The 115,343-nt window shown below is 35.0% G+C and carries 109 protein-coding genes, 3 pseudogenes and 1 riboswitch (1 of these 113 running past the window's edge); of the genes and pseudogenes, 84 read left to right on the forward strand and 28 right to left on the reverse strand.

Annotated features, from left to right (window positions below; translation table 11 throughout):
* The first annotated feature begins 314 nt into the window (after positions 1-314).
* The 8 genes from V1L66_RS01230 (at position 315) to V1L66_RS01265 (ending at position 9,056) form a co-directional block, all read left to right on the forward strand.
* Positions 315-1,025 (forward strand): cytochrome c biogenesis CcdA family protein, encoded by a 711-nt coding sequence (locus V1L66_RS01230; RefSeq protein WP_009374095.1) that lies wholly within the window; start codon positions 315-317, stop codon positions 1,023-1,025.
* A 39-nt stretch (positions 1,026-1,064) separates the two neighbouring features.
* Positions 1,065-1,598, forward strand: coding sequence for a thiol-disulfide oxidoreductase ResA (resA, locus tag V1L66_RS01235; protein WP_036075026.1), 534 nt, complete (start codon positions 1,065-1,067; stop codon positions 1,596-1,598).
* Positions 1,599-1,638: 40 nt separating this feature from the next.
* Complete coding sequence (locus V1L66_RS01240) at positions 1,639-3,000, forward strand: HAMP domain-containing sensor histidine kinase (protein ID WP_009374093.1); 1,362 nt, start codon at positions 1,639-1,641, stop codon at positions 2,998-3,000.
* Positions 3,001-3,016: 16 nt separating this feature from the next.
* Complete coding sequence (locus V1L66_RS01245; RefSeq protein ID WP_009374092.1) at positions 3,017-3,694, forward strand: response regulator transcription factor; 678 nt, start codon at positions 3,017-3,019, stop codon at positions 3,692-3,694.
* 12 nt (positions 3,695-3,706) lie between these two features.
* Entirely contained in the window at positions 3,707-4,633 is a 927-nt protein-coding gene (locus V1L66_RS01250) for a F510_1955 family glycosylhydrolase (RefSeq protein WP_009374091.1), read from the forward strand.
* A gap of 21 nt (positions 4,634-4,654) precedes the next feature.
* A complete protein-coding gene (locus V1L66_RS01255) occupies positions 4,655-5,389 on the forward strand; it encodes a sulfite exporter TauE/SafE family protein (RefSeq protein ID WP_009374090.1) in 735 nt (244 codons plus the stop codon).
* Between the two features lie 165 nt (positions 5,390-5,554).
* Positions 5,555-6,727: a D-alanyl-D-alanine carboxypeptidase family protein gene (locus tag V1L66_RS01260; protein ID WP_009374089.1), complete on the forward strand. Its 1,173-nt coding sequence runs from the start codon at positions 5,555-5,557 to the stop codon at positions 6,725-6,727.
* Positions 6,728-6,953: 226 nt separating this feature from the next.
* Entirely contained in the window at positions 6,954-9,056 is a 2,103-nt protein-coding gene (locus V1L66_RS01265; protein WP_009374088.1) for a copper-translocating P-type ATPase, read from the forward strand.
* 537 nt (positions 9,057-9,593) lie between these two features.
* Here V1L66_RS01265 and V1L66_RS01270 read toward each other — a convergent pair.
* The 3 genes and pseudogenes from V1L66_RS01270 to merR all read right to left on the reverse strand — a co-directional run bounded on the left by V1L66_RS01270 (position 9,594) and on the right by merR (position 13,137).
* Positions 9,594-10,916 (reverse strand): annotated as a pseudogene (locus tag V1L66_RS01270) (ISL3 family transposase).
* A gap of 159 nt (positions 10,917-11,075) precedes the next feature.
* Positions 11,076-12,716: a mercury(II) reductase gene (merA, locus tag V1L66_RS01275; protein ID WP_002440486.1), complete on the reverse strand. Its 1,641-nt coding sequence runs from the start codon at positions 12,714-12,716 to the stop codon at positions 11,076-11,078.
* Positions 12,717-12,744: 28 nt separating this feature from the next.
* Positions 12,745-13,137, reverse strand: coding sequence for an Hg(II)-responsive transcriptional regulator (gene merR / locus V1L66_RS01280; protein ID WP_001863748.1), 393 nt, complete (start codon positions 13,135-13,137; stop codon positions 12,745-12,747).
* Between the two features lie 317 nt (positions 13,138-13,454).
* Between merR and V1L66_RS01285 the strand changes: the two genes are divergently transcribed.
* The 4 genes from V1L66_RS01285 (at position 13,455) to V1L66_RS01300 (ending at position 17,730) form a co-directional block, all read left to right on the forward strand.
* A complete protein-coding gene (locus V1L66_RS01285) occupies positions 13,455-13,784 on the forward strand; it encodes a four-helix bundle copper-binding protein (protein ID WP_009374082.1) in 330 nt (109 codons plus the stop codon).
* A gap of 452 nt (positions 13,785-14,236) precedes the next feature.
* Positions 14,237-14,443: a copper chaperone CopZ gene (copZ, locus tag V1L66_RS01290; protein ID WP_009374080.1), complete on the forward strand. Its 207-nt coding sequence runs from the start codon at positions 14,237-14,239 to the stop codon at positions 14,441-14,443.
* Between the two features lie 81 nt (positions 14,444-14,524).
* Complete coding sequence (locus tag V1L66_RS01295) at positions 14,525-16,945, forward strand: heavy metal translocating P-type ATPase (protein WP_009374078.1); 2,421 nt, start codon at positions 14,525-14,527, stop codon at positions 16,943-16,945.
* 167 nt (positions 16,946-17,112) lie between these two features.
* A complete protein-coding gene (locus V1L66_RS01300; RefSeq protein WP_009374077.1) occupies positions 17,113-17,730 on the forward strand; it encodes a nitrite and sulphite reductase 4Fe-4S domain-containing protein in 618 nt (205 codons plus the stop codon).
* Between the two features lie 86 nt (positions 17,731-17,816).
* On the opposite strand, the gene V1L66_RS01305 is transcribed toward V1L66_RS01300, so the two are convergent.
* Complete coding sequence (locus V1L66_RS01305; protein WP_009374075.1) at positions 17,817-18,737, reverse strand: C40 family peptidase; 921 nt, start codon at positions 18,735-18,737, stop codon at positions 17,817-17,819.
* 290 nt (positions 18,738-19,027) lie between these two features.
* Here V1L66_RS01305 and V1L66_RS01310 point away from each other — a divergent pair, with 290 nt between their 5' ends.
* The 10 genes from V1L66_RS01310 (at position 19,028) to V1L66_RS01355 (ending at position 31,588) form a co-directional block, all read left to right on the forward strand.
* Positions 19,028-19,954, forward strand: coding sequence for a cupredoxin domain-containing protein (locus V1L66_RS01310; RefSeq protein ID WP_051145745.1), 927 nt, complete (start codon positions 19,028-19,030; stop codon positions 19,952-19,954).
* Positions 19,955-20,688: 734 nt separating this feature from the next.
* Entirely contained in the window at positions 20,689-21,270 is a 582-nt protein-coding gene (locus V1L66_RS01315) for a YdhK family protein (protein ID WP_009374071.1), read from the forward strand.
* Between the two features lie 192 nt (positions 21,271-21,462).
* Positions 21,463-22,392 carry a C39 family peptidase gene (locus V1L66_RS01320; protein WP_009374070.1) on the forward strand — a complete coding sequence of 310 codons (930 nt, stop codon included), beginning with the start codon at positions 21,463-21,465 and terminating at the stop codon, positions 22,390-22,392.
* 50 nt (positions 22,393-22,442) lie between these two features.
* Entirely contained in the window at positions 22,443-22,982 is a 540-nt protein-coding gene (locus tag V1L66_RS01325) for a VTT domain-containing protein (RefSeq protein ID WP_333006086.1), read from the forward strand.
* A 124-nt stretch (positions 22,983-23,106) separates the two neighbouring features.
* On the forward strand, positions 23,107-24,642 hold the full coding sequence (locus V1L66_RS01330; protein ID WP_009374058.1) for a multicopper oxidase family protein: 1,536 nt from the start codon (positions 23,107-23,109) through the stop codon (positions 24,640-24,642).
* A gap of 680 nt (positions 24,643-25,322) precedes the next feature.
* Positions 25,323-26,156 (forward strand): heteromeric transposase endonuclease subunit TnsA, encoded by an 834-nt coding sequence (locus tag V1L66_RS01335; protein WP_009374053.1) that lies wholly within the window; start codon positions 25,323-25,325, stop codon positions 26,154-26,156.
* Positions 26,137-28,287 (forward strand): Mu transposase C-terminal domain-containing protein, encoded by a 2,151-nt coding sequence (locus V1L66_RS01340; RefSeq protein WP_009374050.1) that lies wholly within the window; start codon positions 26,137-26,139, stop codon positions 28,285-28,287. The genes V1L66_RS01335 and V1L66_RS01340 overlap by 20 nt, the downstream gene beginning before the upstream one ends.
* On the forward strand, positions 28,284-29,912 hold the full coding sequence (locus V1L66_RS01345; protein WP_036079781.1) for an ATP-binding protein: 1,629 nt from the start codon (positions 28,284-28,286) through the stop codon (positions 29,910-29,912). The genes V1L66_RS01340 and V1L66_RS01345 overlap by 4 nt, the downstream gene beginning before the upstream one ends.
* Positions 29,913-29,931: 19 nt before the next feature.
* On the forward strand, positions 29,932-30,504 hold the full coding sequence (locus V1L66_RS01350) for a TniQ family protein (protein ID WP_333006083.1): 573 nt from the start codon (positions 29,932-29,934) through the stop codon (positions 30,502-30,504).
* Positions 30,434-31,588: a TnsD family Tn7-like transposition protein gene (locus tag V1L66_RS01355; RefSeq protein WP_333006082.1), complete on the forward strand. Its 1,155-nt coding sequence runs from the start codon at positions 30,434-30,436 to the stop codon at positions 31,586-31,588. Before V1L66_RS01350 ends, V1L66_RS01355 begins: the two co-directional genes overlap by 71 nt.
* A 96-nt stretch (positions 31,589-31,684) precedes the next feature.
* Here V1L66_RS01355 and V1L66_RS01360 read toward each other — a convergent pair.
* Positions 31,685-31,798 (reverse strand): annotated as a pseudogene (locus tag V1L66_RS01360) (cytochrome c biogenesis protein CcdA); the annotation flags it as partial.
* A gap of 337 nt (positions 31,799-32,135) precedes the next feature.
* On the opposite strand from V1L66_RS01360, the gene V1L66_RS01365 reads away from it, so the two are divergent.
* From V1L66_RS01365 to V1L66_RS01375, 3 genes are read left to right on the forward strand one after another with little or no spacing between them, the layout of a single operon-like run.
* Positions 32,136-32,708 (forward strand): DeoR family transcriptional regulator, encoded by a 573-nt coding sequence (locus tag V1L66_RS01365; RefSeq protein WP_009374044.1) that lies wholly within the window; start codon positions 32,136-32,138, stop codon positions 32,706-32,708.
* Between the two features lie 14 nt (positions 32,709-32,722).
* A complete protein-coding gene (locus V1L66_RS01370; RefSeq protein WP_009374042.1) occupies positions 32,723-33,475 on the forward strand; it encodes a sulfite exporter TauE/SafE family protein in 753 nt (250 codons plus the stop codon).
* Positions 33,476-33,489: 14 nt separating this feature from the next.
* Positions 33,490-34,374 (forward strand): cupredoxin domain-containing protein, encoded by an 885-nt coding sequence (locus tag V1L66_RS01375; RefSeq protein ID WP_009374041.1) that lies wholly within the window; start codon positions 33,490-33,492, stop codon positions 34,372-34,374.
* A gap of 75 nt (positions 34,375-34,449) precedes the next feature.
* On the opposite strand, the gene V1L66_RS01380 is transcribed toward V1L66_RS01375, so the two are convergent.
* The 3 genes from V1L66_RS01380 to V1L66_RS01390 all read right to left on the reverse strand — a co-directional run bounded on the left by V1L66_RS01380 (position 34,450) and on the right by V1L66_RS01390 (position 37,912).
* Positions 34,450-35,064 carry an isoprenylcysteine carboxylmethyltransferase family protein gene (locus tag V1L66_RS01380; protein ID WP_009374040.1) on the reverse strand — a complete coding sequence of 205 codons (615 nt, stop codon included), beginning with the start codon at positions 35,062-35,064 and terminating at the stop codon, positions 34,450-34,452.
* Between the two features lie 114 nt (positions 35,065-35,178).
* A complete protein-coding gene (locus tag V1L66_RS01385; protein ID WP_009374038.1) occupies positions 35,179-37,557 on the reverse strand; it encodes a heavy metal translocating P-type ATPase in 2,379 nt (792 codons plus the stop codon).
* Positions 37,550-37,912: a metalloregulator ArsR/SmtB family transcription factor gene (locus tag V1L66_RS01390; protein ID WP_009374036.1), complete on the reverse strand. Its 363-nt coding sequence runs from the start codon at positions 37,910-37,912 to the stop codon at positions 37,550-37,552. The genes V1L66_RS01385 and V1L66_RS01390 overlap by 8 nt, the downstream gene beginning before the upstream one ends.
* A 399-nt stretch (positions 37,913-38,311) precedes the next feature.
* On the opposite strand from V1L66_RS01390, the gene V1L66_RS01395 reads away from it, so the two are divergent.
* The 12 genes from V1L66_RS01395 (at position 38,312) to V1L66_RS01450 (ending at position 50,013) form a co-directional block, all read left to right on the forward strand.
* Positions 38,312-39,376, forward strand: coding sequence for an NAD(P)/FAD-dependent oxidoreductase (locus V1L66_RS01395; RefSeq protein ID WP_009374035.1), 1,065 nt, complete (start codon positions 38,312-38,314; stop codon positions 39,374-39,376).
* 90 nt (positions 39,377-39,466) lie between these two features.
* Positions 39,467-39,913: a MarR family winged helix-turn-helix transcriptional regulator gene (locus V1L66_RS01400; RefSeq protein WP_009374034.1), complete on the forward strand. Its 447-nt coding sequence runs from the start codon at positions 39,467-39,469 to the stop codon at positions 39,911-39,913.
* A gap of 254 nt (positions 39,914-40,167) precedes the next feature.
* Positions 40,168-40,494, forward strand: coding sequence for a helix-turn-helix transcriptional regulator (locus V1L66_RS01405; protein ID WP_036079775.1), 327 nt, complete (start codon positions 40,168-40,170; stop codon positions 40,492-40,494).
* Positions 40,487-41,545 carry an ACR3 family arsenite efflux transporter gene (gene arsB / locus V1L66_RS01410; RefSeq protein WP_016993623.1) on the forward strand — a complete coding sequence of 353 codons (1,059 nt, stop codon included), beginning with the start codon at positions 40,487-40,489 and terminating at the stop codon, positions 41,543-41,545. Before V1L66_RS01405 ends, arsB begins: the two co-directional genes overlap by 8 nt.
* Positions 41,546-41,557: 12 nt before the next feature.
* Positions 41,558-41,977, forward strand: a complete 420-nt coding sequence (arsC, locus tag V1L66_RS01415; RefSeq protein ID WP_016993624.1) for an arsenate reductase (thioredoxin) — start codon at positions 41,558-41,560, stop codon at positions 41,975-41,977.
* Position 41,978: 1 nt separating this feature from the next.
* Positions 41,979-42,338 carry an arsenite efflux transporter metallochaperone ArsD gene (gene arsD / locus V1L66_RS01420; protein ID WP_009370518.1) on the forward strand — a complete coding sequence of 120 codons (360 nt, stop codon included), beginning with the start codon at positions 41,979-41,981 and terminating at the stop codon, positions 42,336-42,338.
* Between the two features lies 1 nt (position 42,339).
* Positions 42,340-44,109 carry an arsenical pump-driving ATPase gene (arsA, locus tag V1L66_RS01425; protein WP_009370516.1) on the forward strand — a complete coding sequence of 590 codons (1,770 nt, stop codon included), beginning with the start codon at positions 42,340-42,342 and terminating at the stop codon, positions 44,107-44,109.
* Entirely contained in the window at positions 44,106-44,387 is a 282-nt protein-coding gene (locus tag V1L66_RS01430; RefSeq protein WP_009370515.1) for a HesB-like domain-containing protein, read from the forward strand. Before arsA ends, V1L66_RS01430 begins: the two co-directional genes overlap by 4 nt.
* A gap of 65 nt (positions 44,388-44,452) precedes the next feature.
* Positions 44,453-44,677 (forward strand): hypothetical protein, encoded by a 225-nt coding sequence (locus tag V1L66_RS01435; protein ID WP_009370514.1) that lies wholly within the window; start codon positions 44,453-44,455, stop codon positions 44,675-44,677.
* Positions 44,678-44,782: 105 nt separating this feature from the next.
* On the forward strand, positions 44,783-46,138 hold the full coding sequence (locus V1L66_RS01440; protein WP_009370513.1) for an FAD-dependent oxidoreductase: 1,356 nt from the start codon (positions 44,783-44,785) through the stop codon (positions 46,136-46,138).
* Positions 46,139-46,580: 442 nt separating this feature from the next.
* Entirely contained in the window at positions 46,581-48,467 is a 1,887-nt protein-coding gene (locus V1L66_RS01445) for a TnsD family Tn7-like transposition protein (protein ID WP_009370511.1), read from the forward strand.
* A 622-nt stretch (positions 48,468-49,089) separates the two neighbouring features.
* Positions 49,090-50,013, forward strand: coding sequence for a serine hydrolase (locus tag V1L66_RS01450; RefSeq protein WP_333006078.1), 924 nt, complete (start codon positions 49,090-49,092; stop codon positions 50,011-50,013).
* Positions 50,014-50,183: 170 nt separating this feature from the next.
* On the opposite strand, the gene V1L66_RS01455 is transcribed toward V1L66_RS01450, so the two are convergent.
* Both V1L66_RS01455 and V1L66_RS01460 read right to left on the reverse strand, forming a co-directional pair.
* Positions 50,184-51,404 carry a translocation protein TolB gene (locus V1L66_RS01455; RefSeq protein WP_333006077.1) on the reverse strand — a complete coding sequence of 407 codons (1,221 nt, stop codon included), beginning with the start codon at positions 51,402-51,404 and terminating at the stop codon, positions 50,184-50,186.
* 557 nt (positions 51,405-51,961) lie between these two features.
* Complete coding sequence (locus V1L66_RS01460) at positions 51,962-52,216, reverse strand: GlsB/YeaQ/YmgE family stress response membrane protein (RefSeq protein ID WP_016991561.1); 255 nt, start codon at positions 52,214-52,216, stop codon at positions 51,962-51,964.
* Between the two features lie 595 nt (positions 52,217-52,811).
* Between V1L66_RS01460 and V1L66_RS01465 the strand changes: the two genes are divergently transcribed.
* The 19 genes from V1L66_RS01465 (at position 52,812) to V1L66_RS01555 (ending at position 74,570) form a co-directional block, all read left to right on the forward strand.
* Positions 52,812-54,416, forward strand: a complete 1,605-nt coding sequence (locus tag V1L66_RS01465) for a sensor histidine kinase (RefSeq protein WP_333006076.1) — start codon at positions 52,812-52,814, stop codon at positions 54,414-54,416.
* 87 nt (positions 54,417-54,503) lie between these two features.
* The gene (locus tag V1L66_RS01470; RefSeq protein ID WP_054549728.1) at positions 54,504-55,181 is read left to right on the forward strand and encodes a response regulator; all 678 of its coding nucleotides are present in this window, start codon (positions 54,504-54,506) and stop codon (positions 55,179-55,181) included.
* Between the two features lie 39 nt (positions 55,182-55,220).
* Positions 55,221-56,180 (forward strand): tripartite tricarboxylate transporter substrate binding protein, encoded by a 960-nt coding sequence (locus V1L66_RS01475; RefSeq protein ID WP_048393944.1) that lies wholly within the window; start codon positions 55,221-55,223, stop codon positions 56,178-56,180.
* 328 nt (positions 56,181-56,508) lie between these two features.
* Positions 56,509-57,801 (forward strand): CitMHS family transporter, encoded by a 1,293-nt coding sequence (locus V1L66_RS01480; protein ID WP_054549726.1) that lies wholly within the window; start codon positions 56,509-56,511, stop codon positions 57,799-57,801.
* A gap of 285 nt (positions 57,802-58,086) precedes the next feature.
* Entirely contained in the window at positions 58,087-58,569 is a 483-nt protein-coding gene (locus tag V1L66_RS01485; RefSeq protein WP_016991564.1) for a VOC family protein, read from the forward strand.
* Positions 58,570-59,051: 482 nt separating this feature from the next.
* A complete protein-coding gene (locus tag V1L66_RS01490; protein WP_026023318.1) occupies positions 59,052-59,744 on the forward strand; it encodes a stalk domain-containing protein in 693 nt (230 codons plus the stop codon).
* 212 nt (positions 59,745-59,956) lie between these two features.
* Positions 59,957-61,315, forward strand: a complete 1,359-nt coding sequence (locus tag V1L66_RS01495; RefSeq protein ID WP_312123952.1) for a TraB/GumN family protein — start codon at positions 59,957-59,959, stop codon at positions 61,313-61,315.
* Positions 61,316-61,499: 184 nt separating this feature from the next.
* The gene (locus V1L66_RS01500) at positions 61,500-62,453 is read left to right on the forward strand and encodes a sugar kinase (RefSeq protein ID WP_128568284.1); all 954 of its coding nucleotides are present in this window, start codon (positions 61,500-61,502) and stop codon (positions 62,451-62,453) included.
* Between the two features lie 12 nt (positions 62,454-62,465).
* On the forward strand, positions 62,466-63,086 hold the full coding sequence (locus tag V1L66_RS01505) for a bifunctional 2-keto-4-hydroxyglutarate aldolase/2-keto-3-deoxy-6-phosphogluconate aldolase (RefSeq protein ID WP_016992813.1): 621 nt from the start codon (positions 62,466-62,468) through the stop codon (positions 63,084-63,086).
* 13 nt (positions 63,087-63,099) lie between these two features.
* Positions 63,100-64,164: a mannonate dehydratase gene (gene uxuA, locus V1L66_RS01510; RefSeq protein WP_016992812.1), complete on the forward strand. Its 1,065-nt coding sequence runs from the start codon at positions 63,100-63,102 to the stop codon at positions 64,162-64,164.
* A gap of 9 nt (positions 64,165-64,173) precedes the next feature.
* Positions 64,174-65,196 carry a zinc-binding alcohol dehydrogenase family protein gene (locus V1L66_RS01515; RefSeq protein WP_333006074.1) on the forward strand — a complete coding sequence of 341 codons (1,023 nt, stop codon included), beginning with the start codon at positions 64,174-64,176 and terminating at the stop codon, positions 65,194-65,196.
* Positions 65,189-66,022 carry an SDR family oxidoreductase gene (locus tag V1L66_RS01520; RefSeq protein ID WP_128568283.1) on the forward strand — a complete coding sequence of 278 codons (834 nt, stop codon included), beginning with the start codon at positions 65,189-65,191 and terminating at the stop codon, positions 66,020-66,022. Before V1L66_RS01515 ends, V1L66_RS01520 begins: the two co-directional genes overlap by 8 nt.
* 36 nt (positions 66,023-66,058) lie before the next feature.
* Complete coding sequence (locus V1L66_RS01525; protein ID WP_016992809.1) at positions 66,059-67,324, forward strand: MFS transporter; 1,266 nt, start codon at positions 66,059-66,061, stop codon at positions 67,322-67,324.
* Between the two features lie 21 nt (positions 67,325-67,345).
* Complete coding sequence (locus V1L66_RS01530) at positions 67,346-68,845, forward strand: altronate dehydratase family protein (RefSeq protein WP_333006073.1); 1,500 nt, start codon at positions 67,346-67,348, stop codon at positions 68,843-68,845.
* A 12-nt stretch (positions 68,846-68,857) separates the two neighbouring features.
* On the forward strand, positions 68,858-70,126 hold the full coding sequence (locus tag V1L66_RS01535; RefSeq protein WP_333006072.1) for a hypothetical protein: 1,269 nt from the start codon (positions 68,858-68,860) through the stop codon (positions 70,124-70,126).
* Positions 70,114-71,121, forward strand: coding sequence for a zinc-binding alcohol dehydrogenase family protein (locus tag V1L66_RS01540; protein WP_333006071.1), 1,008 nt, complete (start codon positions 70,114-70,116; stop codon positions 71,119-71,121). The genes V1L66_RS01535 and V1L66_RS01540 overlap by 13 nt, the downstream gene beginning before the upstream one ends.
* A 15-nt stretch (positions 71,122-71,136) precedes the next feature.
* Positions 71,137-72,135: an ureidoglycolate dehydrogenase gene (allD, locus tag V1L66_RS01545; RefSeq protein WP_333006070.1), complete on the forward strand. Its 999-nt coding sequence runs from the start codon at positions 71,137-71,139 to the stop codon at positions 72,133-72,135.
* Positions 72,136-72,208: 73 nt separating this feature from the next.
* Positions 72,209-73,207: a LacI family DNA-binding transcriptional regulator gene (locus tag V1L66_RS01550; RefSeq protein WP_333006069.1), complete on the forward strand. Its 999-nt coding sequence runs from the start codon at positions 72,209-72,211 to the stop codon at positions 73,205-73,207.
* Between the two features lie 142 nt (positions 73,208-73,349).
* Positions 73,350-74,570, forward strand: a complete 1,221-nt coding sequence (locus tag V1L66_RS01555) for an MFS transporter (RefSeq protein ID WP_333006068.1) — start codon at positions 73,350-73,352, stop codon at positions 74,568-74,570.
* A gap of 524 nt (positions 74,571-75,094) precedes the next feature.
* Here the strand turns inward: V1L66_RS01555 and V1L66_RS01560 are convergent.
* Positions 75,095-75,853 (reverse strand): geobacillin-26 family protein, encoded by a 759-nt coding sequence (locus tag V1L66_RS01560; protein ID WP_333006067.1) that lies wholly within the window; start codon positions 75,851-75,853, stop codon positions 75,095-75,097.
* A 304-nt stretch (positions 75,854-76,157) separates the two neighbouring features.
* On the opposite strand from V1L66_RS01560, the gene V1L66_RS01565 reads away from it, so the two are divergent.
* The 6 genes from V1L66_RS01565 to V1L66_RS01590 all read left to right on the forward strand — a co-directional run bounded on the left by V1L66_RS01565 (position 76,158) and on the right by V1L66_RS01590 (position 81,891).
* The gene (locus tag V1L66_RS01565; protein WP_333006066.1) at positions 76,158-76,775 is read left to right on the forward strand and encodes a response regulator transcription factor; all 618 of its coding nucleotides are present in this window, start codon (positions 76,158-76,160) and stop codon (positions 76,773-76,775) included.
* A 569-nt stretch (positions 76,776-77,344) separates the two neighbouring features.
* Positions 77,345-77,878, forward strand: coding sequence for an RNA polymerase sigma factor (locus V1L66_RS01570; protein WP_004225288.1), 534 nt, complete (start codon positions 77,345-77,347; stop codon positions 77,876-77,878).
* Complete coding sequence (locus tag V1L66_RS01575) at positions 77,865-79,508, forward strand: DUF4179 domain-containing protein (RefSeq protein WP_333006063.1); 1,644 nt, start codon at positions 77,865-77,867, stop codon at positions 79,506-79,508. Before V1L66_RS01570 ends, V1L66_RS01575 begins: the two co-directional genes overlap by 14 nt.
* Positions 79,509-79,656: 148 nt before the next feature.
* Positions 79,657-79,938: a transporter suffix domain-containing protein gene (locus V1L66_RS01580; RefSeq protein WP_103118974.1), complete on the forward strand. Its 282-nt coding sequence runs from the start codon at positions 79,657-79,659 to the stop codon at positions 79,936-79,938.
* Positions 79,928-80,359 carry a MarR family transcriptional regulator gene (locus tag V1L66_RS01585; protein WP_333006062.1) on the forward strand — a complete coding sequence of 144 codons (432 nt, stop codon included), beginning with the start codon at positions 79,928-79,930 and terminating at the stop codon, positions 80,357-80,359. Before V1L66_RS01580 ends, V1L66_RS01585 begins: the two co-directional genes overlap by 11 nt.
* Before the next feature lie 251 nt (positions 80,360-80,610).
* Positions 80,611-81,891: a histidine--tRNA ligase gene (locus V1L66_RS01590; protein ID WP_333006061.1), complete on the forward strand. Its 1,281-nt coding sequence runs from the start codon at positions 80,611-80,613 to the stop codon at positions 81,889-81,891.
* A gap of 62 nt (positions 81,892-81,953) precedes the next feature.
* On the opposite strand, the gene V1L66_RS01595 is transcribed toward V1L66_RS01590, so the two are convergent.
* Both V1L66_RS01595 and V1L66_RS01600 read right to left on the reverse strand, forming a co-directional pair.
* Positions 81,954-83,573, reverse strand: coding sequence for a hypothetical protein (locus V1L66_RS01595; protein WP_333006060.1), 1,620 nt, complete (start codon positions 83,571-83,573; stop codon positions 81,954-81,956).
* Entirely contained in the window at positions 83,570-84,352 is a 783-nt protein-coding gene (locus V1L66_RS01600; RefSeq protein ID WP_066037934.1) for an ABC transporter ATP-binding protein, read from the reverse strand. Before V1L66_RS01600 ends, V1L66_RS01595 begins: the two co-directional genes overlap by 4 nt.
* A 220-nt stretch (positions 84,353-84,572) precedes the next feature.
* Here V1L66_RS01600 and V1L66_RS01605 point away from each other — a divergent pair, with 220 nt between their 5' ends.
* Positions 84,573-84,722, forward strand: coding sequence for a hypothetical protein (locus V1L66_RS01605; protein WP_156181906.1), 150 nt, complete (start codon positions 84,573-84,575; stop codon positions 84,720-84,722).
* Positions 84,723-84,774: 52 nt separating this feature from the next.
* Here the strand turns inward: V1L66_RS01605 and V1L66_RS01610 are convergent, their stop codons facing one another.
* Positions 84,775-85,986: a Zn-dependent hydrolase gene (locus V1L66_RS01610; RefSeq protein WP_333004613.1), complete on the reverse strand. Its 1,212-nt coding sequence runs from the start codon at positions 85,984-85,986 to the stop codon at positions 84,775-84,777.
* 5 nt (positions 85,987-85,991) lie between these two features.
* Entirely contained in the window at positions 85,992-86,687 is a 696-nt protein-coding gene (locus tag V1L66_RS01615) for an L-2-amino-thiazoline-4-carboxylic acid hydrolase (protein WP_333004614.1), read from the reverse strand.
* Between the two features lie 137 nt (positions 86,688-86,824).
* Between V1L66_RS01615 and V1L66_RS01620 the strand changes: the two genes are divergently transcribed.
* From V1L66_RS01620 to V1L66_RS01635, 4 genes are all read left to right on the forward strand, one after another.
* Positions 86,825-87,706, forward strand: a complete 882-nt coding sequence (locus V1L66_RS01620; protein ID WP_036079681.1) for a LysR family transcriptional regulator — start codon at positions 86,825-86,827, stop codon at positions 87,704-87,706.
* 86 nt (positions 87,707-87,792) lie between these two features.
* A complete protein-coding gene (locus V1L66_RS01625; RefSeq protein WP_258858908.1) occupies positions 87,793-89,229 on the forward strand; it encodes a sodium/proline symporter in 1,437 nt (478 codons plus the stop codon).
* A gap of 193 nt (positions 89,230-89,422) precedes the next feature.
* A complete protein-coding gene (locus tag V1L66_RS01630; protein ID WP_036079675.1) occupies positions 89,423-90,871 on the forward strand; it encodes a PLP-dependent aminotransferase family protein in 1,449 nt (482 codons plus the stop codon).
* Positions 90,872-90,875: 4 nt separating this feature from the next.
* Entirely contained in the window at positions 90,876-91,784 is a 909-nt protein-coding gene (locus tag V1L66_RS01635) for a D-alanine--D-alanine ligase (RefSeq protein ID WP_312123877.1), read from the forward strand.
* Positions 91,785-92,108: 324 nt separating this feature from the next.
* On the opposite strand, the gene V1L66_RS01640 is transcribed toward V1L66_RS01635, so the two are convergent.
* Complete coding sequence (locus tag V1L66_RS01640; protein ID WP_036079667.1) at positions 92,109-92,948, reverse strand: YitT family protein; 840 nt, start codon at positions 92,946-92,948, stop codon at positions 92,109-92,111.
* Between the two features lie 202 nt (positions 92,949-93,150).
* Here V1L66_RS01640 and V1L66_RS01645 point away from each other — a divergent pair, with 202 nt between their 5' ends.
* The 4 genes from V1L66_RS01645 to V1L66_RS01660 all read left to right on the forward strand — a co-directional run bounded on the left by V1L66_RS01645 (position 93,151) and on the right by V1L66_RS01660 (position 95,754).
* The gene (locus tag V1L66_RS01645; RefSeq protein ID WP_112118014.1) at positions 93,151-93,195 is read left to right on the forward strand and encodes an erythromycin resistance leader peptide; all 45 of its coding nucleotides are present in this window, start codon (positions 93,151-93,153) and stop codon (positions 93,193-93,195) included.
* Between the two features lie 491 nt (positions 93,196-93,686).
* Positions 93,687-94,130 carry an SRPBCC family protein gene (locus tag V1L66_RS01650; protein ID WP_016992784.1) on the forward strand — a complete coding sequence of 148 codons (444 nt, stop codon included), beginning with the start codon at positions 93,687-93,689 and terminating at the stop codon, positions 94,128-94,130.
* Positions 94,131-94,244: 114 nt separating this feature from the next.
* Complete coding sequence (locus V1L66_RS01655) at positions 94,245-94,364, forward strand: DUF4303 domain-containing protein (protein WP_409072242.1); 120 nt, start codon at positions 94,245-94,247, stop codon at positions 94,362-94,364.
* Positions 94,365-94,632: 268 nt separating this feature from the next.
* Complete coding sequence (locus tag V1L66_RS01660; RefSeq protein ID WP_333004617.1) at positions 94,633-95,754, forward strand: serine hydrolase; 1,122 nt, start codon at positions 94,633-94,635, stop codon at positions 95,752-95,754.
* Between the two features lie 25 nt (positions 95,755-95,779).
* On the opposite strand, the gene V1L66_RS01665 is transcribed toward V1L66_RS01660, so the two are convergent.
* Positions 95,780-96,031 (reverse strand): SMI1/KNR4 family protein, encoded by a 252-nt coding sequence (locus V1L66_RS01665; RefSeq protein WP_333004737.1) that lies wholly within the window; start codon positions 96,029-96,031, stop codon positions 95,780-95,782.
* 198 nt (positions 96,032-96,229) lie between these two features.
* Between V1L66_RS01665 and V1L66_RS01670 the strand changes: the two genes are divergently transcribed.
* Positions 96,230-96,757 carry a cupin domain-containing protein gene (locus tag V1L66_RS01670; protein ID WP_016993436.1) on the forward strand — a complete coding sequence of 176 codons (528 nt, stop codon included), beginning with the start codon at positions 96,230-96,232 and terminating at the stop codon, positions 96,755-96,757.
* 107 nt (positions 96,758-96,864) lie between these two features.
* Entirely contained in the window at positions 96,865-97,269 is a 405-nt protein-coding gene (locus V1L66_RS01675; protein WP_244905021.1) for an Rrf2 family transcriptional regulator, read from the forward strand.
* A 52-nt stretch (positions 97,270-97,321) separates the two neighbouring features.
* On the opposite strand, the gene V1L66_RS01680 is transcribed toward V1L66_RS01675, so the two are convergent.
* A complete protein-coding gene (locus V1L66_RS01680) occupies positions 97,322-97,726 on the reverse strand; it encodes a carboxymuconolactone decarboxylase family protein (protein WP_036079658.1) in 405 nt (134 codons plus the stop codon).
* Positions 97,727-97,835: 109 nt separating this feature from the next.
* On the opposite strand from V1L66_RS01680, the gene V1L66_RS01685 reads away from it, so the two are divergent.
* From V1L66_RS01685 to V1L66_RS01705, 5 genes are all read left to right on the forward strand, one after another.
* Positions 97,836-98,255 (forward strand): Lrp/AsnC family transcriptional regulator, encoded by a 420-nt coding sequence (locus V1L66_RS01685; RefSeq protein WP_016993434.1) that lies wholly within the window; start codon positions 97,836-97,838, stop codon positions 98,253-98,255.
* 16 nt (positions 98,256-98,271) lie between these two features.
* The gene (locus V1L66_RS01690) at positions 98,272-98,796 is read left to right on the forward strand and encodes a GNAT family protein (RefSeq protein ID WP_312123882.1); all 525 of its coding nucleotides are present in this window, start codon (positions 98,272-98,274) and stop codon (positions 98,794-98,796) included.
* Between the two features lie 22 nt (positions 98,797-98,818).
* A complete protein-coding gene (locus tag V1L66_RS01695; RefSeq protein WP_312123883.1) occupies positions 98,819-99,163 on the forward strand; it encodes a hypothetical protein in 345 nt (114 codons plus the stop codon).
* 136 nt (positions 99,164-99,299) lie between these two features.
* Positions 99,300-99,893, forward strand: coding sequence for an NADPH-dependent FMN reductase (locus V1L66_RS01700; RefSeq protein WP_016993431.1), 594 nt, complete (start codon positions 99,300-99,302; stop codon positions 99,891-99,893).
* A gap of 75 nt (positions 99,894-99,968) precedes the next feature.
* Complete coding sequence (locus tag V1L66_RS01705) at positions 99,969-100,907, forward strand: ring-cleaving dioxygenase (RefSeq protein WP_312123884.1); 939 nt, start codon at positions 99,969-99,971, stop codon at positions 100,905-100,907.
* Positions 100,908-101,049: 142 nt separating this feature from the next.
* Here V1L66_RS01705 and V1L66_RS01710 read toward each other — a convergent pair.
* A pseudogene (locus tag V1L66_RS01710) lies at positions 101,050-101,340 on the reverse strand (alpha/beta hydrolase fold domain-containing protein); the annotation flags it as partial.
* Positions 101,341-101,469: 129 nt separating this feature from the next.
* Positions 101,470-101,859 carry a RidA family protein gene (locus V1L66_RS01715; RefSeq protein WP_333004624.1) on the reverse strand — a complete coding sequence of 130 codons (390 nt, stop codon included), beginning with the start codon at positions 101,857-101,859 and terminating at the stop codon, positions 101,470-101,472.
* Positions 101,860-102,281: 422 nt separating this feature from the next.
* Here V1L66_RS01715 and V1L66_RS01720 point away from each other — a divergent pair, with 422 nt between their 5' ends.
* A complete protein-coding gene (locus V1L66_RS01720) occupies positions 102,282-103,334 on the forward strand; it encodes an AI-2E family transporter (RefSeq protein ID WP_016993427.1) in 1,053 nt (350 codons plus the stop codon).
* 237 nt (positions 103,335-103,571) lie between these two features.
* On the opposite strand, the gene V1L66_RS01725 is transcribed toward V1L66_RS01720, so the two are convergent.
* Together V1L66_RS01725 and V1L66_RS01730 are read right to left on the reverse strand one after the other, a co-directional pair.
* Positions 103,572-104,915, reverse strand: coding sequence for an MATE family efflux transporter (locus tag V1L66_RS01725; RefSeq protein ID WP_333004625.1), 1,344 nt, complete (start codon positions 104,913-104,915; stop codon positions 103,572-103,574).
* Positions 104,902-105,369 carry a GNAT family N-acetyltransferase gene (locus V1L66_RS01730; protein ID WP_016993426.1) on the reverse strand — a complete coding sequence of 156 codons (468 nt, stop codon included), beginning with the start codon at positions 105,367-105,369 and terminating at the stop codon, positions 104,902-104,904. The genes V1L66_RS01725 and V1L66_RS01730 overlap by 14 nt, the downstream gene beginning before the upstream one ends.
* Before the next feature lie 86 nt (positions 105,370-105,455).
* On the opposite strand from V1L66_RS01730, the gene V1L66_RS01735 reads away from it, so the two are divergent.
* The 3 genes from V1L66_RS01735 to V1L66_RS01745 all read left to right on the forward strand — a co-directional run bounded on the left by V1L66_RS01735 (position 105,456) and on the right by V1L66_RS01745 (position 108,941).
* Positions 105,456-106,286 carry a MerR family transcriptional regulator gene (locus V1L66_RS01735; protein ID WP_333004627.1) on the forward strand — a complete coding sequence of 277 codons (831 nt, stop codon included), beginning with the start codon at positions 105,456-105,458 and terminating at the stop codon, positions 106,284-106,286.
* A gap of 176 nt (positions 106,287-106,462) precedes the next feature.
* A complete protein-coding gene (locus tag V1L66_RS01740) occupies positions 106,463-107,764 on the forward strand; it encodes an SMI1/KNR4 family protein (protein WP_333004629.1) in 1,302 nt (433 codons plus the stop codon).
* A 1-nt stretch (position 107,765) separates the two neighbouring features.
* The gene (locus V1L66_RS01745; protein WP_333004630.1) at positions 107,766-108,941 is read left to right on the forward strand and encodes a DUF4272 domain-containing protein; all 1,176 of its coding nucleotides are present in this window, start codon (positions 107,766-107,768) and stop codon (positions 108,939-108,941) included.
* A gap of 49 nt (positions 108,942-108,990) precedes the next feature.
* Here the strand turns inward: V1L66_RS01745 and V1L66_RS01750 are convergent, their stop codons facing one another.
* The 3 genes from V1L66_RS01750 to V1L66_RS01760 all read right to left on the reverse strand — a co-directional run bounded on the left by V1L66_RS01750 (position 108,991) and on the right by V1L66_RS01760 (position 111,600).
* Entirely contained in the window at positions 108,991-110,403 is a 1,413-nt protein-coding gene (locus V1L66_RS01750; protein WP_333004632.1) for an erythromycin esterase family protein, read from the reverse strand.
* Positions 110,404-110,540: 137 nt separating this feature from the next.
* Entirely contained in the window at positions 110,541-110,894 is a 354-nt protein-coding gene (locus V1L66_RS01755; protein WP_333004633.1) for a hypothetical protein, read from the reverse strand.
* 22 nt (positions 110,895-110,916) lie between these two features.
* The gene (locus V1L66_RS01760; protein ID WP_036079623.1) at positions 110,917-111,600 is read right to left on the reverse strand and encodes a DUF2225 domain-containing protein; all 684 of its coding nucleotides are present in this window, start codon (positions 111,598-111,600) and stop codon (positions 110,917-110,919) included.
* Between the two features lie 313 nt (positions 111,601-111,913).
* Between V1L66_RS01760 and V1L66_RS01765 the strand changes: the two genes are divergently transcribed.
* Both V1L66_RS01765 and V1L66_RS01770 read left to right on the forward strand, forming a co-directional pair.
* The gene (locus tag V1L66_RS01765; RefSeq protein ID WP_333004637.1) at positions 111,914-112,687 is read left to right on the forward strand and encodes a Cof-type HAD-IIB family hydrolase; all 774 of its coding nucleotides are present in this window, start codon (positions 111,914-111,916) and stop codon (positions 112,685-112,687) included.
* Positions 112,688-112,748: 61 nt separating this feature from the next.
* The gene (locus V1L66_RS01770) at positions 112,749-113,345 is read left to right on the forward strand and encodes a DedA family protein (RefSeq protein ID WP_036079620.1); all 597 of its coding nucleotides are present in this window, start codon (positions 112,749-112,751) and stop codon (positions 113,343-113,345) included.
* 30 nt (positions 113,346-113,375) lie between these two features.
* Here V1L66_RS01770 and V1L66_RS01775 read toward each other — a convergent pair whose 3' ends face one another.
* From V1L66_RS01775 to V1L66_RS01785, 3 genes are all read right to left on the reverse strand, one after another.
* Entirely contained in the window at positions 113,376-114,113 is a 738-nt protein-coding gene (locus V1L66_RS01775; RefSeq protein WP_036079618.1) for a cyclase family protein, read from the reverse strand.
* Between the two features lie 87 nt (positions 114,114-114,200).
* Positions 114,201-114,307, reverse strand: a riboswitch (SAM riboswitch).
* A gap of 81 nt (positions 114,308-114,388) precedes the next feature.
* Entirely contained in the window at positions 114,389-114,787 is a 399-nt protein-coding gene (locus tag V1L66_RS01780; protein WP_333004640.1) for a hypothetical protein, read from the reverse strand.
* 122 nt (positions 114,788-114,909) lie between these two features.
* Positions 114,910-115,343, reverse strand: partial view of a helix-turn-helix domain-containing protein gene (locus V1L66_RS01785; protein ID WP_333004642.1) — the final stretch only. It continues 1,138 nt past the right edge of the window; the window shows 434 of its 1,572 coding nt (coding positions 1,139-1,572); the start codon falls outside the window, past its right edge; its stop codon occupies positions 114,910-114,912.

Here is a 115,343-nt window from a genome sequence, read left to right on the forward strand (position 1 = left end):
TGTTTTTTCAAAATGGCTTTCAAACCTTTCATTTTTCTAACTATATATATATAAAGTAGGTACATTAAAATAACCTTGGTACATTGTCTACTGTGCCAGGGTTTTGTTTTGTCATTATTACCGTTGAATTATAATCCTTAGAGCAGGAATTAAAACTTTTTTTAAAAAAAAATTGCTATTAATTAATGAGTTGTAGAAAGGTATCAAAAATAAACTTCTTAATTTTGATATGTATCAACATATGCATATATTCTCCACATTTATAGTCTATACTTTATTTTTAAATGTTCTGTAGAAAGGTTGCGTGAGAGTATTTGTTAGAACAATTAAATTTAATACTTGCATTTGGGGCTGGATTATTATCATTTGTATCACCTTGTTCATTACCATTGTATCCTGCTTTTCTATCTTATATAACAGGAATATCCTTTAATGAACTAAAAGAAGAGAAAGGGATCTTAAGACGAAAGTCTTTAATACATACCCTGCTTTTTTTACTTGGTTTTTCTATTATTTTTATGGCATTAGGTTTCTCAACTTCTTTTATCGGAAAGATTTTTATTCAGTATAAAGAGTTACTAAGGCAATTTGGAGCAATTTTCATGGTCTTTTTTGGATTAGTTATTCTAGGTTTCTTTAAATTCGATATTTTACAATCGGAAAAAAAGATTAGTTTTAAAAAAAGGCCCAAAGGATATTTTGGCTCAGTACTTATTGGTATGGGTTTTGCAGCTGGATGGACACCTTGTACTGGACCAATTCTTGCCGGAGTAATAGCTTTAGGAGTGTCTAACCCCGGGCAAGGAATGTTGTACATGTTATTTTATGTGCTAGGTTTCTCTATACCTTTCCTAATAATGTCCTTATTTATTGGAAAAATGAAGTTTCTTCAAAGAAAAAATGGACTGTTTATGAAAATAGGTGGTGCAATAATGATTCTGATGGGGGTTTTATTGTACTTTGATATGATGACTAAAATTATTGCGTTTTTAACACCTATTTTTGGAGGATTTACTGGCTTTTAGTTTTATATCATATAAGAGGGGAAGGAACCAAACTTAATTATGGATAAAAAAAAGAGACGATTTCTTATGCGTTCAATTATATTAATTGTATTATTTGGGGCAATATTATTTACAGTATATACAACTTTAACTAAAGAAAAAAATGAAGTATTACAAATAGGGGATAATGCTCCAAATTTTACTCTAGTTGATATGTATGGTGATAAACATAATTTGGAGGAATACAAAGGACAAGGTGTCTTTTTAAACTTTTGGGGGACTTGGTGCAAACCCTGTGAAAGGGAATTCCCAATTATAGATAGATATTATAAGGAATATAAAGAAAAAGGTATACAGGTATTAGCTATAAATATAGCAGAATCCGACTTCGTGGTTCAAAATTATATTGACCGAAAAGGTTTAACTTTTCCGGTATTAATTGACAAAAACAAAAGTGTAATGGAAGCATATAATATAAATCCATTACCAACGACTATTCTTATTAATTCAGAGGGTAAAATAGAAAAAATAATCACTGGAGAAATGAAAGAACAGGATATAAAGAGTTACATGGAACAAATTTTACCAGACTAAGTAATAATTTTTTAGACTAATAAGAGAGGTGAAAAAATTAGTGAACAAAATCTCTACAAAATTAGCATCGTGTTTTTTTATTGTAGTGCTAATAATGGATTTATTTCTTATGTTTTATCTTCATCGAAATATAATTAATTCGAGAGTTGAAGAAGAATATTATACATTATTGGCGAATGGTGCTAATCATAGAGATGTTTTAATTGAAAATTTTTCTGAAACTACAATAAAACATATCGTTTTGATGGAAAAAAGTAAAGATCGTGCGGTGATCATTACCGATAATAAAGGAAATATCATTGGTAGTTCAGATATTAGTGAATCTTTAAGTGGACAAATAGTTTCTTTAATAAAGAACGTAGACGTAGAAACAGATGAATTATTGACTTCTAACTGGAAAGAATCCCCTTATATTATGAGTGTGCATCCTTATATCTCAAATACAAATCAATCTGGATACGTTTTAATGCTACAAAGTACTGGTTCTCTTAATAAGATGGTTCATGAATTAACTGAACATTTTGGTATGGCAGGTGCTACAAGTTTTATTGTACTTTTTATTGTTTACGCGGTTCTGTCAAAAGTTATAACAAGACCTTTAATACGGATGAAAGAGGCAACAGAGAAATTAAGCAAAGGTGAGTTTAATGTAAAGCTTGCAATTAAAAGTAAAAACGAGCTTGGTGAGTTAGCAAGTTCAATTCAGAAATTAGCCAATGATTTAGAACGTTTAAAAACAGACCGGAATGAATTTCTGGCGTCAGTGGCTCATGAATTAAGTACACCGTTGACATATTTAATTGGATATTCAAAAGTAGCGATGAGAGAGAGTCTAAGTAAGAAACAAAGAGAACAGTATCTTGAAATTATTGTTGAAGAGTCCAATAGAATGAAGGAATTGGTAAAAAATTTATTAGACTTGGCTAGAATGGACGAAAACACATTTACTGTCATGAAAGAATCTTTCTCTGCTCGATATTTTTTCGAAGCAATATGTAAACTTGTTGCTCCTTCATATGATCTCAAGAATATTAAGTTGAACTTTGTTTGCACTGAAGATTTTCAAATATATGCTGACCCATTACGTTTAGAGCAAATTGTCATAAACCTATTGGATAATGCTTTGAAATATTCAAAGGAAAATACAGAGGTAACATTAAAGGCTTGTAAAAATGAAGGGAAAACAAGAATTGAGGTTATTGATACAGGTATTGGCATTCCACAAGAAGAAATTGACTTCATTTTTGAGAAGCTATATCGTGTTGAGAAATCACGTTCTCGTGCATATGGTGGTTCAGGAATTGGACTTGCTGTTGTGAAGGAATTAGTAGAAGCACACAATGGTACCATTGAAGTCAAAAGTAAACTTGGAGAAGGAAGTACATTTACGGTGATCATATAACACATGGAGGTTAAATATGCAGACAATTTTGATTGTGGATGATGAAGAAAGAATGCTCGATTTAGTCGAATTATTTTTAATTCCACATGGATATACCTGTATTAAAGAAAAGAGCGGAATAAAGGCAATAGAGAGAATTAAGAAAGAAAATATCGATCTCGTTTTATTAGATGTTATGATGCCTGAAATGGATGGATGGGATGTTTGTGAATCTATTCGTGAATTTTCAAAAGTACCCATTATAATGCTAACTGCAAGAGCTGATAAATCTGATTTAGCTAAGGGACTTTTATTAGGTGCAGATGACTATATATCCAAGCCATTCGATGAAAGAGAGTTAATAGCAAGAATCAATGCTGTTTTGCGTAGAATTGTCGGATTTGAAAAGGATAATGAAAATATCACTTTTAAAGATTTTGTTTTAGATAAAGAAACATATTCTCTACACTACCAAAATTCAAGTGTGCAACTTACTTTAAAAGAATTTTTAATTATAAAAGCATTAATATCTCGACCTTCTAAGACATTTACAAGAGAGGAATTACTGCATGCTGCATGGGAATATGAAACAGATACAGATACGCGGACTGTTGATTCACATATAAGAAATCTAAGAGAAAAATTAAGTAAATCTGACTTTCCTACCGATGAGTTCCTTAAAACGGTTTGGGGAATAGGGTATAAATGGAGTTAAAAGGAGAAAAGTATGAAAAATTACAAAATTTGGTTAGGTCTATTAGTTATTGTTTTAGTTTTAAGTGCTTGTAATTCAAAAGAAAAAGATAGTTATTCATTTGAAGAAGTGGATAACCCAAAAATTGAACATATACATGGTTTGGGATATATAAATGGTAAAAGTGATTTTGTAATTGCAACACATAGAGGATTGTATAAATATGGTGTAAAGGGTTGGGAAGAAGCGAACAGCCAAAAACATGACTATATGGGCTTTCAGGCGGTCAAAGATGGCTTCTATTCAAGTGGACATCCTGAGGAAGGCTCAAACCTTAAAAACCCTTTAGGAGTTATAAAAAGTACAGATGAAGGAGCAAATCTAGAACAATTAGCCTTTTACGGCGAAATTGATTTTCATTATCTTGCAGCTGGTTATGATTCGAATACAATCTATGTCATTAATGAAACACCTACAGAGAATATGAGTGGTGGATTGCATTATTCAATTGATGAAGGGAAGTCTTGGACTGAATCAGCTATGAATGGCTTTAATTCCGAGTTTGTTTCTAATTTATCAGCTCACCCTTCCAAAAAAGAAATAGTTGCAATTGGTAGTAAAGATGGAATCTTTGTTTCGAATGACTATGGAGTTAACTTTAAATTACTTAAGTCTACTCAAATGGTTACATACGTAACTTTAAATGAGAATGGGGGTTACTATACAAACTATGACTCAAATTCTGTTTCCCTTAGATCATTCTCATTGGATAGTAAAGAAGAAAAAAATATACAACTCCCAAACGAGATAATGCAAGACCCAATTATTTATATCGCTTCTAATCCTACTAATCGAGAAGAAATTACTTTTGTAACAAATAATCTTAACTTCTATCTTTCTAAGAACGAAGGGGAATCGTGGGATAAATTAGCTTCAGAAGGGGAATTAAAAATAAAATAAGGTTATTGAAGGGTGATTGAGATGTATAATTTGATGTCTCAAATTAGTCAAACCATAAGTGAACCAGTTTCTGTATTCTTAAATTCATATGAGCATTCCCCAATCATTATATCTATCCTCCTTGGGTTGATAGGTGCATTTGCTCCATGTCAACTGACTGGAAATATTAGCGCTATTACGTTATATGGTAATCGTACTATCCAATTAGGTAGTAATTGGAGAGAGATCGTTTCGTTTATTATGGGTAAAGTCATAGTATATAGTGCAATTGGTTTGTTGGCGTGGGCATTTGGACAAACATTTGAAAACAAAATAATTAATTTCTTTCCGGTTTTCCGAAAATTGATTGGTCCTCTATTAATACTTACCGGACTTGTGTTAATGGGGACAATAAAGTTAAGAATATTAAATCGAATTTCAAAGAACGTTCCTACTATACTAAAAGAAGGTTATATTGGTTCCTTTTTTCTAGGAGCTAGTTTTGCAATTGCATTCTGTCCAACAATGTTTGTACTCTATTTTGTATGGCTAATGCCAACCGTTATGTCGACTTCATATGGATTAGTGTTACCTGCAATATTTGGATTGGCAACATCAATACCTCTTGTCATCATCTTATTTTTTATATGGTACTTTGATATTAAGGGATTAGTAATGAAGAAAAGTATTAAAGTAGGTAGGTTTATTCAAAAAATAGCCGGAGTTACTCTTTTTATTATTGGAATTTTTGACACAATTACTTATTGGGGAATGTAAATATAAATAATTTAGAAACAAATAAAAGTACATTGCTTTTCAAACATTAATAGAAATCACTATTGTTACAAGTGTTAAGTTTAGATTACGTAACTTGTTCTCCATATTTTCTCCACATATTTTTTCTAAGATACATGTGTAGATTACTATGAGGAGAATAATAATATGGAAACACATTTAATAAAAAAGGTTGCGATTTTAGTAGTAATCTTCTTAATACTAGGTTCAAATTTTGTTTATAGAGTTCATGGCGCAATGAAGGTCGAATCTCCTTTGATTAGCAGTGAAGCTGCTATATTAATAGATGAAAAAACGGGGCGAATTTTATATGAAAAAAATCCAAATCAGAAGATGGCTCCTGCTAGCTTAACAAAGATAGCAACTGCAATATATGCAATTGAAAAAGGGAACCTAGAAGACATTGTCACAATTAGTAAAAATGCTAGAGAAGTTGAAGGAACTAGGGTTTTTTTAGAAGAAGGAGAAAAGGTTAATCTAAGAAAGCTTATTCAAGGCTTACTTGTGAATTCTGGTAATGATGCAGGTATTGCTATTGCTGAGCATTTGGATGGGTCTGTAAAACAGTTTTCGACTAGTATAAATAAATATTTAGAGAATATTGGAATACAAAATACGAACTTTGTAAATCCCCATGGACTATATGATCCAGATCATAAAACTACTGCACAAGATTTAGCAAAAATTACGAAATACGCAATGCAAAATAAGGAGTTTCGTAAAATTTTTGGTCTAAAGGAACTTAATTGGGATGGCAAATCGTGGGATACTACTCTTTATAGTCATCATAAATTAATGAGAGAGCGACCTTATGAAGGAATAACGGGTGGAAAGACTGGATATGTTGATGAATCAGGAATAACTCTTATAACAACAGCAACAAGAAACGATATATCGGTTATTGTCGTAACGCTTAAAGCGCAAACAGAAGACATGGCCTATAACGATACAATAGAACTTCTTGATTATGCATTTGAGAATTTTGAGTCTAGGAATATTCCGATGGGAAAAATATATAAAATTGATGAAATGTCCTTTAAGACCAAAGAAAAACTCGATTATATAGTTTTACAACATGAAACAGTTAGTCAAAGAATCTCTGGAAAGGGTCATTTAGAGCTATTAAATCAAAATCAGGATACTATCGCATCTTTTCAGTTAGAAAATGCCAATAGTAAAATAAATAAAAATGTAACTCATAAAGACACAGAGGACTCGAATTTAAATCAGGATGCATCGGTGTACACAAAATTTAGCGTAATGTTTATTTTCGTCCTATTCATCTATTTAAAGTTTATTCGAAAGAAGAAATTAATATAAATTAAGACAAAGAATGAGGTACATTTTTATCCTCATTCTTTTTTTGTTAAATAATAATTTTATTCAAATTACAATTCATAATTTTTGCATAACTTTGGGGTAAATTAAGATTAAATAAGAAATATTTTTTCTAGGAAACCTAGGAGAAATGAATTCAAGAAAAATGAGGGAACATTCACTAAAAAAATAGTACACATCTGATTTATATTTAGAGGAGTGATATTTGATGGAGAGAAAAGAAAAAAGAGACCACATCCACAATCATAATGTTTCGCATGAACCAATAACAAATCATATGCAAGATGTTCATGAAAATTACAGCCCTAACAATAAGAAAAATAATGAACACAATCATCATCAACATAATCAAAGCGAGGGTAACAACAAACACCATGGTCATTCGATTTCTGATTTTAAGAAAAGGTTTTGGGTATCTTTAGTATTAACGATTCCAATATCATATTTATCCATGATGATTCAGATGCTTCTTGGATATAAAGTAAATTTTGCTGGTGACACATTATTACTATTCTTACTTTCAACAATAGTCTTTTTCTATGGAGGAAAACCATTTTTACTTGGAGCATGGAGTGAATTGAAAAATAGAACTCCTGGGATGATGCTATTAATTACTCTTGCTATCGTAACAGCTTATGTCTATAGTTCACTAACAGCATTTTTCATTGAAGGAAGTGACTTCTTTTTTGAATTAGCAACCTTAATTGTTATTATGCTTCTTGGACATTGGATCGAAATGAGATCAATAATGGGTGCTTCAAAAGCATTAGAAGAGTTAATTAAATTAATGCCTAAAGAAGCTCATAAGTTAGATGCATCAGGCAACCTTATTGAAGTATCTGTTGAAGATTTAAAACCAGGTGATCAAATACTAGTAAAACCAGGCGAGAAAATTCCCATTGATGGAATAGTTTTTGAAGGACACTCTACAGTTGATGAATCGATGTTAACTGGGGAATCAATTCCTATTGAAAAAAAGGTAGGTATGGAGGCCATTGGGGGTTCAATTAATGGAGAGGGTGTACTAAAAATAAATGTTAGTAAAACAGGCAGTGACACTTATCTTGCACAAGTAATCCAATTAGTAAGCGATGCAGAAAAAACTAAATCAAAAGCTCAAGGATTTGCTGATACAGCCGCTAAATGGTTATTCTATGTCGCTATTGTTGCAGGTATTATCACACTGGTTTATTGGTGGTCAACAGATGACTTTGATTTTGCATTAGAAAGAATGGTGACAGTTTTAATAATTGCTTGTCCTCATGCTTTAGGTCTAGCTACTCCTTTAGTAACATCACGTTCTACATCTATTGCTGCTAAGAAGGGTTTATTAATTAGGAATCGTACTTCATTTGAAAACGCATTTAAAATCAATAGAATTGTGTTTGATAAAACTGGTACCTTAACTGAAGGTAATTTTGGTATAACGGATATTCATCCAGTTACAGGGGTTAGCGAAAAAGAATTATTAAAGCTTGCTTACTCTGTAGAAATTCAATCTGAACATCCAATAGCAAAGGGAATTGTAAAAGAGGGTAAGAAGCAAAATATAAAAGTATCTGAAGTAAAAGGTTTTAAAAATTTAACAGGTAAAGGGTTAGTGGCTAATGTTAACGGGTCTGAAATTGCAATTGTTAGTCCAAATGTTTTAAAAGAAAAAAATATTAGCTTCGATGAAAGTACTTACGAAAAACTTGCACAACAAGGTAAAACCGTTATTTTTATATTAAAGGATAATGTATTTTTAGGCATGATTGCTTTAGCAGACATAATAAGGGATTCCTCTTATAAGGTTATAAAAGAATTGAGTGATTTAGGTATTGAAACCGTTATGATGACAGGTGATAACGTGCGTGTAGCAAAATATGTTGGTGAAAAACTAGGCATGACGAAAGTTATTGCTGAAGTATTACCCCATGAAAAAGCTAATAAGGTGAAAGGACTAAAAGAAGAAAATTCGAAAGTTGCAATGGTTGGTGACGGTGTTAATGATGCGCCTGCACTGGCTGAATCAGATTTAGGTATTGCGATCGGTGCAGGCACAGATGTGGCCATTGAAACTGCAGATGTAGTACTGGTAAACAGCAATCCAGAGGACATTCTGAATACATTAAAGCTATCGAAAGCTAGTCATAAAAAAATGGTCCAAAATTTAGGGTGGGCAGCTGGTTATAACATTCTTGCAATTCCACTAGCTGCAGGCGTTTTATATAGTGTAGGTATTGTTATTACACCTGCAATTGGAGCTGCTGTCATGTCCTTAAGTACGATTATATGTGCAATAAATGCACAATTGCTCAAAATCGAATAAGTAAAGATGAAGCAAAAAATTCGTCAAATATAATTTGACGAATTTTTATTATATTGTAAAAAAAAGATTCCAATTTCCTGATTAGTTAAAACTATATATTAAATTTTACATATAGTATATCAGAAGCTTAGTGAACAGAGGGGGGATATAAGTGTGTATAAATAACAACTTTATAGAAGATCAAGCTTTTCATATAACAGAAAAGATTTTGGGGAACTCCATATACAAAGTGGTGAGGATTGAAGGCTCGAGAAGCAATACTCATAATCAAAAATCGAACGGGGAGAACCTTATAACAAAACTAATTTTAGAAGACGAGAATGGTGTATTTTATTCAATTAAACCTGATCAATTTGGTCTTATGTTCGCAAATGGAGAAGTTAGTTATAAAAAATACTGTCGATTGCAAAAAAAAGATGACTTAAAAGTAATTAGTTATTCAATCATAGGAATGGGAATCATAATTAGTATGATGATAGGTCTCATGAAGCTTCTCTTAGTTTAATAGGGTATTCGGATTTTATGGTGGAAAAGGGCTTATAAATCACCCTTCTCCAAATTCTTAATAAGTGTGGAAAAATCGACACCAAAGTTGTCTGTAATGTCGTGATCATTCACTTCATACCAATTGAAAGTATCGTATAACATAGCTTTATTGAAAGCACTTGAATTAAATCGTGGCTTACGCTTTTTATGGAGCTTCTCATTGAAAAGGATTTTGGCTCGTAAGGCATCAAACGAGTAACCTCTACCCATTCGCTCTACCTGCCTAATAATGCTGTTAATTGACTCCGTATAAGCATTAGTGAGCCTTTTATCAAAGTAGTTGAATATTTCGACATGTCAGTTGTCTACGGCTCTCACGAGGTCTTTATATGCGTCTTTAGAGTTGCTGGACATACAACGGTGTCTCCATTGACTATAACGAAGATGACCTTCATCTGGATCAGGAGTATCCCATATCCAGTAAAACTCTTCTTTGAGTTCATAGGCTTCTTTTAAAGCAGGAAGATTACCTAACCAAGTATCTAAGAGGAATGATTCACGTTCATTTAGATCGTGTTTACGCTTTAGAAGGATAAACCTTTCACGCATAAGGGTACGTCTTTCTTTTTGGCTCATATGGGCTTTCAAAGACTTTCTGACGTTATCTAAGGCTTGATTAGCCATTCTAACTACATGAAACTTATCTACGACAACTTTAGCGTGTGGAAGGATAGTGTTCACTGCGTCTTTGTAGGGCTTCCACATATCCATTGTGACGTACTCAATGTAAGTCCTGTCACTGATTTCTGAAAGACGTTGGATGACTGTTTCCTTGTTACGGTTAGGCTTGATGTCATAAATAGTCCTGCGTTCAATATTAGTCAATACAAGCCGAGGTCTACGGATAATATGTATCTCGTCTATCCCAAGCCACTTAGGAGTTTCAAACTGGTATTCACGTTCTTTGAGTGCCACATAGTCCTTAAAAACGTTCCTAATGGTTTTCTCGTCAACACCAACGCTTTCTGCGACTTCTACAAAGGTCTTAGACATGGATTGCTCTTGAATGGACTTTAAAAGCCTTTTGGTCATACTACGCTTTTCATCTACAGATATTAGGCGTTCCCAGAAGGTAGATCCGCATTCACGACACTTGTATCGTCTACGGTTCAATTGTAAGCCCACTCGCTTTAAACGAATGGGCAAATCCATAATTAGTTGATTTCTTGAACTGTGTTTGTACAACTTGTCAAAACCACATTCAGGACAACGTTCAGGTGGTCCGACTGCTTCAACTTTAAACATCATATCGGTTTCATTTTCTTGTGGCGGTTCTATTGTTTTAATGTCTGGTAGGGATAATAAGTCTGACATATTATTCATCCTTTATTACTCTGCGGTGTTAAGGTATCAATTATAGATTTGATGTCGAAATCATCAGTGTTAAATTATTTTTGTGACCACAAATGCACTTAGAAAATCCCTTAAAGCATTAGCTGGTTCACTTGAATAGGGAGTTGTAAAAAAGTTCCCTTAGCCTGCACAACAAGATAATTTCGAAATATCTTTATCGAACGTAAGTGCAGCTAATTTTAGCCCTTCAGCCATTGTTAAATATGGTGCTAGGGTTTCTGTTAAATCTTCTATCGTTAAGCCAAATTTAACAGCTAATGATGCTGCATAGATGACATCTCCTGCATTCTCAGATACAATATGAACCCCTAATACTTTTAGTGTTTCTGCATCTGCTACTAGTTTAAATACACCGGTTGTTTCACGGTTTACAATTGCTCTTGGAACAGCATCTAAAGGTAATACAGATGTCTTCACATCATACCCTTTCTCTTTTGCTTGTTCTTCTGTTAAACCAACCGTTGCAACCGTCGGATTCGTAAACGTAACAGCAGGAACTACCGATAAATCTATTTTTTTGTTTAATCCACCAATAGCATTATCAGTAATAATTCCACCTTCATAGGCTGCTACATATACAAATTGTGGTCCTAAAGTCACATCTCCTGCTGCATAAATCTTTTCATTACTTGTTTGACCAAAATCATTGATCAGGATTTCATTATTTTTTCCAGTTTCAACACCTGCTGCACTTAAATTTAAAGAATCCGTATTTGGTTTTCTTCCAGTGGCAACAAGTAACTGATCTGATTCAATGACTTCTCTACTGCCATTTACTGTTACGTAAACCCTTTTTATCTCTCCACTTTGTTCAACACGCTCAAAAGTTGCCCCTTTGACAAGGTTTATACCCTGTTCAATTAACGCTTTTTCAACTGACTCTGAAATCTCAGGATCATACTCCTTTAAAAGTCGCTCACTTCTTTGCATAAGCGTTATTTCTGAACCTAAATGATGAAATAGTTGTCCAAGCTCCATTCCAATGTATCCTGAACCAATTACAGTTAATCGTTTTGGTATTTTCTTTAACTCAAGAAGTGTTGTACTAGTTAAATAGTCCATTTTTTCAAGTCCTGAAATTTGGGGCAACGAAGGCGATGCACCTGTTGCAATTAAAAAGCGTTTTGCAGATAACTTTGCCCCATTGACCTCAACCGTACTAGCATCAACGAATTTTGCTTCACCTTTAATTAAATCAAAATTATATTCATCAATTAAATCCATATATTTTTGATTCCGAAGTTCGCTCACCAATTTATCCTTTTGCGTGATTAAACTAGCTAAATCCACTTCTCCAGCGGATGTTTGTAAACCTATAAACGGATTGTCTTTTGATAAATGATTGATTTCCCCTGCCCTAAGAAGAGTTTTTGACGGAACACAGCCAATATTCACACAGGTTCCCCCAACCGTTCCACGCTCAATCATTCCAACTTTTGCACCGTATTCTATAGCTTTAATTGCCGAAGAAAAGGCAGCAGCACCAGAACCAATAATAAGAAGGTCATAATTGTCTTCATTAATTAACGCCACGTTTTCTAGTGATGATACTTCTTCAATTTCTCCGGCTTGGTAATTTGCTTCATCAATCGCCTTTATTGCACTTTCAACCTCAATATCATCGGGCAGTTCAAATACTGCTTCACCACGACGATAACTAGACTCAATATTTTTAGCACCTATCTTTTCAAGTGCTGATTCTACGTGTTTTTCACAACCCGTACAAGTCATTCCTGAAATGTTTACCTTAAATTTATTCATAAAAAAGCTCCTTTCGTTAATTAATCTCTCATGTTAATGTTTCTATTATTGGACACGAATGTAATTGCTTTTCATCTGGACATCGTTGTTTTAAGTCGTCTAACATAGTTTCAATTCGTTTTAAATCCTCTATTTGTTTTTGCACTTCCTTTTGTTTTTTAGAAACAAATTCGAACATATCTTGACAACGAACTTCATCTTTATCTACAACACCAAGTAATTTATAAATCTCGCTTAAAGAAAAACCAAGTTCCTGTATTCGTTTAATAAACCCAACACGCTTAACGTCATCATATGAATATATCCGATAACCAGCTTCCGTTCGGTGAGGTTCTTGTAATAAATTTTTTCGCTCGTAATATCTGATCGTTTCTTTATTAACTCCACATTTATCTGCAAACTCACTAATGCGATAAATCATCTTATTTCACCCCATGAATATTATAAACCGTGTACCATAGTACACGGTCAAGTAAATTGGACTATTTTATTTTTTTCCCAAAGTATCACTCGTATGTGATTGATACTTTTATATAATACTATTGATTATCCTAACATCCCACCAGAAAATCCGATTTAAACACCAGTTGTTTTTAAACTATTAAGAAAGTAATTCCACTATATATTCCGAAGACCCGTTTAATATCAATAGGGAAGATTAGTTATGATTGAATGGGGTATATAGTAAATAGGAGTGGTTATAATAAGACAGACTAAATTAACAGGAGGTATTTAAAATTGAAAATGAGCTATGAAGAATGTATTAAAGCTTGTCTAGAGTGTATGAAGGAATGTAATAAATGTTATCATGAATGTCTAGAAGAAGATGATGTTAAAATGTTAGCGGAGTGCATTCGTACCCTTAGAGAATGTGCCGATATTTGTGCATTTTCTGCTAAATCGATGCAGTCTGGTAGTCCATTCGTAAAGCAAATTTGTCAATTATGTGCTGAGATTTGTCAGGCATGTGGTGATGTTTGTAAAAAACATGAACATCATAAACATTGCCAAGAATGTGCAGAAACATGTTACCGATGCGCTGAAGTATGTAAAAAAATGGCTGTGTAGAAGATTTGATTTTATAAATGAAGAATCAATGATAAATAAAAGTAATTCTTCTAACGCGAAAATGTTTTAAACTCTGCTTATTTAGGAGCAGAGTTTTTTGATGGACTGCTAAAAAATTTAATTAAGTCACAGTGTTTGAATGTTAAATAAACGTGATATTTAACATATACTGCATAATTAGTGACGCATATAGTAAATTAAAACACCACTTTACATACCTAACTGGGGTATGGTAACATGAATGTGTGTTTAGAGGAGGTTGATAATTTACGGTGATGATGTAATTACAAATTTATCGTTTAAAGAAAGCTTGTTTGATAATGATAAACTGCATTAAAAGTGATGAAGCCAATATAAGTTAAAATCACAATTCGAAAGTTAAAAGGAAATATAAAAAAATTATTAATACCCTTTTACATTTTATAAAAATATTTCAAAAGAGAGGGATTTTTATGGAAAATAGAATCTTAAAGGTAACTGGAATGTCATGTGGTCATTGTGTAAATACTGTTGAAAAAAGTTTAGGGAAATTAGAAGGTGTTGATCAAGTAAACGTGAATTTAAAAGATGCACAAGTTGAAGTATCGTTTAATGAATCCCAAGTATCGCTTGAGAAAATTAAGGAAACAATAGAAGAACAGGGATATGAGGTAAAATAATATTTTTGAGAGTGCATAAATGCACTCTCTTGTTTTCAAAAATATATACCCCTATTGGGTATGAGGAAGGTGAACAGCATCATGAGTAATACATTAAAAGAAGCGAGCATTCAGATCACAGGAATGACCTGTGCAGCTTGTGCAACTCGTATAGAAAAAGGTTTAAATAAAATGGATGGTGTGGAACAAGCGACTGTTAATTTAGCGCTTGAAAAATCATCTATTAAGTACAATCCAGCAAAATTAAGTGAAGAAGATTTCGAAAAAAAAATAGAAGCACTTGGTTATGGGGTTGTTAAACAAAAGGCGGAACTTGATATTACAGGTATGACATGTGCAGCTTGTGCAACTCGCATTGAAAAAGGGTTAAATAAGTTAAGTGGTATCTCTTCTGCCAATGTTAACTTAGCCCTGGAAAAAGCAATGATTGAGTTTAATCCATCTGAAGTGTCAATCGTAGACATCATTGCGAAGGTGGAGAAATTGGGCTATGGGGCTCATCAAAAGGCTGATGAACAGGAAACAGTGGACCATCGAGAAAAGGCCATTAAACAGCAACAACGAAAATTTATTTTATCGGCTATTCTTTCTTTACCGCTGCTTTGGACGATGGTTGGACATTTTTCCTTTACATCATTTTTATATGTCCCAGAATTTCTAATGAATCCGTGGATCCAAATGGTATTGGCTACTCCTGTGCAATTTATTGTTGGTAAGCAATTCTATGTAGGGGCATATAAAGCTTTACGTAATGGTAGTGCTAATATGGACGTACTTGTGGTCATGGGGACATCAGCAGCTTATTTCTATAGTGTTTATCAAGCGATTGTGACGATAGGGTCGCATCATGGTCCAAATCTTTATTTTGAAACGAGTGCTGTATTAATTACATTAATATTATTAGGTAAATTATTTGAAGCCAAAGCAAAAGGACGCTCATCTGAAGCCATAAAAAAACTAATGGGACTTCAAGCTAAAACCGCTATTGTTGTACGTGACGGTGTAGAAAAAGAGGTTCCTTTAGAAGAAGTTATCATTGGCGATGTTATTCTAGTGAAACCAGGTGAAAAGATACCTGTAGATGGTGAGGTAATAGAGGGAACAACAGCTGTTGATGAATCAATGCTTACAGGTGAAAGTTTACCAGTTGATAAAAAGCAAGGCGATCAATTATTTGGATCGACGATTAATAAAAATGGATTTATTAAAATGACAGCGACAAAGGTTGGTCGTGACACAGCGTTAGCACAAATCATTAAAGTGGTTGAGGATGCTCAAGGATCAAAAGCACCAATTCAACGCTTAGCAGATCAAATTTCGGGGGTTTTTGTACCAATTGTTGTTGGCATTGCAATTGTCACATTTTTAGTTTGGATCATTTGGGTTCGCCCAGGAGAATTTACACCAGCTTTAGAGGTCTTAATTGCAGTACTTGTAATCGCTTGCCCTTGTGCGCTTGGGTTAGCAACGCCAACCTCCATAATGGCAGGTTCAGGTCGTGCAGCTGAATTTGGTATTTTATTTAAAGGTGGAGAACATTTAGAACAAACACAAAGTATTGATACAGTGGTTGTAGATAAAACAGGTACAGTAACACATGGTAAGCCTGTTCTTACAGACGTTCTTTTAGATTCAGAGCAGGAGGAAGCTCGTTTTTTATCATTAATTGGGGCTGCTGAAAAACAGTCAGAGCATCCGTTAGCAGAAGCTATAGTACAGGGCATAGAAAAACGTGGCATAGCATTAGGAGAAGTTCAATTTTTTGAGGCTATTCCAGGTTATGGTGTGCAGGCAACTGTGTCAGGTCAAGGAGTTGTCATTGGTACACGAAAATTAATGCAACAATACGGAATCAATATTGATAATATTTTACCAACAATGGAGCAGTTAGAGCGAAACGGTAAAACAGCAATGCTTGCTGCCATTAATGGTCAGTATGCAGGCTTAGTAGCTGTTGCTGATACAGTTAAAGATACGTCAAAAGAGGCAATCCACCGACTACAGAATATGGGCATTACAGTCATTATGATGACTGGTGATAATGAACGTACAGCTCAAGCGATAGGAACAGAAGTAGGCGTGAATCAAGTTATCGCTGAAGTATTGCCTGAAGGTAAAGCAGACGAGGTGAAAAAGCTACAAGCACAAGGGAAAAATGTAGCGATGGTGGGAGATGGTATTAATGATGCTCCGGCATTGGCCACAGCAAATATCGGTATGGCCATTGGTACAGGAACGGATGTTGCCATGGAAGCTGCTGATATTACGTTAATTCGTGGCGATTTAAATAGTATTGCAGATGCTATTTTAATGAGTCGAAAAACAATGCGGAATATTAAGCAAAACCTATTTTGGGCATTTGCCTACAATACTTTGGGTATTCCTATTGCTGCAATAGGTCTACTTGCTCCATGGGTAGCAGGTGCGGCGATGGCATTTAGTTCTGTATCTGTAGTTTTAAATGCATTACGCTTACAAAGAGTAAAATTAGATAATAAATAACCCTTTAATTCAATTGTAAACTTTACTCTATTGGGTTTACTTATAAAGAAATACGCAATAGTTTAACTGACATAATTTAACTTACTATTTTCATCAGATAAACCATCCTTAGGTAGGTAAAGAGCAAAATAAATTAATTGTTTGGGAAAGTATGGAGGAAAATTGGTATGAGTAATGAAGATAAAAAAATTAAAATTGCCGTTAATGGGGGAATAGAATTTGGGGCAAAACTAAATTCTAAACAACTTTTAACGATCACCAAATATATGGAAGACGACGCACAGCTTGAGTTAACAACCTTCCAACAACTCTATCTAGAAATTCCGGAAAATAAAAAAGAAGAAATAATTGAAGAATTCAACCGTGTTAATTTATCTTGTTATCCAGTTGGCAACTTTGTAAAGAGTTTGAGAACATGTAATTTTTGCAAAGGAGAAGAAGAAGAGGGGATGCCAGTAGCAAAAGAAATAAATAATCGTATAGCAGGAAAAGCTGTACCATTCACTCTTAAAGTTGCATACACAGGTTGCCCTGTTGGTTGCGGTGAACCAATGTTAAGTGATATAGGGATTATGAAAATTAAAGACCATTACAATTTATATGTTGGAGGAAAAGCAAAAGGGAAAGATGCAGAGGTGGGATCTTTGTTGCAAGAGAATCTAACACCAGATGAATTGTACGATAAAATAGAAAAGATTATAAATGTATATTCACAGAATGGAAAAAAACGAGAAACGTTTTTCAAATTTTTAAAACGGATAGGAAAAGAAGAGTTAATAAATTAGTTTTACTCTAAGAAGTTCTGGGAAGGTTATAATGGCGGCTCTGAATAAATGAGCCGCCATTTTTAATTTAAGTCCTCGAACAAAATTTATCGAGTTAATCGTTCTATAAAGATATTTAATTGATTTAATGTTACTTTGTCGTTTACGCCAAATGTGCCATCACCTTTACCTTGCGTAATCTTATTTGATGAAAGAACTGCTATAAAATTTTTGGCCCAATGAGTACTCGTTACATCTGTAAAATTCTTTGGTTCTCCTTGTTGTTCTAAATCAAATGCTTCAACTAAAACCTTTGCTAATTGACCGCGAGTAATCGGTGAATTTGGGTTAAATTTACCATTACTATCTCCATTAAAAATTCCAAGTTTTTTTAGTGCTACTATAGCTCCAGCTTGTTCAGAAGATGATTTAACATCAGGGAAACTTGAGTTTGTATCACTTGTATCTAATGCTAAAGCTTTAGCAAGCTGTATGGCTACTGCTCCACGTGAGGCATAAATGGAAAAGTCTATCTCTTCACCTTTAACTTCTGCTTGAGCTATTTCATTTGTAGTAAAGTTTGCAATACGTTTTGCACCTATATAACGAGAACCCCAATAGTAAGGATCGTTTAATTTATCAATTCTAACACCCGAACTTGGAGTAGCTGATATAAAATTACCATTCTCTATGTATATTCCAACGTGAGATATGCCGTTGCCTGAAGTATTAAAAAATACGAGGTCACCTGCTTTTAAACTATCTTTAGAAACAGAAGTACCTTGCTGATATTGGTCTTTAGATGTGCGCTCTAAAGAAATACCTAACTTAGAAAATATAAACTTTGTATATGCTGAACAATCTACACCTGTATTAATATCATTCCCACCATATTTATAAGGAGCTCCTATATAATCTTTCGCTGTACTCGTCAAATCAGTAACTGATGCTGCTTCAGCATCATTCATACCTATTCCTGAAAAAATTACAAATGACGCAAAAACCGGTAGTAACCATCTCTTTTTCACTAAACTTACTCCTTTCGAAAAGCAATCGCTTTTTTGATTAAAGTAAGAATAGCATGGAATAGAGATACTAAATTTTTCATTTATATTACTGATTTGTGCAGAATATTAAAATTGGTGACTTAATATACTCGGTGTAATCTCACTGCAATAATAACTAGGTGATGTTACTTGAAGATAAATAAAACTTAAATCAAGTAATAATAAAATAAATACTCTCTTTCGAGCATACCTATATAAGGTATACGGTGTGTATTTTAGACAGGCTAATTAAATTGTTAAAGGATGGATATGTGGGATTTTATCAAATGTTTGTCTTAGTATCACTAATGTTTTTATTGTTAATTGTCATAATGGTTTCAAGAATTATGAAAAAGACTATTAAGCCTATGCAAGGTATGACTATTTCAATGTTTTTTAGTATGAATGTAGGGCTAACATTAGGAATACTTTTTGGAGTTACCTTTCAAGGGAACTTGTTTTACTCAACGATTATTTCAATTATTCTCGGTGCAAGCATTGGCTTTTTAAGTGGTTGCAACTTTGGATTATTACCTATGTTAGAAGGTTTAATGGCAGGTTTAATGGCTGGTATGATGGGGGCAATGTTAGGTGAAATGGTGGATGGCGGGCAATCCATTGTATTAATAAGAATTTTTCTGTTGCTATCAATTTTCACTATTTTTTTATTTGCGCTACTTCCAAGTAAAAGTCAAAAAACATTCCAAAGTCAAATGGGCTTTTTAACACCCTTCTTCTTTTCGGTTTTTATACTCTTCTACTTTTTTGGGGGCATTCCTTTTGCCGAAAAACAAATAAACTTTATTAAAGACTCTTCTTTAGTGGATCATAATCTACACTCGAACGCTCAAAATAAATTAGAAAAGAAAGAGATTAAGATTATTTCTATAGAAACAGAAAATATGAAGTATTCGCCCTCTGAAGTAATTTTGGAGAAGAATCAACCGGTTTCATTAGAATTAATTAATAAAGATAATATAGAACATGATATTGAAGTTACAATACCAACATCAAATACTATTAGTAGTAATAATCATGTACATCACAAAAAGGAGGAGAATATGATTCATCTCCATGTTGGGCCTAAAAATACAGAAAAAATGAGTTTTACTCCCATTAATACAGGAGAATATCAATTTGTTTGTACTATTCCAGGACATAAGGAGCTTGGTATGGTTGGCAAGTTTATAATTAAGTAATTAGCTTTGATTTTGTAATTGATATACAAATGGAGTTGTCAAATTAAATACAATGATACTTATTTGAAAATGCCCAGTTATTATTAACAGGGCATAAGGTATATCTATATATTTAGATAAGCTCTATTTTTTGATAAATAAGATGACGGTGAAATAAAAAATGTTTAGTCTCAAATAAAAGTAGGGTATTAATTTTGAAGCATATGGATACAATCACAAATATTATTTTGCTTCGTTTTCATTACTTTGTATAATTTCGTTTACCATTTTTAATTCAGAAATCAAATAATCTATCTGTTGTTGCAAGTAACTTGATGGCGAAGAAAAATCGCTTGTAAATTGGCCATCTTCACTACTTACAGTCTTTAAGACATTCAATGCAATTTCCACAGTTAATGCAAATAATTCATCACCTAGTTTTTCAATAGATTCAATTAATAATTGAGAATCAGAAAATGTTTTAAAAGCTTCGTTATCAATGGTTATCTACTCCTTAAAAAATTGGTTAATCTCATTATATGAATTAATTTAAAAAAAGCTCCTTACCCCTTTTGCTGTTTCAACATTTTTGACAATCCAGGTTTTAAAAATGAATAAGGAAGGTATCTTTAAAATGTATATATTAAATTTTCTTGGTGATTCTAAATAAAGAAAAACTCGTATGAAATATCCCTAAAGTAAATTTATGATGATTGGGAATACAAAAATTCAAGCCTGCGAGTAGGAGGACTATGATGGAGAAAAAAATTATAATGAGTCTTGTTACTATAGTTGCTGCATTAATGCTTTCTGCATGTACAGGAAATACAAATAAGAAAGAAAGTCAACAAGAAATGCAGACAAATGAAATGGCCGAGAAAGATATGGAAGGTATGGACCATTCTGAAATGAATCCTAGTTCAAATGAACTTCCTGAAGGTTTAAAAGAAGCTGAAAATCCTAAGTTTGGAGTTGGGACAAAAGCAATAATTCATGCAGATCACATGAAAGGCATGGATGGAGCTGAAGCAACAATTGTAGGGGCATACGATACAATAGTCTATACTATATCTTACGCTCCTACAAATGGTGGAAATCGAGTAACAAATCATAAGTGGGTCATTCAAGAAGAAATAGAAGGTGCTGGTTCAGAGCCATTTGAACCAGGAACACAGGTTATTATAAATGCTAATCATATGGAGGGTATGGAAGGGGTAACTGCAAAAATTGATTCCGCAGAAGAAACTACTGTGTATGTGGTTGACTACACTTCTACTAATGGTGAAAAAATAAAAAATCATAAATGGCTAACGGAAAGTGAATTATCTTCTCCATAAAAATTAAATACTTAAAGATGTTCGACGAGTCAATTTTGACAAATTGGACATCTTTTTTAGTTTTAGAAATTCTATAATATCCTTTAATTTTAATCCATAATTTCTCCATAATTATTCGTTATATTCATTTTTAATAATATAACAATAACTGAGGAGGCGTGGGAAATTAGAAAGAGAGGAATTATCTTCACTTTGGGAGTATTAGTAGTTTTTTTAAAGGGTTGTACAAACGAAAATATCAATTCAAATAAAATAGCAGTTTTAACAGTTGAATATTTTAGTGGAGATCCACTTAATGATCTATATGTGGAATTACTCGATGAAGAAGGGAAAGAAATAGATTCAACAATTAGTTTGGATAAAGGTGAGGCAGAATTTTATAATTTACAACCAAATGAAACTTATACAGTAAAAGTAGGGAGTCCAGACAATTTTACAACAGGGATGTATTTAACAGAAAAAAAATTTACGTATACGTCATCTACACAATCCATATTGGTTCAAACATATGCAGTAAATCATAATAAAGGATTTGGAGTACCTGTAATTCTACAAAATCCTGAACTACCAAATGGGTGTGAAATAACTACTCTTACAGCAGTACTTAATTACTATGGTGCAGAAACATCTAAATTAGAAATGGATCAAAATTATTTACCTAAACAATCTTTTGAATACAAAATGAAAAAAAAGTATGGGCCAAATCCTAATCAAGCATATGGCGGCGAGCCAAGTAATCTAGAAACGGGTACATATGTTTTTGCCGAACCAATTGTCAAAGCAGCTAATAATTTTATCACAGAGAGAAAGTTAGATTTACAAGCAAAAAATATTAGTGGAAGAACAATAAAAGAAATAACAAATTATATTAGACAGGGAATACCAGTTATTACATGGGTAACATTGGACCTCTCACCACCAAAGGTTAAAGGGGGATGGATTATTGAAGAAACAGGTGAATACCATCAAATGTATCAAAATTTACATACAATGGTACTATTATCTGTGGGAGATACTACTGTGGAAGTAATGGATCCACGTAAGGGAATTATAACATTGGATAAGGGAGCATTTTTTAATAGTTATGAAGCATTAGGCGAACAGGCAGTTGTTGTTTATTAACAATAGTTCATTATATGCAAGTAATAGGTTAAAAAAGATAGCGTTTAATCATGGAAGAAAAATTACTTCATTTACTAGAACAATCTGGATTATTTGCAATTTTGGTTAGTTTAATGATAAATACTTTGGTTAGTATTATAGGTGTACTACCAAGTGTTTTTGTTACAGCCACTAACCTTGTGTTTTTTGGAGTATTCAACGGTTTGCTGATTTCTATTATCGGTGAATCAATTGGTGCAGTTATTAGCTTTATTTTATATAGAAAAGGAATCAATAAATGGAAAAGACCGTTCGTATTGCACCCTAAACTTTTAAAATTAAAGGAGTTGGAAGGTTCTGATGCATTTTGGATAATTGTCAGTTTAAGGATTTTACCTTTTATGTCATCAGGTCTTGTGACTTTTACTAGTGCATTTTCTAAGGTGTCTTTAGGCACATTTACGCTTGCTAGTACGATTGGAAAAATACCAGCTTTAATCTTTGAAGCAGGTGCAGTATATGGTTTTATGCAAGTAAATTTAATATGGAAAATTGTAATAAGTATCTTATTAATGTCAATTATCATTTTGATTTGGAAAGTTAAGAAATAAAAAAAGTTATTCAAAGTTTTCTTAGATAGAGTGGTTAATATTTGTCTCATTTAATTTCAAATCCATAAATTCTCCATATTTATTTGTTATAGTGCCTATGTAAAGAATAAAAGGAGGAAACATAATGAAATCTAAACTTTTGATTACTTCATTATTAGTAGGCGCTATTATAATTGGAGGATGTAGTGCGGGTAATTCGGAATCTAATAATAATTCAAATATGGACCATTCTAATATGTCTGGTATGGACCATTCCAATATGAGTGATGAAGAAATGAAAAACATGGAGGGTATGGATAATAAAGATAGTAGCATGGAAAATGGTCATGCGAGTCATAACAATCCATTAGCATTAAATAATTCAAATGGGGAAAATGAGCTTGCGCTCCCACCTATTATTGAACCTAAAAATGGAATTGTTGATATTACTGCTCAACAAGGAACAACAGAAATCTTTAAGGGAACTAAAACAGAGACATATGGATATAATGGTTCCTTTTTAGGGCCAATCATTCGTATTAATAAAGATCAAACGGTAACGTTTAGAACTAAAAATGATTTATCTGAACCAACAACATTTCACTGGCATGGATTAGAAATCCCTGGAAATGGTGATGGCGGCCCACATCAAGTCCTAGAGCCAGGTGTAACAGAAGATGTAAATTTTACAGTTAATCAGGGAGCATCTACGCTGTGGTTCCATCCACATCCAGAAGGTGCTACAGCAGAGCAAGTATATAAAGGTTTAGCTGGTTTAATTTATATAGATGATGAAAACTCACAAGAAATCAATGTACCAAATGAATATGGTGTGAATGATTTTCCATTAGTATTCCAAGATAGACAATTTACTGAAGAAAAGCAATTAAATTATCAAGCAGTCCTTAATGAAGATGGTACAATTGGAGATACTTTATTAATTAATGGTACGTTGAATCCTAAACTTACAGTTGGTAAAGAAAAAGTAAGACTTCGTTTATTAAACGGTTCTAATGCTCGTAATTATACTTTTAAATTGAATACCGGAGATACATTCCAACAAATTGCTACTGATGGTGGTTTCTTAAATCAACCAACTGATATGAAAGAAATTACCTTAACACCAGGTGAGCGAGCAGAGGTAATAGTGGACTTTTCAAAAATGGATGACAAGACTGATATAGCATTAATAAATGATGAAGGTACTACCCTTTTACCATTTAAAATTGAACAAAAGACTACAAGTACAAGTAAAATTTCAGAAAAATTAAATGATTTTAGTGTTACTGAAGAAGAGAAAAATTTACCAGTTTCTAAGAAGCTTGAACTATTTGGTATGGGGACAATGGTTTCTATAAATGGAAACCAGTTTGATATGAATCGCATTGATTTCACTCAAAAGCAGGGTGAGACTGAAATTTGGGAAATTTATAATAAACCTGATATGATGGGTGGTATGACACATCCTTTCCACATACATGGCACTCAATTTAAAATCGTGTCGATTGATGGTCAAGAACCTCCTTTAAATTTAAAAGGGTGGAAGGATACTGTCTCAATTGAAGCTGGTCAAACAGTTAAATTAGCAGTGAAGTTTAATAATAAGGGCATTTACATGTTCCATTGCCATGTCCTTGAACATGAAGAAAATGGTATGATGGGGCAAGTTGAAGTAAATTAAATATAAATAGATTATTAAAACCTCCAAATACCATGGAGGTTTTTTTATTGGTTTCTATTACATAACTCTTATATCTAGGGTTATTGGTCGTGGTTCATATTAAATAACCTACCCTATAGAAATACTCAATCTTTTTTCTAAAATTTCAATTGAAATTTTTAACAACTTAACAACATTTTTATTTAGTTAATACAAAAGAATACCTTAATGATTTTATGTATTTTTTGTCCCTTTAATGGAAATGAATATAAATAAAATGAAAGGTAATATTTATGGAATTTTATAAAGAGATTGAAATCTACTGTTATAAGTGTCGTAAAAAGACCATTTTTACATGTAAGGATTTGCATAATAAAATCGGTGTTGACAGTCATTGTAGTGAGTGTATTGGGATTTGGTTTGAATGGCAAAATCGAGCGGTAGAAAGAGAATTGGAGAAGTGGATTGTATATAATCAAGGGCTGTTAAAAACATAATGTGAATCGAAGAAAGTATAGTATTTTTCTTACTAAAATTAGCAAACGTCCACTCTTTAAAGGACGTTTTTTATGTGTAAACGATTGTAATATAAATACTTTTATAAAATGGAATAAATTAAACTACAAGTAAGTCAAAAAGTTATAATAATTTTAGAAATTATTTTTTTGAACCATAATTATGTCGACGAGGCGGTGCTTTACATGTCTAAAAGGAAATACGGTTGGTCTGAGAAAAAAAGAAATGACTATATTAAAGAAGGACGAGGTCAAGGGGAACTATCAAATTATATACCTTGGATTAAAATACAAGATATATCGTCACAAGGAAATGCTTCTCGATTAATAGGGTGGACCGCGAAGAGACAGCATGAATTGTTGTCTAACTTGGAAAGAGACTTTTTTCTCTTATTAGATTGGGAAGATACAGTGGTAGACATAAGAGAACAGTTTCCTTTAAATGTTGAAACAACTATTCGTATAGCTGAAGAGAAAGGAATTAAGCACTCTAAAGATAATAGTTCAGGTATACCGATAGATATGACAACAGATTTCTTTATAACAGTAGTAAAAAACTCTGAAAGAAAATATATCGCTAGAACTGTAAAACCAAGTGAACAACTTGAAGATAAACGAGTAATTGAAAAGTTTGAAATTGAACGAGAGTATTGGGAGATACAAGGAATAAGTTGGGGGGTCATAACTGAAAAGGAAATTCCTAAACAACTAGCAAACAATATTCTATGGATACATAAATCTTATTATTTAGCAGAAGAAGATATAAGCTATTCTACTTTATTATTGCATTTATTGATTTTAAAAAAAGATAGCGAAGAGAGTTTATTAGTAGTTTGTAATAAATTTGATGAGGATTATAACTTAGAAACAGGCTCATCTTTAAGTTATATAAAACATTTTATAGCTCGAAAATATATTTCGATTGATATGAGTAAGAAAATTAACCCAAGCAATCTAACTTTAGATCAAATTATTATGAATGTTTCTAAGGAGGATAACATTGATTACAATATCAGTTAATGAATTAATTAAAGACTTGACGTGTAATAAAGTATATCGTCTACTTTGGATTGATGAAAGTAACATCGTTACATATGCAATTGATATAGAAGATTCCAATGCCTTACCATTCCTTTTAAAAGTTAAAGATATACATCAAGGATTTATAGAAAATTCATACTCCAAATTCGAATCTGATCACACAAACATACTAATTAACCACATTAATTTACCTGAGGGAATGAAACAAAAGAGAGACACAGCGTGGGCAATTATCAAAAACTTAGTGAATGATGAACCTTCAATTTATAAGAAAAAAGAACGTGGGCAGCTAATAAATGAACTTGTAAATAATAAAGTATGTACAAAAATGACTGCTTATAAATATTTGAGAAAGTACTGGCAGAGAGGAAAAACTATGAATAGTTTGCTTCCGGATTATAGTAACTCTGGAGGTAAGGGAAGAAATAAAAAAAGTGGTACTTTGAAAAGGGGAAAACCTAGAACCACTAACAGTGTAGGAATAAATGTAACCGATGAAACAAGGGAAATATTTCGTAAATCGATTAAAAGGTACTATTTTACAAGCAAGAGAAACTCATTGTCATTCGCATATAAAATGATGATAAAGGAGTTCTATGCAGATGAAGTTCGTTACGAAAACGGAACAAAATATATAGTAATACAGGATGAAAATAAAATTCCTTCATTAAGACAATTTAGATATTGGCACAACAAAGAATTTGGTATTGAACAAAAAATAGTAAGTCGAGAAGGTGAGAAAAAATTTGAACGAGATCATCGAGCAATATTAGGATCTTCAACTTATGAAGTCATGGGGCCAGGATCACGATATCAAATAGATGCGACTATTGGTAATGTGTATCTGGTATCTAGTTTTAATTCTGATTATATTGTAGGTAAACCAATTATATATTTTGTGGTGGACGTATATACACATATGATTACAGGAATGTATATCGGATTTGAAGGTCCTTCTTGGGCAGGAATGATGATGGCAATAGCAAATGCAGCATCAGATAAAAAGGAATATTGCAGTAGATATGGTATAGAAATTTCAAATGAAATGTGGCCATCTGCGCATCTTCCTGAAATTATTCTAGGGGATAGAGGTGAGTTGGAGGGATATAACGTGAATAGTTTAATTGAAGGGTTGGATTTGGTAGTGGAGAATAATCCTGCTTTTCGACCAGATTGGAAGGGAATTGTGGAAAAATTGTTCGATACTTCACAAAGTAAAATAAAGCCGTTCTTACCAGGTTACATACAGAGTGATTTTAGGGAACGTGGGGCTAGTGATTATCGTTTAGAAGCTAAGTTAACTATAGATCAATATACAAAAATTCTAATCAATTTTGTTTTATTTTATAACAAAAATCACTATATGAAGGATTATCTAAGAGATGAGCAGATGATACGGGAAAATGTAAAACCGACTCCTCTTAAACTCTGGAATTGGGGCATTAAAAATAGAGCAGGTAAGCTAAGGAAGGAACATCCTAATACTATAAAGTTTTACTTATTGCCACGAGATACAGCTACAGTAACCTCAAAGGGAATAAAGTTTAAAAATAGGTTATTTAGCTGTGAAACAGCTATAAAGGAATCTTGGTTTGTACAAGCTAGAACAAAGAAAAGTTGGACAGTTGATATTTCATACGATCCTCGAAACATGGACATTATTTATCTGCACATTAATGATAAATCACTTTTTGAAAGTTGCTTCCTTTTAGATCATCAGGAGAGATACAAAAATAAAGTACTTGAAGAAATTGAACAATTATTAATGATTGAACAAAACACATATAAAATTGAAAGTCATAGTTTGTTACAAGAAGAAATTAATTTTTATTCTAAAATTGAAGGAATAGTGGATGAGGCAATTAAGACACCAAATCAAGATGAAAATAATAAAATCACTAAAACGGAAAAAATAAAAAATATTAGAGAAAATCGGGAAGTTGAAAAAAGTTTACGAAGAGAGTATGAGGCATTTCAAATAGGTGTAACTGAGATTGATAATGATAAAAACATTATTTCTTTTGCACCTTCTGAGCAGAAAGATGAAAAAACTGAAACATCTACGATAATGGAATTATTTAAAAAGCAAAGAAGGAAGAAGAAGGAATGAAAAATGGGAAGACAATTGAATTAGAGAGTGGTATTGAAGTTCTATTGGCAGAGTATCGTGAACAAGAAATAATTGATTATAAAGGGAATCCCCTTATTGAAGCGTTACCTCCGATACTCTCTAAAGAAGAAGCGTTTGATCAACTTAGCTTTATACCTATGTTTCATAATAGTGAAAGAAATTTATCAAGTCATCATCGTTACCATGCTTTACTAAGATTATCAAGATTTTATCAGCCTATAAATCAAACCTTAAATCTAGAACAGCGTTTTTCAGGTTTCATTAGGTATGGATATGTTAATCGAAATCCATTACATAAAAAACATGTTCAAGCATTACTTGATTTACACAACAAGCTTGTTAATAAAGAGGAAATTGGATTACCGCCAGATATACGTTCTTCTGCTTCAAGTTTCACTTTAATGGGATATCCAGGAATAGGTAAAACATCTGCGATAGAAAGGGTACTATCTCTTTATCCGCAAGTAATATTGCATCAAAATCCAATCAATTTGATTCAAATTGTATGGTTAAAATTGGATTGTCCACATGATGGATCATTAAAAACTCTTTGTATGGACTTTTTCAAAAAAGTTGATTCGTTGACAGGTACTAATTATTTTGAAAAGTATGGTAAGCCATCAAATTCAGTTAGTTCAATGGTAACTCGTATGGGGCAAGTCGCTCGTTTACACTCAATAGGCGCTCTAATCATTGATGAGGTTCAGCACTCGTTATCTGCATCAGGTGCTGCATCAGAAATGATGATGAATTTTTTTGTAACGCTAGTGAATGAAATAGGAGTACCAGTAATGTTTATTGGAACCATGAAAGCCAAGGCATTATTACAAAAGGATTTCAGACAAGCACGTAGAAGCAGTGGCCAAGGCGACATGGTATGGCAGCAAATGAAACAAGATGATGATTGGGAAGTATTAATCACAAGTATGTGGGATTATCAGTGGACGAATGAATATACGGAACTGACAGAAGAATTATTAAACACGATTTACGAAGAGAGCCAAGGAATTGTGGATGTTGCTGTTAAGTTGTATTTACTCGCACAAGCGAGGGCAATCAATTCTGGCCTTGAAAAAATAACCCCTAAACTTATACAAAAGGTAGTGAAAGAAGATTTGAAACTTCTTCAACCTATGTTGGAGGCTCTTAAATCCGGAAATCAAAGCGACATTGCAAAATACGAAGATATTGTTCCAATGGATATTGAAGATTATATTCTAAATAGATTGCCAGTATTAGACCTTAAGGCCAGGGTTCAGGCGAAAAAAGAAAAGATGGCACAAGATCGTACAAATAAAGAACTTCCAATACTAGAAAAATTAATCCTATCCTTAATTAATTTAGATGTTTCAGAAAAAATTGCTGAAAACGCTGCTAAATATGCACTGAAAAATTCACCTGAGTCAACAATTCCACAACTAATGACTCTATCACTCCAATACATTGAGGGAAAGAAAGAAAAGAAAAATGAAGCGAAAGGCAATATTTCAGTAAATAAACTTCAATCAATAGTTGATATAGGAAAGAAGAATAAACGCTCTGCTTATGAGGCATTATGTGAAGAAGGATATATTAAAAATCCTTTAGATGACTTAATAATGTAAGGGTGTGTAAATAAAATAGATGTTAGCATTTTTTCCTTCAATTTATAAAGATGAACTATTATATAGTGTGTTGGCTAGATACCATAAACGTTCAGGGAATTTAAGTAATAAACATTCAACTTTAGATTTGTTTGGAAAAAAGAAAGCATATATTATTCCTGATTTACCTACTGATTTAGAGATATTATTAGAAAAAGTAAATCCTTTTTTAAATTCGAGTATTGATGAATGGATAAATTATCATACATTGTATAACTACTATACAAATTTTACTTCAAAAGAAATAAAACAGAGTGTTCGAAATAAAATGTTATATGGCTGTGGCAATACTTCCTTGCATTATTCAACAGGTCAAATGGCTGGGACAGTAAAAGAGCCTATGTATTTTCGCTATTGTCCTAACTGCTTTGAAGAAGATATTCAAGTGAATGGAGAAACATATTGGCGGACATATCACCAATTACCAAGTGTATTTATTTGTTTAAAGCATTCTGTCTTGCTTAGAGATTTATCATTACCTATTGGATCGCGAAGGGTATGTAAAATCAAACGGCACAATCGACCAAAGGCGATTAGAAGAAGACTTTATTAAGAAGTTTAAGGTCGATTTTTTAATATTGATGCAATCATTTCCAAGTGGTGTAGAAGGACAGTGTTGGTTAAGGGCAATAACAAGAAAACATCGAAAGTCTTTTCATCCTGTACGGCATTTACTGTTCATTTATTTTTTAGGTGAATCGGTTGATACAATTGAACAGTATGCAAATAAACGATATAGTCCATTTGGTGAAGAGCCATATCTATGTTTGAATCCTGCGGCAGAACACTTTCTACAGCCTGTAATAACTAATTTAAAGGTTACTCGTTGCTATGATACTAAAAGGCCGGTAGGAACCTTCTCCTGTGCCTGTGGCTTTGTTTATTCTCGTAAGGGGCCAGATAAAACAGAAGAGGATAAAACAAATATAGGGCGTATTAAGATGTTAGGTGATACTTGGTTGAGCAAACTCCATCAATTGGTTGAAATAGAACAGTTGAGTTATAAAGCATGCTCAAAAATATTAAAAGTCGACACCAAAACAATTATTAAGTATTCTAAGCAAAGAAATAGTAAGCCTATGAACAAGGAAAATCATATTAAAAGTGATTTGAAGCAAAAATGGCTTGATTTAATTAACCAATACCCCATATTATCAAGAACAGAACTTAGAAAAAAAGACCCATCACTTTATATGCGAATTTATAGAAATGATAAGGAATGGTTAAAGGAACATTCCCCAGTTGTTAAAGTAAATAGGGTTACTAATAAAAGAGTTGATTGGGTACAGAGAGACCTTCACATCTTGGGCATGGTAAAAAAAGCAGTGGAAGATATAAGTGCTAAAGAAAAACCAGTTAGAATAACCGTAAGCAGTATAGGTAAAATGATTAATAATAAATCGTTGTTAGAAAAAAGAGTAAATAAACTGCCCAATACGATGAAGTATATTGAGAGTGTTAAAGAAAATACGACCAATTTTCAAAAGAGGCGTATTAGTTGGGCTATAGATCAATTAAAAGATGAAGAACTTGAAGTTTGGAAAATAATGCGAAAAGCAGGAATCAGTGAAAGATTTTATTCTGGGTTAGAGATAGAAATAAAAAGGCAGATAATAAGTGCGAAGCAAAAATTCTGATATAAAGAATGATACCAAAAAGCCGTGTTCATAGCTGAAAACACGGCTTTTTTTTTTGTAGTCATAATGGTGTTGTTCATCTTTGAAATCGAAAAATTAAAATCCTGTGAATCCACCAAAGAAGGGAGTAAACCAAGCAATAATTTTTGTCATCATGTCAAAATAGAGTAGCACACCCATTACTATCATTAACCATCCACCAATGCTCATAATGAGATGACTTTTTGTCTGGAAAAAGACGTTGCATGCTGTGCAAATCATATTGACTAGAAGAACTTGAACAGTGAACAAGTTTGTAATCAAAGCAATATTTATTCTTCTATTTAGCAACAGAAGCACAGTAATTGAAACTACTGTGCTTCTGTTTTTTAGTTCAATACATACTATGCAACCTCTCATATTCATGTGGGGGGAGCATCTACAGAAGATTTTATAGATAATTGACATAACTATGTAACAAAATATCCCGAGGTTTATATTGATTATTCTAATTGCTGTAATAAAATGATGTTATATCTTGTTAAGTTATAACATTCAGGAGGAAACTATGCTTTCAGAGAGACAACAACTTATACGTGACATGATTCTATATAGACACAATTTGAAAATCTCAGAATTAAGTCAAACACTTGAGGTATCAGAGATGACAATACATCGAGATATAAAACCTCTGATTGAAGAAGGGCTTATTATGAAGACATATGGTGGGATTACACTTATAAGGGATCAATCTATACATCGTGTTGAGGAAGACGAGTGTGTGTATTGTCATCGTAAGTGTGATGATCGATTGGTTTACAGGATAATTCTTTTAAATGGAGAACGTGAAAATGCTTGTTGCAGCCATTGTGGAATACTGCGGCATCGACAGTTAGGTGATGAGGTAGCACAAGCAATTTGTACCGATTTTTTAACAGGGACAACGATTAGCGCTCATCTAGCTTGGTTTGTTTTAGACACTACTGTCCATATTCGTTGTTGTTACCCACAAGTGTTGGTATTTGAGACTAAAGAATATGCAGAGAACTTTGTAAAAGGATTCGGAGGTAAAGTCCTTACATTTTCCGAAATAATGAAATCATTTCCTCAACACCTTAAATTGTCCTGTAAGAACAGTTGAAGAGGGGAATTTAAATGAATGAGGTACTTCTTCAGATACATGTGTGGTTAAGTCAGTTAGCCAATTTAGTAGCAGAACCAATTTATACATTAGCACTAAAACTAGATGTATGGGGAATGAAGGCTTTCTTATTAGGGTTGGTTGGGGCAACTGCACCATGTCAACTTACATCTAATTCTACTGCTGTTGCTTTGATTACATATGAGACTGAAAAAAATAAAAGGTGGTTGAATGTAGGGAGTTATATTACAGGCAAATCTTTAGTGTACATATTGTTAGGCATAATGTCTGTATTCATCGGTAGTACAGTTGCTGATATTCCTTTCATTGGAACAATGTTTTTCCGTAAATTATTTGGCCTTACTCTTATTCTAATTGGATTAGCTCTCCTTGGAAATATTTCAGTACATTCCTCTGCATCACAACGTATCTTCCAAAAAGTCCAAAAAGGATTGAAATTGAAAAATACATCTCTTTCTTTTGGGTTGGCTATGGGTTTTTTATTCTGTCCTACGTTGTTTTGGTTATTTTTTGTCTTGTTATTGCCGACAGGAAATGGAGAATTTAATTTGATAGGTCCCATTTTTTTTGCAATTGGAACAGCAATGCCACTCATTTTATATGTGATACTACTGACTATTAGTGAACGGTTATTAAATCCAATGAAGAAGACTTTGTATTCATTCCATAATGTATCAAGGAATATTTCTGCAATCTTCTTTATATTGTCAGGATTATTCGAAACTTTAAATGCTTGGATAGGATAGAAGGGAATTTGTTTATGATATATATATTTAGTTTTAGTATTATTTTTTTGTTAACCGGTTACGTCATTTTTTCTACCTATCGTGCCAAATCGTTCTTATCAGAAATGACTGCTATGATGATTGCAATGGCTGTTTCTATGATGGCTAGCATAGTAGTAGGAACCATATTAGGAGTAATATTAGTAGGGAAAATGACTGTCCCAGTAATCTCCTCAGTACTTTTTGGCATGATAATTGGATATGTTATTGGGCGTCCCTTTAGTTTATTGGCTTCATTAGATGGACTATTAGCAGGTATCATGGGCGGCATGATGGGTGCAATGTTGGGGGTAATGGTTTTTTCTCAAGATCCTGTCGTTATGATGATATTTGTGGATGCAATTTTTATCATTGTCATGATTCTTATATTGAAATTAATTAGACAAGAAGTTAAGGGAACAGATACAATAACGGTAATATCAAATAAAAATAAATGGAGTAAAGTTATTTTTTGTGTAATTGCCGTATTATTAGTTGTTTCTGTTGTATTCTTTAAACCCATTTCTCATTACTTCAGAGATCTTTTGGGTGATACAACTCCGGTTTCAGACGATTCTTCTACAAAAATAAATGAAGTAAAAGCAGAGCAAAAAGACGGTTATCAGGAAGCCGTCATAATGGTAGAGCCATTTGGATATACACCTGAGAATGTAAAAGTAAAAGCTGGAATCCCAGTTCAACTTCATTTTCAAAAGAGTTTTTCAGGTGGATGCTTATCATACTTAATAATAGAGGATTTCCAAATAGAAAAAGATCTTGATAAAGGTGATAACTTGGTCGAATTCACACCAGAAAAACCGGGTATATATACGTTTCATTGTGGAATGAATATGTATTTTGGAAAGATAATAGTTGAATAATGGATAACAACGAAACAAAGCACAGCCATTAAGAGTCTGTGCTTTGTTTTAGTTTCACCTTTAAAATTTCTTTACTTATGTAGATTTAAAAAATAAGTATCGTGGGGTTTTATTCTTATACGAGAGATATTCTACTTTAAGCATATTCTCTAAGTGTTTTTCTTCTTGAAGAATAAGGTTATGAATTGAAACTATATTTAGTAAACAAATAATTAATGTAACTAAGTTAGGGAATGTCAAAAATAGACCTATAAACATTAAATTGAATCCAACAAATGCAGGATTTCGACTATATTTGTATAAACCATTGGTGATTAGCGAGGTTTTTGTTTCTTTATCTATACCAACTCTCCAAGAGGTTTTCATTGTTATCATTGATAAAATAAAAAACAGTAAACCAATGGTAATTGTCATTAATCCAAAGTAATGCATAACCTCATTGGTGAATAGTTTAGGTAAAATATTATCAATCGAATTATCAAATATTGACTCTAAAAGCCATGCAATTCCCCATACGAAAGTTGAAATTTTAACAAACATTTCGGAAGAATCGACGGATGTCCCCTTATTTCCTTTTCCTAACACATTTGCTTTTATCCCTGATTTCTTATTTAGAATAACTAGCTTTAATGAATAGGAAAATAAAAACAAAGCAAACAGAATCAATGAAAAAACATTTACCAGTTCCATTTTTATCTCTTCTTTCTATAATGAATTAAGTGCTATTTTAAGAAAGTAAAGTACTAGAAATAAAAAGATGGACTTTCATATAAAAAGCCCATCTATTGAATAAAGTGCGTTAATTCATTCTTTAACACGCATTAAACGTAAGCTGTTTAATGCTACTAACAATGTTGCTCCCATATCTGAGACAATGGCAATCCAAAGTGTTAGCCAACCTGGAATAACTAATAGTAATGCAGCTAGTTTAATTAAAATGGCAAATGCTATATTTGCCTTGATAATATTTAAGGCCTTACGACTTAGCTTTATTGTAAACGGTAATTTCCGTAGATCATCTGCCATTAAAGCAACATCTGCAGTCTCTAATGCAGTGTCTGTACCAGCACCACCCATGGCGATACCGACTGTAGAAGCTGCTAAAGCAGGAGCATCGTTGACACCATCACCGACCATCGCAACATTGCCATAGTCTTTTCGAAGTTGTTTTATATAGGAAAGTTTGTCTTCAGGCATTAATTCAGCTTGAATTTCAGAAACCCCTACATGATGACCAATTGCATTCGCAGTCCCTTTATTATCACCAGTTAACATGATTGTTTTCTTAACACCCATGTTATGCAATTTCTCAATAATTTCTTGGCTAGATTCACGTACCTCATCAGCTACGGCAATGATTGCTTGAATCTCTTTTTCAGTTCCTAATATCATGGCAGTTTTGCCTTCATTTTGTAACTTAAGGATGTTTCCTTCTAAATTCTCTGGAATAGGTACATTTAACTCTTGGAACAATTTTGGGCTACCGATGTAATACAAAGTACCATCTACTTCACCTTTTATTCCTTTGCCAGTAATGGCTGCGAAAGCATCAACGTTGATATTTTTGAATGAAACATTTTCTTCTTCGGCTCTTTTAATAATCGCAGAAGCTAAAGGGTGCTGAGATCGATATTCTAAAGCCGTAATTATGGCTAGAATCTTTTTTGAATCTTTTTGGGTATTCATTACATCAAAGTTTGTAACCACTGGAACACCTTTTGTAAGCGTACCTGTTTTATCAAAAGCAATTGCCTTAAGCGAACCCATTTCCTCTAAATAAATGCCACCTTTAATTAAAACCCCTTTTTTAGCAGCATTACCTATAGCTGAAACAATTGAAATTGGTGTTGAAATAACAAGCGCACATGGACATCCAACTACAAGTACTGATAAACCTTGATAAACCCAAGTTTCCCAACTACCATCGAAGAACAGTGGGGGAACAATTACTACAAGCCCTGCAATGACCATGATAATTGGTGTATAATATTTCGCAAATTTATCAACAAATGCTTGTGAAGGAGCGCGTTCACCTTGAGCTTCTTCAACTAGATGTATAATTTTTGAAATCGTTGTATCTTCAACGTATTTTGTAATTTTAACTTCTAATAAACCCTCTTCATTTAGTGTTCCAGCGAATACCTCATCATCTACTGTTTTTGAAACTGGTACTGATTCCCCTGTAATAGCTGCTTGGTTGACTGCAGAAAGACCGCTAACCACGATGCCATCCATTGCAATTTTTTGCCCAGGTATAACAATCATAATATCGCCAATCTCTATATCATCTACGTGTACCATGATTTCTTGACCATTTCGACGAATTAAAGCTTCTTTTGGTGCAATATCCATTAATGAGCGAATTGATTGACGTGCTTTATCCATTGAATAACGCTCTAAAGCTTCACTAATAGCGAATAGGATAACAACTATGGATGCTTCTGCCCATTCTCCTATAAATGCAGCACCAATGACAGCTACCGTCATTAATGTTTTCATGTCAAAATCAAAGCGAGTTAAATTTTTGAAACCAACTTTGAATAGATTGAAACCACCGATTACAATTGAAGCTATAAATAATAGGGAGGTAATAAGATTTTCTTCACCGTTTACGTATTGAGATAGATAACCGAATACGATAAATAAGCTTGCGTATAAAAGTGTGCTATGTTTTTTGTAAAATGGTACTTTCTTTTCAACTTGCCCCTCACTATTGTCAGAAGATGGAGCTTTAGATCTGTATGAAGGTGTATCCATTGATACTTTTAAATTTTCAAAAGCTCCAGCTTTTTCAAGTTCCGCAATAGTTGTTTCGCCAGTTACGGAAATTTTAGAAGCACCGAAGTTTACTTTTGCATCTTGAACCCCTGGAAGCTCTTTTACATTACGTTCAAATTTACCTGCACAGTTTGCACACGAGAAGCCTTCAATTCTATAGGTAGTATCTGTTTGGGGTGGAGTAACACGTTTTTGTTTTTCTGGCGTTACTTTTAAGTTTTCGAAAGCTCCAGCCTTTTCTAACTCCTCCACGGTCGCATCGCCTGTAACTGATATTTTAGATGCCCCAAAGTTCACCTTTGCATCTTGAACACCAGGTATTTCTTTTACATTACGTTCAAATTTACTTGCACAGTTGGCACAAGAGAAACCGTTCACGCGGAATACCTGTTTTTCCTCAGTCATTAATTTCACCTTCTTTATGTTCTTCAAATGCAACACTGATTAAATTCTTAAAATATGGGTCATGAATAGCGTAATAAACCAATTTCCCTTCTTTACGATATTCAGCTAATCCTAAATTTCGTAGTAAACGCAAATGGTGCGACGCAGTTGCTGTTGTTGACCCAATAATATTAGCGATATCGCAAACACATAATTCATCTTCTAGTGTTAGCGCATAGGCAATTTTTACACGTGTATCATCCGAAAGTGCTTTAAAAACTTTAGCAACATCCATTGATTTTTTTTCTTTTAACTTGTCTTGAACATAGTTTACTTTATCCTCATGAATACAGGTGATTTCACATATTTCTTTCATATATTTTCCTCCAGTTATCATTCAAACGTTCAAACGATTATTTGATTGTTTTTATAATAAACTTAAACATTCAAATAGTCAAACAGTTATTTGAATGTTTTATTTATTTAATGCAATTTATTATTTTTGACCAGAAAAGTATATGCAAAAGCCTAAGCTTGAAAAAAGTTAATTTTTTTGGATATGTATGGAAAAAGAAATGTAGATCATTAAATTAGAGGTTAGCTATTGAATATAATAATTATTAGTTTGAATAATAGTTGCAAATTGCAAATAAAATTGCTATATATATTTATTAAGGATAGAATATTTTTGTGTTTTACTTAGTTTTATTAATTACAGCTATTATTTTTAATGAATTTATATTTGCAAAATGCAAATAATGAAGGGGGATAAAAAATGAAAGGGATTCTTGATACAATCGTTATTGGGGGAGGGCAGGCTGGACTTGCAGCAGGCTATCATTTACTGAAAAAAGGTCTACGATTTTTAATATTAGAAGAAAGTAATCAGATCGGGGGTTCTTGGCCAAATTATTATGACAGTCTTAAATTGTTTTCTCCAGCAGGGTTTTCCTCTATGCCCGGCATGAAGTTTCCTGGAAACCAGAATCTCTATCCGAAAAGGGATGAAGTTATTCGATACTTACAAGATTATAAAAAAAAGTTCCAATTACCTGTTTTAATTAATCAGAGAGTAGATATGATTGAGAAAAATAACATAGGTTTTATTGTTCGAACTGTCACAGGCGATAAATTTCAAGTTAGAACAATCATAAATGCTACAGGCTCATTTAATAATCCTTTTATTCCTAACATTCAAGGAAGAGAAGTCTTTCAAGGGAAAACACTTCACTCTTCAGAATATCGAAATCCACAGCCATATCACAACCAAAGGGTAATCGTAATCGGAGGAGGTAATTCGGCTGTGCAAATTGCTGTTGAATTGTCTAAGGTTAGCCAAACTACTCTTTCAGTACGACAGCCAATAAAATTTGTAAAACAACGTCTACTTGGACGGGACATACACTATTGGTTGAAGGTATTTGGTTTTGATACCTTTCCTTTCTGGCGCTTTGGAAAAACGGCACCCAGATCAAATGCTGTGAATGATATAGGAGGATATAAAGATCGAATTAGTAAGGGGAGTCCGGAACAACGTTTAATGTTTACTTCTTTTTATGAAGATGGAGTTATTTGGCCGGACGGAGAAAGGGAGCCTGTAGATACCATTATCTATGCCACAGGATACAGACCACATTTACCCTATATGAAATTACTTGGTGCATTAGATGGGGAAGGAATGCCTTTACAAAAGGCAGGTATTAGCAGTATCCCTGGATTATATTTTGTGGGACTAGAAGGACAACGATCATTTGCATCTGCAACTTTAAGAGGTGTGGGAGAAGATGCCGAGTATGTTGTGAAAAAGTTACTTCACCACATGAAAAGTAGAAACTTTTGAAGTAGGAAAAACATCTTCAAAAAAAGTTAAATATATTTTAGTTGTATTTTGCAAATAAATAATATATATGTCTTTATAGGAGATGATTAAATGGAAAATAAACGTGAACTTTTTCAAGTTTTAACTCAAAAGTTTGCTCTACTAAATAAAACATGTTGTACTGTAGGATCAATTGACATCACACCAATACAGAGCCATATTCTATATGAGATCGACAAACAAAATAATCCTTCTATGCAACAAATAGCAGAGGCAATAGGTATGGATATTACTACATTTAGTAGACAGATTCAAACTCTTATTAAGATGAATCTTGTCAAAAAAACTCCTCTAACATCAGATAAAAGAGTGTACATTTTGTCATTAACTGTGGAGGGTACATTTCTCGCTACTACAATTGATGAAATGATAAACAATTATTTAAATGAAGTTTTTTCACATTTGAATGACTTCGAAAAAGAAACTGTTTTACGTTCAATTGAACTCTTAAATAAAGCTATGGCTAAATCAAATTTGTGTTGTACACCTTCTCCATAACTCGTTACTAAAGAAAAATTAATGGAGATAAATTAATCTTTATCATTATCTTTTAAAGCGTACGTTTAGGTAACTGAACGTACGCTTTTTACAAAGTATAAAAATTTTTTTAAAATGGGTAAATATCTGTTGCAATTCAAAACATTAAATCATAATATAAGAATATAGTTATATACTGATTATGTCACCTTCTTACGAGGTGATTTTATTTAAAATAATATATAAGAAAACAGTTATATAAGGAGTGCAGATAAATGGAAAACACACTAATTGAAAAACAACTAAAAGCAGCAGCGGATTTGAATCGCATTAAATTACTTGCATGCATGAAAAACGGGGAGGTATGTGTATGTGATTTTGTGGATGTGCTAGGAATATCACAACCAGCCGTTAGTCAACATCTACGAAAATTAAAGGAGGCAGGCATTATTACGGAACGGAAAGTAGGGACTTGGAAACATTACCGTTTAGTAGAGAATCAAACGCCACTGATGAAGGGCATTTTAGAACAAATTCAGCCTTTAAAGGGGTGCAATTGTGAAACCGATTGCTGCCATGTAGGGGGAAATATAAATGAGTAATGAATCTTTAACAAAACAGCTTTCTTTTCTAGATCGTTACCTTACCCTTTGGATATTCGTTGCGATGGGAATAGGTGTTGTATTAAGTATCACCATGCCTAATGTTGGGGAAGCGTTAGAGTCCATGTCTATTGGAACAACGTCCATACCGATTGCTATAGGGTTAATTGTCATGATGTATCCACCATTAGCGAAAGTAAAGTATGAAGAAATGTGGCGAGTGTTTAAGGATTGGAAAGTGCTATTACTATCACTTTTACAAAACTGGTTACTCGGCCCGTTCCTCATGTTCTTTTTAGCGATTATCTTCTTACAAGATTACCCAGAATATATGGCTGGACTCATTATGATTGGCTTAGCTCGATGTATTGCCATGGTGATTGTGTGGAATGATTTAGCGCGTGGAGATCGTGAATATGTAGCTGGTTTAGTTGCCTTTAACTCCATTTTTCAAATTGTGACGTATTCAATTTTTGCTTACTTTTTCTTAAATGTATTACCTGGTTGGTTTGGTTTAGAGAATTTCAATGTATCCATTTCTATGTGGGAGATTACAAAGAGCGTTCTAATTTACTTAGGGATACCATTTGCAGCAGGATTCCTCACACGATGGATAGGAATTAAAGCAAAAGGAAAACAGTGGTATGAAGAAAAGTTCTTACCGAAAATTTCACCACTTACTTTAATTGCACTGCTGTTCACGATTGTGTTGATGTTTGCTTTAAAGGGTGAGCAATTAGTAGAACTGCCACTTGATGTAGTGCGAATTGCTATTCCATTATTTATTTACTTTGTGATCATGTTTGCTGTGTCATTCTTCTCTTCCCGTAAAGTAGGTGCATCTTATCCTGTCACAGCAGCTCTTTCTTTTACAGCTGCAAGCAACAACTTCGAGTTAGCAATTGCTGTTGCAGTGGGTGTGTTTGGCTTGCATAGTGGCGTGGCATTTGCCGCTGTTATTGGACCACTAGTGGAAGTACCAGTCCTCATTGGACTTGTATGGGTTGCCTTACGTTGGCAGAAAAAATACTTTAAAACCATTAAATTATAAGGAGCAATTACTATGACAAATACACTTTATTTCTTATGTACAGGAAACTCATGTCGAAGTCAGATGGCTGAAGGATGGGCAAAGAAATTACTACCTACCAATTGGACAGTTAAAAGTGCTGGTATTGAAGCACATGGCGTAAATCCGAATGCTACTAAAGCGATGGCGGAGGTAGGGGTTGATATTTCAAATCATACATCCGATTTAATTGATTTTGAGACATTAAACAATGCAACATTAGTTGTCACTTTATGTGGGGATGCAGCTGATAAATGCCCAATGACACCTCCTCACGTTCGTCGTGAGCATTGGGGATTTGAAGATCCAGCGAAAGCGACAGGTACTGATGAAGAGAAGTGGGCTGTATTCCAAAATGTTCGTGATGCAATTGGTAAACGCATTGAACAATTTGTAGCTGAGGAGCTGAAATAAATTGAAAAAAATTCATATCTATGAGCCAGCAATGTGCTGTTCTACAGGCTTATGTGGACCTTCTATAGACCCAGAATTATTGCGAATGTCATTTATTATGAATAATTTAAAGAAAACAAACATAGAAGCTGAAAGATTTAATCTTACAAACGAGCCAAATGCTTTTGTAGAAAACGAAGCAATCAATCAACTATTAGTGTCAGAAGGAATGGATGCCTTACCTGCAACGTTTGTGGATGGAGAATTACTTTGCAAAGGAATCTATCCAACAAATGAACAATTTTCACAGTGGTCAGGACTTTCAGAAGACGAATTACTACAAAAGCCAAAAGTACGCTTGTCACTAAAAGGAGATGCGTAAGATGGAACGCTTTACAAGAATTCATTTCCCTGACACCCCATTCCTGTTTTTCACGGGGAAAGGGGGCGTTGGGAAAACATCGGTTGCTTGTAGCCTATCAATAGCCATTGCAAGGGAAGGGAAAAAGGTACTTTTAATTAGTACAGACCCCGCATCCAACTTACAAGATATTTTTGGCCAAACGCTTTCTAATAGTCCAACAAAAATTGAAGGCATAGACAATTTATTTGCGATAAATTTGGACCCTGAACAGGCAGCACAACATTACAAAGAGCAAATGGTTGGTCCGTACCGTGGAAAACTACCTGAAGTGGTATTACAAAATATGGAGGAACAACTTTCTGGTGCTTGCACAGTAGAAATTGCTGCCTTTAATGAATTTGCTTCACTATTGACTGATACTTCAGTGATTGGGAATTTTGACACTGTGGTGTTTGATACAGCCCCTACAGGGCATACGTTACGATTATTACAGTTGCCTTCTGCATGGTCTACGTTTCTAGACGATAACACGACTGGCACTTCATGTTTAGGTCCTTTAAAAGGGCTAGAACCACAACGTGAAGTCTATAAAGAGGCAGTTGAACGTTTAAAGAATGCTAATCAAACAACGTTAATGTTAGTGACACGCCCAGAAGAAAATCCTTTAAAGGAAGCTGCACGTGCTTCTCACGAATTGTTTGAAATAGGCATTCAAAATCAGACTCTACTAATTAATGGATATATGAGCAATGCCAATTCTACTGATGATATCGAAGAGGCTTTCATTGCGCGTCAAGCTGATGCAATAGCAAGAATTCCTGAAGAACTAAATCAATTTGAGCATTTCTACTTACCTTTTGTACCGTACTCATTATCAAGTATTGAGCGTATGCAAGCATGGATGACTGACAAAGAAGTTATACATGCAGATGAATCAAATGAAGAAACTAAGATTCCTGAGATAGAAGAAATGATTGCAGATTATTTAGAACGTAAACCGAAACTCATTTTTACGATGGGGAAAGGTGGGGTTGGAAAAACAACTGTGGCTTCTTATATTGCATTACGATTAGCAGAAGAGGATACTCATGTACATTTAACTACAACAGATCCCGCCGCACACCTCGATTGGACATTCGGAGATGACAACGTTAATAATTTAACGATCAGTCGTATTGATCCAAAAGCAGAAGTGGCAAACTATGAAGCAGAAGTGCTTGCAAAGGCAAGTGAAACGATGAATGAGGAAGGTTTAGCATTTGTGAAAGAGGATTTGGCTTCTCCTTGTACAGAGGAAATAGCTGTATTCAAAGCATTTGCTAACGTTGTAGAAAATCATCAAGATGAAGTCATTATTATTGATACCGCACCAACAGGGCATACGTTGCTTTTACTAGACGCAACAGAAGCTTATCATCGGGAAATAAGCCGTTCACAAGGGGATATTCCTCCAGCTGTTTCTAACCTGTTACCAAGGTTGCGTGATGCCTCTTATACGAGTGTTGCCATTGTAACTCTTCCTGAAGCAACACCTGTTTATGAAGCTTCGCGCTTACAAGAAGATTTACACCGTGCTGGATTATCTGTTGATTGGTGGGTTGTTAATCAAACGTTTTCATCTATCTATACAACAAGTCCAACATTAATTCAAAAACAACAAGCTGAAACGAAATGGCTAAAAGAAGTTAGATCCATCAGCAATAATCAATTTGTGGCCATTCCATGGGTAAAAACGCCACCGGTTGGAACACAAGGCTTACATGAATTAAAAGGAGAGAAAATCAAATGAAAATGAGTCTAGAAGGTAAAAATTATTTAGAACAGGTATTAGCTGATTCAGAGGTTAAAACGCTTCGTTTCTTTGGTATTGCAGGCTGCTGTGGGGTTAATTTAGGTGTAGGCTTAGAAGCACCAGCAGAAGAAGATGCAATTCAAACAATTGAAGGTATCGAAGTCGCAATTCATCCTGATATTGCACCGCAATTAACAGATGTTACGATCCATGCAGAAGAAGAGAATGGTGAGCTAGGTTTAGTATTAGTTGGATACTCACCGACATCTTGCTAACAAGTGATCCTAAATATACTGTCTGTCGTAGCAATTATTCAATCCGTTGAATGGAGGATGCAATAATGACAGTAAACCATGCTAGCGAATTAACTAAAGATTATTTTATCGCTTATTTAAAGTTAATAATGAATAGTAGAGAATACACATTGATACAGGCTAAAGAGTTTGCTTTTGATTTCTTCTTTAAAGGAGATATGGATCGTTACGGCACTTCTACATGGTTGCAATTTGAAAAAGCTATAAAAGAAATTGATAAAATCATGTGTGAAATGGAAGTGTGTTCATAACTATCACAAAAGCTTAAATAAATTACGTCTAGCTTACTGCTAGACGTAAAAAATATATTTTATATAAGGGAATGCTTATATAAAGAAAAAAGAGGAGAAGTTTATATGAAAACACTAAAAGTAATCAATCAAAATCAATCTTGTTGTACTCCTGTTCAGGACATTGAAGTCCAAGAGACTGTTAATAATTCCAATAAGAATTTACCGATTGTCATAATTGGTGCAGGTCCTATCGGGTTAGCTACTGCTGCTCATTTAGTAGAGCAAAACCAGTCATTTATTTTACTTGAAGCTGGCAATGAAATAGCACACAATATTCGTACTTGGGGGCATGTCACATTATTTTCTCCATGGCGTTATAACATCAATAGAGCTGCTAAATCATTATTAGAGGGGTCTGATTGGGTAGAACCTAACTTAGAAACAATACCTACAGGGCATGAGTTAATTGATCTTTATTTAAAACCTTTGGCAGAGTTAACACAAATAAAACCTAGTATCCGATTGAACTCAAAAGTAGTAGGTATTTCAAGACAATTAAATGATAAAATGAAATCAAAAAATCGATTAAATCAGTTCTTTAATATATATGTTGAAAAAGAGGATGACATCGATATTATTGAGGCAAAAGCAGTTATCGATGCAACGGGTACATGGGGGAACCCAAACCCAGCAAATTCTACAGGTGTTTGGCTGAAAAATGAGAAAGTATTAGCAGATCACATTGAGTATGGTATTCCAGATATAAATACGAATCCTAAGAGATATGCAAATAAGAAGGTTGCTGTCATTGGTGGTGGTCATTCAGCGATCAATACCTTATTAGCTTTGGCTGAATTACAAAAAGATAATCCTTCAACAAAGCTTGTGTGGATTATGCGTAAAAGATCTGTAGAAGAAGCCTATGGCGGGGAGGAAAAAGATGCGTTGGCAGCACGTGGCGCACTCGGTATTCGCATCCATGAATTAGTAGATACAGGAAAGATTGAGGTAGTAACACCTTTCTATATTTCACAGGTGAAAAAAGAAGAGAATATCCATATTGTAGGTACTATTAATGGAGAACAAAAAGTACTTACAGGATTCGATGAACTTATTGTTAATGCAGGAAATCGACCTGATTTTACCATGAACAATGAACTGCGTTTATCTATTGATACAGCAACAGAAAGTGTGCAAGCATTAGCGCCACTAATTGATCCTAATGAGCATAGTTGTGGCACAGTCAGAGCGCATGGTGAAGAAATACTACGCCAACCTGAAAAGGACTTCTATATAGTCGGAGCTAAAAGTTATGGACGCGCACCAACATTTTTAATGGCAACCGGCTACGAACAGGTTCGTTCAATAACAGCTTATTTATCAGGAGATGAAGAAGCGTCGAAACGTGTTGAATTAGAATTACCAGAAACAGGCGTATGTAGTATTAATCTTGTCAATCAATCAAATACATGTTGCTAATTGGGGGGATATGTTTTGTTAAATCAGTTATTTATAGTGGGAGTATATATATTAATTATCTTAATGTTATCATATATTACACATGAATATCTGGAAAATAAGTTTAGTAAGCAATGTTATTTAATATGGTTGATTTGTGTTTTTTTAACTGGACCTATAGCATTCACCATATATATTATTTGGGATAAGAAAAACAACATACCTAATACAAATGTAAAATAGGTAAGTCTAATGTGGAGAATTCTATAAAGTTTAATTAATTGACTGTTAGTGAAAGCTAGCAGTCTTTTTAAAATACTAAGGGAAATGGGATGGACAAACTTATGGAACAGATTTGGGATGACAGACATCATTACTAATTGAAATATACTTTAGGTAGCGTTTTTACTTATGAAAAAAGCTTTACTGAAAAAACATTGTAATAAATAAGAGGAGTAAGGATATGATAGGTTATTTTCCAACGCCATATGAAGATGAACTATATTACAGTATAATAGCTCGTTATCACATTCATGTAGGTAACTTGAGTAGAAAACATACAAATAAAGAACTATTTGGAAAGAAGGTAAATATTAATTTAGAATTACCAATGGGACTCGCTCATTTAGTATCCCAAATCAATATATTCTCGAAAGAATTTACTAAAGAGTATTTTATTAACCAGCATACAGTGATACCGTTTGTAAAACCCTTTAAAAGTGAAGAATGGAATGAGAAAATTTATAAAAGTGATTTTAAAAATTTATATATTTTTTTATTTAGTTACAGTAAATACAATGTAAAAAACAAGAAATATTTATATTATTGTGCAGAATGCTTAAAGGAACAGCTTAAGTCAAATGGTGAAGGATTTTGGAACAGGATTCATCAAATTCCAGGGATTTTTGTTTGTACTAGGCATAAGACTCCGTTATTAGAGTATTCGTTAAAAATATCCGAGATGGGCTTTATAAATTATTTAATTCCAACAATTGAAGATATTAGAGAACCACTTAGGAGCTATAGTGAGGAACTAATGAAATATTTGATCGATCTAGCAGAGGACGTTGAATACATTATTAGAATGAATTACAAATCGTTTTCTGAAGAGTATTATATTAGCAAATATGTAGATTTATTAGGTAAGAAAGGGTTTGCATATCCCATTAAAAAGCGAAGAGAATACTTACAAAAGTTAATAATTGAATATTATCCAACAGATTTTCTAGAGTTATTAGATTCATTTTTCAAGATAAGTGACAAGTTTTCTTGGGTTCCTAGTTTAATAAATATTGAAGAAAATAGGTCGTTACATCCGATAAGACACTTATTATTAATGAGATTATTAAGTGGATCAGCCAAAAATTATTTTGAAAAGGAGAACTCATTTAAACCTTTTGGTGAAGGACCTTGGGTTTGTATGAACCCGTTTTGCAAGAATTATTTAAAAGAGAATATAAAAAATGTGAATGTTAGAGTAAATAATTCAGATAGGAAAATTCAAGGTATCATAAAGTGTAATTGCGGTTTTGAGTACATAATTAAGGAAGGGGAAAAATCTCCTTTTGATATAAGGGATTTCCATAGAAGAATAGTAAAGCGAGGCCGAGTATGGGAACTTAATTTTAATGAATTACTTAAACAAGATCTAACACTGAACAAAATAGCGGAATTAGCAAATATATCTAGGGATACAGTAATAAGGATTAAGAATAGGGGGCATCTTTCTTCAGTTCAATTAAAAAACAAAGAAGGATTAATGAACAAACAAAAATTAAAAACGGAGTACTACAAAGAGGAATTTCTAAAAATCCGAAAAGAAAATCCAGAATATTCACGCTCTGACTTAGGTAAAGCATATACTAAAATATACGGATGGCTTTTACAATATGATAAAGAATGGTTAATTCGCAATTCTCCTTACTTGAGGAGTACTGGTAATAGAGAAAAAATAGATTACTTAGAGAGAGATAAAGAATTACTAAGCAAAGCAAAATTAATAATAGATAGTTGGTCAGAACATGAAGGAAATTTAAAGAGATTGGTTAGGAAAAGTAGGACAGGGATAATAAATTTACTTGATGTCAAAGCAAGTTATAGTTTGTTCAGTGGAAAATACCCACTTACTACTAAGTATATCAATTCGAATATAGAGACGGTTGAGGATTTTCGGCATAGAAGAATAAAAATTGTTATGGATACCAAATATAAAGACGAGATTGTAACAAAAAATATGGTTATTGAAGCAGCTAATCTTAAAAACTATATTAGAATTAATATAGAGAAACGAGAAAAATTACTAAAATATATAGAGGATTTAGTAACTATCCATAATAACAAATTCTTATAGAATAAAGCTGTGAAGAAACATATTTAAACTATAATGTAAGTACATAATTTTCGTATTGGTATACAACTTTTTTGTAACAGTTTATTGCAAAATAAGTTAATTTGATGAAAATAAGTATACGACTTTATTGTCATTTTAAAGATAAGAAAGACACAAGAATGCGGGTTTGAACATTTGTTAGTATACAACTTTATTGAAACTCTTCATTTTGAGTTTTAATAAAGATGTATACTAGACAAAAAAGTTGTATACTAATTACTTAAACAGAAATTGATGATTATTATTAAATACAAACCCTTGGTACAGTGTGTTGCTGTATCAGGGTTTTTTATTTTTTTTAGATTGTTTTTTATAAAAAGAGACTAACAAATAATTAATATTGTCATTTTTCAGTTGAATTTCAAACAAAGTTCGATTAAGTATAACAAAGATTGGACGTTTATAATAAACTTTGATTAAAAATCCTGTGCTGTTATGCATGGTCTTTTTTGTTCAACAAGCGGGCCATTTAATTGAATAACTCATTTGATAAAATTAATGAATTTATGTTAAAATTTAGGTTAAATTATAAACTGATGTACATAAACTAATGACGCAATTTAGTGGAGGAGGGATTATATGTATGAGTGAAATATCTTTTAATGAGTTAGAGAAGAAAGTGAAGAAGATTAAAATTGAAGGTTTTGTCATTTATAAAGGAAATACACGGATCTTTGAATATTTAAAGAATAAAAAAGTCGTAAAAAATCCGACAAAGGTTTATTCCATTACAAAAAGTATTGTGTCTATATTAATTGGAATTATGGTCGATAAAGGGCTAATAAAAAACATTCATGAACCTATTTATAACTACTTTCCGGAAATATTAGAGTTCAATGACCCAATGAAAGAGGAAATCACATTATTTCATTTGCTGACTATGACTTCGGGGTTACAAGTAGGAAAATTCCAAAGTTCAAAAAACTGGGTTAAATTCATACTAGAACAACCAGTTATATATAGACCAGGTTCAACCTTTGAATATAATAGTGGAAACTCTCATTTACTAAGCGCGATCATCCAAAAAGTTTCTGGAGGTTCTACCGCCTCATTTGCTGAAGAATTTCTATTCCATCCATTAGGGATAAAAAAATACATATGGGTAAAGGACCCGCAAGGAATTCACGAGGGTGGCTTTAGTATTTCATTAAATTTAGAAGACATGGTGAAGTTTGGATTTTTATTACTTAACGAAGGGCAATTTAAATCAAATCAAGTGATTTCATCTAACTGGATCCACGAGGCAAAAAAACCATATAAACAATTTGAAGCAGAAGAAGACAGAATAGCTGGATATGGTTATGGTTATCAGCTATGGACTTGTGAAATTACTAATAGTAACAACAAAATTGAATATTACTATGCCAATGGCTTATACGGGCAATATATATTTATTGTTCCGAAGTTAAATATTATGGCTGTGGCAAAAAGCTATCTACAAGATGACCATTCCTCTGCACCGAAACTCTTTTTCGAAGAACTTTTACGTAGTTGGAAGGATGAATGAGACATTTAAACAAATGAAAAGGAGAATCACTATCTTGATATTCCACAATCGGGCGTGATTCTGCAAGAAGGATAAGCGCTCTTTTTCATTAAAGGGCCATTTAATTGAATAACATTTCTAATTTAATAAGGGTTTCATGCTTATATGGCATAAGTTTTTGTGCGGATTTTTCAGTTACTTGCTATAAAAAAAGTTGGTGCAGTGTCTACATTTTTTAACCACCGATATTCTAGACCATCTACTCTATCTTTAATCCAAACATCTCCTTGGTTTTCTTTTTTAGATGTTCGATACCAAGTAATCGTTGAACCAACTACTTGAGGAGTATTATCTATTTTATTGTTCTTTGGAAATGTAATCTGCCTTTGTTCTCCTGATTCAAGATTAATTACATATAGCGCTGTAAACATAGTTGGAACCGGTCCCAATTTCCACGCTTTGTTTTCTTTTGCTCGAGCAACAATTATTTCATCTAGAGAAAGCCATTCCAAATCTAGATCTACATATCCTTTGGGTGTATAGCCCTTTTGTTTATTCGCTGTAGGAATCTCGGTAACGGTTGTATCTTTGTTTTCAACAAAAAATCTTCCTTCACCCGATATGAAGGCTAGTTGATTTTTTGATGGAGCCCACTTTATCCAATTTTCATACCCAAGCATTTTCCCTATCACTTGAAATTGATCCCCTACTGATGAAAGTACTGATAATGTATTGCTATCATTTGACCAAGACGCTGTGGGTGTTAATAGAAAACTAATCCAGCTCCCATCAGGACTAAACGTTAAATAATCAGCATCGATGGCGAATAAATCCGTTGTATTTGTTTGAATGGTGTAAAAGGGCTTTATTTTATTCGTATCAGGATTGGCATCTACTGGCACTTTAAAAAGGCGAACAGGTTCCCAGCCAGTAGGAAGTAAATTAGATTGAGATGAAACGATAAATGCTTTTCCATCGGGGAACCATTCAAAATCACTAACACCTAGAGATACATTTTCAAAACCTTGTGGTCGCCCATTTTTGGTTTTAGTAACGTTTAGGATACCTCCCGAATTGTAAGCTAGTTGATTGGATGTTGGCGACCATTTGATTTCATTTGCTTCAATTATAGGATACGGCTTATAACTTTCCTTTTTCTTTACATCATAAATATATAAATTCGTTTTTCCACCCTCCTCCTTACCTGCTAAATAGGCAATAAATTGACCGTCTTTTGACCACTTTGGAGAGGATACGTACTGACCTGTCGTAAGCTGTAGTTCCTTATCACCCTCTTTTATCCAAAGCTGGTGGTTTCGTATGAAAGCAGCTTTAAGTGGACCTTCAGCAGAAGCACCTATAGAAAAACTAAAACTAATAAATAGTATTAATAATAAAACCCTAATTGCCATTAATCCCACCTCTTTATCATAGGATGTTCTTTTGAAGGGAATAAATTCGTCCATCAAACATAACAAATGCTGGATTGTTGCCTTTTGCTGCTACCATCTTCATTACCTGCTACGTTTTGAATAGCAACAATATTTAAGAAAACAGCCAAAAATAAAGACAGGATAAAACTACAAATTCTTGTAGAATCAATTCTGTCATTGCTATCAAATGTTATTTACGTACAAACGTTTGATACATTATAGCCTTTAGAGAAGCGATTTCATCATTGATTGCTTCAATGTGGATACGTTTCGTTAAATTTGTAATTGTGCTATCTAAATTTTTAATTACAACAATCTTTTCACCATTTTGCAGGCGCTATTGTTGTATAAGCTGTTCTGTTCTTCTTGCATTCAAGGAGCGGAGGATTGTTAAGTTAATGACGAACAAAGTAAAAGCGGTCCTCCACAGATATAGTGTGGGAGGCCGCCTTTTTGTTATAAGCAAGTCACCATTTATTATTGGTTACATCTGATTCACTTAATTGTATAGAAATAAATTAAGAGATCTATTTAGCTTACGAAGCATTGCGCAATGATTTCAGAATTAAACTCAAAATGAAAACTAGTATAATTGCTCCAATGAGGGCAGGGAAGATATAGAAATCAGAAATTTTAGGACCCCAACTTCCAAGAAGCATACCACCAATCCATGCACCGATAATACCTGCAATAATATTACCAATAATTCCACCTGGAATATCTTTACCCAAAATTATACCTGCAAGCCAACCGATAAGCCCGCCAATTATTAAAAACCAAATGAAACTCATACTATCCATCTCCTATTTTGTATTTTAAATATTTTGTTATAGTGTTTTATAACCTTTATTGAACTCTTTCAAACTATAAGGAGGAAAAAAATAAAAATTAGGGGAAGTTTCAAAGGAGATAACAGACATTGGCGCATTTCTGTAAGAAGAGGAGCATCTTTATTTTAATGGTATTAATAAATTCATGTTTATTCTATTATCATCCTGAAGAGAATGTATAGCTAAGAGACACAAGTTTATTTTGACTAAGAATTAAAAAATGGAGACTTAGCGTAAAAGCGTTTCTTTGATGAGCATGAACAACAGGACTTTCCGAATGTGTTTATAAGATTTTATTATTGATTTATATAAACCTTCCACCGATTTTGGAGGAAGATTTTTATGAATTCAAAAATTCCTTTGAGTTATAGTATAATCAAGAAATTAAGCTGGAGGTTTTCCTCTGATATTTTAGTAAGTTCTTTTGATTTTTCTAGTTAAAACAATCAAGAAAGTCAAATTACCATGAGCTACGTCTGTTATATTTTCTTATATACGGCAACAAAGAATTTAACTTTTTAGATAAGCATATTGGTATATTCTTAATAAAAGTAGGATGAAGGTTAAGTATATTGAACAAAAAAAGATACCATTACAAACAAAAATATTGGGATTGATTAGCACGTTAATTCTTTTTATTGTTTTTCTTCTTGCCAGTATATTTGCTTATTTACAATATGTCGATGCAAGGACTCAAGTTAAACAATTGGCATTGCAATCCGCTATGACAATCTCTCTTATGCCAGAACTTAAAGAATCCATTGGGAAAAGTGATTTAGACCTACGTTTTCGTCCAATTGCTGATCAAGTAATAGATCAGGTAAATGCAGAAAATATTATTATTGAAGATCGAGAGAAGATTATTTATTCGCACAGAAGCCCACGTCAAGTTGGTCAGAAGAGTTTTGATCATACAAATAATTATGGGTTAATATTTGGAGGTTCTAATAATTTTGAATTAGAACGAGAGAGTGGTTCTGTTTTAATCGGGAAGGTTCCTATCATAGCAGACAATGGAGAATATACTCGTGTAATTGGAACCGTAGCGGTTGAATACGCAGAAAAAGAGATTTTTCAAAATATCTATAAACGAATTAAGTCCATTCTCATCGCATCTCTGATTGTTTTAATTTTAGGAATCATTGGTGGTGTTTTTTTAACCAAAAGTATTAGAAAAGATACTATGGGGTTGGAACCGCATGAAATCTCCTCACTATATAGAGAAAGAAGTGCCATTCTGTTATCCGTTATGGAAGGAATCATTGCAATCGATCAAAATGGTTTCTTAACATTAATCAATCATTCTGCTAGGTCGATGTTGAACCTCAAGGATGAATCCTTGATTGGTCAACATATCCAATTTGTCTTACCAGCAATTACTATCGATGGTGTATTACAGAAAGGTAAGCCCATTCATAATGTAGAGATATTAATTAATGATAAAGTATATATATTTAATTTTATTCCCATTATCGAAAATGAAAAGATTATGGGTGTGGTTTCTAGTTTTCGTGATAAAACAGAGCTTAAAAAGCTTATTGATACGATCACAGAGGTTCGTGAATATTCTGAGGGACTCCGTGCGCAAACGCATGAGTACTCTAATAAACTTTACTTATTGTCAGGATTAATCCAATTAGAGAGATATCAGGATGCCTTTGAATTTATACAAAAGGAATCAGCTAATCACCAGCACCAAAACCGAATCCTATTTAATCAAATTCAAGATATAAATGTTCAAGCGATCTTATTAGGGAAACTGGGCAATGCATCAGAAAAGAAAATTGCCTTTGAAATTGATCCTGATAGTTATGTAGATGTCTTACCAAGTCACATTGAAATCACGGATATCATCACAATCATTGGAAATCTTATTGATAATGCATTTGATGCTGTAGCCGATCGAAAAGAGAGAAGGGTATCTTTCTCAATTACAGGAATTGGGAATGATATCATTATAGAAGTAGCAGATAACGGAAAGGGAATTGCTGAAGATATGTTAGATTTTATATTTGATTTACGTAGTTCATCAAAAGGAAAAAATAGAGGGTATGGATTATTTAATGTTAAACAAATTGTAGAATCTTTAGGTGGAACAGTAGAAGTGAAAAATGATAAAAATGTTGGGGCCATTTTTACGGTATTCCTACCGAAAAAATGAAATTTACTCAGTGAGATGGGGGGACTCCCATCTAAATCGGATGTCTAAATATCAGCATAGGGAGATAAAAGAAGGAGAGGGGAAAAAATGATTAAGGTTGTCATTGCGGAAGATGATTTTCGTATTGCACAAGTGCAAGAACAGTTTTTGCATAAGGTACCAGATGTAAAGGTCGTTCAGAAGGCATTGAATGCAAAGGAAACGATGGACATACTAGAGAAATATGAAGTTGACTTGCTTTTTTTGGATATCTATATGCCCGATGATCTTGGAACAAATTTGTTAGCAAAGATACGGGATCATTATCCAACAATTGATATTATTATAGTGACTGCTGCAACAGAAAAAACGATGCTTGAGACAGCAGTCAGATATGGTGTGAGTAACTATTTGTTGAAGCCAGTAACAATGGAGAAATTTGTTGAAGCGGTGGAGGAATATAAAAAAAAGAAAAAACTTCTAAGTCATCGTGATGAGGTCGACCAAACATTGATTGATCAATACTTTGGTGTTGCCAATCAATTGTCCTCATCTCAAAAAGACTTACCTTCAGGTGTTGATCGTCATACTTTAGAAAAAGTGAAAGAGGTAATGAAGGAACTAAAAGGTGGTATTTCCATCGAGGAGATGGGTGAACAAATCGGTGCATCTCGAACAACTGCTAGAAGGTATTTAGAGTTTCTTGTTTCAATTGATGTCTGTACGGCAAAACATGAATATGGAGTTGTTGGAAGGCCTGAGAGGAAATATTACTATAAAGAATAACAACAAGGTTAACTTAAAAATAAGGACAAGGGATAAACAATGAGAAAAAAAATAATGTTTATTTTCGTGCTTGTTGTCATGCTTTGCTTTGGTTGTTCACAAGATGAGGGGCATGAAGCAATAACAGATACAGTAACATTCATTGCCCCAAGCTCTATTGGTGGAGGTTGGGACAAAACAGCAAGAGCCATACAGGATATTTTACTGAGTAACAATTTGATTGATGAGGATATTCATGTACTGAATAAAATAGGTGCTGGTGGAGAGCTAGGATGGAAATATACTAAACAACAAAAAAAACATGTGCTAGCAATGAATTCAAGCCTACTCATTACCAATCATTTGTTGGGGCAAAGTAAGCTAACCTACAAAGATTTTACACCCATTGCCACTTTGGCTACAGAATGGAATGTCGTAATTGTCTCCAAGGATTCAGAAATAAAAAGTGCAAAAGGTTTAATGGAAGAGCTCAAAGAAACACCTCAAGCGTATAAAATAGGAGTTTCTCCGAGATTAGGCAATGATGATCAAATTTCTTTTGTATTAGCGAGTAAACAGGCAGGAGTGCATCCTGAAAAACTAGATTTTTTAGTTTATGAGAATAGTGATGAAGTAGTTGATGCATTATTAAAAAAGCAAATAGATGTGGCAACGATGACTTTGTCCGAGGCTAAAAAATATTATGATTTGAATCAGGTACAATTGCTTGTCATTTCCTCGGAGAAACGTTTAAAGGAGCTCCCAGAAATTCCTACATGGAAGGAAGAGGGAATAGATGTAGTTTTTAAACACTGGCGCGGTATTATGGGACCACCTAATATGTCAAAAAAGGAAATCGAATTCTGGGAGACGACATTTGCAAAAATGGTCAAAACTAAAGAATGGAAACAAACTTTGCAGACGTATATGTGGGAAGATTTTTATATGAACAGTAGAGATACATCTAGATTTCTTGATGATGAAAATAAGAAATATGAGAAATTATTGGAGATTTACTGAGTAAATTTATTCTTATTATGCATAGTAATATATTTGCTTTATTAGGTTGACTATTGAGATCTATGTGTTTTCCTTTCTATCGTCTTATACGATGGTGGAGAGAATACATAGTCCAAGGTTAGCCTCTTTTTTTGTTTATCAAAAATAGACAGGCATACAATGCTTTTCGTGAACAAAATGTACAAAATAGCTATAAAGAAATTAATAAACATTAATTTGTAAACGATTACATTTGGTCGATGTTAATTTATTATAAGGTGTAATATTCGGAAAATTAGTTATTTAACGAATTGATAAATAACTTCACAAAGCATTTGGGGGGAGTATTATGCTAGCAATTTTAGGTTTTTTAATGATAATAGTATTTATGATTTTGATTATGACGGGCCGTCTTACAGCAATGATTGCATTAATTGTAGTTCCAATTACGTTCGCAGTTATTGGTGGATTCGGAAGTGAAATGGGACCTATGATGTTGGATGGGATTAAAAGTGTCGCTCCAACAGGGATTATGATTTTATTTGCAATTCTTTTCTTTGGTATTTTGATCGATGCTGGCGTATTTGATCCAATCATTAAAACGATACTTAGGCTAGTAAAAGGGGATCCTGTAAAAATTGCTATCGGAACAGCCGTATTAGCCCTCTTTATTTCTTTAGATGGTGATGGTACGACAACATACATGATTACTATTTCTGCCTTTCTACCGCTTTATAAAAGAATTGGCATGCGACCAATTGTATTAGCTGGTATTGCCGTTTCAGCTTCGGGTGTGATGAACCTTCTACCTTGGGGAGGGCCAACAGCAAGGGTTATGACAGCCTTGAATCTGGAAATGTCTGAGGTTTTTACACCAGTGATTCCAGCGATGATTGGCGGGGCTATCTTTGTTCTGTTCATGGCATTTACGTTCGGAAGACAGGAAAGAAAGCGGATTGGTATTATAGAATATGATTATGAAGCGGCAGCTCAGTCTGCTGCTACAGTCGAAGATGACTATTTGAAACGTCCAAAACTAATTATCTTTAACTATACTTTGACAATTGTTCTTTTAGTAGCGTTAATTATGGAGTTATTACCACCTGTTGCATTATTCATGCTTGGTTTTGCGATTGCGATTACTGTAAACTATCCAAAATTGAAAGATCAGAAGGAACGTGTTGCGAATTATGCTGACAATGCATTATCTGTTGTTTCTATGGTTTTTGCAGCTGGGATATTTACAGGCATTCTTTCAGGTACATCAATGGTAGATGCAATGGCAAACTCAGTGATTCATTATATTCCAGATGCAATGGGTTCTCATTTTGCTGTTGTTACAGCCATTCTCAGCGCACCTTTTACATTTTTTATGTCTAATGATGCCTTTTACTATGGCGTACTGCCGTTACTTGCAAAGGCAGGAGCAGTATATGGCATTGATCCAGCCCTAATCGGTAGAGCTTCTCTTTTAGGTATGCCAGTACACCTTCTAAGTCCGCTTGTTCCCTCTACGTATTTATTAGTAGGAATGGTTGGAGAGGATTTCGGAACACTACAACGTATCTTCTTAAAGTGGGCATTCGGTTCTACAATTGTCATGATTATTGTCTGTGTAGTGTTGGGGATTTTCCCCCTTTAAAAGCTACGGTTCATGGGGCGAAAAAGATTACCTAGTGAAAATCATTTATTTATAAGTGTAAAAGAAGCCTTATTTTAATGGGCTTCTTTTTTATTTTCTTATTCGAATAACTACCATAAACCGGAAACTATTTAGAAGGATGTTTCAGATAGGCGCTATAAAATGTTTTTATTCGTAAAAAGGACAATCATCATATACGATAAAAATATTGAGACTTAGGATTATTAGTGCTCTATTCCGCAATTAAAAAGAAATTATTAAAATAGGAGAAAGGTGGTATGAAATATGAAAATCCGTAAGATTGATCATGTGGGGATAATCGTCAATGATCTTCCTGCAGTGAAAGCATTTTTTCTTGACTTTGGTCTTGAGGTGCTAGGGGAAGGAAAAGTGGAGGGTGAATGGGTGAAGAGGATGGAGCGGGTATTAGGGCTTCAAGGTATTAAAGAGGACGTTGCAAAAACGTCAGATAGTGACGTAAATCTAGAAATAGTAATGTTGCGAACACCAGACGGCGAGGCGAATATTGAACTAGTAAAATTTAACGCGCCATCAAATCCAATAAGCATCCAGCATCCTTTAACAAATACTAAGGGTCTCCAACATATTGCCTTCAATGTTGAAGATATTGAAGCCCTCGTTAACAATTTAACAAAGAAGGGCGCAGAACTTATTAGTGACATTTATAGCTACGAAAACGCCTATAAATTATGCTACGTGCGTGGGCCAGAAGGAATTATTTTAGAGCTCGCTGAAGAAATCAAATAGCTAATCAGCAACTTTGTTGAAAAGAAACCTCTAAAAGGGGGTTTCTTTTTTGCCTCTATAGGAGCTCATACTTATACTTAAATATCACAATTTTCTACCCTGAGGGTCTAAGTTGATAAAATACCGAAACCTAAGGGCATAAAAAATAGGATGTTTCCAACGATATTCCTTAATGAAACATTAGCATGTAAACCATATATAGCCGCAATTGGAGTTAGGTTCATATCTCCTCTTGCGGCATAAAAGTAGAAAGGGAAGAGGGTTAAAGAGTATAAAAAAATTCCTGAAAAATAGAAAAAAGGCTTTCATCATTTCATTATTAAAGGAGAATTGTTTTTTAACAGCTAAAACTATAATTCTGTAAATGATTCAGAACTAGCTAACAGTTTCCCTTAAAAATATTCTGGTATAAAATCATTAAAGTCTGTAAGAAATTTCTGGTATAATTACATAAATCTATGTTTATTTTGAGGAGTGATGTCGTGAAGAAGCTATTTATAATAACTAGTTACTTAGGGTTTTTTATATTAGGAGGTATGACTTTTACCTACTTTTCAACAACGGAAGCAGCAAGTGACATGAAAAAGATCAGCGTGTTTCAGGATCCGATTAATTACTATGTAGATAAGGTTGAAAAAGTGCCGTCAGAAGGTCAATCTGGATTTAATTATCAAGGCACAATATATGTCCCAATGCGTTTTATCGCTGAATCTTTAGGTGAAAAAGTAACATGGGATGGGAAAACAAAGTCTGTTTATATTGGTGATGTTCCCAAATTCACCGCTTTAAAAGATGTAAAACCTATTGGGAGTGAGGAAGACCACTTCTTCCACAATCCAAGCTCTGTCACTATTAGTACAGGTGAGAAGTTTGAGCGATCCTATCAACTTGGTGGTTATCATGGAGGAGGCGCAGTTCAAGACCATACAGTGGAATACTTAGCCAATGGAAATTACAAGGGATTCGAAACCTATCTGGCACCAATTAAAAAGTTAGCAGCTAATTCTTCCGGAATAGGTTTCCTGAAAATTTACGCAGATGGTAAATTGGCTTATGATAGTGGAGCAATCAAAGACAAGGTAAAGGTTCATGTTAATTTAGAGGGTGCTTCAAAAGTGAAATTTGAACTTGAAGGCAGTGGTTTAGGTATATTAGATCCTAAATTTATTCAATAAACCTTCTATACTATTAAGCAAAAAGACGATGACATAATAATTTGTCATCGTCTTATTAATTTTGGTCTCTTTATCACTATTTCAAAATAGATAATTGCCAATACATATTTGGCAATATTTTCACCATTAAGTATAAAATAGTTGGGTGGTATATGGTATAATTCCATACGATACTGATACATAAAAAAGGAAAAGGGAGAGAAAGGAATTTGATGAAAAAGATGATGAAACGAACGAGTGCAGCATTGCTTGGTGCCTCATTAATGCTGACGACAGTTGTCCCTGTTATTCATGCAGAAGAGCAAACACCACCCCTAGTACCGTCGATAAGTGAATGGGCGATAGAAACTTTAAATGAGGGCGAAAAATACGGGATTTACTCAACTGAATGGTATTTTGATGGCTTCCTTCAAGAAATTTCAGTGGATAAAGTAAATGAACTACTAGCTTTAACGGAAAAGAAAGTTGCCTCTCTAGGCCTAGCTGAAAATAAACAATACAAACCAGTAAGTGTGAAAAATGATAACACACGTGGGGATATTGTAAAGCGCTTGTATAATATTGTGGCGCGTTATGATTTACCTGTTGGTACAGATGCTGTTCAATTCATGAAAGAGCAAAACGTATTACAAGGCTCTCCAAGTGGACTGCAACTAGAGAAAAAGGCAACGACTCAACAGGCTGTTTTACTAGCTGTTCGTTTCATTCAGAGTACATATGCACTTGCAGAGCAAGGATCTAAAGGGGTAGCCTGGGTAGTAGAGGATGAGGATACACTTATCTACTTATTAGGTTCGATTCATTTAGGGACACCAGACTTATATCCATTCGATAAAAAATTAGTAAAGGCGTTTGATGAATCTGATGCACTGTTAGTAGAAGCAAACATTTTAGATACAGAAGCACTGGAATACTATTCAGAAAAAGCAATGTATACAGATGGCTCAACATTGAAAGATGCTGTTGCACCAGAAACCTATGCAAAGCTTGAACAAGTGGCAAAGCTTTATGGTCTTCCAATGGAGCAGCTAACAGTGCAAAAGCCGTGGATGCTTTCTAGCGCACTATCGATGTTAGCTATGGACGATTCCTTTGGCATGACCCCACAAGAGATGGCAATGCACGGTATTGATATCTACTTTTTATTAAACGCACAGTTGCAGCAAAAGCCAGTAATTGAATTAGAAGGTACAAGAGCGCAGGTTGATATGTTTGAAGGATTATCACCAGAGGCACAGGAGCAGTCTTTAGTCGCTGTACTGGATAGTATCATTAATCCATCTGAAGAAAATCAATCTGAAGTTCTTCAAGAGTGGTTTACAAGCTGGAAGCAAGGAAATGTTGAAGAGTTTGCAAAAAGCTTCCAAGCAATGGAAGGTACATCCTCTGAATTTAATGAAATGCTATTTGGTCTACGCGATGAACAGATGGCAAAGAAAATCATGAATGTACTGGAAGAAAAAGAAGGTAAGTACTTTGTTGTTGTTGGTTCAGGTCACTTCCTAATCGATAAAAATATTCGCTATCATTTGGAGAAAAACGGCTACAAGGTAAAGCCGTTTTATCAATAAAATTGATTTCCCCTCGTAAAAGGATAGATTATTTTCTGTCTTTTACGAGGTTTTTTTATGCATGTAAGACAATAATAATCATTTGACTCTAACAATCTAAATAATCGGATTATTGTTGCAACGAAAAAAAAATCGTGTTAGTATTAGTAAAACGTTTTACTAAAACGTTTTACTTGTGAAGGGGATGAAAATATTGAGAAATAAACGAATTGCAACGATTGGGGATGCAATGGTCGTTTTTAATCCATCTAAGACAGGTCCTCTACGTTTCGTTCCTTCCTTTGAGCGAGCTGTTGGTGGTGCAGAATTAAATTTTGCGATAGGTGTTACACGTTTAGATATGGAAGCAAAATGGATTAGTTGTATTGGAGACGATGAATTTGGCAGGTTAATTTATAACTTTGCGCGTGGTGAAGGAATCGATGTGTCACATGTTTTACGAACACCACATATTCCAACGTCTATCTACTTCAAGGAAATACGGGAAGACGGTGCAGGTAAATCGTTTTACTACCGCAACCCATCACCTTTACTTGAGCTGACAGAAGATCGTATAGATGAGTCAGTACTTGATGATGTGGACTTATTACATATTAGCGGCGTGTATTTAGCGGTATGTGAACATAACATTGAAGTTGCATTGAAATTGATTGCTTTAGCACAAGCAAAAAATATTCCTATATCCTTTGATCCAAATTTACGTTTAAAACTATGGACTATAGAAGATGCCCGAGCGGTATACGAAAAAGTGTATCCATCTATCAATCTTCTGTTAACAGGGCAGGATGAATTTGAGCTTTTATTTGAAGGGCGTACAGTTAAAGACGTTCAAGAGTGCTATAAAATAGATGAAATTATTGTAAAAAAAGGTGAACAAGGCGCCACGGTTTATACAGCCACTGAACAGTATGATCGAAAAGCTTTTTCTATTCGTGCCATTGATACAGTTGGAGCAGGGGATGCATTTGATGCTGCCTATGTCTATAGCTATTTAAATGGTGATGATATTGGAGAACGCCTCCGTTTAGCTAATGGTGCAGGTGCATTGGTAGCAACAATTAAAGGAGATAATGAAGGGCTCCCATCCTTGCAAGAATTAAGGCAATTTATTGGTGATGAAAAACTAATTGAGCGATAGGAGTTGTCAGGAATGCAAAAAATCGAAATTTTGAAAGCGTTATCAGATGCAAAAATTGTAGCTGTTATTCGCGGGAATTCACCCGAAGAAGCAACTGAAATTTCAAAAGGTGCTATCTCAGGTGGCATTCGAGCAATTGAAATAACGTATACAACGCCTTTTGTGGAAGAAACCTTTAAAGCATTACGCAATAGCGATGCAATAATTGGAGCTGGTACTGTATTGGATGTTGAAACTGCACGCCACGCGATTTTAAACGGTGCTAAGTTTGTTGTTAGTCCAAGCTACAACGCTGCAATTGCAAAGCTTTGCAATCGCTATAGCATTCCATATTTACCAGGCTGTATGACCATTACAGAAATGGTGACAGCACTTGAAGGTGGAAGTGACATTATTAAATTATTCCCAGGAAATCAATTTGAACCAAACTTTATTAAAACCGTAAAAGGTCCTCTACCACATATCACAATTATGCCAACAGGCGGTGTTGGTTTGGCTAATATGAACGAATGGTTAGACGCAGGGGCTGTAGCAGTTGGGATTGGTAGTGATTTAAATAAAGCATTTGCAAGAGATGGCTACGTAGGTGTAGTTGAACGTGCCAAAGCTTATATGGAAAATCTATCAAACTAGGAGGTAATGAAGTATGAATATGACGTTTAGATGGTATGGTCGTGGCAATGATACAGTGAAATTAGAAGATGTGAAGCAAATACCGAATGTAAAAGGAATTGTTTGGGCACTTCATCACCTACCAGCAGGAGAAGTATGGACTAAAGAGGTCATTCAAGATGAAGTTGACTATATTCAATCGTTCGGATTCCATACAGATGTCGTGGAAAGTGTCAATGTCCATGAAGATATTAAATTAGGATTGCCAACACGTGATCAATATATTGACAACTATAAACAATCGATTCGCAACCTTGGTGAAGTAGGTGTCAAAGTTATTTGCTATAACTTTATGCCCGTATTTGATTGGACACGTACAGACTTATTCCATCCACTAGAAGATGGCTCAACGGCTCTCTATTTCGATAAGGAAAAGGTCATGAACTTAGATCCACAAGAACTGGTGAATGAAGTAAGCGCTTCTTCGGATTTAACCCTTCCAGGATGGGAGCCAGAACGATTAGCCCGACTTTCAGAATTATTTGAGCAGTACAAAGAGGTAGATGAAGCCAAACTTTGGGACAACTTAGCTTACTTCTTACAAGCAATTTTACCAGTTGCAGAAGAAGCAGGTATTCAAATGGCGATTCATCCAGATGATCCACCGTATTCCATCTTTGGCTTACCGCGCATTATTACAGGAGCAGAAAGCTATGAAAAATTAATTAAAATCTCAGATTCAATAGCAAATGGTTTTACATTCTGCTCAGGTTCAATGGGAGCAGACCCACAAAATGATATGGTAGCCATCGCTGAAAAATATGCATATCGTGCTCCGTTTGCCCATATCCGCAATGTCAAGATTATGGAAAATGGTAGTTTCTTTGAAACATCGCATTTTACGTCGGATGGTTCAATCGATATTAAGAATATTGTACGCACATTAAATGACCAAAACTATGAAGGATATGTACGTCCAGATCATGGTCGCCATATTTGGGGAGAACAATGTCGTCCAGGCTACGGCTTATATGATCGAGCACTTGGCATTATGTATTTAAATGGACTTTGGGATGCTTATGAAAATCTGAAGAAATAGGTGACATGTATGAAAGCACTACAAGTAATCAAACCTTTTGAAATGGCTTTAATTGACGTAGCAGAACCAGTGATAACAGTGTCAACAGATGTCCTTGTTCAAACAGAATATGTTGGCATTTGTGGCTCAGACATGCATATTTATCATGGTTCGAACCCATTAGCGACATTGCCTCGTGTACCTGGGCATGAGGTTGTTGGCCGTGTGTTAGAGGTTGGCCAAGAGGTACAAGGATTAAAGGCTGGTGACAAGGTTGTTGTCGAACCAATTCGATATTGTGGTGAGTGCTATGCTTGCCGTAAAGGACAACCAAATGTCTGTGAACAGCTTTCTGTTTTTGGTGTTCATGAAGATGGAGGTATGCGTGAGCGTTTTGTTGTTGCTGAAAAGCAATTGCATAAAGTAGCAGACCACACCCCTTTAGAAGAGGCAGTCTTAATCGAACCTTATACAATTGGAGCGCAAGCCGTATATCGTGGTGAATTGCAGGCTGGTGAGACGCTGTTGATTCAAGGCGCAGGGCCGATTGGCATTTGTATTTTAAAGATGGCTAAATTAATGGACGCTCGCGTGATGATTTCTGATTTGGATCCAGCTAAGCTCTCATTCGCAAAAGAACTTGGTGCAGATGTAGTTGTCAATGTAAAAGACCAAGATTTATTAGAGGCTGTTAATCAATGGACAGATGGAGTAGGTGTCAATGTATCTATTGATGCAGTTTGTATTCCACTAACATTCAAGCAATCTATCGATGCTGTTTCAGTTGCTGGAAGAGTGGTAGTCCTTAGCTTTGGAGAGGAAGCCATTGAGCTAGCCCCACTACCAATCACAAAAAAGGAATTATCGATAAAAGGCTCACGTTTACAAACATTCCAATTTGAAAATGTAGTGAAGCTTGTTGATGCTGGAAAGCTACAGCACCAAGGTTTAATTACACATACTTTTTCTTTACATGAAGCAAAGGAAGCATTTGAATATATAGAAAAAAACCCAAATAAAGTACGTAAAGTTATTTTAAAAGTAGGTGAGTAAGGTGCATGAAGCATTACAAAATAAAGTGGCTGTTGTAACAGGTGGTAGTGGTGTTCTTTGCTCAGAGATGGCAATGGAATTGGCTAGACAAGGTATGCGAGTTGCTATTTTAAATCGTACGGCGCAAAAAGGAGAAGCAGTCGTCCGATCGATTACAGAAAATGGCGGAGAAGCAATTAATTTTTCTGTGGATGTTTTAAACAAAGAGTCATTAATAGCAGCGAGACAAGCAATTTTACAGCAATATGGTCAAATTGATGTACTGATTAATGGAGCGGGCGGCAATCATCCAGATGCTATTACGGCTGATGAAGTATATAAAGAACAATCGACTACACCAAATTTCTTTGAATTAACACCAAGTGGTTTTGAAAGCGTATTCTCGAATAATTTTACAGGAACATTTTTAGCTGCCCAAGTTTTTGGCGAAGCATTGCTAAAAACGAAGGGGACAATTATTAATATTTCATCCATGAGCTCCTATGCTCCTATGACAAAAGTGCCTGCATATAGCGCGGCAAAGGCAGCGATTAATAACTTTACGCAATGGATGGCTGTGCATTTTGCAGAAGCGGGTTTACGTGTTAATGCCATTGCACCAGGATTTTTTATTACCGAACAAAACCGTAATTTATTGCTAACAGAAGATGGTTCATTAACTGCACGTTCAGAAAAAATCATTACAGCTACACCACAAAAGCGTTTTGGAAAACCACAAGATTTATTAGGAACATTATTATTTTTAGCTGATGATACATACTCAGCATTTGTCACTGGCGTAACAATTCCTGTAGATGGTGGATTTATGGCTTACTCAGGCGTTTAACAAAGGAGATTTATTTCAAATTTAGGGGTGAATGATATGAAACAACAAGGTATTTTTGGAGACGGCAAAACGGTTGTTATTGTCATGCTATTTTTAGCGGGTGTCATAAACTATTTAGATCGTTCAGCATTATCAATTGCAGCACCATTTATTCAAGAAGATATTCATCTAACGTCAACACAATTAGGGATTATCTTTAGTAGCTTCTCTGTTGGGTATGCCATTTTCAACTTCTTAGGTGGAATGGCTTCCGATAAATTTGGTGCCAAGTTAACGTTATTTGTAGCGATGATTGTATGGTCTTTATTTAGTGGAGCAATGGTTTTAGTCGTTGGGTTCGCTTCGTTGATTATTGTTCGTATTGTATTTGGTATGGCGGAAGGGCCATTGTCGTCAACCATAAATAAAATGGTGAATAACTGGTTCCCGGCGGATAAACGTGCCTCTGTAGTAGGGCTAGCCAATAGTGGTACACCACTAGGTGGTGCGATTGCAGGTCCAATCGTTGGTTATATTGCATTAGCATATGGCTGGAAATATTCATTTATTGCGATTATGATTCTTGGGTTTATTTGGGCAATTGTATGGTTTAAGGTGGTAAAAGAAAAGCCGAGTAAAGAAGACAGTGTAGAACCAATGGCAAATTTAGAGATTGCAGCAGAAGATATCAATCATAGTCGTGGTCTATCATACTATTTAAAACAGCCAACAGTATTGTTTACAGCCTTTTCGTTCTTTGCCTATAACTATATTCTATTCTTTTTCTTAACTTGGTTCCCAAGCTATCTAGTAGAAGCTCGTGGAATGGCTGTAAAAGATATGAGTATTGTAACGGTTATTCCGTGGATTTTAGGATTCCTAGGTTTAGCATTGAGCGGAATTGTCTCAGATTTCATTTATAAACGTTTTATGCGTAAGGGAGTTTTATTCTCTCGTAAAGTCGTTCTAGTTACATGTTTATTCTTAGCAGCTGTATCGATTGGCTGTGCAGGTATTGTAACAACAACAGTTAGTGCTGTTGCGCTTGTTGCTACCTCTGTTTTCTTCTTATATTTAACAGGGGCTATTTACTGGGCAATCATCAATGATGTGGTGGAATCTAAGTATGTTGGATCTGTTGGTGGCTTTATGCACTTCCTTGCAAACACAGCTGGTATTATTGGGCCAACTTTAACAGGTTTCCTAGTAGACAGAACAGGAACATTCTCCGCAGCTTTCCTACTTGCAGGCGGCTTAGCGGTTATCGCTTCCTTAGCAGTTATTAAATTTGTTACACCAATAGTTCATAAAGAAATAGCTTAGAAATAGAAAGGATGGATTCAAATGAACAATCAATCAGTTATTAAAATTCATCCGATGGACAATGTTGCCATAGCCTTGAGTGATCTTCCTCAAGGCTTTTTACTTCCATTGGATGGAAAAGAAATAACGTTACAGCAACAGGTACTATCTGGGCATAAGATTGCCATCACAACTCTTTCTAAAGATGCACATATCATGAAATATGGTTTTCCAATTGGTCATGCGACAGAAGAAATCCCAGCAGGTAGCTGGGTTCACTCACATAACATGAAAACCAATTTATCGGGTGAATTAACCTATGAATTTAATCCAAAAACACATCCCGTAGCGGAGTCTCGTCACGCACAGCGCATGTTCAAAGGTTATCGTAGAAAAGATGGTCAGGTTGGTGTTCGAAATGAAATTTGGATCATTAATACGGTTGGATGTATTAACAAAGTAGCTGAAAATCTGGCGAAGTTGGGCAATCAATTATTGAAGGCTGACAATTTTGATGGTGTACAGCATTTCGCTCATCCATATGGCTGTTCACAACTTGGTGATGATTTAACGTATACACAAAAAATCTTAGCTAATTTAATTCACCACCCAAATGCAGGGGCAGTTATTGTATTAGGGCTAGGGTGTGAGAACAATTATATTGAGCTCTTTAAGAAAACAATCGGTCATTATGACGAACAACGCGTTTCCTTTTTAAATGTTCAAGAATCAGCAGATGAAATGGAAGAGGGTCAACTACTGCTTGAAAAAGCCTTTGACTATGTGACGACATTCGAAAGACAAGCATTACCTATTTCAGAATTGAAAATTGGTTTGAAATGTGGCGGTAGTGATGGTTTCTCTGGCATTACAGCTAATCCGATGATAGGCGTATTTTCTGACCAATTGATCTCAGCGGGTGGTGCAACGGTGTTAACGGAAGTTCCAGAGATGTTTGGTGCTGAACAGATTTTAATGGAACGTGCAAAAGATGCCTCTGTTTTTGAGGATATTGTACATTTAGTAAATGACTTTAAACAGTATTTTATGAAATATAATCAACCTGTCTATGAAAATCCCTCTCCAGGAAACAAAGCGGGTGGAATAACAACATTGGAAGAAAAATCACTTGGCTGTATTCAAAAAGGGGGCTTCCAAGAGGTAAAAGAGGTACTTGATTACGGTGAACGTATGACGACAAAGGGGCTACATTTACTAAACGGTCCGGGAAATGATCTTGTATCAACAACAGCACTTGCCTCCACAGGCTGCCAAATCGTTCTTTTCTCAACAGGTAGAGGTACACCGTTTGGGGGACCTACACCTACAGTTAAAATTTCAACAAATACACCACTTTATGAACGTAAAAAAAATTGGATTGACTTTAACGCAGGGCAGTTAGTGGAAGGGAAGCCGATGGATGTATTAGTCGATGAATTTATGGATTATATAATAGCGCTAGCTTCAGGTGAAGTGCAAACAAATAATGAGAAATATGGATTCAAAGAAATCGCCATTTTTAAAGATGGCGTCACGATGTAGGAGAGAAATGATATGAAACATCCTATTAAAATAATGCAAATAGGTGATGGGAATTTTATCAGAGGCTTTTTTGATCTAGCAGTTGAAAAACTACAAGTCCCTTGCAGTATCGTTTCAGTCGCAGCAACAGCAAGAGGAAAAACACTCAAACAGCTAGAAGAACAAAAGTTACAGTTCAAAGTGATGGAACGTGGGCTAAAAAATGGTGAGGTTATAGAAGAAGAAACCACTGTTAAGATTATTCAAGATACGATTCACCCGTATGAGAACTGGCATACATTTTTACAATATGCGCAGTCTGAAACATTAGAAATGATTGTGTCTAATACAACAGAGGCAGGGATTTATTATGAAAATATTCCTTATCCCACGGCTTGCCCAACAAGCTATGCAGCAAGGCTAACCGTCTTTCTAGAACAATATTACAATCATTTTCAAGGTGAAAAGCAATTGGCAATTGTGCCTTTGGAATTAATAGAACAGAATGGCTCTACATTAAAAACGATTTGTCTACAGCACGCTAAAGACTGGAATTTGCCTACAGCATTTAATGAATGGCTTGCTACGTTAACTTTTTGTAATACACTAGTCGACCGTATTGTAACAGGTTATCCCCGAGATTATCAGGGGAAGGACGCCCTTTACACAGTTTGTGAACCTTATTTCTTATTTGTAATTGATGAAAAAGAGCCATTTAAACATTGGCCAACAAGTCTTGATTTACCTTTTGTCTTTGATGATTTAGACATGTATCGGAAACGCAAAGTCGCCATTTTGAATGGTAGTCATATTTTGCTTTCAGCATTCGGCAAGATTTTTAACCATACAACTGTAAGAGAGGCATTTTCTCATGCAGGTGTTCGAGCCTTTATTGAAAAAGTAACAAACGATTTTACCCAACGCTTCCAAGTGGATGAACATTATCAGCAAGATGTCTTTGAACGTTTTTTAAACCCCTTTATTGAGCATCAGCTATATGATATTCAATTAAATGAGTTATCCAAGTGGCAAACACGTATTGCCCCATACACTGAAACAGAAATATACTATCAAGCTTTAGCAATAGGGATATATGCAATGAATCCAACACGCTTTTCCATTCGTGAATCTGATCAAGTTATTGAAAAACTGACTGAAATCCATAACGATTTTGAACAAGGTCAGTCAGAGCCAATGCAACAATTTATCGAACAATATTTCCAGTGTGATGCAGCCGAGGTTATTCAGCAATTAGCCACAATTACTAGTTTATTGGAGGAAATAGTAGCATGCGACAATTGATCATTAATGAACCGTTTCAAATGGTGGAACGTGAAGTAGACAAGCCGAGTATTGAAGGAAATCATGATGTTTTATTAAAAATCACGCATATTGGCGTATGTGGAACAGACACACATGCTTTTGCAGGTGAACAGCCATTCTTTCGTTATCCACGAGTATTAGGCCATGAACTAGCTGCTATCGTGGAAGAAGTTGGTGAAGCAGTTACGGACATTCAAGTAGGTGATCGTGCAACAGTTATTCCATACATCCATTGTGGGGAGTGTGCTGCATGTCGTCGAGGTCAAACGAACTGCTGTAAGTCCTTGAAAGTATTAGGTGTACATATCGATGGAGGTATGGGCGAATATATCGTAGTTGAGGACAGTATTGTAATTACTGATAATGCTGTGTCAGGTGACCAATTAGCCATTGTAGAACCATTAGCTATTGGTGCCCATGCAGTGCGTCGTTCGGAACTAACAGAAAATGATACGGTACTTGTTATCGGTGCAGGGCCCATTGGATTAGGAGCTGCACGTTTTGCTAAATTACGTGGCGCAAAAACAGTATTAATGGATTTGAACGAAGAACGTTTAAAGGAAGGACAGGCATGGTCGGAAGCAGATGGTGTGATTGTTGGCAGCCATGACATAATGGCGCAGTTACATGAAAAATTTAATGGTGAACTACCTACAGTTGTCTTTGATGCAACAGGCAATCAACAATCAATGGAATCTTCTTTCCAGTACGTAGAGAATAGTGGCACATTAGTGTTTATTGGTTTAATGAAGAAAACCATTACATTTAATGATCCTGAATTTCATTCAAAGGAATTAACATTGAAAAGCAGTCGTAATGCTACGGCAGAAGATTTTGAGACGGTTATGAACTACATGCAGTCAGGAGCTATAAAGAAAGGCTATGTCACGAAAAATATTGCATTCGATGAAGCGATTTCTTACTTTGAGGCAAAACAATACAACACAAATAAAGCACAAATCTATGTTAAATAATGGGGAGGATTTTCAATGAATATTTCTGTATCAGCATTAAAAAAAATAGTAGTTCAAAAATTCACAAGTGAAGGTGTTGACGCTGAAACAGCAGCACAAGTAGCAGATGTTTTGATTTATGCCGATTTACGTGGTGTCAGTTCTCACGGTGTTATGCGTGTGGAGCATTATATAACACGTTTAAAGGCAGGTGGCATAACGAAAAACCCTCATTTTTCAGTAGAAAAAAGAGGCACAAATCACCTTCTTTTTAAGGGTGATAATGGCTTTGGGCATGTCATTTGTAAGGAAGCGATGGATGAAACCATTAAAGTTGCTAAGGAACATGGCTCATGTACAACGATTATTCAAGAGAGCAGTCATTGTGGGGCACTCGGCTATTTTCTTGAACAAGCCACGAGTGAAAATTTAATTGCTATTATGTGCTCTCAAACGGACTCCGCAGTTGTTCCTTTTGGCGGAAAAGAGCCTTACTTTGGTACGAATCCAATAGCTTATGGTTTTCCAACCAACGATAAACCGATTATTTTGGACATGGCAACAAGCAATGTAGCGCTTGGGAAAATTTTATATGCGCGTGAAAAAGGGGAGACGATCCCAAATACATGGGGAGTTGATGCACAGGGAGCACCAACTACAGACCCACATCAAGTAAAATCTTTAACACCATTTGCAGGACCAAAAGGATATGGTATGGCACTTGTAGTAGATGTTCTTTCTGGAATTTTAGCAAGTGCAGCTTTTGGTCCTCACATTTCAAAAATGTATGGCAATTACGAACAGAAACGTAATTTAGGGCAATATTTATATGTATTAGATCCAAATATTTTTGGAGATGTTGATCAATTCAAAGCAAATATCTCGCAAATGATAAATGAATTACATGATGCGCCAACAGCACCAAATTTTGATCAGGTACTAGTGCCTGGTGAAATTGAACAGATACGTAGTGTGGAAACAATGGATAAGGGCATTGACTTACCTGACCAAGTATATAACTATTTGAATAGTTAATTTAACCAGTAAAGTATGCTATGCTACATAATACCAAGGAGAGTTTTATATTATAGGTAGGAGATTGATTTTAGTGAAAAAAACAACAATTGCCGATGTTGCACAATATGCAAATGTTTCAAATAGTACAGTATCGCAATATTTGAATAAGCGATATGAATACATGAGTGCAGAGACTCGTAAGAAAATTGAAGAGGCTATTGAAGCATTGCAATATCGTCCGAATTTAATGGCTCGTAGCTTAAAACAGAAATCTACCTTTACAATTGGTATTATTGTGGCGAATATTATTCATGACTTTTCGACAAAAATAATAAATGCATTGGAAGCAGAGTTTGATAAAGAAGGCTTTCATATGATTGTGTGTAACTCGGCGGATAACCCTAAAAAAGAGAAAAAGCATATCGAAACTTTACTAGAAAAACAGGTAGATGGCTTAATCGTTTTTCCAACAGGAGAAAATAAAAATCTCTACATAAGACTTCATCAACAGGCAATGCCAATCGTTTTTATTGACCGTTTTATTGAGGGAGTAGATATTCCTGCTGTATTGCTTGATAATTTTTCTGCCATGAATACGGCTGTGGAGACATTTCGAAAACAACCAATAGCCTTTATCACTACTTCTTTAGCCTTACCGATTACTCCTCGTGTCGAACGTTTAGAAGGATTTCGTCAAGCGCTCAGAAATAGGAATTTGTTGATTGATGAGCGCTATATAAAAAATGGTGAGCCAGCTGAGATGACAGAGATTTTTAATCAGTTATTTACATTGGAGCAACCACCTAGGGGAATCATTGCGGCTAATGATCGTATTTTCCAAGAATTAATGCTCTATATTAAAAAAAGAAATTTACATGTGCCTAATGATGTACAAGTAATCGCTGTGGATGATGTACCATATGCCAATTTTTTAACACCTTCCATTACAACATTACAACAGCCTATTTTACCAATGGCACAGAAAGCGGCATCATTGCTCTTAGCAAAAATAAAAAAAGAACATCTAGCTGATGACCAAAAACTATACCGCTTCAAACCGATATTAATTCAGCGAGATTCAACTAACTAAAAAGGCAACCCAAAGCTATGAACTTAGCTAAGGGTTGCTATTTTTAGTTGCACAGCTATTCATCGATAGATATGATTATCTAAAGGAATACTTTTATGTCAAAAAAGACCAATCATTCATTTTGGTGATAGAAAGGGGACTTATGAGCATTGCTAGGAAGTATTGGCTCATTCTATTTGGCTTTGGTTTCTCGTATTTAGGAAATTGGGTGAATCTAGTTGCCCTCAATTTATTAGTTTGGCATTTAACAGAGTCGCCTACTGCTATGGCTAGTATATTTATTGTAGGACCGATTGCTCGAATTTTAACAAGCTTTTTTGCAGGCTCCATTATTGATCGATCGAATAAACAAAAATTAATGATCTATAGTGATATCATTCGTGGCATATTGATTTTATTGTTACCTTTTACGTCCTCTATTTGGCTCATCTATAGCGTATTATTTTTATCTAATATAGCAAGTAGCTTTTTTGGACCGAGTAGTACCTATTATATTTCAAAATATGTTCCAGACGAAGATAAACAATCCTTTAATGCAATATTAGGAATGTTTAGCTCAGGCTCATTTTTAATTGGGCCAGCATTGGCTGGGTTTATCATTGCCATTTCAAATATATCTATAGCGTTTTGGTTTAATGCTTTGACGTTCTTTATCTGTGCACTCTCAATTTTTAAGCTTCCCGCAGTAGAAGATCATCAGGACATGCACCGAAAACCCATTACTTGGAGCTTGCTGAAAGAGGATTATGGTATTGTCTATGCCTATATAAAAAAAGAGCAAGTCTTTGCAAAAGTATTTCTATATTTTCAGGGTGCAATGATGATTGCCTTTGCATTAGATTCACAGGAAGCAACATTTATTAAACAAAACCTACAAGCTTCAGATAGTCTATATGGTGTCATCGTTAGTATCGCTGGGATTGGGTCTATTATTGGTGGAGCAATGGCTGCTCGTTATGCTAAAAGGTTTTCAACAAGACAATATATTGTCTATGGTCTGCTTTTGACCACAATCTGCTATACATTGTTTTACTCTTCTCCGAATGTGATAATGGCGATTGTTAGCTTTATAGCATTAGGAATATGTATGTCATTTTGTAATGCAGGCTACAGCACTTTTTATCAAATAAGTGTACCGACATCAATTATGGGCCGTTTTGGTAGTGTTTCAACGATGGTCATGAATGTGCTACAGATTGTCTTTACGTTAGCCTTAGGATTGCTAGCGGAATGGCTCTCCCTACAAATGGTCTGCATTGTCTTTGGAATTGTAGCTATTTTCCTCTCCCTAGTTTTATATGTATTTATGCATTCAAAATCTGCCTCTGAAGGTTTGAAGGAAGAGATTGTATTGAAAATATAAAAAATTTGTAATTTCAATTTACCTCTAATATAATTTTGGAATTAAAGGTGGAAGCCGAGCTATCAATCTTTCCTATATCAAATATCAAACCATCATTTTTAAATTTAGTATTTAATTAAAAAATAATGCATTTGAAATACATTAATATTTAGGGAATGTTTCATCTGATTTAGTTTATAACTGTAAGCAAATTAAGAAGAAAGATAGTTCATAAAGCTGTTAAGGTTTAAAGGGTATTGAATTCAACCTAGAAAAAACGAATTTTTACTAGAAAAATGATTAATAAAACAAGTATAATTATATTTGTTATAGATAGAAATTTAAGTATACCTTCAAATTGGGTGTTCTTGCGTATATAGGAAATATAAACATTAATAATTAAATTAATTATTACCAAAAATATTATCAAATAATACATTAAAAAACCTCCAATAACTTAAGATTTAATTTATAGAAATGGAACTCTAATAAAGCAATACAGAGTTCCATTTTTATAAAAGATTTAAATTAATTATTTTGGGTTATTATACTCGACCATAATAAAATATTGCATCGTTATGAGCATCGTATGCTTGCCAAAGTAGAACTGCCCCTGTACCAACTGCTCCAACTGAACCTAAAAGTGCTATTACAGCTGACATTCCTAATGTTGGTGCAGCAGTAGCTAAAGCAGCTACTGCTGCCGCATAGGCACCTGCAAGTGCTGCTGCTGCCTCTACTTCCTTAGTTTTCATTGTTTTAACAGCAGCTTTAAAATTACTTAAATCTCCATTATTAGATGTACTCTCCATAACACTCTTTCCGTTTGAATTGTTAGTAGAGATAAACCATACGTATTTAGTCGATGTAGGATAAGTGTAATCATATCTATCTACTTTACATTGAGAAAACCAAATGTTATCAACTTGATTATAAACATTGGTAATAGTAGTTCCATAAGGAGTTATAGTTAATTCATTTGAAGATTGAACTGTTGATGGGCTAATTTGATTTTGATAGATCTCTCCATTACTATCAAAAAGTGTATATTCCCCTGTTACTTTATTGTATTCAGCAGTGCTTGTTTCGTTTGCTGTAGTTACCCGAATTTTTCTAATAAATTCATCATCTTGTAATACTTGATAATCATACTGAGTATTCTCATAAGATATGGATTGAGTTACATACTCTGAAGAATATGTATGAATTGGTGTTGATTCATTAGCAAGGGCGGATAATGGTGTTATTGTTGAACAAATAGTAGTAAAAGCAATAGCACTTGTTAAAAGCTTTTTTTTAAACATAATTCATTACAGCTCCTCTTTGTAAAATAATTATTTGCTTGTGTAGATAATTCGATTAATTACTATAGCAATTTCTTAATACTCGAGTTATTCAAACAGTATCACTTTGATCACCGACATGGCAACCGACATTTTTTTGGTCGGAAACCGCCAATTAAATTTTCGGTTTCTGACTAAGAAATAAATAAATGTTTAATTATTTCGTAAATTGAAACAATATGTTATTGTAAAAAGATAATTGAAACAATGTGTCTTAATTTTTTTGTAATATAGATTTTTAATTAAATAAGGGGTGGGTCAAACCTTGATAGAAATTCTTATTGTAGACGATCATCCTATTGTTTTAGAGGGCTCAAAAATGTTATTTCTGGATATTGATGATATTAAAGTTGACACAGAGAGAGATACAACAACCGCATTGAAAAAAATAAAGACAAATAACTACGATGTCTACTTAATAGATGTTCATATGCCTGTAATAAATGGAATTAAATTAGCTCGAGATATCAAAAACATACAAAAAAATGCTGTAATAATTCTTTACACAGGTGACGATATTATAGATTACTATCCTCTAGTTTTAGAAAGAAAGATTGAGGGAGTGATCTCTAAAACGGCACCTAAAGATCAGGTTATTAGAACAATACGTTCTGCTGCTCGACGTGAAATTTTATTAAATGAAAGTTTTTTGGATTTTTTAGAAACATATAATAAACCTAAAAATATTATTGAACTCAACGAAAAAGAGAAATTTATACTAAATTTAATTTCAGAAGGCTTTACAAATAATGCAATTGCAGAGAAACTTAATGTAACACAAAGAACAGTGGAAAGGTATTTAACACAATTATTCACTTTATTAAATGTACAATCACGTAATCAAGCAGTAGATTTTGCAAAAGAACATCATTTGCTATATTAGACAAATAATTTTTGTTATTACAAGTATTAAGTGTGAAATTATAATTGATTTAAGATATTTTTAAGAGATACATTCAATAAATTTATGTTTTATTAACATATATATCCACCTCAAAATACTTAGAAAAAAGATTAACCGAATGAACCCATTAGAGAAGATGTATTGACCATGGCAATGAGGGCGTATCAAATCATATTGAATAAATAATATTATTGTTATAAGCATACATTAAATTTGCCTTTCCTTTAAAGATTTGTGTCAGTATTATCTAGACATTTCAATTCAATGAATATTGCCATTAAAGTTTTCATTGTTGAAATTGATCGAATTATTAACAATAATATTACAGTCTCTAGTTCTATTACTGATATTAGTATCAGTAATACTAGTTTGTTTTCTTTAACAAACATTTTTCAATTACTTGCAACTTTGAATCCTACCCCGCTCTTTAATTAGAGCGGGGTTATTGTGTTTAATATATAACGTGAAATATGTACTTTCAAAAAAATGAACCTTTTCTAGTAGTCATTTGTTTATAACGTAGAACCATCAGAAAGGAGTGCCTTGGATTGACAGAACGTGAATTATTCGATTCTTACAACAAAGATGTTTACCGTACCTGTTATTACATGCTACGGAACGCCCAAGATGCGGAAGATCTCTGCCATGATGTATTTGTCACTGTCTTTCGTCAGGATTGGAGAAGTGTAGAGCATACACGTGCTTGGATTTTACGAATTGCGATGAATCAATGTTTAAATTTGCTTAAAAGAAAGCAGGCTCAGTTAAAAAAAGTGAGTCAGGTACAGTTGCTACAGGAGCAAACTACGGCATCAGTTAAATCTGTAGACACCATTGTACTGGAGAAGGCAGCTGAGGAGGAGTGGGAGGCACTACTCAGACAGCTACCAGAAAAGTTAATGGCTGTTGTCACCCTACGCTACATTGGTGAGCTATCATTAGTGGAAATTGCGGAAACGCTAAAGATTCCAGTGGGAACAGTGAAATCGAGACTCCATAAGGCATTGAAAATCATGCGCAAAAAACTAGAACAAAATCAAAATTTATGGTTGAAGGGAGAGAATCAATTTGGAACGCATTGAAAAGAAATTGAAAAAAGAGATGAACGCAGACCATAACATGAAGTATCCTGACTTTGAACAAATGTGGAATGGTATCCAGCAGGATGAACTAAAAATGGTAGATGAACCGATCGAATTCCTACCTCGAAAAAGAAAGAGATTTGTTTTGGTTGCAGGATTAGCTGTTGCTTTAATGGCTACACCTGTCTATGCAGCACTAAATTATGATTGGTCAACTATTCTTTCTTATAGAGCTGGTATTCAGTCTGCATTAGATCAGGGCTTAGGGCAGACAATTGAGAAATCTGTTACGAAGGATGGGTTTACGTTGACCGTACATACGGCGTTTATCGATGATAACAGAACCTTTCTTTTATATAGTTTGAAACCTGATGCCTCTTGGGATGGAATGAATGTGAGTTTTGATCAAATCGGACTTCAAGATGCGAATGGTGATTTTATTAAAGGGAATTACTCACATCGCTGGAATGAAGATCTTGGTCTTTTCCAAGGGTATTTTGAGACAGACTGGGTGGCAGATAATCAGAAGTCAGACATTAAATTTTTAATGGAGAATATTCATTCTATTGGTGATAAAGAACTGCCTATTAATTACAACCCTAATGACTCTCATACGCAGAATTTCACCATTCAAAAGGATGGAATTGACAATGTAATTCTACAAACCTTTGAACAATCAGACGGGAAAGTAATGCTCCAATCAGCGGTTCAATTTACAGATTCTGAAATGAAGAACAAATGGGTACGAATTAAGGCGCTAGATGATAAAAATCAGACGATTAAAGAAGTGGAAACACCAGTTTTTGGAACTCCTGGTGCAACTGGTGAATACTTTAGTCAGCAAATTTTCACTTCAGACAGCTTACGAGCGAAGGATACAAAGTTCCAACTAACTTATGAACATACATTAGATATTGCAAAGGATAATTGGAATATAGAGATGAATTTATCCAAAGAACAATTAAACAAGGGATCATTTAAAAAAGTCGTCAATATTCCTTTAGAAAATGCATCTAATGGAATAGTAATTCATGAAATGAAAGTTACTCCAACACAGGTACGTTTAATACTGACCCATAAGGAAAAATATGCACATATTCCTTACATGGACTATCAGCTGGATATTGGTGGCGTACTTTTGAATGGAGGTAGATCGGATATAGAAAACGAGCCTTATAAAACCGAACTTCATTTTGAATTGACTGGAGTGGATGTGACCTCATTAGCGAATCAATCTGTGGCATTGGTAGCTAAACATCGTGTTGAGATAAAAGATGGTGACGAGCAACCGATTCATTTGACTAATATATCAGATACACCTCAAAGTAAGACATCTACGATTGGGGAGTATTCAATTACATGGACTTACTATAAGAAAGATAGCAATCTCTATGTGGAATCCTTTAGCACTGAACCTACATTTGGTGGTGTCTCTCAGACTTATTATCTAGATCATAAAGAGCGAAATTATGGAATGCCTATGATGGCTGGCATACTTGGTGATGAAAATAATAAGCAGATGGATGAGTATAAGAATTTTAAAGATAAAGATCTTGATATTTATATTTGGAAATATACTACGAATTATCCAGATGCAGAGCTTCGTATACCACTTACATTTGGAAAATAACAGTATTAGCAGACCCATCTATTTGATTCTTCACTATTCAAATAGATGGGGATTTTTGTTATGAAGATTAAAGAGCTTTACATAAAATGAATTGTATAATATAGTTTAGTTAACTTAAGTAAATTAATTATTGTACAGGAGAAGATACATGACCTCTAACGAAAAAACACAAAAATCTTTTGCTTATAAGCTTGGATTAGGCATTATTATCTTTTCACTTTCTTTATGGTTAATCCCAATTATTACACCTTTCACACCGATACCTACAAAAGTAAAGGCAGGGATAATACCAGGAAGTATTATTTTGGCTGAAATCTTATTTTGGCTTGGTGCTTTACTTGTTGGAAAAGAAGTAGCAAACAAATTTAAAAGCTACTTAAATCCTAAAAAATGGCGAGAAAAAGGTGACACTCAAAAAAATGAAGAATAACCAGGTAGCGGAGCAAATAAATCAAACCATTGAAGAGATTTGGATCATGCTTGAGAAAATGGAAAGGGCTTATACTAATTTCTCCTTAAATAATCAGCAATATGTTCTTTTAACATTAGTGATGCGTCATCCATCCTGCTCACCTTCAGAATTAGCAGATAAAATGGCTATTACAAAAAGTGCAGTGAGTCAGCAACTAACCAAGCTTGAACAGGATGGCTATATAATAAAAAGGCAGCATGAGGAGGATAAGCGTGCATTTTCTGTTGAATTGGGTGAGAAGGGTCTATTATATAAACAGGAAATTGAAGCCTTTAATCAACAGATTACAGAAAAGTACCATGCGAACTTAACAACTGAAGAATTAGCTGAAATGTTAGCTACTCTAGAAAAAATGAAAAAAATACTGTATGAATTTTAGAAAAAATTTGACATTTTGTTAGGTGTGTCTTATAGTAACCCTTAATATAAAAGGGGGAATAAACATGGTCATTACTCTTGTCCAATCATTCACAACAAAACATCATCATAATCACTAGTCTTGCTATCTTTATTAACTTATTAATATTGAATAGGAAGACTATTTCTCATGTAATCGTATAAATAAAGCTGATTTGAAGCTTTATCGTTATACGGTTTTTTTATTGCTCTAAAAATGAGGAGGAAATGATGATGAAAAAAATGGACTATCAGAATGTTCGAGGAACACAAGATTACTTACCGGAGCAGGAGGCGACTCGTCGTGCGATACGCCGTACGTTAGAAGATACATTTATAGCCTATGGCTGCAAGCCGTTAGAAACACCTATTCTTAACTATACAGAACTGATGGCCTCTAAATATGCTGGTGGTGCTGAGATTTTAGAGGAGATGTATACATTAACAGATCGAGGTGAGCGAGATTTGGCGCTACGCTATGATTTAACGATTCCATTTGCAAAAGTTGTAGCGATGAATCCAGCGATTGCGATGCCATTTAAACGATATGAGATTGGCAAGGTGTTTCGAGATGGCCCGATTAAGGCTGGTCGTTTTCGCGAATTTACACAATGTGATGTTGATATTGTTGGAGTAGAATCACAGGCTGCTGAGGCGGAGCTAATGATGATGGCGATAGATGCCTTTGATCAGCTTAAATTGAAAATTAATCTCCAATTTAATAATCGCAAGCTTTTAGTCGGTCTTCTGCAATTATTTGAGGTTGAACAGGATCAAATGAATCGAGCTATTTTAACGTTAGATAAGATTGAAAAAATAGACGAGAAAACAATGCTAGCAGAATTGAAGGCATTGGGGTTATCAGATAATAGTATTCATAAAATAAAGCATTTCTTAGATGAACGTCCTCAAATAAGTATGGCGTATTTTGAAGGTTTCGCGTCCGAGAATGTCTATTTACAACAAGGTTTACAGGAATTAATGGAACTAACTTCTTATTTAAAGGCACTTGGAATAAGTGAGCAATGTATTTTCAATCCATTTTTAGCGAGGGGACTTGAAATTTACACTGGAACAATTTATGAAATTTTTTTAGCAGATGGAACAGTCCGCTCAAGTATTGGTAGTGGGGGACGCTATGACAATGCAATTGGTGGCCTTTTAGAGACAAATCAAACCTATGCTACTGTTGGTATTTCATTTGGTTTAGATGTCATCTATACAGCATTGGAGCTTTGGGGAAAAACAGAGCAAAACGCTCCTAGTGTGGATATTTATATTATTCCTCTCGGAACAGAAAAAGAGGCACTAAAGCTAGCAACTGCATTACGGCGAGAAAAATATAAAATAGAAGTTGAGCTAAGTGGGAAAAAAGTGAAAAAGGCGATGGAAAAGGCCAATCGTGAAAACACACCAAAGGTTATTGTATTAGGAGAGAACGAGGTCAATCAAAATATGTATAAAATAAAAGATATGAAAAGCGGTGAGGAAGAAATCGTTGCATTTATTTTTTAAACACCATAGCATGGAAAAAACGGCTGATCCCACTCTATTATAGGATTTGAGCCGTTTTTTGGTTATTTTTTCGATTTAAAAACCAATTTCCATATCAAGATGTTGATGAAGAAAAGCACAATGAAATATATCGTAGAGCCGTATGTTATCTGAGCTATCAAATAGTGCAGCCCTACAAGTACACCTAAAGGGAGCAATAATAAAAGAATCTTCCAGCCTTGTGCATCGTTAACTTCATCATAGGGTTTGGTAAAGGGTAATTTGTTTGTCATCATGACAAAACAAAGGATGGTATATAACCAGCTTGTTACCAAAACAGCTAGTAAATCAGGGATAATTCGAATACCATAAATATAGCTAAAGACTATGCTTAGTACTAAAAATAACGGAATATACAATTTAATTAAAAATGCCTTTAAGCTACCTTTTTGTAAATCTGTATAATCTTTAAGCGGGAGTGTTTTATAAATCCATGCAGCCTTATATTTAGCAGAGTGACCAAGCATAAGGACAGCGGATGGTATAATCATCATACTAAAATAGATATTTAAATAGCTCATACTACTAGCATAATCGACTTCTTCCCCTCTGCTAAAAGTAAACATGAAAATAAAGGGAATAATAAATGAAAAGCCTAAAGATGGGTAGACCTTTAGCTTAAACTCTCGCTCTTGCTTCATCATCAGAGCTGCGAAGCGATAGAAAGCTCGTTCCTCGTGTGTTCTACACACAAGGGTTAATAAAAACGACTTTAGTCGATTATTCTTTTCCTTTTTCGATTTACTTGTACTTAGCAGTTTTTGGAGATTGCGTTCAAAGGTTGGTATGAGTTTAATATAGATCCAAATCGAAATAATAGGTACAATCACTGCTAGGATGGTATAAATGACTGTCAATAAGGATGAGTCACCATGCAGTATGAGTTCATAAGGAGCGGCGAACCACATCGGTATTAAGAAGAGGTTCCACCAATGAAACGACACTACCATATCTAAATTGACGAATTCAAAGGATCGAATAAGAACTTGATAGCCAATCATCAGCATTAGAGATAAAGCGATTTGTACATAATTAATCATATCCTTCAGCTTTTCACCATCAAAGAAGCGTAAAATGGCAATATATAAAATGGCTGTGATGGCAACTATAAATAAATTCATTAATAGAATGTCAAGACCTGTTAAAATAAAGAACACAATTCCTTGAGTAAAAAGGCTGACTATTAGAGGGATGGCTGTTAGGGCCAATGTTAAATAGGATAAATAAATAAAAATATGCATAAATTTTGCTGCATTAATTGTTTTAGCTGAAATAGGCTTAGTTGAAAGTATGCTTTTATCTCGTACATCTAAAAGCACAGAAGAAAAGTCAGAAATCAATGAAGTCATAATCAAAAAGATGATCATTGCAAAGGCAATACTCATTTGAAATAAATAATTTTGGCCAAATCCCATAAGCGGGATGAGTATAAGCCCGAATAACATATAAATCCATAGAGACTTAATGTAGCCGTACTTTTGATTGTCTTTCTTTTTATTTTGATTAAATAGGGTAGGTACTTTCCGTTCATCCATTGTTAATTTTATATGGAGGATTTTTCTCATCATGTCATAATCAATGCCCATTTTGATAAAAAGCCATCGGAACTTATCAAGCAATCGTAGCGTTTTGAAATCTGTCATAATTGTCCCCCACGAACGACGGACACAAATTTTTCTCCGATTTCCTGATGTTCATGAAATCCTGTTAACTGGTTAAAAATTCTTTCTAATGTTCCTTCAGTATTATCTGCTTGTAATTGGGCAAATGTTCCGTCCGCTGCAATTTTTCCATCATACAGCAGAATGATACGGCTACTGATTTTTTCAACTACATCCATAATGTGAGATGAGTAAAATATAGTCTTTCCGTTGGCAGCTAATTGCGTTAAGATTTCTTTAAAAATCATGACACTGTTTGCATCTAGGCCATTAATCGGCTCATCTAAAAATAGCAGGTCTGGATTATGTATTAGGCTTGCAATAATTAGTAGTTTTTGACGCATACCTTTAGAATAAGAAGAAATTCTAGAATGGTACGCTTCACCAACTCCAAACAGCTCCATTAGTGATTTGGATTTGTCAGCCGCCTCCTCTAGCTCTAATCCATATAGCTGGCCGATAAAGGTTAAATATTCATAGCCTGTTAAGTTATCATAAACATCAGCGATTTCAGGGACATAACCAATTCGCCGTTTATAATCAATTTGGTCTTGCCCTATGCTTTTCCCAAAAAGCTTAATTTCACCGCCATAATCACCTTCTAGCCCTAGAATAAGTTTTACAGTTGTACTTTTACCCGCGCCATTGGGGCCAATATAACCGATGATTTCACCTCTAGCTGCATGAAGGTCAATCCCCTTCAAGATTTCCTTGTTTCCATAACTCTTCGTTAAATTCGTAATTGTTAAAATCTCTTCCATTTTATAGCCCCTTTCAATTATTTAGAAAATTTAACCATAATTACACTATATCATATTAAAAGAGATAATATTCCTTATGCTAAAATGAAACCAGTTCAATCAAAAATAGAGAGATCTTCTTATATAAAGGGAAATTTAAAAACGAAATAGATTTATTATTTTAAGGTAAATACGCTTTATTTATAGTTGGCTTATTTCAAAAAAGTGAGGTGAAGGACACATGAAAAAAATTGAAGTGGTATTGTCTGACTATAAACCAAATTGGGCTATCTTTTTCAATATGATTCGCCCAACATATACCCTGAAAAAAGAGCCTTTTATTCAAAAGGTGATTACTCAAGCTAAAAATGAAGGTTATGGAAAAAATTAAAAAAGCCATTCTAAAAAAATTTGAGAAGAATGGCTTTCTTCTATATAGTAGTCTATTTAGCAAGTTCAACAACTGTATCATAAAAAATATTAGTTGCTACAATAATATCCTCATCTGAACTGTATTCTAAGGGATTGTGACTAATACCATCCTTTGAACGGACGAATAGCATCCCAATCGGGGCAATTTCAGCTATATTCATTGCATCATGCCCAGCACCACTTATGAGAGAATAAGGTCGTATACCTTGCTTTTCAATACTTATAGTGAGTTGCTGTTGTAGCATGGCATCCGTTTTTGCGGGTTTAATGCGCTGCAACACTTTTGAAGTCAATGTAACATGTCTTCGTTCAGCAATTTGTTGAAGTTGTTGCATAATTTCTTGTTCTAAGGCACTTACTTTATTTTCGTCAATATCACGAAGATCAATGGAGAATGTGACTTTACCTGGTATAACGTTTGTCCCATTTGGAGAGACCATTAGCTTACCAACCGTTGCAACGGAATCTGTTGTATTGTTTAATAGTTGCTCAATAGCTAAAATCATTTCGCTTGCTGCAGTTAGGGCATCCTGACGAATGGGCATAGGTGTTGCACCAGCATGTTCACTGACACCCGTTACTGTAACCTCTAGCCATAAAGGGGCAGCAATACCTGTGACTACACCGACTGGTAGGTCTTCATTTTCTAACACTTTTCCTTGTTCGATATGCATTTCTAAATAAGCTTTAATATCATGACGATGAACTTGTGTTAAAGGATAAGGTGATAAATGGAAAGCCTTCATGGCTTGTTCAATAGCAATGCCAGCTTCATCTGTATGCTGTAATTGCTCCTCTGTTAAAAGACCAGCCATAGCACTACTGCCAAGGAGTCCAAATCCAAATCTCGTTCCTTCCTCATCCTTAAAAGCGACAACTTGGATTTTTTTAGAAGGTAGCAACTGTTGCTCATGGATAGTATGTACCACTTCAATAGCTGCTAGTACCCCTAATGCTCCATCAAATTTGCCACCCTCTGGTACTGTATCGATGTGAGATCCCAGCATAATGGTTTCATTTCCTTCACCATATGTACCAATAAGGTTTCCAACAGCATCGATTGTAACACTCATCCCTGCTTGTTCCATATAAGTTGTGACTAACTCAATGGCTTGCTTTTCTTCTGGCGTGAACGAGAAGCGGTTAATGCCACCTGTCTTTTCATTGCGACCAATTTGACTTAAGTCTTGAAGATGCTGTAAGAGCCTAACTCCATTAATCATGACCATCACTCTTTCATTTGGAATTGGAAGTGGCACTGTCCTTCACGTAAAACAAATTGATCATGTACCACCTCTAGATTTTTATTGTACCCTTTGGCAATTGAGGGGTCGATGACTTTGCAATATAAAATGCCGTATTTACCCATATCATCATCTGCCCATTGTTGACCTAGTGGGCAGTGAGTAAACGTTTGTTCTACCTCATTTTTTTTATACACCGTTTCAATTTCAAACAAATCACTACGACCCATATCATAGTTTGTTAAATAGTTATCCACTGAATTTGCTAGGCCGTTTGTGCGTGCACGTTGAGCAATGCCTTGGCCTCGCTTATGGCCAAAACGCTCTACTGCCCGCATAATCACTTGTTCACCAGCTTCTCCATATTCATCAACAACTGGCTTGGCAATCTGTGCAAACATTTTAGAAAATCGAGCAAACGGTGTTAAATTAGCAAATTTTTCTTCACCTACAACGATTTGGGGTAAGTATTCAAAGAAAGTATGATTTTCACCTTCAGCTGTTGCTTTTTTCGCCATTGCTTCAGCATCCTTTAAACCAAACGCCTCTAAACCTTTTTGTACTAATGTCCGACCATGCTCTCCATACTGCTCTGTAATGGAGAGATGTAATTCTGTAAACATTTTTGCGGTAATTATGTCCATAGATAAAGCCTTCATCATTAATTTTTCCTCTGCCATTTTATGAGCCACCTCATTAACAAATCATATTGATTTACTTGGATTTTATTTTTATTATAGAGGTGGCTAGTAATTTAAATCAAATGAATATTTGCACAATCATATATGAAAAAAAATCATAAAAGGGGCAGAATAGCATGGCTACATTAGCGCAATATATTGCTTTCCATACACTTATCGATACAGGGAATTTTACAGAAACAGGATTAAAGCTCAATCTCACACAGTCTTCAATTAGTCATACGATTAGTAATTTAGAGGCAGAATTAGGACTTTCTCTAATTATTCGAAACCGCAATAATATTGTTTTAACGAGTGAGGGGAGAATTGTTTACGAACATATATCCAAAATATTGCAGCAACAACAACAGCTTGAAACCTCTGTGGCAAATTTAAAAAATCTCATTGGGGGTACATTATCGGTTGGTATTCTACCAAGTGTTTCATTGGTCTTATTACCAAAGGTTTTAGCGTATTTCGAACAGCATCATCCAGACTTACAAATTCGTTTGATGGAGGGAGATTATGATCAAATCGAGGACTGGCTTCACAATGGAGTTGTGGATATTGGTTTTTTAGTGCAGCCAAGTTCTAAACATCTTGTATTCGATGCGATTTTTAATGATGAGCTTGTTTGCATTATGGCACAGGATCATCCATTGGCGAATGAAGACAGGCTCTCTCTAGAGCAATTGCAGGATGAGCGCTGGATTATGCCTAAACGTACAATTGATCGAGATGTATCAAGGATTTTGGCTAAACATAAAATTCATCCCAATGTGGTCTATGAATTATCGGTTGACCAAGTCATTTTGACGATGGTCAATGAAAATTTAGGCATTTCAATTGTGCCGAATTCCCTTTTGCTACATGCGCCAAGTAACCTGATTAGAAAAAAATTTTATCAAGCATATATTAGACAGGTTGGAATTGCACATAAACACAGTATTCTTCTTTCTCCAGGAGCTTTAAAGTTTGTAGAAATATCGAAATACTTTGCCTCCTTTTTACAAAATTAGTTATTGACAATTAAAAAAACCCGAACTATTATCTGATAAAACCAATTGGGATTGTTTAGATTAATCAGATGGAGGACTTTGGGTATATGCATACAATTGTTTATGTTGAAATATTTATCTATTTACTCGCTATGTTAGGAGTAGGTATTTACTTCAGTAAAAAAGATTTATCACATAATGACTACTTTCTAGGGGGAAATAAACTACCGGGCTGGGCATTAGCCTTTTCTGAGCGTGCTACGGGTGAATCCGCCTATATGTTTTTAGGGGCAATTGGCTTTATTTATGTGGCTGGGCTGTCTGGTATTTGGATTTTATCTGGCATGCTTTTAGGCGTTGTTGCATCATGGCTATTTTTATCAAAACGCTTTATGACAGAGCAACAAAAATATAAAGTGAATAGCCTAACAGATTATATTGCCGTTAAATTTCCAAAGCACGCAGATATAATTCGTTGGTTAGCTTCTGCAGTAATGGTGTTATTCTTTGTTTGTTATTTAGCAGCTCAATTTTCAGGAATGGGTAAAACAATTTATTCATTCTCAGGACTTAACATTACATGGGGTACAATTATTATTGGTGCAATAATAATTGCCTATTCATGTATGGGAGGATTTATGTCTGTTGTTTGGACAGATACAATCCAAAGTTTTTTAATGCTGATCTCGTTCGTTATTGTACCAATTGCAGCTTATATGGAAATTCAACATCAGGGTTTAAGCATTTCAACAGAGCTTGCACAAATGGGCAATGGGGCGGATAGTTGGGTTGGAGGCTTAAATGGTCTTGCCTTAGGGGCAATGCTATTTACAAATCTATCATGGTTCTTTGGCTGGCTAGGGGGGCAACCTCAATTGAGCTCTCGCTTTATGGCTATTACAACTGAAAAAGAGCGAATTACTGGCCGTAATATGGCAATTATTTGGACATTAATTGTCTATGTGGGTGCCTTTCTATCTGCTATTTTTGCGTCCACTTTGTATAAACAAGGCTCTATTGAGGATCCTGAAATGATATTGCCGCATATGGTGTTTGAAATTTTACCACCTTGGGTTGCAGGAATTATTGTGGCTGGTATTTTAGCAGCTATTATGTCAACGGCATCGTCTCAATTGTTAGTCATCACAACATCGATAAGTGAGGACATAATTCATAAAACATTACGTTGGAATATTTCTAGCAAAAAATTAGTTCACCTTTCGCGTCTAGTGGCTGTTATTAGTGGGATTGTGGGGATTATCATTTCACTTAAATCTGGTTCTGTGATTTATAGCTTAGTATCCTTTGCATGGGCAGGGATTGGCAATACGTTTTCGGTTGTGATCCTTTTAATCTTTTTCTGGAAACGTGTTTCAGGCATTGGGGTCATTGCGACAATTATTGTCGGCTTTATTAGTGCGATTGCATGGTCCCTGTCACCTATGGAGGCTGTTGTGTCAGCCAAGGCAGCGACATTCTTTATTTGCTTAATTGTTGGAGTAGTCGTGTCTTTAGTATGTCCTGATAAAAAGAAAATGGTCTAAAAGATATTTTAAAATAATAATTTAACTCCTCTTTTGAAGATATACTTCTCAAAAGAGGAGTTTTCTTTTTATGCTTATGACTATATTGAAATATGATAGAAGAAAGAGCAACCACTCTAACAGGAAATTACATAATGCGTGGACCTTTTTGGTTATCATGGTTTATGCAAAAATGAAGCAAGGGGGTTAGGAAGTGTTTAGTGATTTTAAGCTTATGGATGAACGACCAATTTATGTACAATTGAAGGATTATGTTCAAGACATGATTGTCAAGGGGCATCTGTTGGAACATCAAAAGCTTCCATCTACCCGTGAACTTAGTAAGCTATTAGCGGTCAGTAGGAATACGGTGCTGAATGCATATGCCGAATTAGAGCTAGATGGCATCATTTATGCAGTGAAAGGAAAAGGGCATTTTATCGGAAAGGTTACTACATTGAAAACGTCTTCTATTGAAATAGATTGGAAGCAAAGGCTGAATGAAACCACTTTATTAGCAGATGAAATCGATTTAATACGGCAAGATATACACTGGAAAAAAGGCATGATTTCGTTTACGAGTATTGCCCCAGAAGAAAAGCTTTTTGATGTTGAAAATTTCAAAAGGGCGTTTCTCACAAGAATGTCGATTGAAGGAGATATTGTCTTGAACTATGGCTATGCCAAGGGATATAAGCCTTTAATTGACCATCTTCTTAGCTATATGGAGATGAAAGGTGTAGACATCTCTAATAAAGATATTTTAATTACAAATGGTTTTACAGAAGGTCTCGATATTTTATTGACCTCTTTAGCTAAAAAATCAGGGCGTGTACTATGTGAAAATCCTACACATCACGCAGCATTGAAGCTTTTCCGTTTGCATGGGCTAGACATACATGGCATCGATATGCAAGATGACGGGATTGACATGGAACAGGTGGAAAAAACGTTAGCAGATAAGGATTTCGATTTTGCCTATCTTATCCCGTCCTATCATAATCCAACAGGAATTGTCACTTCCTCCGAGAAAAGGAGTGCTATTTTTCAGCTTTTTTCAAAATATCAAATACCCATTGTAGAAGATGGTTTTAATGAGGAATTAAGGTATTCAAGCTCTCATTTGGCACCACTAATCGCTTTTAGTGGTACAGGTAATAACATTGTCTATATTGGTAGCTTTTCTAAAATTCTTTTCCCTGGCTTACGTGTTGGCTGGATTTTAGCAGATAAGGAGTTAATTGATAGCTTGGAAAGTATGAAAAGAGCGCGAACAATTCATACATCAACACTGGATCAGGCAGTGTTATATCAATATTTACAGGATGGTTACTTTGAAAAATATTTAAAGAAAGCAAGATTTGTTTACAAGAAAAAATATGAGCTTGCCCGTCAAGCCTGTATGCAATACATTCCCTTTAGCAGGATAACAGGGGATGGGGGGCTTCATCTCTTTATAGAGCTAGAAGAGGCAGTAGATGCACGTTTGTTGCTGGAGAAGTGCTATGACAAGGGCGTAGTATTTTATCCAGGCGATGTATTTTATACAAATGGGAGAGGTAGTAATACATTTCGTTTAGGTTTTTCTCGTTTAGCAGATGACGATATTGTTCGAGGTATTCAAATCATTGGTGATACATTGAAAAACGTTATGAGGAGTTGAAAAAATGAAGGTTGGCGTAATTATGGGTGGTACTTCCTCTGAAAAGCAGGTTTCCATCATGACAGGTAAGGAAATGGTCACTCAATTAGATAAGCGAAAATACGAAGTTGTAGCCATTACATTAGATGACAACAAAGAGGTAATTGACAAGGTGCGTGACATTGATGTGGCTTTATTAGCACTTCACGGTAAGTTCGGGGAGGATGGTACGATTCAGGGAGTGCTGGAAACATTGGGTATTCCTTATACAGGAAGCGGTCTTCTAGCAAGTAGTTTGTGCATGGATAAAAATATGGCTAAAAAAATTCTTCGATATGAAGGTGTCGCAACACCAGATTGGGTGCATCTCATAAAGGGGGATGAGCTGCCCTTACAGGATATAGAGCTTATGGGTTATCCACTTGTAGTTAAGCCGAATGCTGGTGGCTCTAGTGTGGGTGTTCAAATTGTTCATGATCGGAGTGCCTTATTGGCTGCTGTTACAGAAGTATTAAATTGGGATAGCGAAATCATTATTGAGCAATATTTGATTGGCGACGAAATTACATGCCCAATACTCAATGAACAGCTATTGCCAGTCCTGTCAATCAAACATACAGCAGTATTTTTTGACTACCAGGCAAAATATGACGATGCTTCTACAGTAGAGGAGCCTGTGGAACTGCCCCTTGCGATTCATGACCGAGTGGCAAAAGCAGCGATGATTAGTTACAAGTCTTTAAAGTGCAGTGTTTATGCAAGAGTAGATATGTTAATTAAGGATGGTCTTCCTTATGTGTTGGAGGTTAATACATTGCCTGGCATGACGCAAAATAGCCTCCTACCAAAAAGTGCCCTTGCAGCGGGGATCAGCTATTCAGCACTATTAGACAGTATTATTGAAAGCTCTTTACAGATTGATAGAAATAAGTAAATCGAAAAACAAAATCACCAATAGAATTTTTGTGAAAGGTGAAAATGGATATCCGTTGCAAGCTACTTCTACTGTAAGTATGAAAGATAAGGAAAAGACACCTTTGCACATGGTTGATTGGAGAGGAGCCAGCGTCACAGCTGAGACCCTGGAGTGAACGTAAGTGAGTGAAGCGGCTTATCGGACGCTCCATAGAAAGGACGCTGGTGAAAAGGAAATCCCCCTTCGCTTTGCCAAAAGATCTTTTGTTGCTAGTAACATGAATCTTTTTTCAACAACATAAAACACCTTTTGTTGTTACTTACAAAAGGTGTTATTGACTGTTTATGATTTTGCTAATTCAATAAAGCCTTCTCCGAAAACATCCCTTACATCATGAATGGCAATAAAGGCGTCCTTGTCGACTTCTTTGACAATTTTTTTGAGCTTAACAACTTCTTGCTTACTGATAACAATATACAGGATTTCCTTTTGTTCCTTTGTGTAATAACCATGACCTGATAGCACAGTTACCCCACGATTCATATAAGCAGTTACCTGTCCAGCAATGTCTTCTGGCTTCTTAGAGATAATGGTAACTGCCTTTTTAGGGTTAACTCCTTCAATAACAAACTCCATTACCTTAGTACCAACATATAGCATAACAATTGTTAGCATTAATGCCTCTGCACCAATGATAAAATAGGATGAAAAAGCAACAATTAAATCGAAGAATAAAAGTCCATAGCTAATACTCCATCCAAGATATTTGTTAGTGATTCTCGCTAAAATGGTAGAACCTGCTGTTGTACCACCAACTCTGATAATCAAGCCAATACCGACTCCTGCAAATACGCCACCAAAAATTGTATTGACGATAATCTCATCTGAAGAGATAGACCACGTTTCTGTTAAATGTAAAAATAAAGAATGGAATGAGACCGCAATGATTGTATAAATTGTTGTTTGTCTATTTAAAAATTTATAACCCACGATAAGTAAAGCTGCATTCATAACAAAACTAACAATACTTGGCGACCATCCGAACAGATAATAAGCAATAATCGTTAAGCCTGTTACGCCACCTTCACCTAAATCATTTGGAATAACAAATAAGTTAACTGCTAGGGCAAAAAGCAGTGATCCAAGCATAATCATTAAAATATCGATAACGTATTTCTTCATTCACATAACACCACCAAATCAAATTTTATTTTTCTTAAATTCCATACTATATCAGGTTTTCACCAAATGATATACTTTTTGGAATGTTCATTTGTGATATATCGACAGTAATTAGTGTGTCTTTAGAGAGAACTTTCGAAACTTGACACATTAAAGCGAGAATTTATCATAGTCGTAACACTGCAAGGAGGGTTATTAAAAACTGACACATGCTATGAGACTACGTTTCCCAATGTTGAACCAGTAACTGAAATAGGGTCAAACGCTGTTTTGTGAAAACAGAGTAAATGGGATAGTCTGTCCTTTTTTAATCATCTTCATAATTATGAGAAAAGAGACGCTTGTCTTACAATAGATCTCTTTTACTTTACATCACGGGCAAATTGTCTGTGTTTTTTTATTGAATGTAGGGAGGAAAGTGAAATGTATAGTCTTTTATTCTTTTGATACGAACTTTGATTAAAAGCTCGTATCGATACGGAATGATCATTTCGGGAGGTAGCAATATGGAAAAGGAAGCGTACTTCATTCCATGCAGTTTGCTGGCACTGATTTACAAAAGAAAATTACCACACTTAGTGGTGGTGAGGCCATACGCCTTCTGCTTATTTTAAGTGAAAAGGTGCGATTCCATTAGGAGAATCGCACCTTTTTTAGTGAATTTTTATTAGAAAGGAAGGTTAATGGAAAATTTCGGCGAAGGTGTAGATAGACAATATGAAAAAAGGATGATGAACGATGATAAATACGGATGTGACAACGAAACTAAAAATCAATCAACCAGCCCATAAAGTATTTGAAGCCATTATTTCCCCTACTGAAATCGGGCATTATTGGTTTTCTAGCAGTTCCGAAAGATGGGGGGAAGGTAAAAGAATCACGCTTAAATATGAGGAGTATGGTGCAGAGGGTGTGATCACCGTCCTTGAAATGGAGATGGATAAAAAAATTGTGTTTGTTTGGGGAGAAGAGCATGGTGAAGTGACGATGGTAACCATCACACTTGAAGAATCACAAAGTGAAACAATTATTACTGTTGTAGAATCAGGGTTAAATGCACATGATCCAGAAATTGTGGCAAAAATGATGGGCCAAAAAGAGGGTTGGGTCTATACATTAACATGCCTTAAAGGATATTTAGAAAATGGGGCTAGCAATTTAAGAGCTTCTCTAATTCATTAAGAAGGTATATCAACGATCGTTATCATCGAGCAATTGGCAGCTGAAATAGTTTGTACAGCGAGAAAAACGTTTCTGGATCTTTTTAAAAATGGTGAACGGTATTATTACTGCGCGTTGTGCACCACTGGAGAAGGGCATGCTCCGTGCGTTTCAGCTTGGTCATGGGAAGCGCTGGAACGACAGGCTGCTAAACAGACTAACTGTGACATATCTGAAAGGGCATCCCTTATCTAATGGTCTTATGCGGATTCCCCTTATTATTGCTATGGAGAAGATCATTTTTCGAATGTTCGGCAGTGTTTTAATAAGCGCCCTTCCATCTCTACCATTAAGATGAAGAAGGACTATTCGAGGTAAATCAAGCAAGGATTCTGTATGTATACTTGTAGAAGTGATGCCGCCAGAAAAAATAACACAGAAATAGCATTACGATTAAATAACCAGTCGTCTACAGTATTACAGCAATGGTTGTTAGAAGCAGCTGAATGATGGAGGGATGAATATGAAAAAGTTGTATTGGATGATTGGCGGTGTTTTGGTTTGTATAGGTTTTGTAGGTAGCATTATTTTTTGGAAGTTTCAAAAAGAAATCAAGAAGAATGATCCTGAATATATTGTGCAATTTATCAAGGAACATAAAGAGGATGAAAATATTTCCGTAGCCATTCACTATAATCAACAACATTGGGTGGAGCTAAACACCAAGGAGCAGCTACCATTAGCAAGTACGGTTAAAATAATCGTAGCCATCGCCTATGCTCAACAAGCAGCGGATGGCCGTATTAATCCTCAAGAGCAAGTCGATCTCAAGGAGTTAGAGGCTTTTTATATTCCTAAAACAGATGGCGGCGCACATAAAGCATGGTTAGCACAGTTAAATCTTCAGGGGGCAGATAGTGTACCTTTAAGTGAAGTAGCAAATGGCATGATTGCCTATAGCTCCAATGCAAATACAGAATATTTAATGCATGTATTAGACTTTCAAATGATTAATGATGTACTTATGCAGTTAAATGTAGAGGAGCATGAACCTTTGTATCCAATTGTAAGTGCGCTTTATATTCCCATTCACTTGATGGAGGAAAAAAATCTAACGAAAAAAGCAACATTAACGGCTTTGCGAAAAATGGATATGGTTGAATATCGTGAGCGTGCATTGGCTATTCATTCGAATTGGATAGAACATCCTTTGACAATTGAGGAGAAAATAAAAGCTCAAAAAATGCTTAATATGGATTTTCAAAAGATATGGTCTGATCGTTTAATAAGGGCCACAACAAATGATTACATCTCTATATTAAAAAAATTGAATGATAAAAATTTCTTTAGTCCAGAGGTACATAAATATTTAGATCCTGTGTTGGAGCAATTAATGCAGAATCCTAGAAATCAAGCATGGTTAAAACATGCTGGTCAAAAGGGAGGGTCGACTGCATTTGTGTTAACACTAGCAGCCTATGCGGAAGATAAAGATGGAAATCAAACAGAGATAGCCTTTTTCGCTAACAACTTAAATACAATGGAGCAGATTAAGCTCTCAAATAGTATGAATAGTTTTCAATTGAAATTTCTTACAGATAATACATTTCGTAAGCGTTTGAAAGAGGAATTTTCCGAGTTGTGAGTGTCCTTAGATAAGACAGCTCATACTATTGACTACGCTCCTCAATCAGTTTTTTAAGAAATTCTGAGAAAGAAGAGGCCCATTCATAGATCATGTCATTCATTAAGTAGTTAAGACGATGGATAGAGAGAATACCATGACCATTAATGGCTCTGTATGCTGGTTGACCGATCGAGAGAATAGATCCATCATTCAGCTGCCCATTATCATAATTTTTTAACCACCAGCAATAGGATGGTGGTAATTCGAATCCTAATTCTGCTTCAACTTCTACAATCCAATCATCTTCAACACCGTGTCCAGAAAACTATTTAATCGCAGTAGTGCCTGCAAGCTTTTCTGCTAATGTAGCAAACAGGATACCTATTTCCAGTCTATATATAAATATTACTCAATTAAGTCAAACTACATGTGAGTACCTTCTTTCATTCAACTGCATACTATAGCGTTATCATGCATGAGAGGATTGAGATAAATGTACCACCCTTATTACGGTAATTATCAATCGTATCATTACGGCTATCAACCTGTTTATTGGGCTTATCCAAATCAGGTAGAACAAGCACCAAGAAGTAATACCCAGAATGATTTTGGACCAAGACCATTTGTTATCGACATTGAAGAGGCTACAAAGCGCAATAAAAATTATCGTACAGCACTGTGGACAGGGTCAAACTTACAAGTAACGGTGATGAGTCTTAATGTCGGAGAAGATATTGGTTTAGAAGTACACCCACATGTGGACCAATTCATTTGTATTGAAGAGGGGCATGGATTAACGCAAATGGGGCCAACTAGAGATTATTTAAACTATCAGAGACATGTCGCAGAAGATACGGCTATTATGGTACCAGCAGGAACATGGCATAATGTTACGAATACAGGGGATAAACCACTGAAGCTTTACACAATTTATGCGCCACCAAATCATCCATTTGGGACTGTTCATGTAACAAAGGCTGATGCTATGGCTGAAGAAGCGGGTTATGGACAGCATGACTAAGAGATCTTAAAAGCGTGTTTTCATACAAAACATGCTTTTTTCTTTAACTATGATAGAATGTGTTTTAATTGCAGATAATAAAGGTCCTGAATGAAGGGTGATGAATAATGAAGTATTCAAAAGCAACAAATTATGCTTTACATACAATGGTATTTTTAACACTCAATCCTAAAGGGAAATCAATGAGTGTAGAGGCTTTAGCAGAAATGCAAAAATTATCACCAACCTATCTTTCCAAAATATTAACTAAGCTTGTGAAGGCAGGTTTAATTGAGTCGAATCCAGGTGTCAACGGTGGTTATCGTATTTCTAAGCGCTCCCAAGAAATATCGTTTTTAGATGTGATATGTGCGATTGAGGGACAAACCTCATTATTTAGTTGTTCCTCTGAACATGATGATTCCTTCCATCATCAAGGCTGTCTCATTGAACAAGTGATGGTGGATGCTGAAAATAATATGAAAGAAGAGCTTAGTAAGAAATTTATTGTAGATATAGCTAATAAAATTTAATTAAAAGGAAGCATGCTGAATAAGAAGCTAGGGGTTCTCCCCTAGCTTCTTATTATGTTAATTGCATGAGTGCGCCAAAATATTGCTGTGCTGTCGTGAAGCAAATAAATGCTAGTAGCTCACTAATCTCTGCTTCTGTTAAATAGTCTTTTAATACAGCTGTGATATTTGGGGCAGTGTGCCCTTTGGTAGCCAGGAACGCTTCTGCAAAACCTGTACATACTGCTGTTTTCTCATCATAGTCCTGAGGATTGGGCTTGCCTTTAGCCTGACAATACTGACATCCGTTTTTTTGAGCTAATGTTTTTCGAACTTCTTCTTTTAATGGAGCAGATAGATGCCCCTCTTTTTCTAGTACGTCCCCTAACTGCTGCCAGTGAAGCTGAATTCCCTCGTTGTAGCCTAATAATTGTTGAAAGGGTGTTAAGCCCTTGTTATGTAATTGAATAAGTGTCATCAGTCATTCCTCCTTCTATTAATAGTGTAAAATGTTAATAACGAGGTTAACATATAAATTCGAAGGAAAATACGATGTTTTTCTTTCAAAAAGAAGGGATATCTACACGATGGATTTCATTAATGAAATGATACTAAAAGAATTAAAGGCAGATAGTCGAATTTCTATGAGCGAGCTAGGAAGAAGGGTTCACTTATCTGCACCAGCAGTTCGTGAAAGAATAAGACAATTAGAGGAACAGAAGGTCATTAAGAGATATACGTTGGCTATTAATAAAAAAGCATTGGGTTATCCAATTGAAGCGATTGTTGAGGCGACAATCAAAAATAACCGCTATGCAGACTTTAAAGAACATCTGAAGGTTTATACAAATATAGACTTCTGTTATCGCATTTCAGGTGAGTCATGTTTTTTATTAAAGGGGCATTTTCAATCTTTTCCTGATGTAGAGCAGTTTATTGATGCATTACAGCCATATGCACATACAAAAACTAATTTTATTTTTTCAGATATATGTGAGGACGTTTAGATGAAAGGAGATATGTATGGAAATCAAATTATTTGAAGAAGAAATTGATGATTTAGTTCATTTATTAACGCAAAATAGATGGTTGTATCACACGAATTCCTACTTAAAAGAAGAGGCTATACGAGCTGCATATGCCGAAGGATACTATCAGAACAATCGTGAAACACATTGGATACTTGAAGATGGAGATAGAGTTGGAGTTATTTTTATTCATGATATAAACGATACGATCCCTCTTTTTGATCTCCGTTTAGATGCAAATTATCGAGGCAAAGGATATGGTGTCAAAGCACTTCATTGGCTACAAGAATATCTGTTTGCCGAAAGAAAGAAAATTCGTATTGAAGGCTACACAAGAGTTGATAATATAGGAATGCGAAAATGCTTTAGTAAAGCTGGCTTTGTGAAGGAAGGGTATTTAAGAAATGCTTGGGAAAATGGGGATGGTACCGTGACAGATAGTATTGTCTATGGTGCCATTAAAGATGATTGGGTAGTAGGGAAGTCGACACCAATAAAAATAGATGAAGTCCCATTTTAAAGTATTTGAGAGGAGTTTCAGCATGGAAAAAGATGTATTAAATGCCTTAAGAAAATCATGGTCCATTCAATCAAGTTCTAAATGGAGTGTGGACAACCCTGCAAAAGGACAATGTGGCGTCACTTCATTAGTTGTGCAGGATATTCTTGGAGGAGAAATTAGAAAGACATTTCTTGAGGAAGGCTGGCACTTTTATAATGTCATTAATGGAGAACGAAAGGATTTCTCCGAGGAACAATTTCCATGCCTAATCGACTACCAAGACATTGATTCAAATAGAGAAGAGGCTTTTCAAGATACTAATGACGGTCAATATCGTTATTTAAAATCACAAGTTTATATGCATTTAGGAAAGGCAGAGAATTAATTTTCTCTGCCTTTTTAATTTAAAAACAAAGTTGTTGACGTTTATAAAAATTTCGTGCTATTATTATCTCGAATTCAAGATAAATAAATTCAAGATAAACGAATTCGAACCTTTAGCTTCGTCAGGAGGTATAATTATGGGGTTTTTTAATAAATTCTTTCGTACAAAAAAAGAGGAGGAACAAACAATGGCAGAATTAAATATCGGTATTATTATTGGATCAACTCGTGAGGGTCGTGTAAGCCCTCAAGTAGCACAGTGGGTAAAGGAAATTGCAGATCAACGCGGAGATGCCAATTATACAGTGATTGATATTGCTGATTATAAATTACCATTATTGGGTGAGCCAGGACAGGACGCTTCAGGAGCACAAGGTTGGTCAGAAATTATTGCTAAACAAGATGGCTTTGTATTCATCGTACAAGAATACAATCACTCTATTACAGGGGCATTAAAAAATGCACTAGACTACTTACGTGTTGAATGGAATAACAAAGCAGCTGGAATCGTATCTTATGGTTCTGTTGGTGGTGCTCGTGCAGCAGAACATTTACGCGGAATTATGGGAGAGCTTTTAATCGCAGATGTGCGTGTTCACCCAGCACTATCATTATTCACAGATTTTGAAAATGGCACAGAATTTAAACCAAAAGAAGTACAAATAGATTCAGTAAACCAAATGTTAGACCAATTGATCCCGTGGTCTAAAGCGTTATATACAATTCGCTAAGCTTTTACAGATTGAGGTAGGGATAAATTGGGCACAGTATAGGTGAGAAAAAAAGTCATGAAAGGGCTTGTTAACATGAAAAAACATACAGCAGGTATACACCATATCACAGCGATCGTAGGACATCCACAAGAGAATATTGATTTTTATGCAGGAGTATTAGGTTTACGTTTAGTAAAGCAAACAGTAAACTTTGATGATCCGGGCACATATCATTTATATTTCGGTGACAAAGGTGGAAAACCAGGAACAATCATCACCTTCTTCCCATGGGCTAATGCTTATCAAGGACGTATTGGTGATGGTCAGGTTGGCGTTACAACTTATGTTGTACCAGAAGGGGCACTGCCATTTTGGGTTAATCGCTTAGCGAAATTCTCGATTCCTTTTCAAAAAGCTGAACGTTTTGGTGAGCAAGTCATTCAATTTGATGATCCGCATGGTTTGCATATTGAACTCGTTGCACGTACGGAAGGTGAAGTAAATGAATGGTCATTTGGTGAAGTAACACCTGAAGTTGCCATTAAAGGTTTTGGTGGAGCTACACTATTCTCAAGTCACCCTGAAGAAACTGCCAAAGTTTTAACAGAAGTAATGGGTCTTGAAAAGGTAGCGACGGAAGGTGACTATACGCGTTTTACTTCTAGTGCAGAGATCGGCAATACAGTGGATTTAAAAATAGTTGCAGGTCAACGTGGCCAAATGGGTGTAGGAACTGTGCATCATATTGCGTGGAGAGCCCAAGATAATACAGATCATTTAGAATGGCAAGAGTATGTGATGAATCATGGACAACATGTAACAGAAGTAAAAGATCGTAATTATTTTAATGCGATTTATTTCCGTGAACCTGGCGAAATCTTATTTGAAATCGCTACAGATCCTCCTGGATTTGCTCATGACGAGACACCAGAGACAATGGGTAGCCAATTAATGTTGCCACCTCAATACGAGCAGCATCGTGAACAATTAGAAAGAGCATTAATTCCGATTAAAGTACGTGAGCTTGATTAAGCAGGCTTGCAGGATCAAGCTAAGCTAAAGTTGGCGAGATTTTTGAGATAGAACGTCCACAATAGATTTACAAATAATGCGAAAATGTTGATAGTCAACATTTTCGCATTTTTTATCTTTATATTAGAAGGTGAAGTGCTAATCAAAAATGGAGTGCGCGTGCCATGGCATCTAAATAGTTCTGAATAGCCTGCTGACTTACTTTTGCTTCTGGCACAAAGACATCAAAACAATGGTAACTGCCAGGGTAAAGATGGAATTCAACATCAATTCCTGCCTGTGCAAGACGTGTTACATAATCAATCGTTTCATCGAGAAATAAATCAAGTTGGCCAATACATATATAGGCTGGCGGTAATCCTGTTAAGTTTTCAGCTCTTGCAGGGACCGCATACGGAGAAAGTGCAATGATGTCCATTTCCTCTCCTAAGTAAAAACAATGCCATTGCAACGACGCTGACATTAGTTAAATAATAAGTCAATGCCCCTTTAGCAGTGCTAAAGGGGTATTGAAAAAATAAGAAAAAATGCACAAATTTAGTTTATAAAACATAGGATGAGTTTATAATTCCTTACAAGCCCATGCGTCAATCTCAACCTTTAATGCAGGTGTAGCAAGAGCAACGACATACATTAATGTTGTGCATGGAAGATGTTCCTCCAAAAAGTCATTGATAATTTCCTTTCGTCGATTAGCATCCATATCCCCCACTAAATAAAATACGAGCTTTGTAATATCTTGAATCTCCATATCGGCACTAGCTAGATTTTTGTTAATATTTTCAAGTGCTATCTTCAATTGTCCTATTGCATCTTCAGGTATAGATCCATCGGTCATCATGCCAATCTGTCCAGATAACGTTAACGACCTCTGAGGTCCTGTCACCTCAATTTGATGAACATAAGGAGCAACGGGTGGATGAATGTTCTGAGGGTTTCTCGCGATTTTCAAAGAATCAGTCCTTGTCTCTATTTTATTTATATCTCTAATCAAAATAGCATAAAGTAATAGTTGATAAAAGTTCTATACAAATACCATTATAAAAGAACATACAAATTGGATATGCTGGATTAAAGGGTTATAATAGATTTATAGAATTTTGGCTAATACGCTGATAAAGCTTTCACAAAGGATAAAAGTATCGACTTTTTAATTTGACAAGACATACAATTCACTTCACCCCCGCCTTAGGTTTTATAGAGACACTTCTAAAAGAAACATACATTTCGTCTTATTTTGAAGGTAGATGGCTATACTCATTAAATGAGAGGGAAATTTTTACATAAGAATGATGCGTATTGTTATAAATCAATTTTATAGTGTAGCCCTAGGTAGCAGAGGCAGCGAGGCCGTTTTGTAGAAGGAGTGAATAAATGAATAATTTCTTTCGGAGTAATGGATTTAAGCGTTTTATTATTCTAGTTGGCATTGCTCTTGCATTATATTTAATGCGTAGTATGATCAATCTAATTTTACTTACGTTTATTATTACTTATTTGATGAACCAGCTTACGACAAAGACAACGAAAAGCATAAGAAAATACACGCCAATGAATGAAAAAGCTGTGACGGTAACGTTATACCTTTTACTTGTTGCAGGTATTGTTGCAGTCATTTACAAGTATTTACCAATTGTAACCCAGCAAATTACGCAGCTTTTCGACCTCATTGCAAGTTTTAATCTCGATCCAGATGACAATGAGATTGCGAGATACTTAGCACCAACTTTTGAGAAAATAGAGCTCGGGAAATATTTAGAGCAAGGTGTGGATTTAACTCTTAAAAATATTACGAATATTGGTAAAATCATTATGCAAATTTTGATTTCGCTAATATTGAGTTTATTCATCTTGTTAGAGAAGAATCGTATTATTGAGTTTACAGCCAAGTTCAAGGATAGTAAAATTGGGCCGCTTTATGATGAGCTTCATTACTTCTCAAGAATCTTCATCCGCTCTTTTGGCAAAGTAATTGAGGCCCAATTTATTATTGCTGCTGTTAACTGTGTATTATCCGTAATTGCCCTTTCCATTATGGGCTTCCCACATTTGATTGCACTTGGAATTATGCTCTTTATTTTAGGCTTAGTTCCAGTCGCAGGAGTTATTATTTCGTTAATACCACTAAGCATTATCGCATATAGCATTGGTGGCTTGATGTACATCGTCTACATTTTAGTCATTGTCATGGTTTTACACGCCATTGAAGCATACTTCTTAAACCCAAAGCTTATGTCCGCAAAAACAGATTTACCGATTTTCTATACGTTTATGGTCATTCTCTTCTCGGAGCATTTCCTTGGTGTATGGGGACTAATCATAGGTATTCCACTATTTATGTTTATGCTTGATATTCTAGGTGTAACCTCCTCGGAAGACCCTACGAAGAAATCGGTGAAAGTACCAACTGAAAAACAAATGGAATAGTTCTAACAAAGGAATCATCTACACATCTGATGATTCCTTATTTACTGCACAAGAGGTGTTTATATTGATAAAAGGCCCACAGGTCTATTTAAGAGAAATACGTGAGGAAGATAGCGATAGTATTATAAGATGCTTTCAAAATAAAAAAACCGAACTATTCGAAACACTTCGTGAGCGTTTTAGTGAATAGTTCGGTATTTTTGTTGGCTAAAACCCTTTTTTCCCCGTTTCTTTTATTTAAGCATGTTTAGGAGATGCAAGGGTTCTTGGATTTTTTCTAATGTACAAGTAAATAAGCAAGGCTGTAATCCCTTCTGCTACTGGGAAGGTCCACCAAATGGCCTGCGAGCCAAGTATCTTGGGGAGTATGATGAGAGTAGGGATAAATAAAATAATACTACGTAGTAACATAATTGTTGTGGCTATACGAATTTTTTCAATGGATTGAAAGAATTCTGCGAACACCATGTTGATCCCTAAAAATACATAGCCAATGGCGAAATGAACAAAGCCCTGTGCCGCCATACTGCGAATTTCAAATGAGCTATCTCCGAATAAAGCCATTAATTGTGAAGGGAAAATAAGAGCTATAAGAGCAGTTGTTAACCCTAAAATAAATGCGGTAGCTAAACCGATTTTTAATAAAGCTGTTAATCTTTCTAGTAATTTTGCACCGTGGTGATAACTAACTAATGGTTGTAGGGCCATACCAACGCCAAGAAAAATAGTCAGCAAGACAGTATGGATATAATTGACCATTGCATAGGCTGTAACGCCATTTGCGCCTAAATAATGTAAAAAGGTAACGTTATACAAAATAACGATAACTGCAACGGAAGCTTCGACAATAAAGCTAGGTAAACCTATTGAAAAAATTTTTTTCAGATCTGATAGATTAAAAAATGAAGTGACAAACTTTAACTCAGATTGAGGACGGAAAAAATGAAGACATAGCACAGACGTACCTATAATTGTGGCTATTGATGTCGCTAAGGCACAACCAGTCACACCATAATCTAGTACGAAGATGAAAACATAATTTAAAAGTATATTCAAAACCGATGTTGTAATTAAGCCCAGCATAGCTAATTTTGGGTTGCCATCATTTCGAATAAAAATACTTAAGAGATTTTCAATTGTGTAGAATACCCCAAAGAGCAAAATGACATGTAGATACTCCTGCACATAAGGATACGTATCATCGCTCGCCCCAAATATATAAGAAATGTCCTTTAGATTTAACGCGAGAAATCCAATAATTGTGATGACAACCACTAGCATTATAGAAAACGCCAATGTAAATAGTTGATGAGCACGTTGCTTATTGCCCTCTCCTAGAGAAATCGAGAAAAGGGTAGCTCCTCCCATGCCAATCCATAGAGAAATAGAAAGTAAAATGGAGAAAATAGGAACAGCGATATTAACTCCAGCTAAAGCTGTAGGTCCCACGCCATGACTAACGAAAATGCCATCTACCAATATATTGACGGACATTAAAAGCATCCCGATCATTGCAGGGAATAAGTATGATAAAAATAATGGCTTCAGTGGTCTTGTTTCAATTGGATTAATGGTTGTCATAACCATGCACCTCCAAAACCATCACTTTTTCCCCTTTATCATCTAACTCACCATTAAATATAAAACCGAATTGTTTATATAGTTGGATAGCTACAGCGTTATTGTCATAAACACTTAAATATATCTGAAGACAGTTGAACTTTACTGTTAAATATTGAATAAGCTGCTGTAAAAAATGTTTTCCTAAACCTTGTCCTTGGTATTGTTCTGCAATTAGATAGCGATCAAGCCATACGCGTTGACTGTAATCATCATGAGGGAATAAGCCGTACATAGCGAAGCCTATAGCGGTGTTATCTTTATACAGACCTAAAGGCGTAAAGCGTCGATCCATTTCTGCTTCTGCTAAGCACTGGTCTGTAGTTTCAATAAAATGTTGCTGACTGTCAGCGATGCGTAATGCTAAAATTTCTTTCTTGTTAAAAGCTGTAATGTCACGAATCTCCGTGAACATAATGTCAAAACCTTTCTATTTTTATTTTGAATAGATACAATCTAAAGTATATAGTAACTATATAGTCAAGGGAGGAAGCTCAAAAAATGCTTAATAAAAATGTAAAATATTTTACAACCGGGGAATTTGCAAAATTATGTAAGGTAAATAAACAGACACTTATTTATTATGATCAAATTGGTTTATTATCTCCCATCATGAAGGATAGTAAGGATTATAGGTATTATTCACTTGCTCAATATGATTTTTTCGGTGTTATTGAATTATTAAAGGCAGTGGGAATGTCCTTAAAGGATATTCAGCGGTATATGGCAGAGAAATCACCTGAAAATTTTTTAGAATTGATGCATCAACAAAAAGAGCATGTTGCGAAGAAACGTAGAGAACTAGAAATGATTGAGAATATTATTGATGTTAAAATCAAAACAACAGAGGAAGCACTGCATCTAAATTTTAAGGACATCACGATTGAGTACTTTCCTGAAGACACATTATATTTGAGTAAAAATATCGAGAATTCCACAGAAGAGCAGTTTGTGAAGGCTGTATCTGACTTTATTGAGGAGTTGGATCGCTCTCAATTAGATACGGGGTATCCAATTGGAGGGATAACAAGAAGAGAGCAAGTGTTAGCTGGAAATTACGACAACTACAGTTATTTATATATTGAGCAACCTCATCCAAGAGAAGGGCATCCTTATTTTAAGGCGATAGAGGGTGAATTTGTGATTGGTTATCATGTTGGCCCCTCTTCAAAACTTGGTGAGACATACACACGGTTATTTAATGTCATGCATGAAAAGGGGTATGAGCTAGGCCAATATGTATACGAGGAATACATTTATGATGCTGTAATGGAAAATCGAGAAGAAGAGTATGTAACCAAAATTATGATGGAAGTTAATAAAGTAAAATAAAACATAATAGAAAAGAATGAATATAGCTGAGTCATTTATCATATACGAAGGTTTAGATGCCAGTAAAATAATAGCATTTTATCATCCTGTTTAAAGTTATCCTAATCAGTAAATGATTTCCTGACGATAAATAAGAAGTATGACATCACATGGGTTTTATGTGGAGGTTAGAGACAATGTGGATTGAGCGTTGGAATCATTTAGTAGAGCGATTGAAACAACAAGAAGCTTGTGTACATCCGATTGAAATACAACCAGTCGCTACTGAGCAAGAGTTACTGCAGGTGGAGGCAAGACTGGGTGTACAAATCCCTAGTGGATTTCGTCAACTATTGCAAAATTGCTCAAAGCAAGTAGGTATTTATTGGTCAATACCTGAGGAGGCGATCCTTCCTATTGAATTGCTTGATACGCCTTCTGGGGAGTTTGGCTGGAGTTTAAACGACTTAGACTTTCCTTACTTTGGAGAGAATGATGAATCGGATGAACAGCAATATTTACAATTTTTTACGGCAGGTAATGGAGATGCTCTTCTCCTTAAGCTCGAGGATGAAACGATTTGGTATTGGAGTCATGAAGAAGATGAGTTTGATTTGCTTGCTGCCAGCTTTCATTCGTACGTTGATAATATGACAGCTTTAGGGTGTATCGGAGTAGACTGTGGACAGCATCGTCAATTTTGTAGCGAAAATGGATTGGATATTGAATTGGCTAGCTCACAATTATGGCTAACTTGGCTAGAACAATATTTAAGCTCTAATTTACAGCAGGCTCAATCCGGCTTAGATTCTTTACTTCATTATGTTTCCATGCATGGTGTGAAAAAAACAAGCGTGCAGGAGACATTTTTGCATTTTGATGGTGTGCAGGTGTATCAGGCACTTCGACATAAATTAGAGCGCGCTCAATCTCCATCAGAACAGAAAGCGTGGAGTGAAGTTTTAGTCAAGGTATGCCCGAGTGAGGCAGGAAATTGGGCGAGGGAACTTTGGCAAGTACAGAGTGACGTACCAGACTGGCTGCGTGATTATGTAACAGCACATTGTTTACCAGCTGATGAAGGACTTTCTTTCATCTTAATGGATATCGAAAAAGATAGAATTGATGCCTATACTGCCCTGTATCGTCTACGTCAATTTCATCACCCAAATATCATAGACTGGATGAGATCCTATGTCACGTTTCCCCTTGATGGATGGGATACACTTTTAGCTGAGTCACAGCCAAGTGCAGAGACGTTATACGAGTGGTTAAATGGCAACGAAGTAGAGAGGCTAACATCCATTCGTGCCATTTGTCAGATGATGCAGCGTGGAATCACACCAACAACTATGATAGACGAAGAAAAATGGCACCCTTTGCTGGCGTATTGGGTTGAACATGAGGTGCTACGGAAAAATAAACAGCTGTTTAGCCAAGCACTTAGTTGTTTGGAAAATTGGATATTAAAATGCTATATGCAACGAAGGGGAGAGTAGATTGAACCATTTTACGATATTTGCTTCCAAAAATGATACGGATGATATAGAGGATAAGCTATCTGATATATTAGCAAAAAGCTTTACTATTGAAAAAAACGATAATGAATATTTATTAAAATCAAGAGGTTTATTTAATAAATATAGATGCACCATAAACATTTTAACTGAAGATACGAACCCTGATTATTTTGCAAAAAATATACCTGGGATGATGGGCTTTTACAATTCAATTCCATTTAAAGATGAACAGCTAAAAGAACAAGTAATGATTCAAATATCCGTGCTCAATACTGTCGTTGCAATCGAAATGGACAAAGAGATGACAGATGACCATATGCAGCAATTTATAAAATTACTAGCAAGCATAGGGGGGATTGGATTCCTATCAGATGGTACTTTGCTGGATCAAAATGGTATGGTTATCGTTTATCCTAATGGAGAATCGGGTCCATCTGTTTTTCGACCACATGCTTGTACAAGAAAGATACATGCACATGAGATGACGTCAGCACAGGGAGAAGCACGAAAAAATAGAACGATAGCTTTTTTAACGGATAAGGAGATTCCTTATGCATCATCACTTCCTCAGCTACCACCAGTAGAAAATCTTCAATTTAAAAGCCAAGAGGATATTGCAAGAAGAGCGGTTGCCCTGTTAATTGTTATTCAATTCGCATGTGATGTAGCACAGAGGGGTGATATTGAGGAGTCTAGAGAATTCTTTACCAATATGCTACGAACATATGGGGTGCATGAATTTTTAACGGAGCATGAAAAATTCTTTCTTGAGGCTCAGCATCCTGGTGCTCAAGAAGCAGTCAATATATCATGGCAATATGAAGCCTATTGGACACTTATTTGGGCATTGGGGCTTGTGGAAGAGCTAAATTTCCCTGACGATGTATGTGATTGTGAATATGCAATTCAAGTAGTTTCCCGTTGCGAGACATTTGAGCAATTTTATGGTCAAACGGTACTGCGCAGTAAGGAAGATATAGTGGATGAGGCGGATAAAATTTACAGATTCCATTGGGCTTGTGTAGATAGCCGCATCAATGGACAAGAAGCTCCTTTAGCATTAAATGAAAGTGTTGTGATGGAAAGACGGAGAGGCTTATTTTGGATGATTGGATATCAAGGCGAAGAATGGGATACTATATCGATGGATACTTAAAATAATAGCAAACTAGGAAATCTAGTTTGCTATTGTTTAATAAGAGAGATTATTTAATATAAGTTGGTTTATTCACCTGATCTATTAAAAGTATACCATCGTATTGGTCGCGCGGAACAAGACTTTCCTGTATCATTCCCCAACTATAGGATAAGCGTGGTTCAAACATCCATGAGTTGCCTCGTTCATTTTGTCGATTGCGTAAATCGATGAATGTGTAAGGTTTATTTGTTGAAGACAGAATATCTTCAATAGATCCTTTGACAGGAGGTAAAACAGGCATAGGTTCTCCCATATTATTTGATGTCTCTCCACTAGTCATGTATAGACCTAATACATAGCTATATTTCTTATAGATATCAGGTAAACGTTCCCCCATTAATTTAACTGGGTAAGGAGATCCCATTACATCCGATTGTGCTTTACGAATATGATCGTTATGAGCCCATACAATAAACTTTTCTGTTGGGTACACCTCTTCAGCTAACCAAAGTAAGTTCTCCATCATCGCTTGATCTCGCCATTCCATAGTTTGCAAAAATGATTCTATATTATTTTGTTCAATATCGATATTGGACTGAATTGTTAACTCTATATATTCGTCTGCTAGTCGAATACGATCTGCTAGAGTGCGATCCATTAGTTTTACAATATGAGGCTCTTTTGGATAAGCTGCCTGTAGCTCTTTTTCTTTGATTTGTATTTCTGATTTTACCTGTTTATACACATCAATTATAGTAGCTTTTACTTTTTGATAGCCCTTCAAATCTTTTCCCGAGCTCCATTCAGCAAGTTGCTTCTCAGCTTCATTGAATTGCTGAGCCAACTTAGGGTTTTGCAGCCAATCTCCGTTCGTAAATGCTCCTTGCTGTTGAATATCGAAGCCAGTAAGTACAAGAGGTTGCTCTGTTGCTTGAGTCGATTTTGCATAGTCAAACAGAGGCAAAGTTTCTTTTGTCCACCAAACGCCGAAAATGGCATCCTTCATTGTTTGTAGAGCTGCTTGTTTATCAATTTGTCCTTGAGCATTCATCACATTACCCATACCACTTTCAAAGGCAAGGACATTATAGCCCATATCTTGATGTAAAAATTGTATTAAACGTGTTTTCGCTAGATTGAATTGCGCCACTCCATGAGAGCTTTCCCCTAAAAAGACAATACGTTTATCATGTAATAAAGGTTTTAGCATCTCTAAATCGTCAAATTTGTTAGCGGGAATTTTTTGTCCGTCAAACGTTTCAGGCTGGATGGATGACAGGCTGTATGCATGGTCATTCACCCATTTTTTCCAATCAAGTAATGTTTCATTAGAAGTCCTAGCTTGTTTGACGGCAGAATCGTTTTTAATAATCTGCTCATTTACAGGGACAGCAGCAGAGACATTTACTACTCCACTTACTGTCATTAAACTTGCCAATGCAAAACTTAATAAAACCTTATGCTTCCTAGCTTTCCTCATTAATTATCAGCCCTTCACTTTATATTGATACTAATTATAGAAAGGCAAGTTTAAAGTTTAGGAAGAATTTGTTTAAAATTAGTTTAAATTTAGTATGTAAAAAAGAAAAACACCTCCAATTGATGGAGGTTGAAATGCTATTTATAGTGATACGTACTTGCTCTTACATGGTTACGTTGAATTTGGTTAAACCATGCACGATCCTTTTCTTCTTGTTTTAATGTACCAACAATGGAGGAAGAGCAGCTCACACAAATTTTAGCTTGTGTAATCTGTCCACATCGTTCACATGGTGCCCCTAAATTAGGGAAAATGGTGTTCTTTAATTTTCCTGCTTTTACCCATTTATAAAGCAATTCGGATGATACGCCTGTTAAAGCGACAACCTCATCGTTTGTTAGGTAGCGATTATTTTTTCTTAATAAAAAATGATGTAGCTCTGAATATATATCCTCTTCTCTCACATCAATTTTCTTTTGAAATAGCAACATAACCAATCATCTCCTCGTCCCATTAATTAATGATTTCATTAATTGTTATGGGTTGTTCGTCATATTTATAATTTTCCCAACGATTGCGTGCAAGCTTACGATATTTCGTCGAAACATTTCGATCTGCAATTAAACGTGAAAAACCTTTTTTAGCTTCAGGGATATCACCAAGTCGAAGGCTTAATTCAGCATGTAAAAACTGAATTCTCTCTCCACCTTCTTGATTGGAGGCAAAGGATTTACTATAAAAATCTCTAGCAGCAAAAAGGTAGCGCTTTTCAGACTCTTCGTCCTTTTTTAATCGATAGAGCCAAGCAATTTTTAGAGCGAAATTAGCCATTAAAAGAGATTCTTCCATTGACGCACGGGATACTAAATAGGCGAGCTTAAAACTGATAATGGCATCATCAATTGTACGTTCCTGACAGATATCCATAGGTTTCTGGAGCTCTTTAATGTATAGTTCATCAATGAGGAGCATGAAAGGTCCATAAGTTCGTGTCATCGATTTATGGTAGGCATAGCCACAATGTGGACATACAGCAACTTCATACAGCAAAGGGTTTAGGCCATCATAAACAGGCATGAAATCCGTTTGTTCTTCGATAATTTTATATCGATTAGGGCGAACTTTATATGTGGTAAACTGCTTTTTGCAAAATTTACAGTCTACACTACTTTCATAGTAGTAAATGTTAAATGCCATAAGAATCAACTCCTTTGCGCGCTATTTCTTTTGTTCTATTTATACGTAAGATTTTATCGTTCAATGTGTTTAAGGTATTATCTTTTATTTTAACAATTTTGTGTTCTTTGGTATACTCCTTTAGAATTATTAAATTAAAAATATTCAAGGAATTTTTAGTTAAATATTATTATAAATACGCTTGTAATAGTTTTTATCGGTGTTGCCAATGGAAGTTATATAGCTTGCTGAAAGTTTGTCAAAATACTTTCACATGTTTCATGGGAGAAAAATTATAAATTGGTTCTAAATGACTATAAAGGAGGTGCTCAAAATGAAGTATAATATCGTGTTTTTTGATGTAGACGGCACATTGATTAATTACGAGGATGGCTGTGTGGAAGAAAGTACCAAACAGGCTATTCAGCTATTGCAAGAAAAAGGAATCCATCTTGTAGCGGCTACTGGAAGACCCTTATCTATGTGCTATGAGTTAAAAGCGCTGGGGATTGAAACCTTTATTACTGCAAATGGGGCCTATGTGAAACATAAGGATCTTGTCATACATAAAACTCCGATTGCCAAAGAAATTGTCCGAAATGTACAGGCATTTGCACAGGAACAGCAGCATAGCCTAACCTTTTTTACTGAGCAGCTATCCATGAATAGCATACAAAGTCCAGTAGCTTTAAGAGCGATGCAGGAAACTTTATCTTTACGGGATTTTCCAATTATAAATGAAAACATTGTAGATGAAGAGGTTTTTCTCATGTGTCTATATGCAGATGAGCTGGCTGAAAAAAGATATACTAGCCAATTTTCGAATATATTTTTGCAGCGATGGCATCCTTATATTGTGAATGTATTACAGCAGGATGTTTCGAAGTCAATAGCTATTAAAGCTGTACTGGATCATTTTAACATCGACCCTGAGAATGCGATTGCTTTTGGGGATGGGGATAATGATATTGACATGTTGGAGTATGTAGGATTAGGAATTGCCATGGGGAATGGAAGCACAGCTCTAAAAAGTGCTGCCAATTTTGTTACAAAGAAATCTACTGATAACGGTATCGATTTTGCTTTACGTCAGCTTCAAGTCATTTAGAGCACTGAGGCTACACTATATATAGCAGGTAGATTTTAATAAATTTTAGGTGGGATGATTTATGGCACATCACGTGCAGTCTCTAATTGAACATTACGGATACTTTGGAATTATCGTGATTCTAATTGGAGGTATTGTAGGGGTGCCACTTCCTGATGAGGTGTTTCTAACTTATGTAGGCTATAGTGTTTACCGAGAAAGTCTTGAACATATTCCTGCTTTAGTCAGTGCAATGATTGGTGCGGTTGGAGGCATTACCTTAAGCTACTATATTGGTTATCGTTTTGGCTTACCGTTATTGCAGAAATATGGGCCTAAAATTCATATTACAGAGCAAAAAATTGACTTTACGAAAAAGATGTTTACAAAAATAGGACCTACCCTATTATTAATTGGCTATTTTATCCCCGGGGTACGTCATTTGACAGCGTATATTGCGGCTATTAATAATTATCCTTATAGAAAGTTTGCGCTTTTTGCCTATACAGGGGCATTTATCTGGACGTTCACATTTATATCATTAGGAAAGATGCTTGGAGAGAAATGGCGATTTGTTGGATACTATCTGACTCATTATAGTATCTATCTTATCCTTTTATTTATTGTAGGGATGCTCATTGCTTACTTTCTATTCAAAAAAAGAAATGGACAAACATAAAAGTCGGTATACGCTATACCGACTTTTATGTTATGGCAAAATAGCAAATGAGCGCACAGGGAAGCCAGATGCTTTTTCTGGCTTAGGTACGATATTGAAGATGATAGCGCCTTTCGCAGGTAGCTTGTCCAAATTTGTCATTAGCTCAATTTGATAGGTGTCTTGTTCAAGTACGAAATATTCACCATCTAGCTTGCCATTTTTACGAAAATCGGCGGCAGAGTCCGTATCGAATGTTTCATGACCAATTGCGCTTACCTTGCGTTCTTTTAGTAAAAACTGTAAAGCTTCTAAACCCCAGCCAGGGATATGGTTATGTCCATCTGCATCCTTATTACTGAAAGCTTCTTTATCTGGCCAGCGCTTACTCCAATCTGTACGTAATGCTACAAATGTTCCTGCTTCAATTTCTCCATGCTTGTCCTCAAAATCAAGAATATCTTCAACACTTAATGCAAAGTCATGGTTGCTTGCAGCCTCTTGTGATTTATCAATGACAACAAGGGGGAGAACAAGCTCTTTTAGCTCTAATTCTTCTAAGTAGCGAGTATCTCGCACAAAATGAATGGGTGGGTCGATATGTGTGCCATATTGACCGGGGAACGTAAATTGTTGGGCGAAGAAGCCATCCTTATGAGAGAATAACGTTTCAAATTTAGCGTCCTCAAACATAAAAAAATGTGGTGAATTTGGGCCGAATGTATGTGTTAAGTCAACCCACTGTTTCGATTTTAATAATTGCAATGCTTGTAAAAGTTCATTAGACATCGATTTCCCTGCTTTCTGTTAAAAATAGTGGTACATAAAAAGGAGTCCCCTTATAGAAGAGGACTCCTGCTGAAACAACGGTAGTTCTTCTCATCTTCAAGGCTGATCATTTTGCCAATTGGAATTAGCACCATACTGTTTAGCTGGTTGCTGAGACTTCATCGGGCCAATCCCTCCGTCTCTCTTGATAAGAAAAGTAATATAAGAATTTTCAGAAATAACAATACAAACACTTTAGCATAGTTTTTTATAGTTTACAAGTTCACTAGGAATTTTCACCAATTCAAATTCAAGGTGACTCCACAACAATCATTATCAATAAGACGTATTCTAAAACTGTCTGGTGTATAGTTCGTTTCAAATTTCATCGTAATGCCTGTTGATGTGATTAATTTTTCAACCTCTGTTTTATTTGAAAGTTGAGCAGCATTCATTAAATCATGTGCGAATTGTTGGGAGCTATCTATTTTATCCGTAAGTAATTGAGCTTGCTGCATCATCGCCTTTATCCGTGTTGCTGAAGCTTTTAATTTGTGTGTATCGACAGGTGGAAAAGGATTATTGGTCGGCATTGCTAGATGTTGAGAAAAGGGTCTAACGACAAAATGATTTGCAATTGGCGATGTTGGATAATGATAGGGATGAACAAAATACGGATAAGGATTGTAATACAAGATCATTCCTCCTATCCTATAGCCTGATATCTTATCTTATGTAGCCAAACGACTTTCGGTGTTATTTACAATACAATGTTTGTCCTAAACATTTAAAAAGGAAGCTAAAGTGAGCTTCCTTTTTAGCCAAGTACATCCAAGACATCATCAATTTTTTTACTATGTGATAAAATGCCATAATTCATCCATGTTAAAAAGTCTATTTCATAGACACAGTTGGTTTTAACTGCTTCTAGGTTTTTCCAAGTAGGTGTTTTTAAAATAGCACGTTCTTCATTCTCATGAATGGAATGTTGTTTATCAAATGTAATAAATAAATGATCAGCATCTAATTGCATCAATCGATCAAATGTCAGTTGGGCTTTACGTTGATTGGGCGGAATACGACATACTAGTGAATGGGGCATTAAACCTAAGTCATGATATAAAATGGGGCCCGTATAGCCACACTCAGGACCAGCGTATAGAGTGATGCCAATGGCTGAAATACGGAGAAATGCCACACTTTGCCCATAAACGGATTTACTAAGAATTCCTTTTGCTTGTTGTACTTTAT

Source organism: Lysinibacillus sp. IITD104, from assembly GCF_036698265.2.
GTDB lineage: Bacteria > Bacillota > Bacilli > Bacillales_A > Planococcaceae > Lysinibacillus > Lysinibacillus boronitolerans.

Bases quoted from the DNA above. Each gene is read 5' to 3' on its own strand.
- V1L66_RS01635 (WP_312123877.1), top strand. From the start codon at position 90,876: ATGAAGGTTGGCGTAATTATGGGTGGTACTTCCTCTGAAAAGCAGGTT.
- V1L66_RS01695 (WP_312123883.1), top strand. From the start codon at position 98,819: ATGGAAAAAGATGTATTAAATGCCTTAAGAAAATCATGGTCCATTCAA.
- V1L66_RS01760 (WP_036079623.1), bottom strand. From the start codon at position 111,600: ATGGCATTTAACATTTACTACTATGAAAGTAGTGTAGACTGTAAATTT.
- V1L66_RS01660 (WP_333004617.1), top strand. From the start codon at position 94,633: ATGAAAAAGTTGTATTGGATGATTGGCGGTGTTTTGGTTTGTATAGGT.
- V1L66_RS01525 (WP_016992809.1), top strand. From the start codon at position 66,059: ATGAAACAACAAGGTATTTTTGGAGACGGCAAAACGGTTGTTATTGTC.
- V1L66_RS01690 (WP_312123882.1), top strand. From the start codon at position 98,272: ATGGAAATCAAATTATTTGAAGAAGAAATTGATGATTTAGTTCATTTA.
- V1L66_RS01670 (WP_016993436.1), top strand. From the start codon at position 96,230: ATGTACCACCCTTATTACGGTAATTATCAATCGTATCATTACGGCTAT.
- V1L66_RS01775 (WP_036079618.1), bottom strand. From the start codon at position 114,113: ATGTCTAATGAACTTTTACAAGCATTGCAATTATTAAAATCGAAACAG.
- V1L66_RS01450 (WP_333006078.1), top strand. From the start codon at position 49,090: ATGAGTGAAATATCTTTTAATGAGTTAGAGAAGAAAGTGAAGAAGATT.
- arsC (WP_016993624.1), top strand. From the start codon at position 41,558: ATGACAAATACACTTTATTTCTTATGTACAGGAAACTCATGTCGAAGT.
- V1L66_RS01300 (WP_009374077.1), top strand. From the start codon at position 17,113: ATGAGTAATGAAGATAAAAAAATTAAAATTGCCGTTAATGGGGGAATA.
- V1L66_RS01495 (WP_312123952.1), top strand. From the start codon at position 59,957: ATGAAAAAGATGATGAAACGAACGAGTGCAGCATTGCTTGGTGCCTCA.
- V1L66_RS01555 (WP_333006068.1), top strand. From the start codon at position 73,350: ATGAGCATTGCTAGGAAGTATTGGCTCATTCTATTTGGCTTTGGTTTC.
- V1L66_RS01675 (WP_244905021.1), top strand. From the start codon at position 96,865: ATGAAGTATTCAAAAGCAACAAATTATGCTTTACATACAATGGTATTT.
- V1L66_RS01255 (WP_009374090.1), top strand. From the start codon at position 4,655: ATGTATAATTTGATGTCTCAAATTAGTCAAACCATAAGTGAACCAGTT.
- V1L66_RS01585 (WP_333006062.1), top strand. From the start codon at position 79,928: ATGAAGAATAACCAGGTAGCGGAGCAAATAAATCAAACCATTGAAGAG.
- V1L66_RS01435 (WP_009370514.1), top strand. From the start codon at position 44,453: ATGACAGTAAACCATGCTAGCGAATTAACTAAAGATTATTTTATCGCT.
- V1L66_RS01730 (WP_016993426.1), bottom strand. From the start codon at position 105,369: ATGTTCACGGAGATTCGTGACATTACAGCTTTTAACAAGAAAGAAATT.
- V1L66_RS01625 (WP_258858908.1), top strand. From the start codon at position 87,793: ATGCATACAATTGTTTATGTTGAAATATTTATCTATTTACTCGCTATG.
- V1L66_RS01250 (WP_009374091.1), top strand. From the start codon at position 3,707: ATGAAAAATTACAAAATTTGGTTAGGTCTATTAGTTATTGTTTTAGTT.
- resA (WP_036075026.1), top strand. From the start codon at position 1,065: ATGGATAAAAAAAAGAGACGATTTCTTATGCGTTCAATTATATTAATT.
- V1L66_RS01455 (WP_333006077.1), bottom strand. From the start codon at position 51,404: ATGGCAATTAGGGTTTTATTATTAATACTATTTATTAGTTTTAGTTTT.
- V1L66_RS01430 (WP_009370515.1), top strand. From the start codon at position 44,106: ATGAAAATGAGTCTAGAAGGTAAAAATTATTTAGAACAGGTATTAGCT.
- V1L66_RS01325 (WP_333006086.1), top strand. From the start codon at position 22,443: ATGGAAGAAAAATTACTTCATTTACTAGAACAATCTGGATTATTTGCA.
- V1L66_RS01680 (WP_036079658.1), bottom strand. From the start codon at position 97,726: ATGACACTTATTCAATTACATAACAAGGGCTTAACACCCTTTCAACAA.
- V1L66_RS01685 (WP_016993434.1), top strand. From the start codon at position 97,836: ATGGATTTCATTAATGAAATGATACTAAAAGAATTAAAGGCAGATAGT.
- V1L66_RS01615 (WP_333004614.1), bottom strand. From the start codon at position 86,687: ATGGCAGAGGAAAAATTAATGATGAAGGCTTTATCTATGGACATAATT.
- V1L66_RS01485 (WP_016991564.1), top strand. From the start codon at position 58,087: ATGAAAATCCGTAAGATTGATCATGTGGGGATAATCGTCAATGATCTT.
- V1L66_RS01560 (WP_333006067.1), bottom strand. From the start codon at position 75,853: ATGTTTAAAAAAAAGCTTTTAACAAGTGCTATTGCTTTTACTACTATT.
- V1L66_RS01650 (WP_016992784.1), top strand. From the start codon at position 93,687: ATGATAAATACGGATGTGACAACGAAACTAAAAATCAATCAACCAGCC.
- V1L66_RS01330 (WP_009374058.1), top strand. From the start codon at position 23,107: ATGAAATCTAAACTTTTGATTACTTCATTATTAGTAGGCGCTATTATA.
- V1L66_RS01720 (WP_016993427.1), top strand. From the start codon at position 102,282: ATGAATAATTTCTTTCGGAGTAATGGATTTAAGCGTTTTATTATTCTA.
- V1L66_RS01540 (WP_333006071.1), top strand. From the start codon at position 70,114: ATGCGACAATTGATCATTAATGAACCGTTTCAAATGGTGGAACGTGAA.
- merR (WP_001863748.1), bottom strand. From the start codon at position 13,137: ATGATTTATCGCATTAGTGAGTTTGCAGATAAATGTGGAGTTAATAAA.
- V1L66_RS01345 (WP_036079781.1), top strand. From the start codon at position 28,284: ATGAAAAATGGGAAGACAATTGAATTAGAGAGTGGTATTGAAGTTCTA.
- V1L66_RS01535 (WP_333006072.1), top strand. From the start codon at position 68,858: ATGAAACATCCTATTAAAATAATGCAAATAGGTGATGGGAATTTTATC.
- V1L66_RS01600 (WP_066037934.1), bottom strand. From the start codon at position 84,352: ATGGAAGAGATTTTAACAATTACGAATTTAACGAAGAGTTATGGAAAC.
- V1L66_RS01610 (WP_333004613.1), bottom strand. From the start codon at position 85,986: ATGATTAATGGAGTTAGGCTCTTACAGCATCTTCAAGACTTAAGTCAA.
- V1L66_RS01480 (WP_054549726.1), top strand. From the start codon at position 56,509: ATGCTAGCAATTTTAGGTTTTTTAATGATAATAGTATTTATGATTTTG.
- V1L66_RS01335 (WP_009374053.1), top strand. From the start codon at position 25,323: ATGTCTAAAAGGAAATACGGTTGGTCTGAGAAAAAAAGAAATGACTAT.
- V1L66_RS01705 (WP_312123884.1), top strand. From the start codon at position 99,969: ATGAAAAAACATACAGCAGGTATACACCATATCACAGCGATCGTAGGA.
- V1L66_RS01375 (WP_009374041.1), top strand. From the start codon at position 33,490: ATGATATATATATTTAGTTTTAGTATTATTTTTTTGTTAACCGGTTAC.
- V1L66_RS01590 (WP_333006061.1), top strand. From the start codon at position 80,611: ATGAAAAAAATGGACTATCAGAATGTTCGAGGAACACAAGATTACTTA.
- V1L66_RS01765 (WP_333004637.1), top strand. From the start codon at position 111,914: ATGAAGTATAATATCGTGTTTTTTGATGTAGACGGCACATTGATTAAT.
- V1L66_RS01465 (WP_333006076.1), top strand. From the start codon at position 52,812: ATGAAGGTTAAGTATATTGAACAAAAAAAGATACCATTACAAACAAAA.
- V1L66_RS01580 (WP_103118974.1), top strand. From the start codon at position 79,657: ATGACCTCTAACGAAAAAACACAAAAATCTTTTGCTTATAAGCTTGGA.
- V1L66_RS01400 (WP_009374034.1), top strand. From the start codon at position 39,467: ATGGAAAATAAACGTGAACTTTTTCAAGTTTTAACTCAAAAGTTTGCT.
- V1L66_RS01470 (WP_054549728.1), top strand. From the start codon at position 54,504: ATGATTAAGGTTGTCATTGCGGAAGATGATTTTCGTATTGCACAAGTG.
- V1L66_RS01740 (WP_333004629.1), top strand. From the start codon at position 106,463: ATGTGGATTGAGCGTTGGAATCATTTAGTAGAGCGATTGAAACAACAA.
- V1L66_RS01245 (WP_009374092.1), top strand. From the start codon at position 3,017: ATGCAGACAATTTTGATTGTGGATGATGAAGAAAGAATGCTCGATTTA.
- V1L66_RS01530 (WP_333006073.1), top strand. From the start codon at position 67,346: ATGAACAATCAATCAGTTATTAAAATTCATCCGATGGACAATGTTGCC.
- V1L66_RS01385 (WP_009374038.1), bottom strand. From the start codon at position 37,557: ATGACTGAGGAAAAACAGGTATTCCGCGTGAACGGTTTCTCTTGTGCC.
- V1L66_RS01460 (WP_016991561.1), bottom strand. From the start codon at position 52,216: ATGAGTTTCATTTGGTTTTTAATAATTGGCGGGCTTATCGGTTGGCTT.
- V1L66_RS01595 (WP_333006060.1), bottom strand. From the start codon at position 83,573: ATGACAGATTTCAAAACGCTACGATTGCTTGATAAGTTCCGATGGCTT.
- V1L66_RS01380 (WP_009374040.1), bottom strand. From the start codon at position 35,064: ATGGAACTGGTAAATGTTTTTTCATTGATTCTGTTTGCTTTGTTTTTA.
- V1L66_RS01265 (WP_009374088.1), top strand. From the start codon at position 6,954: ATGGAGAGAAAAGAAAAAAGAGACCACATCCACAATCATAATGTTTCG.
- V1L66_RS01315 (WP_009374071.1), top strand. From the start codon at position 20,689: ATGGAGAAAAAAATTATAATGAGTCTTGTTACTATAGTTGCTGCATTA.
- V1L66_RS01365 (WP_009374044.1), top strand. From the start codon at position 32,136: ATGCTTTCAGAGAGACAACAACTTATACGTGACATGATTCTATATAGA.
- V1L66_RS01505 (WP_016992813.1), top strand. From the start codon at position 62,466: ATGCAAAAAATCGAAATTTTGAAAGCGTTATCAGATGCAAAAATTGTA.
- allD (WP_333006070.1), top strand. From the start codon at position 71,137: ATGAATATTTCTGTATCAGCATTAAAAAAAATAGTAGTTCAAAAATTC.
- V1L66_RS01620 (WP_036079681.1), top strand. From the start codon at position 86,825: ATGGCTACATTAGCGCAATATATTGCTTTCCATACACTTATCGATACA.
- V1L66_RS01500 (WP_128568284.1), top strand. From the start codon at position 61,500: ATGAAAATATTGAGAAATAAACGAATTGCAACGATTGGGGATGCAATG.
- V1L66_RS01725 (WP_333004625.1), bottom strand. From the start codon at position 104,915: ATGACAACCATTAATCCAATTGAAACAAGACCACTGAAGCCATTATTT.
- arsB (WP_016993623.1), top strand. From the start codon at position 40,487: ATGAGTAATGAATCTTTAACAAAACAGCTTTCTTTTCTAGATCGTTAC.
- V1L66_RS01750 (WP_333004632.1), bottom strand. From the start codon at position 110,403: ATGAGGAAAGCTAGGAAGCATAAGGTTTTATTAAGTTTTGCATTGGCA.
- V1L66_RS01735 (WP_333004627.1), top strand. From the start codon at position 105,456: ATGCTTAATAAAAATGTAAAATATTTTACAACCGGGGAATTTGCAAAA.
- V1L66_RS01770 (WP_036079620.1), top strand. From the start codon at position 112,749: ATGGCACATCACGTGCAGTCTCTAATTGAACATTACGGATACTTTGGA.
- V1L66_RS01260 (WP_009374089.1), top strand. From the start codon at position 5,555: ATGGAAACACATTTAATAAAAAAGGTTGCGATTTTAGTAGTAATCTTC.
- V1L66_RS01350 (WP_333006083.1), top strand. From the start codon at position 29,932: ATGTTAGCATTTTTTCCTTCAATTTATAAAGATGAACTATTATATAGT.
- V1L66_RS01395 (WP_009374035.1), top strand. From the start codon at position 38,312: ATGAAAGGGATTCTTGATACAATCGTTATTGGGGGAGGGCAGGCTGGA.
- V1L66_RS01295 (WP_009374078.1), top strand. From the start codon at position 14,525: ATGAGTAATACATTAAAAGAAGCGAGCATTCAGATCACAGGAATGACC.
- uxuA (WP_016992812.1), top strand. From the start codon at position 63,100: ATGAATATGACGTTTAGATGGTATGGTCGTGGCAATGATACAGTGAAA.
- V1L66_RS01370 (WP_009374042.1), top strand. From the start codon at position 32,723: ATGAATGAGGTACTTCTTCAGATACATGTGTGGTTAAGTCAGTTAGCC.
- copZ (WP_009374080.1), top strand. From the start codon at position 14,237: ATGGAAAATAGAATCTTAAAGGTAACTGGAATGTCATGTGGTCATTGT.
- V1L66_RS01515 (WP_333006074.1), top strand. From the start codon at position 64,174: ATGAAAGCACTACAAGTAATCAAACCTTTTGAAATGGCTTTAATTGAC.
- V1L66_RS01440 (WP_009370513.1), top strand. From the start codon at position 44,783: ATGAAAACACTAAAAGTAATCAATCAAAATCAATCTTGTTGTACTCCT.
- V1L66_RS01405 (WP_036079775.1), top strand. From the start codon at position 40,168: ATGGAAAACACACTAATTGAAAAACAACTAAAAGCAGCAGCGGATTTG.
- V1L66_RS01755 (WP_333004633.1), bottom strand. From the start codon at position 110,894: ATGTTGCTATTTCAAAAGAAAATTGATGTGAGAGAAGAGGATATATAT.
- V1L66_RS01605 (WP_156181906.1), top strand. From the start codon at position 84,573: ATGAAAAAAATTGAAGTGGTATTGTCTGACTATAAACCAAATTGGGCT.
- V1L66_RS01390 (WP_009374036.1), bottom strand. From the start codon at position 37,912: ATGAAAGAAATATGTGAAATCACCTGTATTCATGAGGATAAAGTAAAC.
- V1L66_RS01700 (WP_016993431.1), top strand. From the start codon at position 99,300: ATGGGGTTTTTTAATAAATTCTTTCGTACAAAAAAAGAGGAGGAACAA.
- V1L66_RS01640 (WP_036079667.1), bottom strand. From the start codon at position 92,948: ATGAAGAAATACGTTATCGATATTTTAATGATTATGCTTGGATCACTG.
- V1L66_RS01475 (WP_048393944.1), top strand. From the start codon at position 55,221: ATGAGAAAAAAAATAATGTTTATTTTCGTGCTTGTTGTCATGCTTTGC.
- merA (WP_002440486.1), bottom strand. From the start codon at position 12,716: ATGAATAAATTTAAGGTAAACATTTCAGGAATGACTTGTACGGGTTGT.
- arsA (WP_009370516.1), top strand. From the start codon at position 42,340: ATGGAACGCTTTACAAGAATTCATTTCCCTGACACCCCATTCCTGTTT.
- V1L66_RS01445 (WP_009370511.1), top strand. From the start codon at position 46,581: ATGATAGGTTATTTTCCAACGCCATATGAAGATGAACTATATTACAGT.